This window comes from Arthrobacter sp. 10T413_2 (assembly GCF_056394205.1).
This window is the reverse complement of sequence record NZ_JBFTHK010000003.1, coordinates 1-93,383: the sequence shown is the minus strand read 5'-3', so window position 1 is coordinate 93,383 and position 93,383 is coordinate 1. Positions and strand designations below refer to the sequence as shown.

Below are 93,383 nucleotides of genomic sequence, written 5' to 3'. Positions count from 1 at the left end.
GACTCCAGCCACTCGGCGGTCTCTTCCGGATCACGATCAGGCAGCTGGTTTGTCAACCCGCTGAGGATATKGGAGGTATCTTCTCCTGCAGCCACGTCCAGCCTCTTTTCATCGTTGAATGGTTGGCTCAAGTTTTCATTCTGTGAGAAAACTTTCTTGCAATTCGAGATTATCGACGCGGGACCGGGCGCGTCAACATCAGCGGCGCATCACCTCTGGCCCGCAGTCACAATCGGGCGATAGGGCCCACAAGCAACGCGGGGTMAGATGTGGCCCATTAAGCCCGGCACCGGCCGTATCTGCCCCGCGTTGCTTGTTAACCGGGGTGTCGCTCAGGCCGAGGCGAGCAGCCTGCCCCAGCGCGGGGAGAGCAGCGGGACTCCGGTCATCTTGAGGCAGTGCCACAGTGTCACGGCCACCGAGTCAAGCACGGGTACGCCCATGGCCGCTTCGATTTCCTCGGCAATGTTGGCGCCGTAAAGGTTGGTGCAGAGGTAGACGAGCGCGTCCGGGTTCGAAGCCGCGAGTTCCAGCGATCCGGGCCGCATTTCGGCGTCGGAGACCCGGGCGAATGATTCGTTGTCGCTCAGGCCGAGGAACCGGTGGTCAAGCGTCTTGATCCCGTCCCGTTCGTACGACGCCACGATCGCGCGGTTGACGTCCTCCGTATAAGGGGTGAACAGTCCGATCCGTTCGGTGCCGAAGGATCGGAAGGCCTCCATGTAGGCCAGCGTGGAGGTGGTGGCGGGGATGCCGGTGGCGTCCTGTATTTCCTGGACGAGTTCGCGGTCGTGACCGGCGCCGAGCCAGGAGCCCGAGGTGCCGTTCCACGCGATGACGTCGACGTCGGCGGTGGCCAGGATCTCGGCGGCGGCCCGCATGACCGGGGCGTCGAACTGCTTGTCGGAGGAATCGTCGAGGGCGATCCTCGTGACCTGGATCCTCGCGAAGTGGATGGTGACGTCGTCGCGGTCGCCCAGGATGCGGTAGCTCTGCGGTTCGAGGCAGGTGTTGGAGGACGGCACGATCATGCCGATGCGGGTGGGACGGTTTGCGGAAGGCACGGGGGCTCCTAACGGGTGGCGGGGACGGTGCTGGGTGCGGAAGCGGCGCCGGCCGCGGCCTGGTGTTCGCGGAATCCGTTGCGGGCCACGAAGCTTCCGACAGGGCCGGGGTCGTGGAAGCCGTTGGCGTCGAGCACCACCCGTCCGGCTGACACCACGACGTCGGGCCAGCCCGTGAGCGTCCGGCCGTCAAACGGCGAGAAATCGGTCCCCATGTGGAGGGCGGCGCCGTCGACGGCGCGCTCCCGCGCCGGGTCGAACACGACGAGATCGGCGTCGAACCCGGGACCGATGATGCCCTTGCCCGGGAGGGCGTTGATCCGGGCCGGCCCGGCGGCGAACACTTCCACGAAATCCTCCACCCGGGCCGCTCCGCCGGCGGCGTCCATCATGGCGGTGAAGGTGACCGGCATGCGGGTTTCCACCCCGGGCAGGCCGTGCGGCATGGCCCGGATGTCATCGGTCCGCTCGCGCTTCTGCGCGAGGTCGTAGCAGGAGTGGTCCGAGGCCACTGTGTGGATGGCGCCGTCGGCAAGCCGGTCCCGCAGCGCAGCGACGGTCTCGGCGCTTCGCATMGGCGGGCAGCAGGCGTACCACTCGGGGAAGGACGTGCCGTAGACGGTGTCGTCCAGGGTGAGGTAGTGCGGGCATGTCTCGGAGTAGGCCTCCTGGCCGCGGCTGCGGGCCTCGGCGACGAGGTCCACGGCTCCCGGCGTGGACTGGTGCACGAAGTAGACGGGGGCGTTGGTATATTCGGCCATCGCCAGGGTCTCCTTGACCGAGATTTCCTCCGCGAGTTCGGGCCGGGTCCGGTGCAGGTGTTCAATGCCGATCCGGCCGTCGTCCGCGTGCTGCCGGGTGCAGTCGGCAATGATGGGGTCGTGTTCGGCGTGGATGTAGGTCAGGCCGTCGAGCCGGACCATCTCGCGCATGACCTTCACGATGGTGTCGCCGTCGGCCATGGTGGTGCCCCGGTTGGTGGTGTACATCTTGACGGAACGGACACCTTCGGCGGCAAGCTGGTCGAGCTGCCAGGGCACGGTTTCGTCCCATTGGACAACCGAGCCGTGGAGGGCGACGTCGCAGCGGGACTCGCGGGCCAGTTCCTTTTTGTGCAGGACCGCGGCCAGCGGGGTCTCCCGAGCGTCGCGGGGGATGCCGAAGTCGATGATCGTGGTGGTGCCGCCCCAGAGGGCAGCGGTGGAGGTGGTGCGGTAGTCATCCAGGGTGCGGAACCGTCCGGTTACCTGGGCGACGTGACAGTGACCGTCAACGCCGCCGGGAATCACCATCCGGCCGGCGGCGTCGATGGTCCGGGCGGCGGCGGGGACGGGTTCGGAAGCGTCCACGAGCTGGACGATCTTCCCGCCGTGCACCACCACGTGCGCAGCCTGGCGGCCGAAACTGTTGACCACGGTGCCGTGGGCAATGACAAGGTCTGGGGCGTGGGACATCGTTGTCCTCCTTCGAGGATGAAGTTAGTGGGACGGGGTTGTCAGCGGGGCTGGATTATCAGCGGGGCTGGACTATCAGTGGGACCCGGCGACTGCCCGGGCAGCGTTCTGCGCCGTCGTGAGGGCGGCGTCGAGGTTGTCCGAGAGCCCTCGGCGGGGCTTGACCGGAGGCGGCGCGAAGGCGCCGGCCCGGTGCGGTCCGGACTGGAGGTTGACCACCGACTGTGCCATCTGGATGCCGGCGGAAATGCCGTCCACCACGGGGACAGGGATCTGGCCGGCCAGCTCGCGGGCAAGGCCGGCAAGCGGCGCGCCGGCGAGGATGACGACGTCGGCCCCGTCCTGGGTGACGGCCTGGCGGCTGAGTGCCAGCAGGGTCTCCTTGAAGTCCTGCTGCACGGAGCCGATGCCGGTGAGGGTCTCGTTGATGGACCGGATCGAGGCCAACCGGCCACCGAGCCCGAAGCGTTCCACGCAGTCCAAGTACCAGGGCCGGATCCGGTCCGAGATGGCGATGATCGAGAACCGGTGACCCTGCAGTGCCGCGGCGCACAGGGCGGCCTCGGTGATCCCGATGACCGGGACGTCGGTCAGTTCCTTCAGCGCGGGCATGCCGGGGTCTCCGAACGCCGCGACCACGACGCCGTCGATCCCGTTTTCGGTGCGGGGTCCGGACCCGTCGCGGGTGTACTCGGCGATGATTTCGGCGACGGCGCCGGCGGCGATCAGGGATTCAAAGCGGGTTTCAATGTATTCGACGCCGTGGCCTGCGGTGCGGACCAGCAGTTCCGTTCCGGGCGAGGCGGAGCGCCGGGCCTCGGATTCGATCAGCGCGGTGACGTCGTTGCTGATGTTGGGGTTGATGACGAGGAGTTTCATGTGTTCTTCCGATGAAGGGCGGGTTCCGTCCGGCGGAAATCCTCCGGAAACTGTTCCCGGTATTTGTCGATATGCGACGCCGACTGGGCAGCCGCCCGGTCCGGGTCACCGCTGGCGATCGCGGCGTACAGGGCCCGGTGTTCCTCGATGAGTTCGGGGAGGTCGCTCACATGCCGGAACAGCCAGTGCATCCGGCCCTGGAGGGGTTCGAGCGCGGACTTGAGGAAGCCGTTGTCCGCGATCCGGGTGATGGCATCGTGGAATTCGCTGTTGGCCCGGTGGGCTTCCATGACGGCACCCTTGGCAAGGCAGCGGTCCGCTTCGTCCAACAGGGTTTGCAGCGCACCAAGGGCCTCCGGCGTTGCGCGGGTCGCGGCCAGCCTGCAGGCCAACACTTCGAGCGACTGGCGGACGTCGAAGAGATCCTCCACGTCTTTGGGGCTGAGCGTGCTGACTTCGGCTCCCCGCGCGCCGCGGTCGCTGACCAGGCCTTCCTGGCGCAGCATGCGCAGCGCTTCGCGGACCGGGAGGCGCGAGACGTTGAATTCGGCGGCGAGGTCGCGCTCCACCAGCCTGGTGCCGGGAACGTAGTGCCCTTCAAAGATCCTGGTGCGGAGGGTGTCCCGGACAGCCTCCCGGAGGGGGCGTTCCTTGTCCTGGGTTTCTTCAGCGGTAAGCATGGTGCTCCATTCGGGTTMTTTTTGGCACTGCGTTMCCGGCTCCGGGAACAGGTGTTGCGTTGCCTAGCTTAGACAGGGAGCCGCTTGTTGTAGTTCAGCGTCAGTACGGATGCTCCCATGATGATCGCCGAACMGACGAAGTACAGCAGCGCCCACGTGTACGAGCCGGTGGCGCCGACKATCAGGCCGACGGCGATCGGGGTGACGAAGCCCGAGATGTTGCCGCTGAAGTTCATGGCGCCGCCCAGGACACCGGCGTTGGTCCGGCCGCCCAGGATGGAGGGGATGCTCCAGAAGAGGCCCACCCAGCGCAGGAAGAACATCACCACGGAGAGGAGGACCACCGCCGTCGTCGGCTCCGGCACGACGGTTACGCCGACAAGGCCGCCGATCACAACGACGCTGGAGATGCCCAGGAGGGTGCGCATGACCCGGTTGGCCGAGGCGCCGGCGGCCCTCCACTTGTCCGCGATGGTGCCGCCGAGGATTTCTCCGACGAATCCGGCGCCGAAGATCACGAAGGTGGACCAGCCGATGGTCTTCAGGTCAAAACCCTTGGCCTGTGACAGGTAGAGCGGGCCCCACGTCAGCAGGCCGTAGAAAACTCCGTTGAAGCCCAGCCAGCCGAAGCACATGGCCCAGAATGAACGGAATTTCAGGTAGGGGAGCAGGGCACGCTTTCCCTTGCTGCCCTCGAGTTCGGCTTCGGCGTCTTCCGCGGCGTGGGAGGCCTCGAGGTACTCGGCCTCGGCGTCGTTGACTCCGCGGTGCTGGCGCGGGTTGTCCCGGACGTACCACCACACGGCGAGGCCCATGAGGACCGTCGCGACGCCGGCGATGATGAACGAGCTCCGCCAGCTGCCCGTCGATGCGATCAGTCCTGCGATGAGGATGCCGCCCAGCCCGGCGCCCAGCGGGGCACCGGCGTCAAGGATGGTTGCGCCGCGGCCGCGTTCGGATTTGTGCATCCAGATGGCGTTCAGCTTTCCGCCCGCCGGCATGACTCCGGCCTCGGTGACGCCGATGCCCAGGCGGGCGATGAACATGCTGAGGAATCCGCCGGCCAGGCCGGAGGCTGCCGTGGCGGCACCCCAGCCGACGCAGGACGCGGTCATTACCTTGCGGGGGCCGAACTTGTCGATCAGCCAGCCGACCGGGATCTGCATGAGGGCGTAGGTCCAGAAGAAGGCCGAGAGCAGGAGGCCCACGAGCTCCGGGGCCATGTTGAATTCCTTCTGGATGATGGGCAGGGCTACCGAGATGGAGCCTCGGTCAATGTAGTTCACGGACACGAGGACCAGCAGGAGGAGGAACATTTTCCAGCGGACATTAGTGCGTCGTTGCACGCGGTCCTTGGGGCTTGCGGCGTCAGCGTCGGGTGCTGAGGTTTCCTGTACGGGGGGTTCGGTATTTCGAAGAGACACAACTTCTCCTTCAGAGAGAGGAAAAATGCCGGCGGGTGAGAGATTCAATTCGTTCGCGGCCAGGAGGCCGGGGTGTGGGGCCGTCCTATGCGCGGGCTTCCCGGTGCTGCTGTGAGGGCTGATATCTGGCCTGACATCAGGTGCGGAACCCAGGGGAGTCGGGGCCCGGCAAGCTTGCTTGTTGTGGGATCCCAATTTGGGATCCCAAAATTGAGAATAGAAGTGACGTGAGCCACTGTCAAGGGGTGCAGGCCTGCCGGTTGCGTTCCCGCGAAAAATGTCGTTTGTGACTGGGGCGGGGTTCCGTGCCGGGGTGCCGGGGTGCCGGCGATGCTGTGCGGGCTGCGCCCGGGCATGGCTTCGCCCCGCCATCCGACAGGGAGCCTGTTCCCGGTGTGATTCGGGGTGGATGGCGGGGCGAGCGTGTACCTAATAACGGCCCGAGGGTTTGGTTAGCTGCCGCGGTACGTGGAGTAAGCGAAGGGGCTCAGTAGGAGCGGGACATGGTAGTGGTCCTGGGATTCGGACACGGCGAAGGTCAGAGTGACCTCKGGGAAGAAGGTCTCGGTCCCGGCGGCCTCGTAGTAGCGTCCGGTGTCGAAGCCCAGCCGGTACGTGCCGGACAGAAGCTTGTCCGGCCCGAGGGATTTGATGCGGCCGTCGTCGTCTGTGGCGCCTGCCGCGATCTTGACCCAACGCTCGCCGTCGAGCCTGTGGAAGGTGACGGCGACGCCGGCGGCGGGTTTGCCGGTGCCGGTGTCCAGCACGTGGGTGGTGACGTGGGAGGTGCTCATGTGCCGATCAGTCCTTCGAGTCGGAGTGCCGCGATTTCGCGCAGCTGCTGGCCGATGATTGCTTGTTCCTGTTCCGGGGTGTGCGCGAGCCTGGTGTTGAGGGCGGCGAGGATTTCCTCCCGGCTCCGGCCGGCGGCGCGGATCAGGAAGACCTGGCCGAATTTTTCTTCGTAGCTCCGGTTCCCCTCGGCGATGGCCGCCGCAACGGCCGGGTCCGGAATGCCCAGGCCTGCCTGCTCCGACTGGGAGAGCCGGGCCTCCGTGCTRTTTCCTGCGGCCCGTTCGCCGATGCGTGGATKGTGGGCCAGGGCGGCCTCCACCTCCTGCCCGGTAAAGGGTTCCGCTGCACGGTTGGCGGCTTCCAGAAGGCTCGCGGCGCTGCCGAACGGCCGACCCTGGACGATCTCCTCGATCCACCGCTCTATGTCCAGGCAGGGTCGCAGCGCGGCCGCGGCCTCGGCGCGTCCGGCCGCGTTAAAGTCTTCCAACAGCATGTGCCAGATCCTTTGCGTCAATGCTGGCATCCACGGTGTAGGGCTATACGGACAAGATATTCGTATCGTGGAACTGTTATTTCAGCATATGCAAAAGATTGAACCGTACCGTGTGCCGGGTGTCAACCGGCGGCAGGAATTCGCGGCGGATTCCGGCGACCGCTACGGAAGCGGACGGGTGCACCCCGGATCCCCCACGTGTCAGGCTTGGCTGTTACATAGTGTTTTCAGTTGGGTCTGGCATGTGGGGCGGGGAACGGATCATCAATGTTTGAAATTCCCCAGCGTCCCTCCCGGAACCACAACTTCTCGAAGGAGCAGAAGTGGTCGTTGCTGCTGGAGTACGACAAGTGCCTCGACCGGGGTGCGAAGGCCGCGTTCTGCCGGGCGGCCGGCGTTGCCCCGATAACGATGCGGGACTGGGCCGCGGCCCGGGAACAGGGCCGGATGACGCCCCCGCAGCCGACGGTGGAGCCGCCCGCGGCGGAAAGGAGCAGATGGATGAACAGCCGTGAGCGTGAGGAGCTGAACCGGCTGCGCCGGGAGAACGAGAAGTTGCKGGCCAAGCTGGAGAAATCCGAGGCGGCCGTAGACATCCTGGGAAAAGCGTCCGCGCTCCTGGACGCCCTGGCCAGGAGCGCGGCAGCGACGGACCCGCACCTGGAGGAGAAGGAACCGGGGCGCCCGGACTGGCTGGCGACGACGGCGCCGGAACGCCCGGAGTAGCAGAGCGCCGGGGAATCCTCCTCGGCATAGTCGCAGGCCTGATCGCCGCGAAATGGGCCATCCGGGCGGCCTGCCGCGTGGCCGGGGTGTCCCACATGTACTGGTACCGGTCCCTGGCACCGGCCCCTGCCCGAGGCATCAAGGTCCCGCACACGGACCGCGCCTATCCGAACCGGATCAGCGAGGAGGACGCCGGGGCCTTGCTGKAGAGGCTGAACGCACCGGAATTCGAGGACCTCTCCATCACCCAGGCCTGGCACCGTTTGCTGGATGCCGGGGAATACTATGCCTCGATGGCCTCCACGCACCGGATCGTGAAGCGGGCCGGGCAGAACGGGGACCGGCGGCCCCGACGGGCCCCCGGMACCGGTGCCGGCCGGTCCAAGCCGGTCCTGGAAGCCGCCGGGCCGAACCAGTTGTGGTGTTGGGACATCACGGACCTGCACGGCCCCGGCCGGCAGCACCTGAAGCTGTATACGGTCATGGATGTCTACTCCCGCAAGGTCGTCGGGCACCGGGTGGAGCAGCACGAAACCGCGGCCCAGGCCGCGGAGTTGATGGAGCAGGCCGTGCTGACCAACTGGGGCGCACCGGCGGTGATGCATGCCGACAACGGGGCGGCGATGCGCGCCGGCCAAACCTATGATGTATTGCGGATGCTGGGGATCCGCCCCTCGCATTCGCGGCCCCGGACCTCCAACGACAACCCGTTCATCGAATCGCTGTTCAAGACCGTGAAATACTCCCTGCCGTTCCCGGGCCGCTTCGATTCACTCGGGCACGCCCGCCGCTACATGCAGGGATTCTTTGYCGACTACAACGAGAACCACCGCCACGCGGGCCTAAACGGGTACACGCCTGACTCCGTGCACGCAGGGTACTGGACCACAGTGAAGACCCTCCGACAGGAAATCCTCGACGAGCACTACACCCGAAACCCCGAACGCTACACCCGTCCGCCGAGCATCCCATCCCCACCCAGCGGGGTGTGGATCAACCGCCCCAACCACCAGCTGTCACACACAGCTTGATAGATTCCGGATCCGGTGTGCGCCTGTCCGAAATCGCCGCGGAAAGGCTGGGCTCAGCCGTGAATAGTTGCGACGTCGCTCTTTTCCCAGTCCCCGCGGTGCGCATTCCGCCCTGATGTTGTGTCCGGTGCCTGTCGGCTCTCCCGGCTTTAGCTCGCCCGTTCCCAATGGGCGGCTCGCCGCCGGATTCTGCCCGGCGTAGGTGCGGGGTCCGGTACTTCTATCGTCCGCCCGCAGCGGGCCCCAATCCACCCCTCGTGAGCGACTTCTCCGTGGTGCAGCGGATTTGCAGTCCATATACCCCGGGGGGTATGCTGAAAGCACCTTAGACCCACCGACAGAGGAGTACCCGGATGTGCCGTGCAGTTGCCTGCAAGAAGTGCGGAAAGACCACCTGGGCCGGTTGCGGCCAGCATGTTGACCAGGTCATGCGGGGCGTCCCCAGCGCCGACCGCTGCCGCGGCCACGAGGGCGAAACCACCGCCAAAACCACCACCGGGACCGGCTTCTTCGCCAAGCTGTTCGGCCGGTAGACCCGSGCGCTAGTACCCGTGGCCGCAACCCGCCGGCGCTGCGCTGGCCCAGTGCGCCTGCCCAAGTCCGCCTAGCCCAGGCGGTAGCCGGCGTCGCGGGCGGTGAGGATGCGGTCTGCGCCGATCTTCAGCTGCAACTGCCGCACATGCACGTCCACGACGTTGGACGTGCCGTCGAAGTCGCGGCCCCAGACGTGGCTGAGCAGTTGTTGCCGGCTCAGGATCTGCCCCGGGTGCAGCAGGAACATTTCCACCAAGGCGAATTCGCGGGCGGAGAGCTCTACCGTCCTGCCGTCGACGCTGACCGTGAGGGCGTGCAGGTTCAGCTCCAGCGGGCCGTAGCGCATGATGCTCCCCGCGAGCGGATCGCCGGTATCGGCTGTGCGTAGCCGGGCCCGGACACGGGCCTCAAGTTCCTCGAGGGGAAACGGCTTGACGATGCAGTCGTCGGCGCCGCCCTCCAGCGCTGTGAGAGTATCCGCGGGTGACCCGGGGGCCGTGAGGAAGATGACCGGGATCCCAGCCTGCCCTTGGCGTAGGGCCGCCAGGACGGTGAAGCCGTCAAGCCGGCGAAGCCCGGCAGCCAGGAGCAGGAGATCGAATTCGCCGCTGGCTGCCAAGTCCACCGCTGTGACGCCGTCGGCGACCACGCTCGGGTCGTAGCCAGCCGCGCGCAGGCCCTCTTCGATGAAGCGGGACATGCGTTCGTCGTCTTCGGCTATGAGGATGCGGATCACGGCGACTCCCAGGAACAGCCCGGCTCCGGACGGTCCGCCAACTCCGTGCGCATCGGCGCGGTGAAGTCCGCGCGAAGCCGGTCGCTGCAATTTTCCGCCGACGCTTACGTGAACCGGGAGGACTTCCGGGGCCTTCTTTCATCCTGCCCCTGTAACGGGGCGTGCGCCACCCTTGAACGGTTGATATTCGGACTTTTAACCGTCCCAGTGCTGGCTACTGCCCGAACAGGGCACCGGTGAGCTGATGCGTCAGCTCATGGATGAGGTCCAGACGGGCCKCGCTGTCGGCGTCGTCCGGGCCCCACGTGTAGATGACCACCGCGTAGGAGCGGTCGCCGGCACTGAGCAGCGCGGCGTCGTGGACGTATCCTTCCACCACGCCGTACTTGTGGTGGACGGTGATCTCCGGGGAGACAGCCGMCGGGATGAGGTCCTCGTCATTGGTGTGCTGCATGTAGCCCAGCAGCTCGGCGGTGTGCCCGGTATTGAGGAGCTTGCCCGTGGAGAGCTGCTGGAGGAGCCGGGCCATGTCGGCCGGGGCGAGGAGGTTTTGCTCGGGATCGTAGGTGATGCCCATTGTGGCGGCGTACTCGGTCAGTCGGGGGTAGCCGATGTCCCGCATCAGCAGGATCCACGAGTCGTCGCTGCTGGTATTGATCATGGCCTTGAGCTGGAACGCCGCGGTGAACGCGCCCAGTTGAGTATCGAGCGACTTTTCGCCGGTTTCCACGAGGTGGTAGTAGGCGGCAGCCGTCAGGACCTTCGCCGTKCTCGCCGCCGTGTAGGGTGCCACATCGCCGTAGCTCCGCAGCGCTCCGTCGCTGGTGTCCATGATGGCGACGCCGATCCTGTGATCGGGATGTTCGCCGATGATCCGCTGGATCTCGGCGGGGAGGTCGACGGCGGCGCCGGGCGCCGGCGCTGGCGCCGCCGCTGACTGGCTCTGCGCCTCCCTGTGGCTAACCGTCAGGAAGTCGCCCTCGGGCGACGGTCCGGTGCGGATGGCACCGAAGACGACGACGGMGGCCAGCACCAGCGCGGCGGCGGCCCAGACCAGAATCACGTTCCGGCGGTGGTGAGGCGCGTCCGGCCGCGGGCCCGGAGTCGTCATATGCGTGGGCCCTCCGGACTTAACTGGGTGCTCAGTACACGCGTGCTGAGGCGGATCGTTTCGACAGGTTCTTGACTGGCAAGGGTGGTGTCTCCGACGTTAGGCGCGGCCACAGGCGAAGTCCACGGACCGCGCGGGGCGCCGCCCGAAGTCTTTCCAAAGTCCTAGGGGCGCAGCCGGTGCGGGGCAACCTGCAGGTGGTGCTCCAGGACGTAGTCAGCGATCGCCAGGGCGGAGGTCGCCGCCGGGGAGGGCGCATTGCGCAGCAGTGTGACGGCGCCCAGCYGGTCCACGGCGAAATCGTCCAGCAGGGAACCGTCGGCAGCCCACGCCTGGGCGCGGACCCCGGCACCGGCCTTCCTGGCGAGGTCACCGGGCTGCAGTTCGGGCAGGAACTGCCGGGCCTGCCGGAAGTACAGCGGCTTGAGCAGCGACGCCGAGATTTCCCGGGCCCCCATCCGCCAGTGCTGCCGTGCCAGGGCCGGGGCGCCGGGCCACCGGAGCGAGGCCAGMGTGTCCGGCACGGACACCCGGGCCCACGAGTAGCCCTCCCGCGCCAGGGCCGGCACGGCGTTGGGGCCCACATGGACGTCGTCGTACACGCCGCGGGTGAAGTGCACGMCCAGGAACGGGAAGCGCGGGTCCGGCACCGGGTAGATCATGCCCCGGACCAGGTGGCTCCGGGCGGCGGCCATCACCCAGTACTCGCCGCGGAACGGCAGGATCGCGGGCGACGGGCGGGCCCCGACCATCCTGGCCACGACGTCCGACTGCAGCCCGGCACACACCACCAGCCGGTCGAAGGTGTGTGTGGCGGCCGGCGTGGAGACGTGCACGGCGCCAGCATTGTTGACGGCCGTAACCTCCTGGCCCAGGAGCACGGATCCGCCACCGCTCCGCACGTCCTGCGCCATGGCTTCGGTGATGGCGGCGTAGTCCACGACGGCGGTGTGCGGCGAGTGGACGGCCGCCACGCCGGCGGCGTGCGGTTCGATCTCGCGCAGTTCCGCCCGGCTGAKCCGTTTCACGTCCGGGACGCGGTTCTCCCGGGCGCGGCKCTCGATCTCATCGAGCCGCGGAAGTTCCGCCTCGGTCACCGCGACCACCAGCTTGCCGAGCTCGCGGTACGGCAGGCCCCTGTCCCGGCAGTAGTCGCGGGTGAGAGCTCGGCCGCGGGCGCACAGGACGGCCTTGAGAGATCCCGGCTGATAGTACAGGCCGGCATGGACCACACCGGAGTTGTGGCCCGTCTGGTGTGCGGCCACCCGGTGCTCCTTTTCCAGGACCGTGACGTCGACGTCCCCGGTCCGGACCAGGGCACGGGCAATCGCCATGCCCACGATCCCGCCGCCAATGATCCCGATCCGAGCCGCCACGCGCGCCGCCTTCCCCTGCACTCCAACGCCTGTTGTTGTGGACCCTATCCCGAACGGCGCCCGGATGTCAGGGGAGTCCGCGCCGTGAGGTACGGCCGGCGGCTCTACTACGCTGGCATTCATGACCCGGAAAATTACTGTCAGCCTGCCGGACGCCGCGTTGCGTGAATACCTTCAGCCGCACCCGGACGTCGCCGTCCTGGAATGGGACTTCGCCGGTGAGCCGCCCCGGCCGCGGATCGACATCGTGGTGCCGCCGTACATGGGCGGCCCGCAGGTCCTGCAACACCTGGAGGCCGTGGACACGGCCCTGGTGCAGAGCCAGTCGATCGGGTACGACGGCGTGGCGGACTTCCTGCCCTCCGGCAGGGTCTTCGCCAACGCGGCCGGCGTCCACGAAACCTCCACCGCGGAACTGGCGCTGGCCCTCATCYTGGCCAGCCAGCGCGAGTTCCCCCGCCTCCTCAAGAACCAGCGGGAGGGCCGATGGGATGCCMGGCCCACCGCCAGCCTGGCCGACCGCCGCGTCCTGATCGTTGGCTACGGCGGGGTGGGCAAGGCGATCGAGGACCGGCTCCTTCCGTTCGAGACCAGCGTGACCCGGGTGGCCAGCAGGGAACGGACGGACGAGCGCGGCCCTGTTCACGGCATCGCGGAGCTCCACGCGCTGCTGCCGGAGCACGACATCGTGGTGGTGGGGGTTCCGCTCAGCGACTCCACCCGGCACCTCGTGGACGACGCCTTCCTCGCGGCCATGCCCGACGGCGCCCTGCTGGTGAATGTAGCCCGCGGCCCGGTAGCGGACACCGACGCCCTGGTCCGGCACACCGCCACCGGCCGGATCCGCGCCGCGCTGGACGTCACCGATCCCGAGCCCCTGCCGCAGGACCACCCGCTGTGGCGGGCCCCCGGCGTCATCATCAGCCCGCACGTGGGCGGGGCGAGCTCGGCGATGCGGCCGCGGATGGGCCGGCTGCTCCAGCGGCAGATCGACCTCATGCGGGCGGGCGAGCCGCCGGTGAACGTGGTGCTGAACGGCTAGGGGACACGCTGMACAGCCTGCGTGCCCTCGATTCGCCCTGAGAGGAACCCGGCCCGCTCACTGAATCCGGACGTAAACTGACCCTCACATCGTTCTGTGTGAAACTGTCCGTGACGCGTGAAGTGGAGACCGGATGCTCTGGAAGCTGCTCGTTGAATACCTGCGGCCGCAGCGGCGGCTGCTGCTCGCCGTCGTCGTTTTTCAGCTGGCGGCGTCCATCGCCTCGCTCTACCTGCCCACCCTGAACGCGGACATCATTGACCAGGGCGTCGCGAAGGGGGACACGGACTACATCCTGCGCATCGGCGGCATCATGCTGATGGTGACCTTGCTGCAGATCGCCTGCACCATCGCCGCGGTGTACTTCGGCGCGAAGGCCGCGATGGCATTGGGCCGGGACGTCCGGGGCGCCATCTTCACCCGGGTGGCGGAGTTTTCCGAGCAGGAAGTCACCCGGTTCGGGCCGCCCAGCCTGATCACCCGGTCTACCAACGATGTCCAGCAGGTCCAGCAACTGGTCCTGATGTCCGCCACGCTGATGGTCACGGCGCCCATGCTMTGCATCGGCGGGGTGATCATGGCCATGCGGCAGGACCTGCAGCTGTCCTGGCTGATAGCGGTCAGCGTACCCGTGCTGCTGGCCGCGGTGGGGTCGATCATCATCCGGATGGTGCCGCTGTTCCGGCTCATGCAGGCCCGGATCGACACCGTCAACCGGGTCCTGCGCGAACAGCTCACCGGCATCCGGGTGGTCCGGGCCTTCGTCCGCGAGGACGTGGAGACCGCCCGGTTCGCCCGCGCCAATGAGGACGTCACGGATACCGCGCTTCGGGCCGGGCGGCTCATTGCGCTCGCGTTCCCCACCGTGATGCTGGTGCTCAACGTCTCCAGCGCGGCCGTGATCTGGTTCGGGGCGTTCCGGATCGAGGACGGCTCCATGCAGGTGGGCACCATGATCGCGTTCCTGAGCTACCTCATGCAGATTCTCATGTCCGTCATGATGGCCACTTTCATGGCCATCATGATCCCAAGGGCCTCCGTCTCGGCGGACCGGATTAGCGAGGTGCTCGGGACCGAATCCAGCGTCCGGCCGCCGGCGCACCCGGTTTCGCGAGCGGCCGGGCGGGCTGCCCGGGGCGAACTGGAGATGCACGACGTCGGGTTCRCCTACCCGGGCGCCGAGCAGCCGGTGCTCTCGGACGTAACCTTCACCGCCCGCGCGGGGCAGACGACGGCGATTGTCGGCAGCACCGGCTCCGGGAAAACTACCCTGGTGAACCTGATGCCGCGGCTCTTCGACGCGACGTCCGGTTCGGTGCGGATCGACGGCGTGGACGTGCGCGAKCTCCACCCGGACCTGCTGTGGGGGCACATCGGACTGGTCCCGCAGAAGCCCTACCTGTTCTCCGGCACGGTGCGCAGCAACCTGCTCTACGGCAAGCCCGATGCCACCGAGGCCGAGCTGTGGCAGGCCCTCAGCATTGCCCAGGCGGAGGACTTCGTCCGGGAAATGGAGGGCGGGCTGGACGCGCCGATCTCGCAGGGCGGCACTAACGTCTCCGGCGGCCAGCGGCAGCGGCTCGCGATTGCCCGGGCGTTGGTGAAGCGGCCCGAGCTCTACATCTTTGACGACTCCTTCTCCTCACTGGACACCGCCACGGATGCCCGGCTGCGGCTGGCCCTCAAGCAGCACACCGCCGGGGCCACCCTGGTGATCATCGCCCAGCGGGTCTCCAGCATCGTGGACGCGGACCAGATCCTGGTGCTGGACCGCGGCAGGATCGTCGCGCACGGCACCCACGAGGAGCTGCTGGCGACGTCCGAGACGTACCAGGAGATTGTTAATTCCCAGCTCGCAGCGGAGGAGGCCGTATGAGCCGCACCGACAAGGCGCCGACGCCGGCCCCCGCCACCGGGGCACCGGCCGCCGTGCCCGCCGGTCCCGGCAGCGCTCCCGGCGGGGCTCCCGGTGCGCAGGCCCCGCTACGGATTCCCCGCCCGGCGGGAGGCCCCGGCCGCGGGGGCCCGTTTGCCGGGATGAACATTCCGGTGGAGAAGGCGATGAACTTCTGGCCGTCCGCGAAGCGGCTGCTGGGCGAGCTCCGGCCCGAACGGCTGTGGCTGACGCTGGTCCTGATGCTCGCCGTCGTGAGCGTCACGTTCTCGGTGATCGGTCCCCGGCTGCTGGGCGAGGGCACCAACCTGATTTTCGCCGGCGTCGTGTCCAAGCAGCTGCCCGCCGGGGTAAGCCAGGAGCAGCTGATTGCCCAGCTGCGCGCGGCCGGGGAGAACCAGAAAGCGGACATGCTCAGCGCTATGACGCTGACACCCGGCACCGGAATCGACTTCTCCGCGCTGGCCACCGTGCTGCTGTGGGCGCTGGTGCTGTATGTCCTGGCTTCGGCGTTMGGCTGGATGCAGGCGTACATTCTCAACGGCGTCGTCCAGCGCACGGTGTTCCGGCTGCGCGAACGGATCGAGGCCAAGATCAACCGGCTGCCGCTGCGCTACTTCGACTCCGTGCAGCGCGGCGAGCTGCTCAGCCGGGTCACCAACGACGTCGACAATATCTCGCAGAGCCTGCAGCAGTCCATCAGCCAGGCCGTGACCTCGTTGCTGACCGTCGTGGGCGTGCTGGTGATGATGCTGCTGCTCTCGCCCACGCTGGCGCTGATTGCGCTCGTGACCATTCCGCTGACCCTCGTGACCACCGCAGTCATCGCCAAGCGCTCGCAGAAGCTGTTCGTGGCGCAGTGGAGGCACACCGGCGAGCTCAACGGGCAGATCGAGGAGACGTACACCGGGCACGCGCTGGTGAAGGTCTTTGGCCGGCAGCGCGAGGTGGAGGAACGGTTCCGGCAGAAGAACGTGGAGCTGTACCAGGCGAGCTTCGGGGCGCAGTTCATCTCCGGGCTGATCATGCCGGCCATGACGTTCATCGGGAACCTCGTCTATGTGGGGATCGCCGTGGTGGGCGGGCTGCAGGTGGCCGCCGGGGCGATGCAGCTCGGCGACGTCCAGGCGTTCATCCAGTACTCCCGGCAGTTCACCCAGCCGCTGGCCCAGCTGGGGTCCATGGCGAACCTGCTGCAGTCCGGCGTGGCCTCCGCCGAGCGCGTCTTTGAGCTGCTGGACACCGAGGAACAGAGCCCGGATCCCGTTCCCGGCGAGGCTCCCGACGGCGGCCGCGGCCGGCTGGTGTTCGAGAACGTCTCGTTCTCCTACTCACCGGACAAGCCGCTGATCTCTTCGCTCAGTCTGGTCGCGGAGCCAGGCCAGACCGTCGCCATTGTGGGCCCGACCGGCGCGGGCAAAACCACCCTGGTCAACCTGATGATGCGCTTCTACGAGCTCGATGCCGGGCGGATCACGCTCGACGGCGTGGATGTCACCGCGATGACGCGTAACGAGCTGCGTTCGCGGATGGGCATGGTCCTGCAGGACACCTGGCTGTTCGGCGGGACCATCCGGGACAACATCGCCTACGGCCGGCCCGGTGCGTCGGAGGAGGACATTGTGGAGGCGGCGCGGGCGACGTACGTGGACCGGTTCGTCCGGTCCCTGCCGCAGGGCTACGACACCGTGCTCGACGACGAGGGCGGCAACGTCTCGGCTGGTGAGAAGCAGCTGCTCACCATCGCCCGGGCATTCCTGGCCCGCCCGTCCGTGCTGATCCTGGACGAGGCCACCAGCTCGGTGGACACCCGCACGGAGGTGCTGGTGCAGAAGGCGATGAGCGCGCTGCGGTCCGACCGGACCAGCTTCGTGATCGCACACCGTTTGTCCACCATTCGCGACGCCGACCTCATCTTGGTGATGGAAGCCGGCCAGATCGTGGAGCAGGGGACGCACACGGAGCTGCTGGCGACGGGCGGGGCGTACGCCGCGCTGTACGCCGCGCAGTTCGCGGCCCCGGCGGCGGAGGTTTAGCTGGAAGGCAACATTTCTCCGGCGGGCTCAAGACGTTTCGCAGACTTCTCCGGCACTGACTGGGCGGTTTGACGCGTCGTACCTCTGTGGTGCAATACAGCTTCGCAAAACTGACCGAACTTTGGTTGATTAGCGTGTCGGGACATTGTCCGGCGTGGGCTTAAGCGAAAGTCCGCGTCGGCCACCTCAGCCCGATMGACGCTGACCCCGTTCCGCGCCCCGTCCGCTCTTGGGCCGTGAACTATATTCGGAGAAGGGAAGGGACCGGACTGCAGGTACATGGAAGGCGGACTTCTGAATGACGCGAATGCCGCCGGCCACGGTGGATGTGAGTAACGCGGTTGTCCAGCGCCTCGTCCGGGACCAGCGGCCCGACCTCGCCGATTGTCTTTTGGCGCGGGTTGCGAACGGCTGGGACAACGCGACCTTCCGGCTCGGCGACGAACTTGCMGTCCGGCTGCCGCGCAGGGCGGAGGCCGTTCCGCTGATACTGCATGAGCAGCGCTACGTTCCCGACATAGCTCGCCGCTCCCCGGTTGCGGTTCCTGTCCCCGTCCATGCCGGCAGGCCGACGTCGGACTTTCCATGGCCGTGGAGCATCGTGCGGTGGGTCCCCGGAGCCGCTGCAGCCGACGTYGGCCCGGCAGGCCGTGGGCCGGCGGCTACAGGCCTGGCCGATTTCCTGCTGTCCCTTCACGTACCCGCCGAAACCGACGTCCCGGTGAATCCTTTCCGAGGCGTGCCGCTGGCAGACCGTGAAGCTGTGCTGGTGGAACGGCTCGGGGATCGCGAACGCTACCCGCAGGCGGCAGCGCTGAGAGCAGTGTGGGCGCAGGCCCGTGCCGCCAAAGCCTGGGATGGTCCGGCGATGATGCTCCACGGGGACCTCCACCCCGGCAACATCCTGCTGGCGGACGACGGCTCCCTGGCCGGCGTCATCGATTTCGGCGATGTCGGGGCAGGGGACCCGGCTGTCGATCTTGCGGTGGGGTGGTTGATGTTCGACGCCGGCACTCGACGCCGCTTCATGCGCGCCTTTGGCTCCGCAGTGGATGGGGACACCTGGGTGAGGGCCCGCGGTTGGGCTCTCATCCTGTCCACCGCCATGCTGAGCAACTCCGACGACAATCCGCGGATGTTCGCCGTAGGGAAGTTCGGGATCAGGCAGATCCTGGATGACGGACTTAACCTGCAACTCTGACKCCGGCGTTATTGTCAGTGCCTCCTCATATGCTGTGAGTGTGGAAAGCAGAGCAGCTGCGGAGACGTTGGAGGCCATGGRGGCCTCCCTCGCTGCGATGGCTGCATTTGCCCGTTACGCGGCCGGGAACGTGGCCTCGATTGGCGCTGACCATCTGCGGGACGAAGCGGACGCGTGCCTGGACGGCATGGCTGAGGTGGGCCGCATGGAGGCCAGGCTTCCCGCGCTGAAAGTGCACTTCGCCGCCGGATATGCCCGCACCGCCGCCGCCATGGCGGCCCCAGCCGTTTCCCCGCAGGAGCGCACCGCCCAGGAAATGGCGGTGACAGCAGAGGTGGCCTGTGTCCTGACCGTGAGTGAAAGATCGGCGGCTGCGCTCCTGGCTGAGTCAGCCAAATTGACCACCCGGTTGCCCCTCACGCTGTCTGCGCTGCAGGCAGGAAGCATTTCCTGGCAACACGCGCGGGTGATGTGTGATGAAACGTCCGGCCTGGACCCCGCCGCGGCGGCTGCTTTGGAGGCTCATTTCCTGGACCCCGAAGCTCCCTTTGCCGCGCGTGGCTGCCGGGCGGGCGAGCTGGTGCCGGGCAGGTTCCGGGCCAAAGCGCGCAGATGGCGTKAGGTGCATCATCCTGTCAGCATCGAAGTGCGCCACCGCAAGGGTGTGGGGGACCGTCGGTTGGAATATGTGCCGGACCGGGACGGCATGGCCTGGCTCTCGGCCTATCTGACTGCGGATGTGGCGGCGGGTGTATGGTCCCGTGCCACGGAGGCGGCGCGTGCCCTGCAGGAGCCGAATGAATCCCGGACCCTGACCCAGCTCCGTGCGGACGTCGCCGCTGACTGGCTGCTGGCGGGGGTGGCGGAAGGAACTCCGTCACCCAAGGCGCAGGTCCTGGTGACCGTGCCGGCGCTGTCTCTCTTGGGCGCCGCGTCGGAACCGGCCACCCTGGACGGGTATGGTCCCATTCCTCCGAGCATGGCCCGCCGGCTTGTGGGGGATGGTGCCGGATCGTTCCTTCGTGTGCTGACCGATCCGCGCAATGGAGCGCCGCTGGAGATCGGGCGGACCAGCTACCGGRTTCCGAAGGCGATGCGCCAATGGTTGCGGCTTCGGGATGGCCGGTGCCCTTTTCCGGGCTGCAATAACCATTCTCTGGATAACGAAGCGGATCACGTGTTGGCCTGGTCCGAGGGGGGCGGCACCGGCATCACCAACCTGGGCCAGCCATGCCGACGGCACCACCGTCTCAGACACACCACAGCATGGAGGCCGGTTGACGCCACCCGGGACCAGCCACCCGGCTGGATCTCACCTGCGGGACGCTCGTATTCCAGCGAACAACAAGACTGGGAACCACCGCACTGGCCGCAGTACCTCGGCGAGGCGGGCGAAGGCCGGGAGTCGGAACCGCCCGACTGGCTCGACGTACTTGCCGGCGCCGTCGGACCCGGAGAGACCGGGCCACCATTACCAGTGGATCCCTTTCCTKACTGGGCACAGTTCGTCGCKGCGTAGGATCGGCGCTCCATGTTCCCCCCCGTCCAATGAAAGGTTCGAATGATGTGCCGGCTATTGGCCTGCGCCCCTGCCTCCGACGTGACCCTGAAAGGCCGGATCGGAGCTATTCAGGCCACTGTCCCCACGCCTATCACAGCCCCGCGGACGACGGCGGGAAGTCCCGCCGTCGTCCGCCTAGGGACCGGATGCTCACATTAGGCGGCCGCGCGTAGTGCAGGTTCAAGGCCGCTCTCCGGCCCTACCGGGATGACGCTGGACGGCCCATCGTGTTCCTGCCGCAGCCCGGGGGGAAGGAACGACGATGTTCACCCTGCAGATTAGCTATCCGGTCCGGGACTACGAGGCATGGAAGAAAGTCTTCGACACCGATCCCGCAGGCCGCGCCGCCTCGGGCGCCCGATCTATCCGGGTGTTCCGGGACACAGAGGACCACAACAGCGTGGCCGTGCTCCTCGACTTCGACACCAAGGACGTTGCGACCGTCTTTCTGGAACGGCTGCGCAGCCAGGTGTGGGACAAACCGGAGGTGGTAGGGCAGCTGATGTCGGCAGCGCCGACAGCCAGGATTCTGGAGGAGGTGGCCCGCGAGGGCCAGGGCGCTGGCTGACCGCTGGGAATCAGGCGGTCCTCGTCGGATGAGTCAGCCGCCACGACATAGCCGCCCGGCCCCGCCATCACTTCGCCATCACGGTGCGGGTTGCTGGGCCACTTTCGAACCCGAGGACACCTCGGGCTGCGGGGTCGGTTCGGACGAGGGGGCGGGGTTCGGGCTCTGGCCGGTTTCGGGGGCGACGTCCGCCGGCATGGTGGCGCTTGGTTGGCTGGCTCCCGGCACTTCGGCTCCGGCCGAGCCGTTGTCCGTGCCACTGGGGGTACCGTCCGTGGTCAGGCCACCTTTTTTGTTTGCGCCTTGCTCGACTTGCCCAGGCACTTGCGCGACTTGCCCAGGCACTTCCTTCACGTCCTTGGTCGATGMGTCCGTTTTGTCCGGGACAGTCGGATTGCCGCTCAATGCTGTGCCCAGCGTCGTCGTGGGCCCGGCCGCACCGCCGTCGGTGCTTGACGTCGACGAGACAAGGCTGGAGATGGGCTTATTGGCTCYGAATTCGACTGCAGTGACACCGATCATCGCGATAACGAATGCGGCAGCACTGACCGCCCCGACCTTGATCCAGGTCTTGGGGGTGAACTGCCTCCTCAGCCGTTTGGCTCGAGGTTCGTCGCTCTCGACCGGAGCGCTCGCGGCCAGCACGTCGCCGTCAGCGGGCAGTCCGCCTATGCGTCGCTGGGGCATTTTCCTCAATGCCACGGCGGCGGCCGAGCTGAGTGTTCGGGCATAGAGGGCGGCGCCCACGGTGGCAACGATGGAGCCGAGTGCGGCGCCGATAAGGGTCCCGGCGACGCCGAGGAAGGACCCCACGAAGGCCGAGGTCACCGCGGCCAACGCCGAGCCAATAGTCTGGGTGCCGMTTAGCCCGAGGAGCTGTTTCGGCTTGTCTTCCTTAGTGGAGTCTGCAGGCATCTTCAAACACATTTCAGTMAGGTTATGTTACGAACAGATAACTTTACCTGCCTGTGGCTGACTCCCGGCTGCGGCCGTATTTATTTGTAACGCTTCTCACGGATAAAAAGAGGGCCAAGGTTCATGCCACTGCGGCCTCCGGTGGAGGTCGAGAAGTATCGAAGATCCAACGACGTCGGCACCAAACCACCTGACGACGAACCCCCGGGAGTTCCAGGGGGTTCGTCGTCGTTAGCGTCTGGTAGGCGATCAGACCTCGGCCACGGCCCGTCGGGCCCGGGCGGCTCGCACGAGCCCGCTGGACACGACTGCTCCCACGAGCGCGAGCGCCGCGAGCACGACGAACACGATGTGGTAGCCGCCGGCTCCCGGATTCGCATCGAGGATTGCCCCGTAGACGATGAAAGCGAACATCCCTGGTGCATAGCCGACCAGGCATGCGATTCCGAAGGCGGTGCCGCTGGTCTCCTCCGGGATCCCGACCTCGTCCATCGGCGCCCAGAAAACGCCCCGCATGGTGAAGACGATAAGTGAGAACAGCAGGGTCACGATCATCGCCGGGATCTGGCTGCTCGGATCGGCCGGGAGGAGCAGCAGCACCGCCACCACCGGGATCAGGCACAGGAACGCCAACCGGATGTACCGACTCGCACCCTTGAACACCTTGTCCGCGAGGACTCCGCCGATCGGGCCACCGATGATTTTCAGGCCGTACTGGTTGATGATGCCGTAGGCGCCGACCAGCGCGACAGGCAGCCCGTAGACGTAGGTCAGATAGGGGATGAAATACGTGAGGCCGCAGTACACGACGTACACCATGAACACGGTGAAGCTCACCCACCACAGTTGCGGCTGCTTCGCCGCGCGCCAGATCTCGCCGAGGCCGGCCTTCTGTTTCTTCGGCGCGGGAGGCTTGCTCGCCTGCTCGCTTGTCTGGGTGCGAAGCAGCAGGAACAACAGCACGCCGACGACGACGTCAACGATCGCGTAGAAGGCTATGGCCGCACGGAATCCGCCGGTACCCGAACCGAGCAGAACGAAGATTCCCAGTGCGGAGAAGGCCACGGCAGTGTCGACGACGCCGCGACCGCCCTCAAGCAGGCCGAAGAGCCGCCCTTGTTCCTTCGAACCGCCAAGCTGGCGGATACTCTTCAGCAATGCAGGCCAGACCAGGCAGTCCGAGCACACGGCGAGCAGCGCGAACAGGACKAGGAGCGTGCTGAATCCTGGAAAGGTGCTGAGGAACAGGCCCAGGGCTCCGCTGCCGACGAGTCCGAGCGGGATGAGGATCCGCGTGGAGAAGCGATCGGCGAGGTAGCCGCCGACGATGAAGAGCGCCGTCGCGACCATCGAGTTGACGCTCAGCAGCGTACCGATCTCAGTGTGGCTGAGGCCCATTGCCTCCTGCATGGGGACGTAGAACGCGTCCTTGAGGTTGGCGAGCTTGTAGATGGTGCCGCCCGCCATGACGAGCAGAGCGAAGCGGATCCATTTGCTCCAGTCAACGCGGTTCGTGGGCTTCCCGGGGGCCTTAGTCAATGTGGTCATCGTGCACCTGCCAGAGTGTTCGTTGTGTCGAGCTGCGCGACGGCGATGTTGCGCAGCGAGGCGAGCAGATCCTTCACATAGGCCACCTGGTGGTCGGCCCAGCCTGGTTCTGCGGCGAGCAGCTCATCCCGGGTCCATCCGGCCGGGATGCCGGTAGTGCTCAGATCGCGGTACGGAATGAACGGGTCCTCGCCCTCGMCGGCGTGGCGGAAGGCGGGAGCGTAGTAGAGGTTTTCCTGTTCGAGGGCCAGGGCGATGACCTGGGCCTCGTCCTCACCGAGCATCAGGAGCTCGAAGAGCATCCGCGCACCGGGCAAGTCGTCCTCAGGACTTCCTTGCAGCACGCCGCGGTGACCATATCCGTCCCCCTCGGGGAGAACATGAACCCCTTTCAGGTGCGCTTGCAGGATGTGCGGCGCGAGCGCGGAGAGGGCATCCATCGGACGCTCACAGGCATTAATCATGTTCCCGAAATCGAACATGGCATGCAGGCGCGGATGGGAAACCTGGCGCAGCAATGCGGCGATCTCGGTGGAGCGCAGTTCCTCGTGCTGCTCGAAGGAGAAGTGCAGATCGTGCTCGTCTGCGAGCACGGCGAGCCGGYGCAGGTCCTGCTCGATCAGTGTCGTAACCTCCGATAGCGTGCCTTCGAAACGCGAGTAGACGCGGATGTGCTGGACGCCGAGGACGCCCGCGATCCGGACCACCTCGTCCACGTCCGCCCGCAGGGTGGTGCTGATCTCGAGGTGGATGCTCAGACCCAGGCGGCGCGCGCGGTCGGCGAACTTGCGCAGCCGATCGTCGCTCATCCTGCCCAGGCTCCGCTCCTCGCCGTCGAGGAGGTGGATGCAGGCGCCGGCCAGGCCATGCCGATGCGCGAAGTCGAGCACATCATCGGGCCCGTACCCGCCGTAGGTCAGGTTGCCAAGGAGGGCGTAGGCGTGGGCGAACAGAGGGGCGCGGTCGATCCGTTCGATCAGGGTCCGGGCCAGCTCGTTGGTMAGGCGGGGCAGGGATCCGGCCTCCTCTTCGTTGAGGCGGGATCTCAGGAGCGCCTGAAATTGGGCGTCGGCAGGGGGCATCGTTGGCTCCTCGGGAGGCGTGTCAGGGGTGGTGGCGAATGTCACTCATCATTTGTACGCCGGTAATGGATCACGAAAAAGATCCATTATGGCCGTGGCCGTTAAGTCCATTCAGGAACCTGCGGTGACGCGCTCCCATCGGTCCCATGCGGCGGCCATCCTGCCGACAGCCTGGGCCATGTGCTCCTCCGCGGTGCCGGCGAACCCGATCAGCAGCGCCGGGGGGAGCTCTCGGGTGAGCCGGTACTCGCCGAGGGGGTAGGTGTACACCCCGACCACGGCCAGTCCCCGCGCTACCTCGATATCGTCGACCGGTTCACGGAGCCAGCCCATGACGTGCAGGCCAGCGTCGACCGGGGCGGCTTCAATCCGGTGGCTCAACTGATGATCGATTGATTCGAGCAGGGAGTCCTGGCGTGCCGCGTACAGACGCCGGGTGCGGCGAAGGTGGGCGTGCAGATGCCCTTCCGACAGGAAATCCGTGAGTGCCATCTGAAGCACCATCGCGGGCGGGCGCCCGATGACCGATGATGCGGATGCGAACGGCTTCACCAGGTCCTCCGGCAACACGCAGTATCCGAGGCGGATCGATGGCGCGAGCACCTTGCTGAAGGAGCCCACGGTGATCACCTGCCTGCTCAAATCGAGCCCGAACAGCGTTGGGAGGAATTTCCCGCGGTAGCGCAACTCGCTGTCGCAGTCGTCCTCGACGATCCAGTTCCCGTGTMGTTKCGCCCACGCAATCCACTCCGCCCTTCGCGCCGGGCTCATCGCAACGCCGAGCGGATGCTGGCGCGCGGGGGTCAAACAGGCCAGGCGTGCCGGAGCCGCGCCGTTGTCATCGTCAGGGAGGACCGCTCCCTCGTCGTCGACGGGGACGCCTCGGACAGGACAGCCCTGGGACTGGAAGGCGAGTCGTCCGGAGATGTGCCCCGGGTCCTCGACGACGACGGGGTCGCCGGCGTCGAGCAGGAGAACCGCCAGCACGTTGAACGCCTGCTGTGCACCGGAGGTGATGACGACCTGGTCCGCCGTGCACGCCAGACCCCTTACATCGTTGAGGTAGTCCGCGATGGCCTCGCGCAGTGGGCGGTGGCCGTGCGGATCGCTRTAGCCGATCGCGAGGGGATCGGTGCGCCCGGCATGGCGCCCCAGCAGGCGCTTCCAGGTCGCCGCTGGGAAAGCAGAGGACGCAACCTGGCTGGCAACAAACKATTCGGTTTCGGCCGGCGCCCACGTGTGCGGCGCCTCGCTGAACAGGTCGGTGCCCCGCGAAGAGGTGGCGGCTCCGCGTTCGGACAGCGGCGGCCGGGACATCTGCCGCCGCGGGKCGGCATCGCTCCACAGGGTKTCGACGTACGTGCCGTCTCCCGCGCGTGAGCGCAGGAAGCCCTCAGCGGTGAGTTGCTCGAACGCAGACACKACCGTGATCCGCGATACTCCCAACTCGGTGACGAGTGTGCGGGTCGAGGGCAAGCGGGTTCCGCTCGACATCGAACCCGTCAGGATCTGGGTGCGCAGTTGCGCGTACAGCTGCTGGTGCAAAGGCACAGGCGCTGCGCGGTCGAGCTCAAGTCCGGCCAGCAGACGGCCACCAGCGCTCTTCATCCCGCGAACCGCGGAGCTGATTTCACCATGGACCCATTTTACGGGCCGATTTCCCAGGCTCCGCGGTGCGTGGTGGGCGAAGAACCGACGACGTCCCAGCGTCCCAGTGCCCGCTGGTGCGTGATTCCGTCCGCCGCGACGCCCGACGTCGGGCGCAGCTGGCACTGAGGGTCAGCGGCTTGATGGCTGCCGCCGGGAGAACCTGTTTCGACGGCGACGGCCGCCGTAGGCTAGGGGAATCCATCTCACCGAGGAGGCACTTATGCGCACTGCAACACCCCCAGTTCGGGCCGACCAGGTCCGCCACCTTTCAGAGAACMTCATGTCTCAGCTCACGAAGGGGACGGAGTGGGCCACTCCCGGGGTCGAAGCGGCATTGCAGAAACTGATCGCAGGGCTCGATAGCGGAGTTGACTCTGCGTCCCCGAGGATCCAGACCGGTCTGCGGCGGCTCGCTGACGAGCTCGCCAGCGAAGTGGAAACTCTCACTCCCCGTGTTCACGAGGGTCTGAAGCGGATCGCACCTGATGTTGCCCCGGCAGTCACGGCCCCCGGCCGGGCGAAGTCGAGGCGGACGGCTTCCGGGAAAGCCTGGGTGATTGCCGGGGCGGTGGCCGTCGCGGTGACCGCGGGGCTGGCGGCCTGGCACTTTTTGCGGCCGGCCGATGAGGAGCCGGTGCCGTCCGTGAAAGTGCAGCGTACCAGCGGCCCGAACGCCGACGCGGACGCCGGCCCCGCAGAGGCCCGGACCTGAGGCAATCAGGACTCCGTGTGGGCTACGACTGGCAAAGGGGGCCGGCCCTAGTCCAGGGGCAGAGTTATCGTCACACAGGTTCCCGCGGCGGCGGACGAATCGATGATCACCTCTCCGCCAGCAAGGTCCACCGCCAGGCGCATGAGGCGTAGTCCCATGCCGGTGTGCCGGCCAACCATGGCTGCCGGCGCGTCGAAACCACCGCCGTCGTCGGTCACTTTGAGCTGAACGCCGTGGGTCATGCCGTGGGTGACGCAGCCCAGCCGGACCGTCACAGCTGATGCCTGGGCGAATTTATAGACATTGCTGAGGAGCTCCTGCGCTGCCCGGTACAGAAGAGTTGCGGACTGTCGGTCTACTTCCATCCTGTGGTGCGGAGTCTCCAGATGCACCACGGTGCCGCGTGCGCGGAGGGGAAGGGTCAGACGGTCGATTGCGCCGGTGAGCCCAAGGGCATGGAAATCGACCGGGTGTGTATCGGTGAGGACGCCACGTACGGCGACGACTTCATCGCTGAGTAGTGATTTCATATTCTTACTGTGCGCTTGTGTCGTTGGCATTTTTCGGCGCCGCGCCGAGGGCAACAGCGGGAGGTCCTGCCGCCTTCCGCTTTGTGCGTGGGGAGGTCTTCGACGATGTTCCGCAGTCCGTGCCGTTCCCTGTTCTGAAGTGCGGCCGCCGTCTCATCTGCTGGTTATATGTGCCCGCCGGTCGGAGTCATCCCGGTGACTGGCGTTTGATGGAAGCTGAAATTCGATCCTCCATTGCTCGAACGCCGCCTATCGCCGCTGGACCCATCTGCTGCCTGGCACGGTTCACCGCGTCGCGGACTTCGCGACGCACTACCCGTTCATTCTGACTCGACGACTTTTCTCTCGTTTCCCGTGCTAAATCGAGCAGAGCCTGCGGAGCGTAGTGATTGACGCTCATATCCGTGAGTAGGGGTAACTGCACTCTCAGATCCTGCTCGATGGCAGTGCGGAGGGGGCCTAAGCGAAGCAATTGAGTGAGGAAATCCGGGCTCAATACGGGCGACGCGGGCGCTTGAGGGCCAAGGCGTTCCCGCAGGTGGTCCTTCATTTTCATTGCTGTTCCATCGAACGTCAGCCACCATGCGAGGTAGCCCATAGGTGACGGTCCAATCGTCCGTCGATACTCGATGACGCCGACTGAGTTTTCAACGTCGTGGGCAACCAGCCGGGACCGCGTCCCTTGCTCGGCTCCGTAGTCACCCCGTTGACGCCTTCTCTCGTGAGTCTCATTCCATAGTTCCTGAACGGCGCCACGAAGTTCGAGCGATGCGGCTTCGGAGTACTCCAGGAGACTCTTGGTCTCGATACAGAATTCGTCGGCGAGGTAGTCGCTGACGTCCTGCAACGGCTGTTCGYGTCCGCAGATGTTCCTTTGCCAGTCCAGGAATTCACTCTCTGGCCGGCCCGAGAGCACGAAGGCCGAGTAGAGGAACGGGACCCTTCCGGTCCACGGCGACGTTCTGTTGTGACCATAAGCCACGGCCAGGTTGAGGTGTCTTTCAACTTCTTCCACGACTCCGTCCGTTGCGAATAGAAGCAACMCGGCGTCTGCCGCTGCTCGCATCAAGATCGTAAAGTGACGCTCTTCCGGATCGTCCACCAGGCTCTMGCCAATAAGCGGCAGGATCGCGGTGGTGTCCATCCATATGTCGCCTTCACTGAAGACGTTGAGCATGACCTTCTGCACGTCCGGGGTTTGTTTCAGGAACGCGAAAAGCGTGTATGCGTCAGCTAGTCGCCGAAGATGCGACTGTGTTTGGGGCGAACGCTGCTCCAACACATGCATAATGGCCGCGGCCGCGGCATCAGAACTGAGCTCATTGATGCCGCCATTTGCCGTAATTCTGTCGGCTATGGCTACGGGGCTGAGCTGGAACGGATCTCCCGTTTCCACGGCTGCGGCAAAAGACTCACCTCGTTCCAGGAGTGTTTCTTCCAGCACTGTGCGTAGTTGCCGAGAAACGTCCGCCACCTGCGCGTCGCTCAGTGCCTCCGGTAGTTCGAGGGCTCGAATCGCCGCAGTGAGTTTCGCATCGAGAACAGCTTCATMAAGAAGGAACCCGGCGGTCTGATCATTTATCCTCTTGGCCTCCTCAAAACTGAGATGGTACGTGTCCTCAGACCCGGACGCTGATTTGTGTTGTTTGACGGGCCCCTTCCGAGACAGGCGGTTCAATGCGCTCAGGGTCAGAGCATCGACCTGCCCCCGCTTCCCCACGGGCATGCGGAGTGCGACGCCGTCCTGGATTTCGCCCAGGCTGAGCCTGTTGTCTGCGCTCGAATCGTGAAGCGCCGCCAAGACCAATGAATCGAAGCAGCTCTTGGTAAGACTCTGATCGGTTGCCTGATCTTCGTCGTCGAGTGCCAGATGCAGCACGGCGACCTTGCTCTCATCCGCTGTCAAGGTCGCTGTTCTGTCAATGACCCCGCGTTTGGACAGGAGCGGATCGACAAATCTCTTGGCCAGCTCTTCACTTGCCACTCGTCGTTGCGGATAGGACGCCTMACGGTCCACAAACCACGACCGGTCCCGGATATCTACGGTTATATTCCGATCACGTCGGGACTCTTCCCTGAGTTCATCGGCAGTCGGACCAATCACCTGGTTGGTCATGTAGATCATGGTGCTGACCGAAGGACAATTCTTCTGGAGGGTGTCCAGCGTACTCGTAATTTTTGTCTTCCAACTCGCTGTCACAGAGTACTGAAATGCAACTCTCTGCACACCGTCAATTGTGAATATTTCGGCGTCCCTGCCCTTGTCTCCATTCGGAGCTGCCATCGTCCGCAGGGCCGGATATTCGACGGCGAGGAACTCCGACGCGAACTTTTCGAATATCTCCCAGTCTCCAGGGCCAATCCGTTCTAKGGCGAGGGACAATCGCGGGTTCRGCATGACCGAATCATAACCACCACAATCCTTCCTTGAACATCGCTGCCGGGTCCGATATCCGTTTGGTGTTCGGGGGAGCGGGGGCCCAGTTTCAGTTCTAAGCCCTGCGGCGGGGCGACGTTTCGCTCTGGGCCGACGGACCCCACGGGACTAACGGCCGTTGACTTTCGTTTCTCCTGCGAGGACCATGACGAGTGAAAGTCGATGATGGGGGGATAACTCAGAGACTGACCTGCCGAAAATACGCCTGTGTGCCGATTATTCMCGCGCTCAATTTTGATGCTGCGAATGTCGCGTATGCGGAGCTCATGCTTCCGCATCTGTTAAACAACTCCGAATCTGGGGATCAACGGAGAGAAAATGATTGACATTTCTTTTGAGCCGGTTGCGTATGCGCCCGGTGTTTTTACATCTGAACGTTTAGCGTCTGGTCAGAGCGATCGAATTCGTGCAATGGTGCACGGACGGGCCGCACTATTTACAGCCGAATGCGATGCAGAAGGCAAGACKCCAGGTCTCTCAAGGACAGCGKGTCCTGGGTTTGACGCAGTTGCGTTCGGTCTATCGGGTATATGGGACGCGGCTGAGGACCTCACCAGTCGCGCTTGGGACGCAATTAGCGATGTTCTGACTAATGAGGGCGGCGGCGGCGGCGGAGGTGGCGGTGGCGGCGGTGCTCGCGTCATCGTGAGCGCGGACGAAGCCGAAATTGTCACAACCACTCGGGCGCCGGCACTGTCCAGGTGAACGGCACCACACGCAAACGGACGGCGACGGCGGGAGCCCCGCCGTCGCCGGCTTGGTGGCAGAATCTACCCGGCCCGCGGCGTGTTTAGGTGCCGGCGGGTTGGAATAACTCGACCACATTGCCGGACGGATCCTCCAGAAGGATCTGCTKACCGCCTGGGCCCTTGACGATGTCGTTCGGAACGTGAGGCCGGCTGCACGGAGCCGGTCCACTTCGGCGGCGATATCGCCCACGATGAGGTGGATGCGGTTCCATCCTCCCGGTGCAGGCACCGTACCATCCGGCATGGGCCGGCCCGCCGAGCTCGCTGGTCCGCTCAGCAACAGCCGCAACTGACCGCGTGCCACATCGGCGAACGCCGGTGCGGCGCTCATCCTGAGGGTGAACCCGAGGTGCTTCGTGTAGAAGTCGATCGCGGCATCGACGTCGCTCACCATGTACCGGACGCTGACCATGTCTGCAAGGTCGTCAGCCATTTCCAGTTCCTCTCCGGTCTMGTTGAGGAGTCCTCGATGAGATAGTGCTATTCAACTATTTTGATCGTTTTGGCACCCAACTCAAGCGGACGACGGCGGGTGGTCCCGCCGTCGTCCGCTTGATCATGGCCGCTTTCTCGACGTCGGCGAGCTGCTTGAGCGGTCCGGTCGGGAGCGTTATGGAAGGACATCCGGGACTAATTCGCTGAAGGGCGAGGTTATGCAGTCGGGGCCGGAACCGGTTCTGCGCGCAACGCGCCCTGCACGCGGATGGGAACGAGATCACATGACGACATCGACTGCCGACGGAGTCGGCTTCCGCTCCAAACGCGGACCTGTCCTCATTGCCCTGATGCTCTCCACGGGTCTGGTGGCGATCGATGCGACMGTGGTGGCGACGGCCGTGCCGTCGATCGTGCAAGACATCGGCGGGTTTGCGTCGTTCCCGTGGCTCTTCTCCGCCTACCTGCTGGCGCAGGCCGTGTCAGTACCTGTCTACGCGAAGCTCTCCGACACCATCGGCCGCAAACCGATCATGCTCATCGGAATCGGCCTGTTCCTGCTCGGCTCGATCCTGTGCGGCGTTGCCTGGAGCATGCCGGTCCTCATCGCCTTCCGCGTGGTGCAGGGCCTGGGCGCGGGAGCGGTCCAGCCGATGGCCATCACCATCGCCGGCGATATCTACACGCTGGCAGAGCGGGCAAAAGTGCAAGGCTACCTTGCGAGCGTGTGGGCCGTTTCCTCGGTGGTTGGCCCCACGCTCGGCGGAGTGTTTGCCGCACTGGGCATCTGGCGTGGCATCTTTCTCGTGAACATCCCGCTGTGCTTGGTGGCAGGGTGGATGCTGGTCCGGTCGTTCCACGAGAATATCGAGCGCGTAAAGCACCGGGTCGACTATTTGGGGGCGGGGCTGCTCACAGTTTCGCTCACCCTGCTCATTCTCGGGGCCCTCGAGGGCGGCCAGGCCTGGGCCTGGGATTCCGCCATCAGCATTGCAGTGTTCGCGGGCGGCGCCCTCTTGTTCGCCGCGTTCATCCTGGTTGAACGGAGAGCGGCGGAGCCGGTCCTGCCGCCGTGGGTGGTGTCCCGGCGGCTGCTGGCGACGACGGCGATGATCGCCTTCGGCGTCGGAGCGGTCATGCTTGGCCTCACCTCGTACGTTCCCACGTTCCTGGAAGGAGCACTCTCCACCTCCCCGATCCTGGCCGGGCTCGCCCTCGCGGCGCTGACGATCGGCTGGCCGATCAGCGCGTCCCAATCGGGCCGTCTGTATCTTCGGATCGGGTTCCGGAACACGGCCCTGATCGGCATCACGGTCACCGTCATCGGCACTGCAGTCCTTGCCCTCACCGCCTCCGTCYCCAGCATTGGGCTGGTCGCGGGCAKTTKCTTCATCGTCGGGCTGGGACTCGGGCTCGTCGCGACCCCGACCCTCATCGCCGCCCAATCGAGCGTCGAATGGAACGAGCGCGGTGTGGTCACCGGCACCAACCTGTTCGCGCGGTMGATCGGCAGCTCCATCGGCGTCGCCGTTTTCGGGGCGATAGCGAATGCGGTCTACGCCGGTACCCCGCACGGCGACACGGACCCCCAAACGGTCGTCGCGGCCTCCTCCGCCGTCTTCCTGGCCGTCTTGATCGCCGCTGTACTCACCGTCGCCGCCGTCATCGGCATGCCCGCCACAAAACCCGTCAAGCAGGTCCACGCCGCCGCGCGAGAGTAATCGAGAGCCGGATGAGCTTGTGAAGGGGCTGGCGGAGCCGGTTGCCGGTCGCGCTGGTCACATAGTTGCAGCCCGGCAGCCAGCGTCTTTGCAGCTGCCCGTACCGGATTGACGGGAGGMGGAGTAATGTGCGGATTCTCAGCGAAGAGCGGGGTCCGTCCCGTTCATTGACGCACTTCAGGAGGTCCGGAGATGTACGATACGGGCGATRCCGGGGGCGATGTGCTCGTCGATGCGCCATGGCTTGAGGAGCATCTGCACGATCCAGGGCTTCGCGTGATTGAGATCGACGTGAATGCGACGGCTTATGACCGCGGGCACATTGAGGGTGCTGTGCTGTGGAACGTCTACCGGGACCTGAAGGACGGCAACTACCAGCTCTTCGACACGGCCGCTGTCCAAAAGCTGATCGCCGGTTCCGGGATTGCCCCGGACTCAACAGTGGTTTTTTATGGCTATGGACCGGCAATGGGCTTCTGGCTCATGAAGCTCTACGGCCATACCGACGYCCGGATTCTCGACTGCTCTCGAGACACGTGGCAAGAGGCCGGACGTCCGTGGACCACCCAGGTGCCCGCACCGGCTACGACCGACTACCGTCTGCCCGGCCAGGATGAACGGCTCCGTGCCGATCGGACGCGGGTGCAGAGCGCGATTGATGACCCCTCGGTCACGATTCTGGATGTGCGCAGTGATCTCGAATTCCAGGGCGAGCGGTTCTGGCCGTCAGGTGGACTCGAACCAGGAGGCCGCGCCGGCCACATTCCCTCGGCCGTTCACTTGTCGATCGACGCCTTGCGCKACGACGGCGGGGCGTTCCGAAACGTCGAAGAATTGCGGGAGATATTTGCGCCGCTAGACCCCGCGGGCGTACGCGAGGTGATCCCGTACTGCACTATCGGAATCCGAGCCTGCACGGCGTGGTTCGCGCTCACCTATCTGCTGGTACGTGAGGACGTCCGGGTCTACGACGGCTCCTGGGCCGAATGGGGACGGACGCCCGAGTTACCGGTGGAATCCTCGTGATGCGGGCATTGAAACTGCTGAACGCCTGATTCCTGGTCGACGTCTCTGCGCCGAGCGCCGAGGGCGAGCAGGCGCTCGAGCTCTTCTGCCGTGGATACGCCGTCAGCCCGGAGGTCTCTCAGCACTGGCCCGAATGCTCCTCCCCTTTCACCGCAGAACGGAAGTACCGCGTGGCCGGTAGCAGCTAGTTTCTGGCTMAAAGAATGAATCCTCTGGCTTTTAGGTTGAGATCTCAGCCAAATGCAGAGAAGCGCGTGATTGCCGTGGATATGGTGACTGGCATGGAACCAGTTCTGAAATATGTCCGGCGTGGGGGCGCCCTCGTGGCGGCCGTCATCTTCTTCTCCCTGTGGTGTGTGGCCGAGGCCGGCCGAATGGGCCCGACCGGTGGGTACGKGGTGAGCAACACGGGTTTGGACAGCTGGCCTGGAACTTGGCCCCTGGTGCTGATGACCTTGGCCATTGCGACAGCCTCTTGGAAGCCGCTCGTGTCCCTCGGGTTCACGGGTGCACTCCTTGCMGGACAGCTAAGTCATGCCCTGCCGCCGATGGCTTCCAATCACTGGGCCATCTATCTGGGCTCCTTTGTTGCTCTTGGCTTCATCTTGTGGACCGCGCCGCAGCGGCTGCGCTATATTGCTGMKGGCGCGAACATGGTCGCCGCTGCCATCATGGCGTTCCTGATGCTCTCGTGGAGGTACGGAAACGGCGTCGGCTGGTATCCTCCTGCGTACGCCGGCGACCGCTGGATGCTTCAGGACTACGGCTGGCAGCTATTTGGACTCCTCCTGTTGATAGCAGGATCCTGCGCCGCCGTCGGACTTCTGTTGGCGCTGTACCAGGAACGGGGCAGCCTGTTCCGGGCACGGGAACTGGCGCAGAGCAGCCTGAAGGAAACCGAGATCGACCTGATTGTGGAGCAGGAACGGACGCGCATCGCCCGGGACCTGCACGACGTCCTCGCCCATTCCCTGGCAGTCATCGCCGCCCAAGCCGACGGAACCCGATACCTGAGCAAGGACCAGCCCAAAGCTGTCCTCAACGCCCTGGACACCATCGCCCGGTCAGCCCGCAGCGCATTGGTGGACGCCCAACGCGTCATCGAGGGAGTCCGTGATGACGGCATGGTGACGCCGCAGCCGCGACTTAGCGACATTCCGGCTCTMATCGAAGGGATGCAGCGCGGTAGTTTGAAGGTGCACCGCAGCKAATCCGGGACATCCGTGAAACTTTCAACTGGCCAGCAGATGGCGGTMTACCGGATCGTCCAKGAATGCCTGACCAATGCGCTCAAACATGGCGGGCGCGGCACGGACGTGCGGYTCCACTTTGACTGGAGCGGCCCGGGTCTGACCCTGCACGTGGCCTCGGCGCTAGACCCCGGCCAAGCAGGCGCCGGCGATCCGTCCTCCTCCCGGGTCGGGCGGGGACTTCCCGGCATGCGCGAACGCGCCCATCTGGCCGGCGGCTGGCTGACGGCCGGCCCGGACGGCGAACACTTCCGTGTGACGGTCTTCGTCCCCTACGKAACCCGGGAAGCGAGKGAAGCGGACGATAAAGCTTGCGATGAAGCCGGGGGCTCCCTCACGGAAATCGCGGATGCGGAAGCCCAACCGGTGCTCGCCGCAATCGGACTGCCACAGCAAGCAGCGACTGCCCTGGAAGTGCACGACCGTGGCTGATGCGGGGGCGCTCATCACCGTCGCCCTGGTGGATGACCAGCCTCTCTTCCGTGCAGGAATCCGCATGCTCATAGAGAGCCAGGAGGACATGGAACTCTCCGGAGAGGCGAACGATGGAGAACAGGCAATAGCCCTGGCAAGCGAACGTCGTCCGGACGTCATGCTGATGGACCTGCGTATGCCGGTCATGGATGGCGTCGAGGCCACCCAGCGGATTGTGCAGCGCGCGGATGCGGCCGGCACCGACAAGCCAAAAATTATCGCATTGACCACCTTTAACCGGGATCAGGCCGTGGTTCAGGCGGTGCAGGCCGGGGCCAGCGGGTATCTCCTCAAGAGCGCGGAACCGGAGTTCCTCCTGGCAGCCATCCGCACTGTTCACTCCGGGTATTCGGTCATAGCGCCAGGATCCATCCACTCTCTGTTTGAACATGCGGCCCGCAGTGCTCCCGCGACGGGCCCGGACCTGTCGGTCCTCAACGTCCTCTCCGCGCGGGAGCGGGACGTCTTCCTGCTCGCGGCCAAAGGCCTCAGCAATGGCGAAATGGCGGAGAGCTTGTTCGTTTCCGAAGCAACCATCAAAACCCACCTGCGCAGCGTGCTGGACAAGCTGGAGCTCCGAACCCGGCTGCAGCTGGTCGCCTTCGCCCACGAACGCCGTCTACTGGGCACCTGAAGGGGCAATTCGGCCCGGTGAAACCTAGCGGCTGCTTACCTGACCGAACAGCTTCGCGATTGGCGCGATTATGAGCGGTCGGGCGGCATACCACCCGGCCGCAGTGATGGCGATTGCGGCCGCGAAGAGCCAGAATCCGACCCAGTTCACCACGTCGGTGCCGCCGAACATGTGGTTCAGGTTGCGCAGCGCGCCGGTCGCAAACACTAGGAACACGTGGATGAGAATGAACAGCACAAAAAACAGCATGGTGGGGAAGTGAATGGCACGCGCGACCTCCACCGGGTAGATCCTATTCAGCCTATTCGCGTCCTTCGGCCAGAACTCGCTCATGCGCACACCCGTGATCGCCGCGAGCGGGGCCGCGATGAACACCACGAGGAAGTACATGATCTGCTGCAGGCTGTTGTAGTTCACCCAGCCGCTCTCAACGGGCCAGTCGAGGGTCATGTACTGCAGGAGCGCGGAGAGTGCGTTCGGGACCGCCTCCCAGCTAGTCGGGACGATTCGCATCCAGCGTCCCGAGGCAAACAGCAGCACCACAAAGATGAGTCCGTTKACCAGCCACAAGATGTCGAGTGACTGGTGCAGCCACAGGTTGATGCTGATCTTCTTGCCACCGCGCTTCGGCGTCCAGAACGCCGGCGGCTTCTGCTGAGTGCGCACCTGATAGCCGGAGCGAATGATGAGCACCATCAGGAAGATATTCAGGAAGTGCGCCCACTGCGCCCACCAGGGGAAGCCGGGCGCCACCGTGTCGGGCAGGGGATATGCGCCCGGGTACCTCTCGAGGAACTCCGGCACGCCCGGCAGCGTCGTCACGCCGCGCGCGGCGAGCACAAGGATCCCTGCGGCGGCCACGGCGCCGACCGCGAGGAGCACGACGAGCTTGATCCACTGGCCCCGGGTACGCGAACCGTAGAGCCTTGCCTCGGTTTTTGGACTCACGGGCTTTTCAGCGACGACGACGGGCTGTGCCGTCGCTGCCGGCGGGGTTGTKGCCGCGGGCGCACTCGCCGTTGCTGAGGGCTCCGCCTMGGCAACGGCCTCCACCACACGGGCGGCCGGGGTAGGGGCCTGGGCAATGGATTCGGGAACGGCCTGCGCCGCAGGGGCGGCCGCGACCGCCGGAGCGAGTCCAGCCGGCGGCCACGGTTCGCCACCGGCGACGCGGGGAAGCCCGCGACGCAGCKAAGTGGTTCCCATCGTCACTGCGGCGGGTGCGGTGGCCGGAGCAGCTGGGAGCGACGTCGACGTCGATGCCGGCGCTACTGCAGCCGCCGTCGCCGTCTCTGCCGCTACTGCTGCCGCAGCCGCGGGCACAGCAGCCTCTGTGACCGGCGCGGGCGTGGCGCTTGCGGCGGGAGCCCCGGACCGAGCCCCCACTGACACCGGAGCCTCGCCCGCGGGCGGCCAAGGCTCGCCGCCCGGCAAACGCGGCAGGCCGCGGCGAAGCGGCCGCGCCACCGCGGCGCCGGCGTTCACTGCCGGGACCGGAGCGGACAATGCCGCCGGTKCCGTTTCCCGGGCAACGGCAGCGGGCGCGACGGCAGCGGGCGCGACGGGAGCGGGGGGTGCGGGGGCGGACGGCGCGGCGGTGACCGATCCCGCCCCGGAAACAGACGCGGACCGGGCGGCCGCTCCTGCCGTCACAATGCGTGCGGGCGCCTGGCCGGCTGCAGGCCAGGGGTCACCACCTTCGACGCGCGGCAGGCCCCGCGGAACAGACCGAGAAAAAGTTGCCATGACTACTTCTTCCGAGCCTCAAGCGCGCTAATGAGCTGGGGCACAACCTTGAAGAGGTCGCMGACCACACCAAAGTCGGCGATCTCGAAGATCGGCGCGTCTGAATCCTTGTTGATGGCGACGATCGTCTTCGCGGTCTGCATGCCGGCCCGGTGCTGAATCGCKCCGGAGATGCCCAGCGCGATATACAACTGCGATGACACCGAAACCCCGGTCTGGCCAACCTGCTGCGACTGCGGGATGTAGCCCGCATCCACCGCGGCACGCGAAGCGCCAACGGCAGCCCCGAGCGTATCGGCGAGCTGTTCGACCAGTGCGAACTGTTCCTTCGACCCGAGGCCGCGACCACCCGCGACAACCTTCGCGGCACCACGCAGCTCCGGCCGCGAGGTGGCGGCAACCGCCTCCTCGAACGAGTCGATCCGCGCGCCCGGCTTCTCGGAGCGCGTCACGGCCAAGGCCTCCGAGGCTTCCGGCTGAGCCGCAGCCCGCGCATCGATGGAGCCCTGGCGAACCGTGATTACCGGCGCCCCGAACGTGGACGTCGACGTTACGTTGTAGGCACCGCCGTAGACGGAGTGGTGGGCGACGACRCCCTCGTCGTCACGGGACACACCGACCGCATCGGCGGAAACCGCTGCACGCGTGCGGGCAGCGTAGCGGCCGGCAAGGTCGCGCCCGTTCAGAGAATGCGAAATCAGGATCGCGTCCGGCTGCACCTGCTCCGCGGCGGCGGCAAGGGCGTCAACGCCCGTCAGCCCGAGCACGGAAGGATCCGGGGTCTCGGCGATCAGTACGTGCGTGGCACCCAGGACGGCGGCCTCCGCGGCGGCGGCGCTGCCGGCGCCGGGTGCGGCAAGAACCAAGGCGATGGGCGTGCCGACCGCAGCGGCAGCGCCGAACAGCCCRGGTGCTGCCTTCTCGAGTTCACCGGTTGCCAGGGTTTCGACGACGACGAGGATAGCGTCAGGAGGGAATTCAGTCATGTMGTTTCTCCCTAAGCCAGTCGGTTTTCGACAAGGAAGTCAGCGAGCTTCTCGCCGGCGTMACCCTCGTCAATGATCTTTACGCCCGCCGCGTGCGGGGGCTTCTCTGCAATGGTCAGCATGATCGAACGCGCCGCCTCCGGGTTGTCGGCCGTGATCCCGAGGTCTGCGAGGGTAAGCACCTCAAGGGGTTTCTTCTTCGCGGCCATGATTCCTTTAAAGTTCGGGAAGCGTGCACCGGGAAGTGCCTCCGTAATGGAAATCACCGCGGGCAGGTCCGCTGACACCTTCTGCACGCCGGATTCAACGGGCCTGGTGCCCGACACGGCGCCGTCGCTGATTTCCACGGAGCTGAGGCCGGTAGCGTGCGGCACGTCAAGCAATTCTGCGAGCATCGCGGGAATCATCCCGCCGGATMCGTCGGTGGAGACGTTGCCGGTGATCACGAGGTCAAACCCGGCGCGTGGGATCGCTGCTGCGAGGGTTTMGGCGGTAAGTCCAAGATCCGCCCCCCGGAGCGCCTCATCCGAGATGTGGATGGCGCTCCCCGCGCCCATGGCAAGCCCCTTGCGGATCGTTGCCGTCGCACCCTCGGGAGCGAGGGAGAGGACTGCCACCTCAGTGCCCTCGTGCGCGTCGGCGTACGTCAGCGCCAGTTCCAAGGCCCGCTCACCGATCTCATCAATGACTGCCTCACTGGCTTCCCGGTCGGCGAGGCCTGTTTCCAGGTTCAGTTTTCGGTCCCCGTAGGTGTCGGGGACCTCCTTTACTAGAACGACAATCTTCATCGATGGCTCTTCCTGTGGCGGGCTTGTCTCTACAGAAGAGACGGGTCGGATCTCCATCGAGTCTACGAAAGGGAGACCCTTCCCGGGGGACAGGGCCCGTGTCGTGACTCGAAGGTCTCAGGAAGGCGACCCCCGCCGTCGTAGTACATGGAAATACAGCGCACTGCATACTGCCCCGCCCRTAGTCTGTTTAGATGCCTCGTTTTGCGCTTGATATTGAGTCCGTCCCCCGCCCCGTCCGTTCGCAGGAGCTGCTGGATGCCGTGAACCACCGGGTCGTCATTKCCGATGGGGCGATGGGAACCATGCTGCAGGGGCGTGAGCTGTCGCTCGAGGACGACTTCCTGGGCCTTGAAGGCTGCAACGAGATCCTCAATGCCACGCGTCCGGATGTCCTCGCGGACATTCATGACGCGTACTTCGCCGTGGGTATCGATGCGGTCGAAACCAACACCTTCGGCGCGAACTGGTCCAACCTCTCCGACTACGGCATCGACGACCGGATCGAAGAGCTCGCCCGGAAGGGCGCGGAGATCGCCCGGGACCGTGCCGAAGCGGCAGAAAAAACAGACGGACGGATGCGGTGGGTCCTGGGCTCGATGGGCCCGGGCACCAAGCTCCCTAGCCTCGGCCACACCAGCTACGACTACCTCAAGCAGACMTTCGCCCTGCAGGCCGAGGGACTCATCGACGGGGGAGCGGACGCCTTCCTCATCGAGACCAGCCAGGACCTCCTGCAGACCAAAGCCGCGGTCAACGGCTGCAAGCAGGCGATCGTCACCCGCGGCATCCGGCTCCCGATCTTCGTCGAGGTGACCGTCGAAACCACCGGAACCATGTTGATGGGCTCCGAGATCGGCGCCGCGMTCACCGCCCTCGAACCGCTCGGCGTCGACGCCATCGGCCTCAACTGCGCCACCGGGCCGGATGAGATGAGCGAGCACCTGCGCCACCTCTCCAAGCAGTCCACCGTATCCATCGCCTGCATGCCCAACGCCGGCCTGCCCGTCCTTGGTGCCAACGGCGCGCACTACCCGCTCTCACCCACCGAACTCGCCACCGCGCACGAGSAGTTCGTGCGGGAATTCGGTCTGGGCCTCGTGGGCGGATGTTGCGGTACGACGCCGGAGCACATGGCCGCCGTCGTCGAGCGTCTTGCGCCCTTGCGCGCCAGCGTCGCTGTCACCAGCGGCGGGAGGGGCGCTGACGGCAGCCGCGTTCCCACCGAGCGTGAAGCCGGCATCGCTTCCCTCTACCATCATGTGAATTTCGACCAGGAGTCTGCGTACCTCGCCATTGGCGAGCGCACCAACGCGAACGGTTCGAAGGCGTTCCGCCAGGCGATGCTCGACGAGCGTTGGGAAGACTGTGTCGATATCGCCCGCGAGCAGGTCCGCGTCGGCGCGCACCTGCTCGACGTCTGCATTGACTACGTGGGGCGCGATGGCGTGGCCGACATCAAGGAGGTCGTCTCACGTTTCGCGTCGGCCTCCACCCTCCCGTTGGTCATCGACTCCACCGAACCACCCGTCCTACAGGCCGGGCTCGAACTTATCGGCGGACGCCCGGTGGTCAACTCCGTCAACTACGAGGACGGTGACGGCCCGKACAGCCGCTTCGCGCGCATCATGCCGCTCGTGAAGGAACACGGCACCGCCGTGATCGCCCTGACCATCGACGAGCACGGCCAGGCACGCACAACCGAGGGAAAGGTGGCCATCGCCTCGCGCCTCGTCGACGCCCTGGTGGGCGAATGGGGCATGCGCGTCGAGGACATCATCGTCGACGCCCTGACCTTCCCCATCGCCACCGGCCAGGAAGAAACCCGCCGGGACGGCATCGAAACGATCGAGGCCATCCGCCAGATCACCACGAAATATCCCGGCATCCAGACCACTCTCGGCGTCTCCAACGTGTCCTTTGGCCTGAACCCGGCAGCGCGCATGGCCCTGAACTCGGTGTTCCTGCACGAGGCCGTGCAGGCGGGCCTGACCAGCGGCATCATTGACGCCGCCAAGATCGTGCCGCTCGCGTCGCTGCCGGAAGAGCAGCGCAAGGTGGCGCTGGACCTCATCTGGGACCGCCGCGAATACGACGCCGACGGCAATGTCACGTACGACCCCCTGAACAGCATGCTGGACCTGTTCGCCGGCGTCGACACCGCAGCGCTCAAGGACCAGCGCGCCGCTGAACTCGCCGCGCTGCCCACCGGCGAACGCCTGCAGCGGCGCATCATCGACGGCGAAGGCAAGGGCCTCGAAGAGGACCTCGACCTGGCGCGCGCCGAAGGCATGACCCCGCTGGGCATCATCAACGACCAGCTGCTCGAAGGCATGAAGGTGGTTGGCGAACGCTTCGGCGCCGGCGAGATGCAGCTGCCCTTCGTGCTGCAGTCCGCCGAGGTGATGAAGAATGCGGTTGCCCTGCTCGAGCCGCACATGGAGAAGTCGGATTCCTCCGGCAAGGGCACCATGGTGATCGCCACCGTGCGCGGCGACGTGCACGACATCGGCAAGAACCTGGTGGACATCATCCTCACCAACAACGGGTACAAAGTGATCAACATCGGCATCAAGCAGGGGATCGCCGAGATTATGGCCGCAGCCGAGGAGCACAACGCCGACGTAATCGGCATGTCCKGCCTGCTGGTGAAGTCCACCGTGGTGATGAAGGAAAACCTCGCCGAACTCCAGTCCCGGGGACTCGCGAAGAAATGGCCAATCATCCTCGGCGGCGCAGCCMTGACCCGCGCCTACGTGGAGCAGGACCTCGCGGAGCAGTTTGAAGGAACCGTCCGGTACGCCAAGGACGCCTTTGAGGGCCTGGCACTCATGGAGCCCCTGGTGCAGGTGGCCCGCGGCGCCGACCCGGCCGCCGTCGGCCTTCCGCCGCTGAAGAAGCGGATCCATAAAGGCGGCCCGAAGTTCACGGTGACCGAGCCGGAGGCGATGCCCGGCCGGTCCGACGTCGCCGCCGACAATCACGTGCCTTCGCCGCCGTTCTGGGGTACGCGCATTGTGCGCGGCGTCGCACTCCACGACTACGCTACCTTCCTCGACGAACGCGCCACCTTCATGGGGCAGTGGGGGCTCAAGCCCGGTCGCGGCGAGGACGGCGCCTCCTATGAGGAACTGGTGGAACGCGAGGGCCGCCCGCGCCTGCGGTACTGGCTGGACCGCATCCTCGGCGAGGGAATGCTTGACGCGTCCGTCGCGTACGGCTATTTCCCGGTGGTCTCCGAAGGGGAACAGGTGGTGGTGCTGCACCACGGGGAGGACCGCGACGGCGTCCTCGGCACCGCGGGACTGCTCGCCCCCGACGGCGGCTCAGGCGGTCAGATCGGCACCGAGCGGCTGCGTTTCGACTTCCCGCGCCAGCGCCGCGACCGGCACCTGTGCCTCGCCGACTTCGTCCGCTCCCGCGAATCGGGGCAGGTGGACGTCCTGCCTGTGCAGCTGGTCACCGCCGGTTMGAAGATCGATGAGGTGACTTCCGAGCTGTTCAAGGGGAACCACTACCGCGACTACTACGAGCTCAACGGCCTGGTCATGCAGCTCACCGAGGCGCTCGCTGAGTTCTGGCATGCGCGTATCCGCTCGGAGCTGGGATTCGCGGCCGAGGAGCCGAAGGACAAGACAGGGCTGTTCAAGCTCGACTACCGCGGTGCACGGTTCTCGCTCGGCTACCCGGCGTGCCCGGACATGGAGGACCGCCGAAAGGTGGTGGAGCTGCTGAAGCCGGAGCGCATGGGCGTGGTCCTCAGCGATGAGCTGATGCTGCACCCCGAACAGTCCACCGACGCGTTTGTGTTCCACCACCCGGAGGCGAAGTACTTCAAGGTGTGAGTTGGTGGCGGTCCCTGGCTTGGGCGGGCTGACAGGAAGAGTCATGGCGTAATCCTTGACTTGTTGCTACCAGAGGAAATAGGTTGTTGTATGACCAACGGTGATCTGGATCATATATGCGCCGCATTGCCACAGTGGCTGGGCTGAAAGTGAAACACCTCGCGGTCTTGGCGCCATCCCCTGAACGGAGACAACATGGAACGCGATCTTGCAGACAATTCGCTGGAGAAGGTGAGTCCGGAGCGCCTGCGTAAGGTGGTGAGGGCCTCTTTTGCCGGCACCGTGGTGGAGTGGTTTGACTTTGCCATCTACGGCTACATGGCAACACACATTGCCGCGACCTTCTTCGCATCCAAGGATCCGGTCACCGGTCTGCTGGAGACGTTCGCCGTGTTCGCGGTAGCCTTCGCGCTGCGGCCCTTGGGCGGGATCTTCTTCGGACGCCTGGGCGACCGTCTTGGGCGTAAAAATATCCTGGTGCTGACCGTCCTGCTCATGTCCGGGTCTACGGCCGCAATCGGCCTCATCCCAAGCCACGAGACGATCGGTATTTGGGCTGCCGTCCTGCTCGTGCTTGCCCGGTGTTTGCAGGGCTTTTCCGCCGGCGGAGAATACGCGGGCGCCACTATCTATGTCGTCGAGCACAGCCCCGACAGGCACAGGGCCCGTTACTCGTCGGCCATGTCGGCGGCGACGTTCTCTTCGTTCGCCCTCGCCGCTGGACTCGGGGCGCTGCTCAGCTTCTTCCTCCCGGCCGCGGCCATGGGTGATTGGGGCTGGCGCATCCTCTTTCTACTGTCCGTGCCGATGGGCCTGATCGCCTTCTACATCCGCGCCAAGCTCCACGAGTCCCCCGAGTTCCAAGCGATGATTGATGAATCCACCTCTCGTCCCGCCCCGTCCCTGGGGGCCGTCTTCCGCACCCAGTGGCCGGCGATGCTACGCCTGGGCGGGTTCGTGATGCTCACGGCACTCTCCTTCTACATCTACTCCACGTACATGTCGACCTTCCTGATCAAGGTGGTCGGCCTGCCCCCGCACCTCGCACTCTTCTCGAGCTTGATCTCGCTGACCCTCGCGACGGCGCTGGCCCCTGTCATGGGCCGTTTCTCGGACCGCATAGGACGCCGCCGCACCATGCAGACCGCAGCCGGTCTCCTCGCCATTCTCACCATTCCGGCGTACATGATCGCCGAGCAGGGAACGTTCGCAACCGCCGTTGTCAGCCAACTGCTCATAGGACTCGGTGCCGTGACCGCTAACGTGGTGACCTCGGTCCTGATGTCGGAAATGTTCTCCACCGATGTGCGCTTCGCGGCATCGGGCACMTGCTACAACATTACGTACGCGGTGTTCGGCGGTACCGCACCCTTCCTGGCAACGTGGCTTGTCGCGGGAACGGGATACTCGCTCGCCCCCGCCATCTACGTCGCAGTGATAGCCGGCGCATCATTCCTCGTCGCCACCTTCCTCATACCTGAGACGGCAGGACGGCCTCTGCGCCGGTACCACGACGACCCCGCGCCKGCAGGACATGCGCGCACCGTAGCCTCGCAATTGTTGCCCCGCGCCTAACGTCCCATGGCAAGTAAAAGGCCAGCCGCTGTCCGGACCTGGGTAGGTCCAGGCAGCGGCTGTCCATGCCGGGGCCGATCCCGACGACGCATTCCGCTGGTGGATGAAGGGACGGTTTGCGTAAACCTGGCCTACTCATTGCCGGCATACTCAACGCCTTTGTGATTCTTAGAGGCCCTGCTCTAGCAACCGTGAACCGACGCGCCTAGTTTTTGAACATAACGACGGCGGTGGTCGCCAGCCTGACMAAGGACCGGTGCGCCGGCGTGCTCTGCCTATCCGTTGGGGGAGCGGGAAATGGCTGGATGGAATGCCGATACGGCGGCCGGGCCGATGGGCGCCGGGACAATCACATTGGTGGAAGGTTCGTCCTTCTGCATCTCGCTGCCGAACGGGGACATCCAACCCGAACTGCCCCATGGGTCTTCTTCCAGGACACGCKCATCCCGTCCGGCTGGAGTCTGACCGTCAACGGCCAGCTACTGGAGCCCGGATGGAGTGGGTGGCCAGGATTCCTGCACTGCAGATGGGCAACCGTTCCATCGTACGAAGCCTGCAGCGCAGCTACGACGATCTGGGCGCGCTCAGGATCGAGGACCCCGAACATCCGGCCAGGGTGGTGGTCGCCGCCGGGCGCCGTGGTTTATGACCCTGTTGGCCGCGACTCACTCTGGGCCTCGGAAAATGGCACTTCCCGTGGACCCGTCCCTGGCCCTGGGCACGCTACAGACGCTGGCCGACCGTCAGGGCCGGGCGCTGGACCCGATGAGCGAGGAGGGACCCGGCAAGATCCTGCACGAGGTCCGTCTCGGCGTCGTCGGCGGGCTGTCCTTGCGCGGAAGCCGGAATATCATGGCAGCGTCGACGCGACCCCGCTGTTTGTGAGTGTGCTTGGGGCCGTCAGCCGCTGGGGGTTCGCCAAGGAGCCCGTTGCCGCCCTGCTGCCCAACGCGGACCGGGACGGCGTCCCGCACATCACCAATGCGCCCATGGCCGGTGGCCCAACAACCTTCGATATTTMCGGTTCCACTGCCTCCGTCCAGGGGCTGCCCGAGGGCATGGTGCTTCACCGCGGGCACCGGCCATGGATGACCGGGCTGGTAGAGCAGGCCAGGCTGCGCAAAGAAGCGTAGGAGCCTACCGATTAAAGTTCTCCGCACGGCGGGAACTCCTGGACCCCAGGAGTTCCCGCCGTGCGGATGGCGTTTGCGGTGCGGGTTCGGCCCTGTCAGTCCATCCGGACCTTGCTGGGGTCGACGTTTCGGGCGGCGAAGATGAGCAGGCCGGAGGCCAGGATGGGGAGGACGCCCCACCATAGGGTGGCGTTGATCCAGCCGGCTCCCGCGGTGAGGGTGGCGGTAATGAGCAGGCCGCCGATGATCGCTCCGACTTGGYCGGAGGCGTTGATGATGGAGCTTCCCGTTGCCCGGGTGTGKACGKGGAAGCTTTCGCCGGTGAAGAACAGCAGGGCGGAGAAGGGGCCGATGAGGAAGAACAGCCCGGCGCTGTACAGCCCGATGATGAGCGGGAAGTTCCCGTTCGGTGCCTGGAGCATGGTGAAGAAGGAGACGGCACACAGGATCCAGCCGATCCCGATCGCGTTGCGGCGCCCGATCCGGTCGCCGAGCCAGCCGTGGAACAGGTAGCCGGCGAAGGCGGTGGCGTTGGAGATGATGAGGACCAGCAGCGCGTTGTCGAACTCGACGTTCTTGCCGTCCGGTGCCGTAAGTAGAGAGGTGCCGAGGATCGCGAATGCAAGGACGCCAAGCCAGTTCAGGAGGAAGGCCCCGCCGATCGTCAGGGTGGACCGCAGCGATTCCCCGCGGAAGACCGAGACGAGTGGACTGGCCTTCTCCGAGACGTCGATTCCGAATTTCTCCCCAAGCTGCTGCGCCTMTTCCACCCGGCCGTCCTTGATCATCTTGTMGATCTGGTGACGGTGGCCGAACTGGGGACTCTCCTTGAGCCAGCGTCCGGCGATGACGATGAAGACGGCGGGGATGGCGGCCACGGCGAAGCAGAGCGCCCACCCGCCGACGGGGAACAGCAGGTAGACGGACCCGGCGGCCAGGACGGAGCCGACCGGCCAGCCGGACTGGACGAGTGAGTAGATGAGACCTCGGCGGCGGGCCTTGGCGGGATCGCTGTTGTGGGCAAACATCTCGTTGAGGTACGCAGCGTTAATGGCCTGTTCGGCGTAGCCGAGGCCGGCCAGTGAACGCACGAGGATGAGGAAGACGAGTCCAAGGCCGGCGGCGATGCCCACAACCCAGCCGACAGTGGCCGTCAGCAGTGAGGCGACGGCGGCGCCGATGACGGCGATCAGGATGCCCTTGCGGCGGCCGATCCGGTCGACGACCGGACCCATTCCGAAGGCCACGAGTGCAGTTCCTGCAGTCACCCAGGTATTGGTCCCGGTGGACTGGGCCGCGCTCCAGCCGAGGTCTGAGGCCAGCATCGGCAGGAGGTTGCCGAACAGGACGAAGTCATAGACAGCGAAGGTCCAGGCGAAGAAGCAAATCCAGGTGGCCAGCCGGACGTCCTTGGGCGTGACATCAGACTCGACAAATTGAAACGTTGGGGCAGTKGTCATAACGGTTCCTAATTCACGGGGATGGGTGGGGATGTGATCAGTACGGAACGAAGGGGGCGGCCTGGAGACCAGCGTCACCAACTGGCTCCAGACCGCCCCTTTTACTGCTGCGCTTGGCTCAGGTTGCCGAACTGAGCTCGGCGACCAAAACCTCGCGGCGTTCGGCGGTTGATCTCAGATCGACCGTGAGCTGGCCGTTGACTTCCTTGAGGACCACGCCGTAGTCACGGGCGGCCGCCTCGGCGGTCGTGAAGCCRTCCAGCACATCTTCGAGAACTTTCAGCGGGTCCCGCTTGTGCGGGTCACCGAAACCGCCACCGCTGGGCACGGTGATCTGGAGGGAGTCGCCGGCCAGCAGCTGACGACCGGTGACCTTGGACGGCCAGGACTCCTCGCCCGCCCGACCGGGGTTTTTCACGAGCGATCCGTTGAGGCCGTCATGGCCCCCGAATGCGCCCCACGGCACGTCCGACTCGTGGCGTTCACCCTCGCAGGTGATCGCGGTGTCGGTCAGGAACGTGTTTTCCCGGACGATGCCGATCCCGCCGCGGAACTCGCCGGCMGCCGCGGGCTCGGAACGCAGTTCGTAGCGGTCGGTGCGCATCGGGAACCGCCACTCGAGCTCCTCGATCGGGTTGTTGCGGGTGTTGGCAATGAGGTTGTCCACGGAATCCGGCCCGTCGCTGGTAGCGCGGGCGCCGTAAGAGCCCTCGTTGACCTCGAGGTAGACCCAGTACTCGCCCTGTTTCTCGTCCCATCCTGAGTAGGAGATGAAGTGGATGTGGGCGGAGTTGCCGGCGGTGACGCGCTCGGGGATGACCGGGGCGAGGGCCCGAAGGGCCAGGTCGACGGCCCGCTGCACCTGGGAGAACCGCGAGAAGGTCGCGGCCGGGTACGTCGGGTTGAAGATGGTGCCCTCCGGGGCGATGACCTTCAGCGGTTTGAGCATGCCCTCGTTCTGGGGCACGAACACCGGGAAGGCAACCTCATCCAGGAATATCATCCGGGTGATGAACGTGAACGCCGAGACCGTGGTGCCCTCGAAGGCGCAGTTGTAGGCGGTGGGCACCTGTTCGGAGGATCCCGTGAGGTCATAGGTGATCTCGTCACCCTCGACGACCACCTTCACGACGATCGGCAGCTTCTTGCCGTAGTTGCGGCCGTCGTCGTCCAGGTAGCCGACCTCGGTCTCGTAGACGCCGTCGGGGATCTTGGCGATCTCCTGGCGCAGCATCCGCTCCGAGTAGTCGATCCAGCTCTGGCCGGCTTCGCGGACCGCGCCGAAGCCGTACCGCTCGATGAGGGCGATGTAGCGGGACTTGGCCAGCTCGCAGGCCGCGATCATCGCCTGGAAGTCGCCCTCGTTGGAGGTGGGTGTCCGGGTGTTGTTGAGGATGTGCCGGATCAGCGATTCCTGGCGGACGCCCTTCTCGGAAATCTTCACCGCCCGGAAGATGGTGCCTTCGGACTGGATGTCCTGGATGTCCACCATCAGTCCGGAGTACGCACCGCCGTTATCGATCAGCTGGCCCGAGGCGCCGGCGAAGCCGACGAGTTGCCCGTCGTGGAAGATCGGTTCGATGATCGCCACGTCGGGGGAGTGGGTGGCGCCGAGATACGGATCGTTGTGCAGGATGATGTCACCGTCGTGGATGTCGTCKCCGAGGACCGAGATCACGCCCTTGACGATCTTGGGCATGGAGCCCATGAACATTGGCGTGGAGTCGGACTCGGCCAGCACGTTGCCGTCCTTATCGAACAGCCCTGCGCCGAGGTCCTCGGACTCGCGGATGATCGAGGAGTAGGCCATGCGGAACAGCACCGAGGCCATTTCCTTGGCTGCGGAGTTCAGGGCGCCGCCGATCACGCGCATCAGGATCGGGGTGGCCAGTTTCTCGGCGCTCTGGGTGGCGGCCGGGCAGTCGATGACGAGGTTGCCGGCTGCGTCCACCGCTCCGGAGAATCCCGGAGGAATAACTGTGGTGGAGTCGTACTGCTCGATGATGGCGGGGCCGGTGAAGGTGATTCCCACGCCCATCCTGTCGCGGTCGTAGAAGCGGGTGTCCAGGGTGACCGGCTTGCCATCCTGTTCGAAGGTCACCGGGCGGGTTTCCACCAGGGCGTCAGCGAGGGAACCGGACTTGATCGCTTCCGGCGTGGGCAGGTCATCCATCACGGCGCTGGCCTCGACACGGATGTTGATGACTTCCACGGTGCCGTTCTTGAAGCGGTGGCCGTACTCCTCGAAGTGGGCGTCGTGGAAGGCTGCCTCGGCCTTTTCCAGCCAGGCCTGGTTGACCGGCCCTTCGGGTGCGGTGAAGCGTATCTCGTAACCCTGTCCCTCGTAKCGCGCGTCCGCGAGCCATTCGAGCTTGCGGCGGCCGGCTGGGACGTCCTCGGCATCGAGTTGGGCGTTGGCGTCGCGCTCCAGCTGTTCATAGGAGTCCTGGATGGCGGCGGGGTCCGCGCTGGCGAACGTGAACCGTCTGGTGGCKACGAACTCGTACTTCTGGTCGGTGGCCAGCAGGCCGGTCGCGGCCATAATGCCGGGGTGGGCCGGGATCAGTACCTTCGGGACCTCCAGCTCCGCGGCGATCTCGCAGGCGAACAGTGCGCCGGCACCGCCTGCCGCCACGAGGGTGAAGTCACGGGGGTCGTAGCCGCGGCGTACGGAGTTCTGCTCGATTGCCTGGGTCATGCCGAACTTCTGGATCTGCAAGGCGCCGAGGGAGGCCTGGTCCACTGACATGTTGAGTTTTTCCGCCAGACCTTCCATGGCCTTTCGGGCGCCCTCGAGATCCATATCCATACCTGAGCCTGCCAGGACACGATCAGGACGCATCCGCCCCAGCAACACTTGGGCGTCAGTTGATGTCGGCTCCGTACCGCCGCGGCCATAGCAGACCGGGCCCGGGACGGCGCCGGCAGACTGGGGACCGACGCGGAAGACCCCGCCGGCGTCGACGTAGGCGATGGAGCCGCCGCCCGCGCCGATGGTGTCGATGTCCACCATCGGAACCATTGCCTGGTGGTCGCCGATCTTGGTGTCCAGGAGGTGACGCATGCGCAGTTCCCCCTGGTAGGCAACACCGATGTCCGCGGAGGTACCGCCGATGTCCAGGGTGACCACGTTTTCGAAGCCGGACTGGCGCCCGGCCCACATGCCGCCGATCAGGCCGCCGACCGGTCCGGACATCATCAGTGTGACGGGCCGCTTGGCGGCCTCCTTGATGGGGACCATGCCGCCGGAGGACTGCATCAGCAGGATCTCCCGCTTGTAACCCAATCCTTCGGCCTGCTCCTGCAGGCGGTAGAGGTAACGCGAGACCCGGGGCCCAACATAGGCATTCAGTGCGGTGGTGGAGAACCGTTCGTACTCCCGGTACAGGGGCACGATCTCGCTGGAAAGGGACAGATAGGCCTCGGGGAACTCCTCCGCGACGATTTCCCCGATCCGCTGCTCGTGGGCGGGGTTCAGGTAGGAGTGYAGCAGGCAGACGGCGATGGCTTGGACTCCGGCCGCCTTCAGCTCGAGTACGCGCTCACGGACCTCGTCCTCGTCCAGGGGAACCAAGACGTCGCCGTTGGGTGCAGTGATGCGCTCCTTGACGGTGAGACGGTGACGGCGCTTGATCAGGGGTTTGGTCTGCCAGGGCAGATCCTGCTGGAGGGAGAAGTTGTACGGCTTCTTGTGACGGGCGATGTGCAGGATGTCCCGGAAACCCTCGGTAGTGATCATCCCGACCTCTGCACCGGTGTGCGTCAGCGCGGTGTTCGTGGCGACCGTGGTCCCGTGCACCAGCTGGTCGATCTCCGAAAGCGACACCCCGGCCTTCTCACAGAGCTTCTTGATGCCCGAGATAACGGCTTCGGACGGGTCGTGCGGGGTGGAGGGAACCTTCTCCACAACGGCGATGCGCTGATCGTCGTCCGAGAAATACAAGTCGGTAAATGTACCGCCGACGTCTACTCCGATGCGCTTCATAAGGGGGTCCTTTCGAAAGTTTGGTTCAGGACTGGGTTGAAGGAAAAGCCGGGGGCCTCTCGGCCGGGCCCGGATTMACCCGGGGTTGGAGCTAGTCCGTTGGGCCGGGGGTMCGGTCCCGCAATCCGATGTGCGGTAGCTCACATCGTTGCTTAGAAAGCAATTTAGTTCCCTTATGAACAACACGCAATGCTTTTGACCTTCATTTCTTGGGACTTMCCTTTTGCGTCAGCCTCCTAAGTGCTGGAGAGCAGCTTTTCGGAAGGATCCGGCAAGGCCTCTGCCAAGCAAKGTGGGTAGGGGCACAGCCGGCACACCGTACGATGGCTGCTACGGTGACTGCGCGTAGCGCCTGGAGAGGGAGAACCCATGCTTGACCCACAAACAACCACTGACAAACCGCAAGGGGCGGCGGCATCGCTGCTTAACGGTCTTACGGTTCTCGAAGCGTTCTCCGTCGCCAAGCGTTCCCTCCTGGGCGTCACGGAGATCTCCGAGCTCGTTGGCCTGCACAAGAGCACGGTCTCCCKGATGCTTAGCGGCCTGGACGAAGCCGGCTACGTGCAGCGCGATGAGGAAACAGGGCGATACCGCCTCGGGCTGGGGATGATCGGCCTGGCCGGACCACTGTTGGCCGAGCTTAGCGTCCGCCGTGCCGCCTTGCCGCACCTCGAAGAACTCACACAGGCCACCGGCGAGACGGCCGCGATTGCAGTTTGGAACGGCAGCAACGCGATTGTCGTGGAACAGACGGCTTCCACCCACCAGGTCAAGCACAGCGCGGCGATCGGCACGCGCTACAACAAGTTCGCCAGCTCCTCAGTTCGCGTGTTCCTCGCCGAACTACCGTCCGAGGAGACCGACCGTCTGCTTGCCGACCGGACGGTCCTGCGGGAGGGCTACCTCGGTCTCGAAGACTCGGCCCACGAAGAGCTCGTCGGCGTACGTGACGACGGCTTCGCCGTCAACGACGGCGAGACCACTTACGAGGAATACGGCGTGTCCGCTMCTGTGCGGGACTATCGGGGCGAAGTCGTCGGCTGCATCACGGCCAGCGCRCCCCGATCCCGAGTGCAGCACCTGCAGAGTCAGTCGATCCTGCGCGAAGCCGTGCTAGAGGCCGCGGCGCGGGTGTCCACACGGTTGGGCAGTGTTCCGAGGGGAACCGATCCAGGTCGCTGACGGCGCTGTTGGCTGATCCAGGCAGGAGCGGATGGGCCTGCGAGCCGTGATCCTCGATGGTTTGCCAGAGCAAGGACCGCCGGAACCTCAAGCGGGGCCACCCCTTCGAAATTGGCAGCTGCTGGCTGACGTTCGACTAACTGCGTGGATGAATCACCCCGGAAGCGAGGCCGACCAGCCCAAGCGGGTGGATACTTCCGAGGCGGCCTTTTGTACGGCTTGAACCAGGGCATCCTTGGTGTCGTGCTTGTGCACACGGGAACGGGGAGCGGATGAAGTGATGCACCCAACCACCTTGCCCCGGTAATCCCGAACCGGAGCGGAGACCCCAAACTCCTCCTCCGTAGTCGAGCCGTCGTTAACTGCGTATGCCTGGCGGGCTACTTCCTGCAGGTGGGCGGTGTGGTCCAACGGCAAACCATCTTCTGCCGTGCGTAGGATCTGCCCGGATCCGATCAGTTCCGTCGCGAGAGCCGGCGCCAGTTCCGCCAGGAAAACCCGCACCGAAGAGCTCTCGAATTTGTTGTACCGGGTTCCGATGGTGGCAGTGTGTTTGACMTGATTCGGGCTGGCAACCTGCTCCACGACGATGGCTTCGTGACCATTCCAGACCGAGATTGCGCTGGTCTCTTGAGTGCTTTCGGTTAACTGCTCCAAATAGGGAAGCGCGGCACGCCGGACATCCAGGTCCGCCAGTAAAGGGCCGGACAACGCAAGGAGACTCAGGCCGAGCCGATACCGCCCCGACTCCTCATYCCGCTGGACATATCCAGCTTCTGCCAGACCGCCAAGAATGCGGGAGACCGTGCTCTTGTGGAGGCCAACGCGCTGGGCAACCTCAGTCACACCAAGAACCGGATTCTGCACCGAGAAGGCTTCCAGTACGGCAAGACCGTTCAACAGCGACGCCGCAGCCCCTTGGACCTGCCCGTTATCCTGCCTCGGCCTGCCTGCCACCTTCATCCTTTCGCGCTACGTGACTATCCCGCCCACTCTTTGGTGCCATCATATGCCGCAATCTGTACCCGCCTCACTCAGGGTGTCAGTTCCATATTGCGGACGGCAATGCGAGGCCGCGAACCGGACCTTCGCCGGACAGCAGGAGCAACGCACGCGCCGATGCTCGCCCTATCGGGAAGTTGGGCGGGCGGAAATGCAGACTCTGAGCACCTATGGTGCTGTGCCGGTTCGTGCGCTACAGTATCCACTACAGCAACCTCGTTGCTACCTTAGAAACAAACAGCCGAGAGAGTGGAGAGAGAACCATGACAACAGAGACAGAGACGTTCAACGACATCGAAGCCCGTCTTGCAGCAGTGCTGGAGGAGGCGTTCGAAGCCGGAACCAGCATCTACAACGAGCGAGGCTTCAAGCGTCGGATCGGCTACGGCAACCGCCCCGCCGTCATCCACATCGACCTCGCGAACGCTTGGACCCGTCCGGGCCACCCGTTCAGCTGCCCGGGCATGGAGACGATCATCCCGAACGTCCAGCGGATTAACGAGGCCGCGCGCGCCAAGGGTGTCCCGGTCTTCTACACCACGAACGTGTACCGGAACCGCGACGCCACCTCCGGCACGAACGACATGGGTCTGTGGTACTCGAAGATCCCCACGGAGACCCTTCCGGCGGATTCCTACTGGGCGCAGATCGACGACCGCATTGCTCCCGCGGAAGGCGACGTCGTAATCGAGAAGAATCGCGCCTCGGCGTTCCCGGGGACGAACCTCGAGCTCTTCCTGACCTCCAACCGCATCGACACCCTGATCGTGACCGGTGCGACCGCGGCCGGGTGCGTGCGCCACACCGTCGAGGACGCGATCGCGAAGGGCTTCCGCCCGATCATCCCCAGGGAGACCATCGGCGACCGCGTCCCGGGCGTCGTGCAGTGGAACCTCTACGACATCGACAACAAGTTCGGTGACGTGGAGTCCACGGATTCGGTGGTGGATTACCTGAACCGCCTCCCGCAGTTCGAGGACACGGTCCCGAAGACCCTCTCGGATCCCCAGCCCGAGGTGGCGTGCCCCGCGGATCCGGCCTAAGCCGCACCGCACTCTCGGAGCCCCGCGGCCCGGCACCCCCGGGCCGACCCGACGACAKCCGGCACCCCTCAGCGGGTGCCGGCTGTCGTCGGGTCGGGCTGGGCTGCGGTGATGAAGTGCTGGATTTCATCGCTCGGCGGGTGCATCGGATGGCTAACTGGGTAAGAAAAAACCACCTTGTCTTTAGGGTCGCGAGTAGCGCCCCGAGTTTCGGGGCAGCGCGCGGGTTGGGTCTCTCGGCGGTGTCCTCAGACCCGGAGCTGAAGCCGGTCCCTGGCCTGGTCGGAGTGCGTCCGCGAGGCTTGCCCGCGGTCGTTGCCGCCCGCGCTGGAGACCGGCTTCACCCGCCGGAGTGCGCCGAGAATGGCCCGCCCCACCAGGGTGATTCCGATGATCGTCGTGATGGCACGCAAGGTGTCCCATCCGGCGGTGGAGGTCAGGAGCGTGTAGAGCAGGAAGCTGCTGAGGTTGGTGGCCAGCGGCGCGCCGGGCACGTAGGAAATGCCGGTGCCGGCACCCACCGCGAAGGGCCAGAACCACAGATTGGTCAGCAGGCCGAACGCGTAGGAAGCCAGGGCCCCGTAGCCGCACAGCATCCATAGTTCGGCTTTGCCCCGCACCCTGCGGGGGAGCAGGCCTGCCCCTGCGCCCACCCATGCGCAGGCGAAGATCTGGAACGGTGACCAGGGCCCGATGCCACCCCACAGGACACTGGACACGGCGATGGTGGCGGCGCCGAGGAGCAGACCGAAACGGGCGCCGAAGGCTCGGCCGGCCAGAATCAGCAGGATAAAGACCGCCTCCACACCGCCGACGCCGGTGCTCGCCACCCGCACTGCCGAGCCAATGGCGGCCAGCACGCCGAGCAACGCCACCGTGTGAGCGGAGCGGACCGAGCCGTCGAGCGACACCGCGACGGCGACCGCGGCGAGCGGCGCGATGGCCAGCGCCGCGTAGGGGAGGGCCGCGGCGGCATCCTCCGGGAGGGCTGCGGCGAGCAACGGCCAGCAGAACGCTGCCAAGGCAAGAAGGTTTGCGGCCGCGAGGACTGCGAACTCTACGCCGCGCGGCATCCGGATGTGGCGGGCCTTTGCTGCTGCACCTGGATTGTCTGGCCGTCGGTCGATGAACCGCGGCGCCGCGGTGCGTGGTGCGGCGGTGTGTTGTGCTGTGCTGCTTTGTGTTGTGGGGACACTGGCCGGGGCGGATTCTGCCACGGATGATGGGGCGACGCCGTCGCGCATCGGGAGGATCCGGGCGCCGAKGCCGCGGGCAAAGTCGAGGTCGTGGGTGGCGATCAGGACCGCCGCGCCGTCGTCCGCGGCGGCCCGGAGCGCCGCCGCGACGGCTGTGCGTGCMTCGTAATCGAGCCCGCGGKTCGGCTCGTCGATCAGCAGTACCTGCGGGTCATCCGTGGTCTGCAGGGCGATGGCAAGGATCCTGCGCTCCCCGGCAGAGAGATCCCGCGGATGCATGTGTCCAATGGGCATCCGGACGTCTCCCCGCAGGCGTGCAAAGCGCGATTCCGCCGGCCTTGGCGGAAGCTGGTCATTACCCGGGCGACGCCGGTTCGAACGACGCGGGTCACGTTCCCGCCGTCGCTCCGCTGCTCGGAGCTCTCCAGCCACCGTGTCCCTCGTGAAGAGGTCGTCGGAGGCGTCCGGCACGAGGGCCACGCGGCCGCCGTCGACTGTTTCACCGGGCGTGCCTTCCCCCAGGGCGAGCGCCACAAGGAGGGACGACTTCCCGGCCCCGTTCGGCCCCACCAGGGCGACCACTTCACCGCGGTGCAGGGCCAGGGATGCGTCGCGCACCAGCGKCTTGCCCTCGCGGTGCACCGCGAGGTTTGTCGCAGTAAGTACGGGTGCGTGCTCCGTTTCCTGAACGGGCATTGGGTAGGCAGCAGCCGGGGCCGAAGCGGAGGGCGCGACACCGGGCACCAACGTGCCCTCGTAAATGGTCCACCACGAGTCGGCAACGGGTACGAGCGAGTCCGCCCGGTGCTCCGCGACGATGACGCAGACACCCCCGTCGCKGGCGAGGGCGTCGAGGACGGCGATGACGCGTCCGCGTGCTGCGGTGTCAAGGTCTGCCAGGGGCTCGTCAACCAGGAGCAGGGCCGGATGCTCCACCACCGCGGCGGCGATGGCTACGAGCGTTGCCTCACCCGCCGAGAGGGTGCTGACATTCCGGTCCAGCAGCGCCGACACTCCGATGCGCTCCGCGACCTCCAGCACCCGGGCCTTGGCGACACCGGAAGCCACGCCGCGCAGCTCGAGTGCGAGGGCGATTTCGTCCCGGACCCGGGTGGTGGCGAATGCGGCGCGGGGGTTCTGCAATACGACGCCGATGAGGCGGGCGGTATCGCGCGGCGGCGTGGCGGCACGGTCTGTTMCGGCGACGCGCACCGTGCCGGAAATTTCTCCACCGTCAACGTGGGAGAGGAGGCCCGCGATACCTCGCAGGATCGTTGACTTGCCGGAGCCCGTTGGCCCGGTAATGACCGTCATTGACCCGCTCGACGGCGTGAACCCGGTGACGCGCACCTGCGTGTCACCAATGCGGAATTGTGCGTCCGGGATGAGAACCGGCGCTTCGGCACCGGGGGCGGGTTCATGTGCTGTCCTGCTGCCGAAGCCGCGCAACTCCAGGGCCGCGGCCACCCGACCGGCGTGCTCGAGGGTGCGCTCGAGCACGGGAACAAGGGCACGGGGTCCGAAGCGTTCGCCCCGCAATCGAAAAGCCAGGCGGACGGAGGTTACGGCGTCGGAGAGCGCCGGGAGCGCCGCCCAAGCCACCACAAGCGTCCGGGCCGTGCCCTGCAGGGGGCCGCCGCGGGCCAGGTGCCGGAAGCCGCKGGCCACGTCCACCCAGGCGTTGAGCATGCCGAAGCCGAGGATCATTCCAGCGATCGGCAGGGCGGACAAGACCGCCGCCCACAGTCCAGGCGCCGTTACCGGGCCCAGGAGGACCACATGGGCATACGGGGCAGGCAGCGGCACCGGCGGCATGTTCAGCAGAACGGGCTCACCGATGCCCGCCCCATTGAAGAGAATGCGGTAGAGGACCCGAGCCGCGATGAAGACGGCGGCGAGAGCCGCCGCTGCGCGTAACGGCGCGGGTCGAAAGGTCATGCTGCGGGTGCGCCCGGTGCGTCGTCGACCGTGAAGAGCAGTTCCAGGCTCTCTCCCGGGTTGACCTTCAGGGTGCCGAGGCCTTCCTGCGCGTATGCCCAGGCGCCGGAGGTCGGCTTGACCCAGAGAGCCCAGTAGGCAAAGGCGGCGGGMATCTTGCTGCAGTCTTCCCGGTACGTGCCGCCCTTGTGGGCGATGTCGAAGTCTGCGGCGGGTACACCGTTCACACGGCACACCAGTTCCTTGGKATATGCGGCAGTGCCTTCGATCTTCACCTTTGCATCTTCGAGCACCTTGGAAGCGAGAGTCGGCGMGTCCACGGGAACGCAAACGGACGTGTCAGCGGCAGCCTGCTTCAGGGCGCCCGAATCGGTGATGACCTTCACGCCGGTGCAGGGCTCGGAGGCGGCGCTGGAGGAAGTTGCTGCCGGGGAAGCCGGTGCAGAGGAGGTGGGCTGGGTGGCGGCCGGCGTCGAACAGGCGGCGAGGGCAAACAGGAGACCTGCGGCGGCGATGGAGCTCGCGGCGGCGGTGCGGAATTTAGTCAATGTCACCCGTCAAGGGTAGGGCGTTGCTTGTCCGGATCCGGATGCCGTGGCGTTGTGTGACGTGAGGTCTCTAATGCATTCCAAGTCGCGGGAGCCACAGTTTTGTCGAATATACGCTAACTTAAGTATAAAAGAGGCGGAATGATTGCTACTCTGGATTCTGCACCTAGAGAGAGTGAGCAATGATGCTTCTCGAAAGAGACCTCATCCAATCCGTCGGCTTCCGCAACGTAACGGAGGGCGGACGCGTAACCGGCTTTCAGTTCCGGGTGCGAATGCCTTCCTACCGGGGCATGGCCGCGTCCCTCATCGACGGCATCGCCGTTCGCGTTGGCAGTATCGTCGACGTCGGACCTGACGTTCCGCTTTGGACGTTCGGTGGRCGGACCTACACCCTGCAGCAGCTCTGGAACAGCGACGGCGTGCGCTGGCCCCTTGAGGAAGCGGCCTTGGTGACCGTACCCCTCGACGGCGGCCTCCCCCAGGGCGTCCACGAGCTCTCAATCGAGCTGCGGCTGCGCATGTCCTACATCCCGCTGGAGCACCAGCCCACCGTGGCCCGGACCAGCCGCAAGGTGACGCTCGCGCCGGAAGGCCGCGAAGGCACCTTCCGCTACGGCGTTTCCCTGTACAGCTTCATGGGCGACTACGGCACGGTCGTGGACCTGGAAACGGCGCTGGCCGCCGTCGCGGACGTGGGCGCCACCGGCGTCGAGATCCTCGGCGAGGGCCACATCCCCGGCTATCCGGAACCGTCCCCCGCCTGGATCGACAACTGGTGCGGCCTCCTGGAGAAGTACTCGCTGGAGCCCACGAACTACGGCTCCTGGATTGACACCCGTCTGCACCCGGGCCGAACCATGACCGTTGCCGAGGGCGCCGATGCCCTGCAACGGGACCTGCGGCTTGCCAGCCAATTGGGTTTCGGGTTCGTGCGCCCCAAGATCGGCGTCGTGTCCAGCGACCTGGTCCCGGACCCCATCTGGACCGAGTCCGTGGAACGCTCCCTTGATCTGGCCCATGAGCTGGGGATCATCATCTGCCCGGAGATCCATTCGCCAACGCCCATCAAACACCCCGTCGTCGAGGACTACATCGCACTCATCGAGCGGACGGGCACCAAGAACTTCGGGCTCCTCATCGATACCGGGATCTTCCAGGACCGGCCCATCCCGCTGCGCGAAGGGGAAACCCGCGAGGCGCGGCMCGCGTTCCTTGACGGCATCGGCGTCAATCCCGCCGACTTCGCGGACATCGCACAGTACGTTGTGTTCGTCCAGGCCAAGTTCCACGACATCAACGAGCAGCTGGAAGACCAGCAGATTCCGTGGCTGCCCGTGCTCAAGGCCCTCAAGGACTCCGGTTACACCGGTTACCTCTCCAGCGAATACGAAGGCGAACGCACTCCCTGGCGTGCCGTCGAGCAGGTGCGGCGCCAGCACGCCCTGATCCGCCGCATCGCCAGCGGACTTACCTAACCCATCCCACCTCCCAGCAAAGAGACAACCATGCCAAACGGACTTCTTGACGATGCAAGCCTCCGCTCCCACCCCGAGTGCCTCGCGCTGGYCCTGACGCTTCCGTGGTACCGGAGCCTGTGGCTCTCCTCGGTCTCCAGCCTCCGGCTCACGGTCGACGGCCAGGAAATCCCCGCCGGGGACCTGACCCTGGAACTGGGCGGTATCCGCTATGCGCTCCCGGACCTGCCCGCGCAAAGCGAGACTCTCTGGTTCCTCCAGGAACATCCTCTGCTCATCGCTAAAACGGAGAGTCCTGTTGCCTTGGGCCAGCAGCACACCATCCAGCTCACCGGTGAGCTGCGCCTGCCCTACATGCAGATTGCCCCCGGCCAGGACGGCGGTCCCGGCATGTACGTCCCCAATTTCGTCAACCAGACATTGGAGCTGACCGTCACGGACAAGGCGGCGGCGGCCCCGGAGCTGGCGACGGCGGTCACCCCGCCTCCGTCGAAAGCTGAGGGGGATCCTTTCGCCCTCGGGCTCACCCTCTACTCGGCAAGTGCCGAATTCCGTGCCGGCTGGTACGACTTTGATGGTCTGCTTAGCCGGGTGGCGGAGTTGKGGATCGGCCCCGGGATCGAGATCGTGGCCTCTCAAGTCCTGCCTACCTATCCCAACGTGACGGACGACTTCGCGCGCTCGTGGCAGGAGGCCTTCGACAAACACGGTTTCACGGCCAGCTCCTTTGGCGCCAACTTGGATATGGGCCGGCGCCGGGACCGTGACATGACCCCGGACGAAGAGTACGAGTTCACGCAGACGCTCTTCCGCGGCGCCAAGAAGCTGGGTTTCCCGCTGGTCCGCATCCAGAGCGCGAAGCCGGAGCTTCTTCGCCGGCTCCTGCCGCTCGCCGAGGACCTCGAACTCAAACTTGCCTACGAGATCCATGCCCCGTTAGGGCCCAACTCGCCGGAGATCATKAAGGTCCGCGACGTCTATGCGGAGCTTGATTCGCCACTGTTGGGTTTCGTKGCTGACTTCTCCTCGACCATGCACAGCATGTCTCCCACGCTCCTGCGTGCCGTCCGCCGTGCCGGGCTGGACGACGAAGCCGTCCAAAGACTGCAGGCTATATGGGCCACTGCCGCCCCGATGCGGGTGCGGCAGGAGGAGTTCATTGCCTACCTGCGCGGACGCGACTTCGATCCTGCCCGGCTTGGGTCCTTCGCCCACCTGGCCTTTAACATGCACGGCCATGTCAGCCCCCAGGAGTGKGCTGACATCATGCCGCAAATCATGCACGTCCACGCGAAGTTCTACGACATTGATGGCCAGGGTAACGAGCCGGCCATCGATTATCCGGAACTCGTCCGTGTATTCGTCGAAGGCGGCTACCGCGGCTACTGGTCCAGCGAGTGGGAGGGCCACGCCTTCGCCGAGCTTGGCGAGGTGGATCCGCTGCTGCTGGTCCGTCAGCAGCACGACCTCATCCGCAAGAGCATGCGGACGGCGCTGGCATCAGCCTGACGCTGCAACCKAACGTCCCATAGCCTCGATGCCCGTCCAGAAATGGGTGGGCATCGAGGCATTTAAGGGGCTTCGTTTGTTGCGGCGGCTGCCACGATGTCAGCGGCCTCTTTGAAGAGGCCCCGCATCCACTCATGTTCCGAATCGCGGTTGTGCACGGGGTGCCACCACAGGGCATTCACCAGCGGAGTGGCATCGAAGGGCAGCGGCAGGATCCGCACTCCGCCGATCCGCAGCGCGAACGGTACCAGCGCCGCCTGGATGAGCGCGATCCGGTTGGTTCCCACTACAAAGTGCGGCAAGGACTGGAAACTTTCAACAACCACGTCCACCCGCGGTTCAACACCCAGCTGCTRGATCTGCCGTTCCGCCGATGTTGAGGCTGAGCGGGTCTGATAGGTCATCACCCAGGGAAGCTCGGCGATGTTCTCCATGGTGATGCGATCGCCGACGGCTTCGTTGGACGAGGAGACCACGGCCACCCACCCGTCCCTCCACAAATCCAGGTAGGGGAGCCCGGTGAGGAACCCGTGGGGGATCAATATGCCGTCCACGGAACGAAGGCGGTTGGCGGCATCCTCCACCACCATCGGATTGTGGAGCATAAATCGGAAGCGGACCCCTGGCGCCCGCTCGGCTGCAAGCTCGGAAGCAACCCGGCCAATGGTAGTGAAGCCGTAATCCGAGCCGTAGATGGAGAACTCACGCTCGGATTCCGTGGGCTCCCAGGTGGCCTGGCTTTCGAAGACACGGCGTGCGGCTTCGAGCGCGGTGGTGGTGTGCTCCGCGAGCCGCAGGGCGAAGGGGGTGAGCTCGTAAGCATTTCCGCGACGGGCCAGGATCGGGTCCCCGAAGTGGGATCGGAGCCTGGCGAGCGAGGCGCTGAGCGCCGGCTGGCTGAGGTGGAGCCGCTCGGCCGCCCTGGTCACGCTGCGTTCGGTAATGAGGGCATCCAGCGAAATCAGCAAGTTGAGGTCGAGTCGGGATAGCAGGACATGATTCATCACGGCACGGCAATCCTTCAACGGTGAACTAAGTGGGGCCAGTGTATCAGCGGCGTCGATAAGTTGGGTGGCCGCCATCAGACTTCTCGATGCAGGCGCTTCCGCCCGCCCCCCGTACGACTTATGTCTATCATCGGTAAGACTTATGTGCGTTTTAGGCACATCTCTTGCATACTGATGAGTGACCGGGGTCACGGCCTCGGATATTTTCGACAACGAAGTCAGAAAGGCTGGACATGACACAGCACCGTCGCTATTCGGGCCTCAAGGTCGGCGCCCTCGCCGTCCCCACGATCGCAGCCCTCGTCCTTACCGGCTGCTCGGCCCCCGCTGGCAGCAATTCCTCCGCTGGAGGCTCACAGGAATTTTCCCTGTCGTTCGCCACCTCCAACACCATTGAGAGCCCCTTCCAGGTCTTGGCTGAGAATTACATGAAGTCGAACCCCAACGTGAAGATCACGTTCAACCCGCAGCCCAATGACTCGTACGACCAGACCCTGCGGACCCAGCTCCAGGCCGGAAACGCGTCCGACGTCGTTGTGACCGCACCGGGTTCCGGCACCGGCCGCAGCATCCTGCCCCTCGTTCAGGCCGGTTTCCTTGAGCCCTTGGACGAMGCCGCCAAGAAGCTTGTTCCCACGGGCAGCGAAGCCCTCTTTGGAACGGACGGAAAAGTCTATGGCCAGGCCCCGGAGATCACCGTGGTCGGGATGGTCGCCAATGAGACCGCCGCCAAAGCATCCGGCATCGCTGACTTCCCGTCAGACTTCTCCTCCCTCGAGGAGCAGTGCAAAACGCTCGAATCGTCCGGCAAGTCGTTCTTCGCGCTGGCCGGCTCCGCCGCTCCAAATACCGGCCTGATGGCAATGTCGCTCGCAGCCTCCCGCGTTTATGCGGAGGACCCGAAGTGGAATGAAAAGCGTACCGCCAAGGAAACCACCTTCGCCGGCTCGGGCGGCTGGAAGGCATCGCTGGAGGCGGTCACCAAACTGAATGACGCCGGCTGCTTCCAGAAGGGCGCCGCAGGTGCCGGCTTCGACGCCATCACCAAGGGCCTTGCCAGCGGAACTTCCGTTGCTGGATTTATCCCGGGCCCCAGCTGGAAGCAGTTGAAGTCTGCGGCCGCCGACTCGGATTTCGATGTGCGCGGGCTCCCTGCAGAGCAGAGCTCGGATAAGGGTTTCGTATTTGCCAGTGCCAACTACGCGTTTTCCATCAACGCGGCGTCCAAGAACAAGGACGCGGCGAAGGCCTTCCTCGATTGGGCCGCGCAGCCTGAACAGACGAAGGCCTTCGCAGAAATCGACGGCGCCCTCCCGGTCAGCGGCCTGGACAGCTACGACTTCAGCGGCGGTGCATACAAGAACGTCGGTGATCTCATCAAGGGCGGAAAGTACGGCCCGCTGCCKAACAGCCAGTGGCCCAACTCGGCCGTGTACGATGCACTCGCCACCGGCGTCCAGGGTCTCATCACTGGCCAGAAGACTGCCGACCAGGTACTGCAGGCGATGGATGCGGCCTGGGACCAGTAACAGCTTCACATCACTAAGCTCCGAGAACTCAAAGGGATAAGCAAGGATTACCATGACTGCGACGATGCAACCGAAAAGCGAAGCAGCTGAAGCACCCCGGCGAGGCAAGCGCACTCCGGGGGCGGAGCCAAAGGCCCGCCCCCGGGGCAGGGGCCTACAGTTCGGGCACTGGTGGTGGGCGCTGCCCGGGATTGCCCTTGTCATCGCCATCCACTACGTGGCGACCGGCATCGGCGGCTTCTTCGCCTTCACGAACTGGACAGGCATCGGCTCGTTCAAAATGGTCGGCTGGCAGAACTTTGAAGCGATTTTCAAGGATCCCACCAAGCTCGGCGCCCTGCTGAATACTCTCTTCCTGGCCTTTGGGTCGGTCCTCCTCGGCAGCGTCGCAGGCCTCATCATCGCCCTCGGCCTGAACCGGGTCCTCAAGACGCGCTAYATCCTCCGCACTCTCTTCTTTATGCCCGTGGTGCTCAGCCCCCTCGCCACGGCCTACATCTGGAAGTACATCTTCGACTTCGACGGTCCGATCAACGTCTTCCTGACCTCGATAGGCGCCGGCGACCTCGCGAAGCCCTGGCTCGCGGACCCGCAGTGGGCCATCTGGACGGTGCTGGTGGTCCTTGTCTGGAGCTCTACCGGCTTCGCCATGGTGATCTTCATGGCCGGTCTGGCCGGCGTGCCGGTGGAAGTCGAGGAGGCGGCCGCCATTGACGGCGCCAATCTGTGGCAGCGATTCCGGAACGTCACGCTGCCGGCTATCCGACCCGCCATTGCCATTGCGACCACCCTGGGAATMGTCCAGGGGCTTCGGGTCTTCGACCCCATCATGGCCTTGACCGGGGGAGGGCCGGCKGGTGCAACCGAAACGCTGGCCACCCAGGTCTACAAGCAGGCGTTCGCGCTCGGGAACTTCGGTGGCGGTGCCGCCCTGGCCCTAGTGCTGGCCGTCATCATCCTGTTCTTCGCCGTTCTCCAGCAGCGGCTGACGCGATCGAACCCCGAGGACTAACAAATGTTCCGCTACACCAAACTCACCTTGCTCCGGGAAATTGGTCTCTGGGCTTTGGCGCTAATCTTCCTCGCCCCGTTCTACTTCCTGGTGACCACAGCCCTTAAGCCTGACAGCGAGATGTACACGACGTCGCCCCTCGCGCCGCCTAAGAGCCCGGACTTCAGCAACTTCGTGGCTGTCCTGACGGCCACGGGCAACTCCAACGTGGTCATGGGCCTTGTGAACAGTGTCATCATCACCGCGGGCAGCATAGTCGGATTGATCGCACTGGGCTCAATCACCGGATATGTGATCTCCCGTAACACCCGCCGCTGGAGCAAAGGCGCGTACTATCTCTTCCTCATTGCCATCATCCTMCCCGGCCAGCTCGGCGCCGTGCCCCTCTACATGGGTGCGCGTGCCATTGGCCTCACGGGGTCGGCATGKGGCCTGATCATCCTGTACACCGGCATGCTCCTGCCGCTGTCGATCTTCCTGTACGCGAACTTCTTCCGGGGTCTTGGCACAGATTATGAGGAAGCGGCCACTATCGACGGCGCCAGCAAGTCCCAGATCTTCTCCAAGGTGGTGTTCCCCATGATGGCTCCTGCCACCGGCACGGTCACCATCTTCGCMGGACTCATCGTATGGAACGACTTCTTCACCTCGCTGATCTTCCTGGGCGGCTCTGCAAACCAGACGCTGCCGGTGGCCATGTACTACTACATCGGCTCCCTGGTCTCGAAGTGGAACTCGATCTTCGCGATCGTGATCGTCTCCATGATTCCCATCCTGGCGCTKTTCCTGTTCGCCCAGAAGCGATTCATCCAGGGCTTCTCCGGCGGTCTGAAGGGCTGACCCGCGATGGTTGACAACCGCGCAGCGTTCGAGCGCTTCGTGGAGATCTTCTACACCCAAAAACGGGTGCGTGAAGCCTTCGACTTCCTTGTGGCCGGCGACTACCGGCAACACAACCCGACTATTCCTGACGGGCCTGAGGCGGCAGTCAGGCTGCTGACACCGAAGTTCGACGGATCGCCGGAGTCCCGGTTCGAGGTCCAGCGCATCCTGGTGGACGGTGACCTTGCGATGGTGCATGTACGCGCTTCAGGTCCCGGGCGTCCCGACGCCGCCGTCGCCGACATCTATCGGTTCGAAAACGGTCGCATTGTGGAGCACTGGGACGTGCTTCAACCCGTTCCGGAGCATCCGGTCCACGACCACCCCATGTTCTAGACCACCCTTTTCAACTCTCCAGGAGACACCCATGTTCCAGCTTTCGCCAAATATTGACCTTTTGTTCGCCGAATCAGACAAAAGCGCCGCGGACAGGGTCCGCGCTGCGGCCGCCGCCGGCTTTGACGCCGTCGAGATGTGGGGCCCGACGGGCAAGGACATTCCGGCCCTCAAGGACGCACTCGAGGAAACCGGAGTCCAGCTCACTGCCCAGCTCGCGGAACCGCGCATGCAGTTCATGATCCCGCCCCGAAACCACGAGCCCTTCTACGAGGGGCTGGACGCCGGCGTGGCGGTAGCGCAGCAGCTCGGCTGCCCACGCATCGTGGTGGGCAGCGGCACCGGCTTCGGCGGGCGCAAGCGGCAGGACCAGCTTGACGAACTGATCGAGATCTTCACCCGTGGCGTCGCGCACATCGAGGGCTCCGGCATCACCCTGGTCCTCGAGCCGGTGAACATCAGGGTTGACCACCCCGGGGCGCTGCTGGACCGGACCGCGGAAGCCGTCTACGTGGCCAGGGGAGTGAATTCCCCGAACTTCGGCGTCCTCTACGACCTGTACCACTCCACCGTCGAAGGCGAGGACGTGGCCGCCGAACTCGCCAACGCCGCCAGCCTCATCAAGTACGTGCAGATCGCYGACGCCCCGGGCCGCGGGGAGCCGGGTTCAGGATCCATCGACTGGCCCGCCYGGCTCGCAGACCTGCAGAACAGCGGCTACTCCGGCCCCATCGGGCTCGAGTACTACCCGACTATTGACTCGGCAAAGTCCGTGCGCCGCATCCAGGAACTGGTGGCGGGGCGATGAGCAGCCGCCGGTACCCCGACACCGTMGACGTCGCCATCGTTGGCAGCGGACCGACGGCATCAACGTACGCGCGAATCCTCAGCGAGGAGGMGCCCGGCGCCACCATCGCCATGTTCGAAGGGGGTCCCACGGTCAGCAGCCCGCCCGGGGCGCACGTGAAGAACATCGGGGACGCTAAACGCCGCAGCCTTGCCCAGCGGGCATCGGAAGGCCCCGGAGCCGGCGCGGAAACGGTGAATTCACCCGGCGCCGTCAAAAGCGGGGAGCGCCGAGCCCGGCCCGGCACTTACCTGCTGCCGGACGGCTACGCGTTCCCCGGAGAAGACGGGATGCCAGTCGCCGCCATGTCGAGCAACGTGGGCGGCATGGCTGCCCACTGGACCGCCGCCTGCCCGCGCCCGGGCGGGCAGGAGCGCATCGCATTCCTGCCGGACCTGGAGCAGCTTCTCGAGGACGCAGACCGCCTGCTGGGCGTGACCACCCACGCCTTTGACGGCGCCCCGTTCTCGGACCTCGTCCGCGGACGCCTTGCAGCCGTTGTGGATGAGGGCCGGGACCGGGCCCAACGCGTCCAGCCCATGCCGCTCGCCGTGCACCGCCGGAAGGACGGCGGCCTTGTCTGGTCAGGCTCCGACGTCGTCATGGGAGACGCGACCCGGGAAAACCCGCAGTTTGAACTTTTCGACGAGTCGCTGGTGACCCGCGTGCTCGTAGATGACGACGGCAGGGCTGCCGGCATTGAAGTCCAGGACCGGCGCAGCGGGGAGAGCCATCAGGTGGCTGCCCGTTACGTTGTGGTGGGCGCGGATGCCCTGCGCACGCCGCAACTGCTGTGGGCTTCCGGAATCAGGCCCGCCGCGCTGGGCCGTTATCTCAACGACCAGGCGCAGGTGGTGTTCGCGAGCAGGCTGCGTGACGTCGAGGCCGAGCATGGCCCGGCGGCCGCGGACGGCACGCTCAGCGAGCAAAGCGGGGTGGCGTGGGTTCCGTACACTGACGACGCACCATTCCATGGCCAGATCATGCAGCTGGATGCGTCCCCTGTCCCGTTGGCCGAAGATGACCCCATTGTCCCGGGATCGATTGTTGGGCTGGGCCTGTTCTGCGCCAAGGACCTTCAGCGGGAGGACCGGGTGGCGTTCGACGACGACGCCCGCGACTCATACGGAATGCCCGCCATGCGCATCCATTACCGCCTCACGGGTCGCGACCACKAGGTGCTTGAACGTGCCCGGCAGGAAATCGTCCGGCTGGGMAAGGCGGTGGGCGAACCGCTCGACGAGCGCCCCTTCGTCCTCCCGCCGGGGTCTTCGCTCCACTACCAGGGCACAACGCGCATGGGCGCATCGGACGACGGCGAGAGCGTCTGTTCCCCGGACAGCCAGGTCTGGCAGGTCCCCGGCCTCTTTGTGGCCGGCAACGGCGTTATCCCCACCGCCACGGCGTGCAATCCCACGCTGACGGCGGTAGCGCTCGCGGTGCGCGGTGCGCGAAGGATCGCGGAAGAAATCACCAGCTCTTTACTTATGTCTGAATCTGACATTAGACTGACTAAATAATGAAGAAGTGGCCCACGCCACTCTGTTCAAGCACAGGCAAGACATGCCGCAGACAAGGAGGTCTCGATGATCGCCGACCGCATTATCGAGCAGGGAACACTCACCACCGAAAACGGCCGCACAGCCGTCGAAGTCCGCATCCCCTGGTACAGGGCCCTGCCGGGTTCGTGCATTGCCGGGGCAGTGTTGAGCGTTGACGGCGTCAGCGCACCGGAGGGCTCGCTGCGCTGGACCATGAACAACCGCACCTTCAGCTTCGAGGAACTCGTGGACGAGACCGGCGAATGGTGGTTTCCCCTGGACTCGGCCGTTCTTTCGGGCGACGTTCCCGTCCCGGATCAGCAGGCTGAGCACGAGGTCCGGGTCGACCTGAAGCTCTACATCCCGTACATCATCACCGACCACGGCGTGCTGCACATCGAAGAGCACGACACCAAGACCATGAAGGTGGCACAGCGATGACCAGCCCCGGCACGCCGATCCAGGGCGTCACCCTTTACAGCTTCACCCGGGCTTCCCACGCCCGGCAGTACGACCTCGATGGCCTGATCCGCAAAGTGGCGGCCGAAGGCTTCGGCCCCGGCCTTGAGGTCATCGGATTCTCCAGCCTGCGGGGCTTCCCGGACCGGATTGATGACACCTTCGTTGGGCAGTTCCGTGACCTGGTTGCMGAGGTTGACCTGGTGCCCACCTCGCTCGCAGTTAACGTTGACACGGGCATCCGCCGTGACCGGCTCATGAACCACGACGAGCTGGTCGAGTACATGCGCAAGCAGATCGAAGTGGCCGCCCGGCTCGGCTTCCCGATCGCCCGGGTACAGATCTCGCTGACTCCTGACGCCATGGAAGGCCTGCTGCCCGTGGCGGAGCAGTACGGGGTCACCCTGGCCCTGGAAGTCCACGCTGACCAGCACGGCGCCCACGAGCGTGTCCTTGCCCTGCGCGACCGCTACGAGAAACTTGATTCCCCTCTACTTGGCTTCACCGCAGACTGGGGTGCMACCGTCACGGGCTTTGCGCCCTCCCTGCTGGAGGCGTACCGCCGGCGCGGCGCTTCGGAGGATCTGCTCCGGCAGGTGGTTGACCTGTGGAACGGTTTCCATGCCGAAGGACCGCCCAACACACAAAAGGTCCATGGCGAGCGCTTCGGGGCCTTCATCGGCTTGGCAGCGCGCAACGGCCGGCCGGACCTTGGGATCGACTTCGCCATCAACGGAACAGGTCTCTTCGGTCCGGCGCCGCTGGACACGTGGCTGGAGATCATGCCGTGGGTACGCCACGTGCACKGCAAGTTCTTTGGCATCGACGAGGACGGCGAAGAGCCCTCGGTACCGGTACGTGACCTGGTCCGGCAGCTCGTCGAGAACGGCTACTCCGGTGCAATCTCCAGCGAATACGAAGGCTGGCACTGGAACAACTGGCAGGACCCGTTCGACATAATCCGCGGCGAGCAGGCCGTCCAGCGTTCGGCCGCGGCCAACGCCGGTTCGTCCATGATCACCGACGCCTCCGAGGCGCGCCGCGTCCTCAACAGCCATCTCGCCCAGCCCGTCCGCGGCTGACAACGAAGKAACCAAAAAACATGTCAGAAGGCATCGCAGGCTCGGGTATCGAGCTAGGCATTACCCTCTATTCACTCACCTCCGAGTTCGCCGCGGGGCTTTACACGCCCGAGACGCTGATCAAGGCTGTTGCCGACGAAGGCCTCGGCCCCGGCGTCGAATTCAACATCGCGCAGATGCTGCGAACCTACCCCGACGTGGACGATGACTTCATCCGCCTCTGGCGCGACAGCATGGACCGCTACGGCCTGACACCCAGCGCCGTCGGCACCAACCTGGACATGGGCCGCCGCAAGGACCGGGACATGACGCCGGACGAGGAGTACGACTTCTTCGCCGCGCAACTGCGCACCGCCAACAAGCTCGGATTCCACCGCGTGGTAATCCGCTCCGCCGGCAAGGAACTACTCCGCCGGCTGGTTCCCCTGGCCGAGAAGTACGACCAGAAGCTCGGCTACGAAATCCACGCGCCGMAGGGCCCGAATGACCCCAAGATCCYGCAGATCCGGGAAATGTACGAGGAACTGGGAAGCGACCGGCTCGGTTTCACCGCAGACTTCAGCTCCACGATGCACAGCCTTTCCCCGACGCTGTTCCGCACCCTGACGCAGATGGGACTGCCCGAGGAGCACTTCGCCGTCATGCAGGACATCTGGCGCAAACCATTGCCCATGCACGAACGTAACCAAGAGTTCGAGGACTACCTAAGCGCCAACAACTTCGATCCCGCACGCCTCGGCCCGTTCACCCGGCTGGCCTTCAACATGCACGGCCTGGTTCCACCGGAGGAATGGCTGGACATCATGCCGCAGATCTTCCACGTCCACGCGAAGTTCTACGACATTGACGAGAACGGCAACGAACCTGCGATGGACATTGCCCGGATTGTGCACCAGTTCGTTAGAGGCGGCTACCAGGGATACCTCTCCAGCGAGTGGGAGGGGCACGCGTTCGCGGATCTCGGCGAATCCGATCCGATCGACCTCGTCAAGAAGCAGCACGCGCTGATGCGGCGTGCCATTGAAGCGGCCGTTGACCCTAATGCACCCGACTCCCACGCGACCTTGGTCGAGACTGTTAAGTAAGGAAAGCCATAGCAACTCACAATTCCCTGTTCCAGGACACCAACGTCCGCAGGCACCCCGAGGGCATCGCCGTGTCGGTGCAGCTGCCCTGGTACCGCAGCCTCTGGCTGTCGGCCGTCGACGACGTCGTCGCAACAGTCAACGGCGCGGAGATTCCCCAAGCGTCCCTCCGCTTCGAATTGCAGGGAAAGTCCTACTCCATAGCTGAGCTTCCGGAGCAATGGGAAACCCTGTGGTTCGTCGCAGACAAGCCCGATGTCATCATCCCGCTGGACCGCGTCCCCGACGCCGGCGAGGAGATCGACGTCGAAGTCATCCTCACGCTGCGCCTGCTCTACATGCAGATCGCACCCATGCGCTACGTGGGCAACCGCGTGGCGGTCGAGCGCAAGGTAGTGCTCGCATGAGCACCCTGCGTGTGGCCATGATCGGCTATGGCTTCATGGGCGCCGCCCACTCCCAGGGCTGGCGCACGGCACCGCGGGTGTTCGACCTGCCGGCCGAGCCGGAAATGGCGGTCGTTGTGGGCCGGAACTCCGAAGCGGTGGCTGCCGCCGCCCAAAAGTGGGGCTGGGCAGAATCAGCCACAGACTGGCGGGAAGTGATCGCGCGGGACGATATCGACGTCGTCGACATCGTCACGCCCGGTGACTCCCACGCCGAAATCGCGATCGCGGCGCTTGAGGCCGGGAAGCACGTCTTGTGCGAAAAGCCGCTGGCCAACACGGTGGCGGAAGCCGAAGCGATGGCCGCGGCTGCCGAGCGCGCGGCAGCCAGGGGCGTCCGGGCCATGGTGGGTTTCACCTACCGTCGTGTTCCAGCCGTCACGTTCCTCCGCAACCTCATCGCCGAAGGCGCCGTGGGGACGATCAACCACGTGCGCGCCTCCTACCGCCAGGACTGGCTCGTGGACCCCGAAATGCCGCTGGCCTGGCGTCTGCAGAAGGAACACGCCGGGTCCGGGGCGCTGGGGGACATCGGAGCCCATGCCATTGACCTGGCCCAGTTTGTCACCGGGCTAAACCTGGCGAAGGTGTCCGGCGTCATCGACACCATCGTGAAGGAGCGGCCTCTCCTGAACTCAAGTTCCGGGCTGTCCGGCACTGGGCTGTCCGGCACTGCCGGGACCGGCTACGGCCAGGTGACCGTGGACGATATCGCCATCTTCACCGGCCGCTTCGAAACCGGGGCGCTGGCGTCGTTTGAAGCCTCACGCTTTGCCACCGGCCGCAAGAACGCGCTGGAGATCGAGGTTTCGGGCGACAAGGGCGCCCTGGCCTTCGACCTTGAGGACCTTAACAGCGTCCGGTTCTACGACCGCACCGCACCCGCGGACCGTCAGGGCTTCAGGAAGATCCTGGTCACGGAAGCGGACCACCCCTACGTTTCGGCGTGGTGGCCCGCGGGTCACATGCTCGGCTACGAGCACGGCTTCTCCCACCAGGTCAAGGACCTCGTGGAGGGCATCGTGGGCGGCACAAGCCCGCACCCGTCGTTCGCTGACGGGCTGAGGGTGCAGCGGGTGCTCGACGCCGTCGAGCGCAGTTCCGACAATGATTCCGCCTGGACACGCGTCGCTGCCGGCGTTCCCGTGCTGGCCGGCTGAGGAGGGGGAACAGATGGCTCGACCAATCACACTGTTTACCGGCCAGTGGGCCGACCTGCCGTTMGAGGAGGTCGCCCGGCTCGCCGGCGAGTKGGGCTACGACGGCCTGGAGATCGCCTGCTGGGGTGACCACCTGGATCCCTGGCGCTGGGATGACGACGCCTACGTGCAGGGCAAGCTGGACATCCTTGAACGCCACGGCCTCAACGTGTGGACCATCTCCAACCACCTCAAGGGCCAGGCAGTCTGTGACGACCCCATCGATGAACGGCACCGCGGCATCCTGCCTGACGTTGTGTGGGGCGACGGCGAGCCCGAAGGGGTCCGCCGCCGTGCCGCCGAGKAACTGAAGAACACCGCACGGCTCGCCGCCAGGCTCGGCGTGAAGACGGTAACCGGCTTCACGGGATCATCCATCTGGAAGTACGTGGCGATGTTCCCGCCCGCCTCCGAAAAGATGGTCGACGCCGGCTACCAGGACTTTGCGGACCGGTGGAACCCCATCCTGGACGTCTTTGACGAGTGCGGCGTCCGGTTCGCCCACGAGGTGCACCCGTCCGAGATCGCCTATGACTACTGGACAACGCAGCGTACCCTGGAGGCGATCGGGCATCGCGAGGCCTTTGGCCTGAACTGGGACCCGAGCCACATGGTGTGGCAGGACATCGACCCGGTGGGGTTTCTGTGGGACTTCAAGGACCGCATCTACCACGTGCACTGMAAGGACACGAAGAAGCGGCTGGCCAACGGCCGCAACGGCCGTCTCTCATCCCACCTGCCCTGGGCTGATCCGCGCMGCGGCTGGGACTTCATCTCCACAGGCCACGGCGACGTGCCATGGGAGGATGCGTTCCGGATGCTGAACGCCATCGACTACCGCGGCCCGCTGTCCGTGGAGTGGGAGGATGCCGGCATGGACCGGCTGGATGGTGCCCCCGAAGCGCTTGCGTTCGTGCGCCGGCTGTCCGGCTATGAACCGTCCGCAGCGGCCTTCGACGCCGCTTTCAGTACCAAGTAGCACACAGCAGAACGGCCGGTCCCAGGTACTTCGGGGGCTGGCCGTTCCGCTGTGTCAGCGCTCGTCTTGTGGTGATCAGACCGCAGCCTGGGCGGCGGGCGCTGACTCCGCCAGGGCAGTCTCCGCCAGCGCCAGATGCCTGCGCGTCATCTCCGTGGGGTCATCCTGGAGCCACTCGTGGCCGCCCCACTCGCTGGTCAGCGTACCTGTGAAACCGTTCCTGCCGAGCAGGCTGCCAAGGTCCCGCAGCGGCTGTGTAACCCGGCCGCCGTCGTCGTCCAGATCCCAKAACTTCAGTTGGAAGGCACCCACCAGCGGAAGGATGCCCTGAAGGTCTGCGGCATCGCTGCGGCCGAACCGGATGAGCAGGTTCATGAAGAGGGTATGGATGTGCGGCGGAACCTTCCCTGAGCGGAGCAGGGCTGTMGAGGCGTCGAGGGTGGCGGGGTCTCGCCAGTCCTTCTCCAGCCGCACCATGAGTTCCGTGGGTCCTGGGGAGCGGGAAAAGACCGCCACAGCAGTCCAGGTTCGAGCTCTATTGTCTTCGTCACGGAATCCGCGATGCCAGTGACAATGTCCTGGGCCGTCCGCCGCGCTGCCGTGACCTCCGGAGTCCAATTGAAGGAGCTKGCGCAGAGGGTCCAGTTGTTTGGAATTGCGGGGGTCATAGCATGCCTTCCCATTTATGCTTCTTAATGACAAGCTTATGTCACTTTTAKGATAAAGAATGGAAGTCATGTTGCAGACCGCCTTGCGCGAAGATGCGCTGACGGCCACCCCGGGGGGCTTTGAGCTTCGGGTGGGTCTTCCCTGGATCCGCTCGATGCCCTTGTCCAGCGTGGCAGGCCTCGCAGTTGAGGTCGACGGCGTCCGGGTGCCACCTGGAGAGTTGGCGGTGGTGCTGGGGGCCCGCAGTGTGCCGGCGGATTCACTGCAGGCCGAGTCCGGCTGGTGGTTTGTGCAGGACAGGCTGGTCCTGGCCGGCAAACGCGAACTTCGCTGCGGTGCACACGCCGTGGCTGTCGGCTTCCAGCTCCTGGTGCCCTACCTGCAGGCACGTCCCGGCTCGCYGCTGCTCCTGCCATTCCGTCTGGAGGCACTGCTGGATCCTGACCGGGCGCCGGTGCCCAGCGTGTCCCGCGACGTGGCCTGAGGGGCTATGCCCAGGCCGCGCAGTGGACCCTATGCGGGAACAGGGGCCCGTTCCGGGGACGGCCGGCCCTCCGCGAACCAGCGGGGGAAAGTGACGTCGAACAGCTGCTCGCGGGCCAGTTCAGCTCCGCCGCGCAGCGGTTCGCGCTCATCGTTTACCGAGAGCGTGATAGTAAGGTCGCGGGTGGCGAGCGGCAGTGACAGTTCATAGACCCGCTGGCGCACCTCGGCCAGGAACACTTCACCGGCGGACGCGATGGCGCCGCCGATCACGATGACTCCTGGATTGAACATGTTCACCAGGGCCGAAATCGTCTCGCCTGCCACCCGTGCCGACTTCTGGATGAGGGTGATGGCCAGGGGGTCCCCGTCGTGGRCTGCCAGGGTGATGTCCTCGAGGGTCAGCGCTCCCTTGTTCGCCTTCGGGGACAGGGAGCTGCTGGCACCTTCCTTGATGGCCTGTTCGGCATCCCGGACGAGGGCCCAGCCGCCGGCAACAGCTTCCAGGCAGCCGATCTTGCCGCAGCGACACTGCGCGTCGGAATCGGAAACCCGGACGTGTCCGATGTCACCGGCGGCCCCGTTCGCACCGCGGTGAATCCTGCCCTTGGACAGCAGGCCCGCTCCGACTCCTGAGCCGATCTTGCAGTAGATGAGGTCCACCAGGGAGTCGCGCCGCCGGGCGCGTTCGCCGAGGGCAAGCAGGTTGGAGTCGTTATCTACCCATACCGGCGCGTTGAACCGTTCCTCGAATGGCGCGCGGACATCGTAACCGTTCCACCCCGGCATKATCGGAGGCGCCACGGGCTGCCCCGAGGCGAAGTCCACCGGGCCGGGAAGCCCCACCACCACACCCCAGACGGGCACCTTGTCGTCTTTCTTCAGGATGTCGTCAATCAGGGACATCGCCGCCTCGATGGTCTTCTCCGGACCCTGCGCGATGTCCCATGGGCGGTGCGTGTGTTCCAGGATGTCGCCGTCGAGGGCCGCTACGCCGACCCTCATATGAGCTGCTCCGAGGGCGCAGATCACGATGCGTCCCCGCTCCGCGCGGAAACGCAGGGTCCGGGGGGCGCGGCCTCCGGACGAGGCTCCGAACTCGCCATCGCCGAGGAAGCCCATCTGGATGGCCTGATCCACGCGCTGACTGACAACGCCCCTGCCCAAGCCGGTGACCTTGCCGATTTCAKGGCGCGTGGTGGCCTCGCCCGTACGCACCAGGTTGACGATCCGCAGGAGGCTCGTTACTTCATCCGTCTGTGCTCCAAAGCGGAGGGTGGAKTCTGTCGTCATGGCAACAATTCTCACACATTGGAGCGACTAAGGTGCGGCTTGATGTGACTATAGCCAAAACTTTTCCTACTTATGAATAATAAGAACATAAGAAGGGAGGCAACGATGCCTTGGGGAGCAGGGATTCTTGGAGCAGGGCCGGGCGTCGCGGCCCTTCACCTGCCGGCGCTGGGAGGGCTGGCGKAACTATTCACGGTGCAGCACATTGCCGATGCCGGCAGCGGTCGCGCTCGGGTGCTGGCGGAGAGGCTTGGCGCCCGCCGGTCKGAGGKGGACGCGGACCTCCTTGAAKACCCAATGGTGGAGGTGGCACGTCACCGACCTGGATGAGCTGCTCGAGGACATCGCCCTCACCTGGGCCCTAAGGGGCACCTGAAGCGAATGATGTCGAATTCGGGCATTCTTTTGTTTTTTTTGGACTAAAGTGAGGTAGCATGGCTAGTGGCGCCGGGGTTCCCTCGGGACCCGTTCTCGTCCGTGATGGTGCGGCCGAGGCACAACACGTCGCGTCGACGGCCCGATCGTTCGGGTAGATCACTATGCCACTTTCGCCTTTGAGACTCCGTCTCCTTGTTATCTCCCTCCTTACGGTCTCTTTCCTCGGAGCCCTTGACCACACTGTGGTGTCCACTTCCCTGGCCACCATTGCCGGTGAGTTGGGCGCACTGAAACTGATGAGCTGGGTCGTTGTGGGTTATACCCTCGCCAGCACCGTGCTGCTGCCCGTGCTCGGCAAGCTGGGTGATGTGCTCGGAGCGCGGCGGATCTTCCTGGGTTCGCTGGTCATGTTCCTGGCCGCCTCCCTGGCCTGCGGTCTTGCCCAGGACATGGCGTGGCTCATCGCGGCGCGTGTCCTGCAGGGGATGAGCTCAGCGGGCCTGCAGTTGATGTCCCAGACCATCATTGCCCGGGTCACGACGCAGCGGGAACGGCCGCGCTACATGGCCATCATTGGTGCGGCTTTCCCTATTGCGATCCTCGTTGGCCCCGTACTCGGCGGCGCCATCACGGATTACTGGGGCTGGTCGTGGGTCTTCTGGATCAATATTCCGGTCGGCGCAGCGGCCCTGGGCCTCGCATTGATCGCTGTTCCGCACCTGGAACCGGGACCCATGCCGCGCCACTTCGACGTCGCCGGGGCGGCTGTTTTCACCACGGCCCTGGTGGCCCTCGTGCTCGCCGTCACGTGGGCTGCTGAACGGAGCGCCGGCCATGGCACCGCTGCGGCGCTTGCAGTGAGCGTCCTGGGCTTCGTTGCCTTCTTCTTTATTGAGCGGCGGGCTCCCGAACCCATCGTGCCGCTCCACGTCTTCGCCAACCGGACGATTGCGGCAGGCACCGCCTTATCGGCGATCATCGGCGTCGGGCTTTTCTCCATCACTGCCTACCTGCCMACTTACTTCCAGATGGCCTACCAGACCACCGCCACAGTGTCCGGGTTCGTCCCCATCGCAACAGTGTTCGGCATGCTGATCAGCAACCTGCTCACGGGATGGCTGGCCACCCGGACCGGGCGGTACCGCATCTTCCCGATCCTGGGAACCTCTCTGGGAGCGGCCGGACTTTCGGTGATGGCCTTGCTGCCTGCCGGACTTCCGCTGTGGGTTCCCATGATTGTCATGGGGGTTGTTGGAATKGGCACCGGAGCGTTCATGAGCCTGATCGTCGCGGTGGTGCAGGGTGCGGTGCCGGCCAGCCAGACCGGCACCATCACCGCAACCATCAACCTGGTGCGCCAGGTGGGCTCAACGGTCGCGACGGCGATCATCGGCGGGGTGATCGGCTTCGGCGTGGCGGCGCTCCTGCCGCCCGGCCTCGACGCTTCCACGTTGACCCCCCACCTGGTGCACGGGGCGGCGCCGGAAGTTCAGGCAAACGTCGCTCACATCTACGGCTCAGTCTTCACCCCCATCTTCATTGCCTTGGCGGCCACCTACGCCGTGGGAATTGTCGCAGCGGTCMTGCTTCCGCATGGCCGCCTGTCCGACGAACCCGTTCCCGCTCCCCACGCACCTTCCKAATCCCTTTCGGCCTGATTTCAAAGGAGACATCATGTCCAACCCCACTATCGCCATTGTCGGCAGCGGGCCCATCGGCTCCACCTATGCACGGGTGCTCCTGGAGCAAGTMCCAAGTGCCCGGGTGATCATGTTCGAGGCCGGCCCGCAGCTKACCGACGTTCCCGGCGAAAGTGTCCGCAACATCCCTGACCCCGCCGAAAAGGCCCGTGCGCGGGAAATGTCGCAGGGACCGCAGGCCGGCGCCTACCGTGAATCGCTCGGCATCCCGGCCGGGACTGTCACCGAGGGAATGTTCACGGCCCGCCAGGGCACCCACCTCCTCGACTTCGGTGGGGCAGGCTCCGCCTACGCCTCAAGCTTTCCCGCGGCGGCTGCGGCCACCAACGTCGGCGGCCAGGGTGCGCACTGGACCTGCGCCACGCCGTCGCCGGCGTTCAGCGAGAAGATTCCGTTCATCGCCAACGAGGAGTGGGATGAGCTGATCGGCCAGGCAAAGGAGCTCCTGCACGTCCACAGTGCCGCGTTCGCCGATTCCACCGTCKGTGAAGCCATTAGGTCACTCCTTGACGAAGAGTTCGGCGCGGAACTGCCGGAGGGGTACGGCGTTGGCACCCTTCCGGTTGCCGGCGACCCGCAACCGGACGGCTCCGTGCGCTGGGCGGGCGCCGACGTCGTCCTCGGCCCGCTCCTTGATAAGGACAGCCCGCTCTCAAAGCAATTCGAACTCCGTGACCTCACCCTGGTCCGCCGCGTGGAGCTGGACGGACACCGGGCTAGCGGGGTCACCGTCCAGGACCTGCGCACGGGCGAGACGTCATTTGTGGCCGCGGACGCCGTTGTCGTGGCGGGGGATGCCTTCCGCTCCCCGCAGCTCCTGTGGGCTTCGGGCGTGCGACCGCAGGCGCTCGGCCACTACCTGACCGAGCATCCCGTGGTCATCTCCACGGTGGCGCTGGACGCCGAAAAGATGCGCCGCTTCGCCACGGAGGAGGACCTCGACGCCGAACTGGCCCGGCGCGCATTGAACCYGGCAGACCCTGTTGCGGCAGTGAACCGCATCCCGTTCTCCGAGCCCGAGCACCCCTTCTCGGTCCAGGTGATGTATTCTGAATCGACTCCGTTCCCGATGGAGCCGGGAACCCCCTACTCCGAGAACCGCTGGGGTTACGTCAACATGGGCTACGGCATGCGCAAGCACCCGCGCTACGAGGATGCCGTCACTTTCGACGACAACGAACCGGACTACCGGGGATTCCCCAACATGACCATCGAGTACGCGCTCACAGAGCGGGAAGAAGCGGAAATCGCCGAGGCCACTGAGCGGCTGCGGCGTGCCGGCAAGGCCCTTGGCGCCTTCGTTGCCGAGCCCCGCCTCATGCCGAACGGCTCGAGCCTTCATTACCAGGGCACCATGCGCATGGGTGAAACCGACGACGGCACCTCGGTGGCGGATCCGTGGTCACGCGTGTGGGGCTACGACAACCTGGTGGTGGGCGGAAACGCGCTCATTCCGACGGCAACGGCCATGAATCCCACGCTGATGAGCGTGGCCATCGCCGTTCGCGGCGCCCGGAAAGTTGCTCAAGAGCTTGGTTCGGAGGGCGCCTGAACGGACAGCTCTTGGAAAGCCGGGTGCCACCGACCGCTAAGACGGCCAGGCTCGGAGCACGGATAACCTATGGGTATGAAGAACCTGGACCTGAACCTGTTGCCGCAACTGCAGGTCCTGCTGGAGCTGCGGAACGTTTCCCGGGCGGCTGAAAGGCTCCAGCTCAGCCAGCCAGCCACCAGTGCCGCGATGGCCAGGCTCCGGCGCCATTTCGACGACCAACTCCTGGTGCGGAACGGCCGAACGTATGACCTCACGCCCTTCGCGCAGTCCCTGGTCCCGCTGGTTGATGAAGCCATGCTTCACATCCAGCGGGCCACGCGTGTACGGTCCGGGTTCGACCCCGCCACGAGCGAGCGGGAATTCATCATCGCAGCCTCGGACTACGCGGCGGCGCTGATTGTGGGTCCCCTGCGGGGGATCCTGCGCGAGGCCGCCCCCGGCGTGTCTGTAGATTTCGTTCCCACCGCCAAGTCCGGGATCCAGGGCCAGATGGCCGACTACTCTAAAATCGACCTTCTCGTCGGGCCCACGGGGTACCACATGCAGGGAGCCAGCAAGCAGCTTTTCCGGGACAGCTTCGTGGCTGTGGCTGACTCCGGAAATCCCCTGCTCCAGCAGCCCCGGCTCACCCTGGAGGACCTGGCCACTGTTCCCCACGCCGTCGGCTATTTCGGTGAGGGAATCAGCACCCCGGCGGACAAGCTGTTCGAGTCGCGGGGCATCCAGCGCCGCGTGGCAGCTGTGGTGGCCGGGTTCCTGTCCCTGCCACTCCTGGTGGAAGGGACAGACCTTGTGGCGCTGGTCCCGGGAATGCTGGCAGCACGGGCCCAGCGCGGTGCGGAAATCGCTGTGCTGGAGTTCACGKACGACGCTGAAGCGTCCCTCGTGGAAGCAATGTACTGGCACCCGTCCCAGACGGAGGACCCTGCCAGCGTCTGGCTGCGTTCGGTGGTCCAGCGGGCCTGTTCGCGGCTGCACGAACTTTTCCCCGTCACCGCCCACCCGGTGACTATCCATGCGGCGGATACCACCTAGAGCCAAAGCGCCATTCCCCGTCCGGACCAACCCTGCGAAAGTCGAAGAAATGTACTTTCAGAAGGGACCCCCTATGCCTGTCTCCAGMCAGCGCTTGGCCGGCAAAACCGCCGTCATCACCGGAACGGCCAGCGGCCAAGGCAGGGCGGCGGCGCTCGCCTTCGCTGAGGCAGGGGCCTTAGTGGTCGGCTGCGACATGGACGACGCCGGCGCCGCAGCCACCGTCCGCMAGGTCACCGCAGCCGGGGGCCGGATGAGCAGCAGCCGGGTAGACCTCACGGACGAGGCCGCTGTGGCGGCATGGGCGCAGGACGTAGCCGCAAACCATGGCCAGATCCACATCCTGTACGCAAACGCGGCGGTCACCCGCTTCGCCCCGGTGGAGCAGCTCACGTTTGCCGACTGGAAGTGGAATGTTGAACACGAGATGGACGTGGTGTTCCTGCCKGTCAAATACTTCTGGCCACAACTGATCCGGGCGCAGAACGCCGCCATCGTGCTGGTGGGATCCACGGCAGGAGTTACCGGATCCATGACCAACGGCCGGCTGGCCCACACCGCCACAAAGGGAGCCGTCGTGGCCATGACCAGGCAACTCGCGGCCGAAGGGGCTCCGCATGGACTGCGCGTCAATGCTGTCAGCCCCGGAATGATCCGCACTGCAGCCACCGAGGGCAACCTCCTGGCCGCCGACCACCCCATGCGTTCCATCGCCGGCAGCATCCCGCTGGGCCGGATTGGCTCGCCGGAGGAAGTGGCCAAATGTGCGCTGTTCCTTGCCTCCGAGGAAGCGTCCTACGTGACGGGTGCCAACTTGATGGTCGATGGTGGTTGGTCGGCGGTGCTGCCGGGCTAATTGGGAGCGTGCTGCAGGGCTAGCGCATGGCGTCGGAGACAGACTTTGCTCCGCCGTGGCCTGACTGGCCGCCGTCCACGGGGATCTCGGCACCGGTCACGAACGAAGAGAGCGGGCTGAGGAGGAACAACACGACGCCGGCCACCTCCTCCACGCTTCCAGTGCGCCCCAGCGGGGTCTCGGCCATGGTCGCCTTCCTGAACTCGGCCTTGGCGCCCGCCGTCATGGGCGTCTCGATGAAGCCAGGGTGGACGGAATTGACCCTGATTCCCCGGGGGCCAAGTTCCATGGCAGCCACCTGAGAGAGCCCCCGCAGTGCCCATTTACTGGCGGTGTAGGCCACCGGATAGTGCGCTGTCAGGCCTGCGACGGAACCGACATTAACAATGGATGCCGCGCTGGCCATCAGCGGCGCGAGGGTCTGGATGCCGAGCAGGACTCCGGCAACGTTCACCTCGTAGACGTTCTGCAGGTCAGCCACCGAGGCATCCAGCAACCGGCTGCGCTGGGTGATGCCTGCATTGTTGACGAGCCCGTTCACCTGCCATCCCTGGGACCGGATCCATTGAGCGAGATCGGACCAGCCGGAKGCATCGCTGACGTTCAGCTGCCGGTACACGAGCGCACCGGTCGACGTCGATGACACGACGGCCAGCCCAGCCGGCATGTCCGCGGCGAGGTCTGTGGCGATGACACGGGCCCCGGCCTCCACCAGCATGCGCGCCTCCGCAGCGCCCTGGCCCTGGCCCGCGCCGGTGACCACCACAGTCCGGCCATCGAGCTGAAGGGAGACCACCCTAAGTCCCGGAAATAACCGCGGAGGCAACCCGGTTGCGCGGACGCTGCCGGGCACGCACACGGGTCCCGGCGTTGCGGCGTTCACCCACCGTGTTCTCGATGCTGCCGATGCCTTCCACTGTCATGCGGACCACGTCGCCGGACTTCAGCGGCGGGGGAGTCTGTGAGCCGTTTCGCCCCCAGAGCTCCGCGAGGCAACCGCTGCCGCACGTGCCGGAGCCCAGTACATCGCCCGGGCGCACCACGGAATCCTGCGAGGCGTACGCCACCAGCTCGGCGAAGGGCCAGCCCATATTGGACAGCAGGTCCTGGCMGATGGTTTCGCCGTTGACTTCCACGGCCATGGAGATCGGCAGGAACCCCTCGGCGTCGTGCAGGTCCTCGAACTCATCGGCGGTGACAATCCAGGGCCCCAGCGTGTTGGCGAAGTCCTTGCCTTTGCACGGCCCTAGGCTGACTTTCATCTCCCGGCGCTGCAAGTCGCGCGCCGACCAGTCGTTGAGGACGGTGTAGCCGAAAATGTGCCGGTGCGCCTCCGTCGCGGTCAGGTTCCTGCCGTTGCTGCCGGGGACACGCCCGACGACGGCGGCGACTTCCGTTTCAAAGTCCAGGTCGTCGCAGCCGGCAGGAATACCGATCACCTCACCGGTRCCGGTCACCGTGTGGGGGTTTGTGAAGTAGAAGGTGGGTGCCTCGTACCACTCGGGCACCACGCCTGCCACGCCGTCGATGCTTTTCCGCACGCCTTCGACGTGTTCCTCGAAGGCCACAAAGTCCCTGATGGTGGCGGGCAGCAGTGGGGCGAGCAGCTGCACGTCGGCCAGGGGAACGGCAGGGCCAGAGCCGATGACTTGCCGGGCAAGACTCAGTGTTTCGTCCAGTCAGGTGTCCAGCAGGGCCTGGACGCCCTGKCCTTTGGGCAGGGCGTAGCAGGTTCCGTTGTCCACGAAGCCGGACTGCGTCCCGCCGTCGTGGTTCCAGCGTGCAATCTTGACCATGAAAATTCTTCCTTAGGCTGTGCGGCGGGCGGTAAGGATTGAAGCGGGCGTGATGCCCAGGGCGGCAGCGTTGCCGGCCAGCACTTTGGCCTCGTCCTCGGGAGGAAGCAATGCCTCGGCTACCCCTGCCACGGGGAGGTCGGAGCCCATGTCGAACGGGTAGTCCGAGCCGAGCAGCACCCGTTCCGGGCCAGCGGCGGCCACAAAGGCGCGCAGTTCAGCAGCGCTGTGGACCAGCGAATCGAAGTACAGCTTCTTCAGATATGACGACGGCGGCTGGGCGCAGCCGTGTGCCTCCGGCCGGACCCGCCAGGCATGGTCGGAGCGGCCCAGAGTGGTCGGGAGGTAGCCGCCGCCGTGCGCGGCGATGACCTTGAGGTCCGGGTGCCGGTCCAGGACACCGCTGAAGATCAGGTGGGACAGGGCCACMGCGTTTTCTGCGGGCTGGGAGACGGTGTTGGCGAGGTAGAAGCGGTCCAGCCGTTCGTCCAGCGAGCAGCCGAACGGGTGCAGGAACACCACGGCCCCCAGCTCCTCGGCACGGGTCCAGAACGGTTCCAGACGGGGGTCGGAAAGTTCAACGGAGCTGCGTTMCGGGTCGCCGGGAGTAGCGGCAAACGAGCCGATTTCCACGCCAAGCAGCCCGCACTCCAGCACAGCGTGTTCCAGCGCTTCCACCATCAGGGCGGGGTGCTGGAGCGGCACGAGACCGAGCCCGTTCAGCCGCTCCGGAGCGCGGCCCACGAACTCCAGCACCGCCTGGTTGGCGGACCTGGCCACCTGCAGGGCCAGATCCTCGCCGGCGAAGTAGTAGAAGTGCGACGGGGACGGCGAGACCAGCTGGGCGTCCACGCCTTGGGCGTCCATGTCCGCCAGCCGGCGGTCCAGGTCCGTCAGCTGCGGCCACCGCTCCTTGATCATCCGGCCCGAAGCGGCCATGGACTCCGGTCCGTTGCGCCGCACTTCCAAGGCCTGCTGGGCGCCGAATCCCTCGGGATCAGCTTCGGCCACCAATTGCTGCAGGGCCGGAAGCAGGATGTGGGCGTGTACGTCCACCGTGGGCGTTTCAGCAGAGTGGGCGCTCATGCGGGTTCCCTGAGCAAGGTGGACAGCGAGTGCATCAGGCCGGGCACGTCGGCGTCCCGAACGCCGTCGAGCATCCACTGGCCCAGCTGGACGGAGGCGCTGACCACCGCCTTTGCCCGGTCCAGGCGGCGGTCGGTGAACTCCTTCCACAGGGTCTCCGTGAGGTCGTCGGCCTGTATCAGCAGCTCGGCCAGCACGGCGGCGTCTTCCAGGGCCATGGCAGCACCTTGTGCCACCGTGGGCGGGCAGCTGTGGGCGGCGTCGCCGATGATGACGGTGCGGCCGCGGTTCCACGGCCCGTCKACCAGGTGGGTGGTGAACCACGTGTAGTTGATGCGGGCGCTCTGGTCCAGGCTCGCGCGGATTTCGTTCCAGGGGCCGCCGTAGGCCGCCGCGAGTTCGGTCATGATGCGGGGGCCGTCTTCGTGCTTGCGCTCCTGGGCTTTCTCTACGAGGTAGGCGTAGATGGTGTCCGGGCCGGTGGGGCAGTAGCCGGCGATGAAGCAGGGGCCGCCGTAGGTCAGGTCGGTGCGGACCACGGCCTCTGGCCGCTCCACGAACGCGCGCCAGATACCCATGCCGGTGGGCTGGGGTTCGACGTCGATACCGATGGCCTTGCGGACAGCGGAGTGCAGGCCGTCTGCGCCAATCAGGAGGTCGTAGCGTGSGGTGCCGCCGTCGGCGATGCTGACGGTGACGGAACCGCCGTCGTCCGTTATTCCGGTAACGGTCTTGCCATAGCTGATCCGTGCACCTGCCTGCTCAGCCCGTTCGCGGAGGATCGCAGTCAGGTCGGGACGGTACATTCCCAGCGTGGCGGGGAGGTCCTCGCCGCCGGTCCGGATGTCCTCGAGGACCGCGATGACGGTGCCGTCGGGGTTCGGGGCGCGCAGGCCGAGGGTGCTGAACGCGTAGCCTTTCGCCTCGATCTGCTCCCAGACGCCGAGCTGGCGGAAGATCCGTAAAGCGTTGCCCTGCAGCGTGATTCCCGATCCGAGGGTCTGCGGGGCTTCCGCCTTCTCCAGGACTTCCACGTGGATTCCGGCGTCGGCCAGCAGGATGGCTGCGGTCAGTCCCGCGGCTCCCGCCCCGACGATTCCGACGTTCTGTACTGCTGCCATCGCTGACTCCTTTGTATTGACGGCGTAACTGCTGGTGGTTGTGTTGCTGTTGTACTGAAAGCTACCGGACCGCGATTACCGGACGGCGATCGGGTTGACGGGTGACCCCACGGCCCCGGTGATGGGAAGCGGTGCGGCGGTGAGCAGGAAGTCATACCTTCCGTCCGCCGCGCACGCTTCCGCCAGGCCGTCCGGGTCCCACATTTCACCCAGGAACAGCCCGAGATTCGGAATGGCGATCTGGTGGAGTGGCTGGAATGCGCCCTCAAACTCGTTGGGACGGACCTCGAAGCCCCAGGTGTCGGTGGCGATTCCGGCGATTTCGCTGCGGTGCAGCCACGGCGCGGTGCTGAAGGACAGCCCGGGGGCTGAGCCGCCGGCGTAATCGCCCCAGCCCTCGCGACGGACCCGGGCGTGCTGCCCGGTGCGGATTACCACGATGTCGCCCCGGCCTACTCTGGAGCTGGGTCCCTGCAGTTCAATGGTCCGCTGGAGGTGCTCCGGGGTGATGGCGAAACCGTCCGGCAACTCGCCGTCGCTCCGGCCCACCTCGGGTCCGAGCGCGCGGCCAACGTCCAGCAACACACCCCGGGTCACGATCTTCGCCGCAGCGGTTTCGATCCCGGTCACCAGGTCACCTTCAGAGGTGACCACGTCCCCGGCAGCACGGCCATTCCAAGCCTTGCCTTGGTCGAAAATGTGGCCCAGGCCGTCCCACTGCGTGGAGCACTGCAACGGCATGGCAACGACGTCGTCTGCTCCGCCGAAGCCGTGCGGGAATCCCTGGTTGCCGCGTTCGGCGTCCACGCCGGTGTCGGTCATGGTGTGCACGGGGTTGGTGCGGCGGCGCCAGCCCTTCTGCGGTCCGTTGGTGTCGAAAGGCTGGGACAGCGAGAAGGCCTCGCCCGTCTTCACCAGGGCTGCTGCTTCGATGCGMTTGGCCGCGTCGATGAAGTTCAAGGTCCCCAGAACGTCGTCTGCGCCCCAGCGGCCCCAATTGTTGTGGGCTGCAGCCATGGCGCGGATGCTGCCAAGAGGGTCCTCACGCCGGATCACCGGTGAATCGGTGGTAGCTGATTCCACGGCGCCGGTGGTGATGCCGGCCCTGCTGATGGGGGCGGTTTCCTGGGCGGTCACGGCTGGCTGCCTTCAGTTTGCGCTTCGTCCCTGCAGCGGATCAGCTGGGTGCCCAGCCCGGTGATGGTGCCTTCCATGACGTCGCCGTCCTGGAGCAACCGGCCCCAGTGCTGTCCGTTGCCGGCGGGACTCCCGGTCAGGACCAGGTCGCCGGGGCGCAGCGGCATGATCTGGGAGGCCTCGCTGACCAGCTTGGCCACCCCGAAGATCATGTCCCGGGTGGATTCGTCCTGCATGGCCTTGCCGTTGAGCTTCAGTGTCACCTGGACGTCCTGCGGGTCGCCGAAGAACTTTGCCGGCACCAGCAGGGGTCYGGTCGGCAGGAAGCCGGGGGCGTTCTTGGCCCGGTACCAGTCCGAGCCGATGGCAGGCATGTCCTTGCGGAAAACGTACTCCCGGGTGGTGATGTCGTTGACCATGGTGTAGCCGAACACGTACTCCAGGGCTTCCTCGGGGGTGACCCGGAAGGCCGTCCTGCCGATGACCGCTGCAAGTTCCAGCTCCCAGTCATGGGACTTGGAATAGGACGGCAGGGTGAGGTCCTCCGTCGCGGACGCGATCGCCGTCGGCAGCCCGATGAAGAAGTACGGCGTGCCCTGCCCTGCCCGCTGATCCATCATKGCCGCCGTCTTGGCGCGCACTTCTTCCTCGTCCTCGCCCTGGCCGCGGTGCGCTGCGGCGAGGTCGATCACGTGCTTGCGGTAGTTGGCGCCGGTMTGGAGGACCTGGACCGGCTCCACCGGGGCAAGGAGCTCCACGTCGGCCGCTGCCAGGCCAGTACGCTCAGCGGCGGAAGCGGCGATGGCATCCAGTTGGCACTCCGTGGTGTCCCAGTGCTCAATGATGGAATTGATCTCCTCATTCAGCGGCACGACACGTCCGCCCACCAGCATGCCTGCCCGGGCCTTGGTGTCACCCGGTTCCTGAAATCGGATCAAAGAATACGTAGCTTCAGCCATGGCGCCGTTAGCCCCGTMCCTGCTTGGCGTAGGGGTTCAGGAGGGCTTCCTTCATCTCGGGCGAGGCGCCCTCTTCGGTGGCGGTGAAGCCTTCGGCGGGAGGGAATGATTCGGTCATGGAGTGCGGCATGGCGCCGTTCTTGTAGAAGTTGTTGGAACCTTCGGAGGGCTTCCAGGTGTTGGCCTCCCAGTCCGGGACGTAGTTGCGGTAGCCGCCGGAGTTGAGCTCCACGCGCAGGCCTGACGGCTCGCKGAAGTAGAGGAAGTTCTGCTCACCCACGCCGTGAATGGAGGGACCGTATTCCATCGGGGTGCCGTTTTCCATCATGACGTCCGCGGTGCGGAGCAGGTCCTCGATGGCGTCAACCCAGAAGGCGATGTGGTTGACGCGGCCGGGGCGGTTGGAGGTGTCCAGGACAACGCCGAGGTCGTGGGATTTTTCGTTGGTGGTGAGCACGGAGAAGACGGTGATGGGGGCCTCGTCCAGGTCCACGAATGCCATGACGCGGAAGCCGAGGGCCTCGTTGTACCACTTGGCGAAGCCGCGGACGTCCGACGTGGCAACGGTGACGTGGTCCAGGAATCGGGGAGCGGCGGCGTGGCTGCTGCGGCGTTCCGGCCGGTCAGGGTAGGTGGACTCGAAGCCGGCTTCGGCGACGAACTTATCCACGTCGTAGAACAGGCGCATGTGGTGGCCGTAGGGGCCCGTGAATTCGTACGCCTTGCCGTAGCCGTGGCCGCCGGCGGTCCAGCTGCCCTGGACTCCGGTTGCTTCGACGCCCCGGGCTGCTGCTTCGAGGGCTGCCTGGGAGTTGGTGCGCCAGGCCATCCGGCCCAGGGAGGCTTCCGGTCCTTCGGTGATGACCAGGCTGTAGCGGTAGTAGTCGCCCCAGCAGCGCAGGTAGACGTTGCCGTTTACCCGGTCGATGATGCGCATGCCGAACTTTTCCTCATAGAACGGTGCCGAGGCTTCGACGTCCGGGGTGGTGATCTCGAGGTGGGCAAGATGGGAGAGGGGAGTTTCCACGTTGAAGTCCTTCTTTGTTGCTGCTGGACGGGACCAGCGGGTCTAGTAACCAGACTGAAGCACCGGAGCTATTCGGTGAAGGGTCGTTTCCTGATGCCACGTATTTGTATGGCAGATAGTTGAAATGACCCTCGATCCGCGCGTTCCGGAAGCAGCCACSTACACAAGCGGCCAGGGGTAACGCATGCCGGTGCGGTCAACCGGCAGGACCCGTGCATGCAGCAGGCGCTGCACACGGTGCTGGAGGGCGGTGACCTCGTCGTCATCGAGGAGCTCGGCCACCCCGGGGGGTGTTGCCTCTGCGAGCGGAGCGATGTCCTCGAGCAGGGCGCCGGGGATCGGTTCACCGGCGAAGTCCCAGATCACGGTGCGTAGTTTGAACGCCGCGGAGAAGCACAGCCCGTGGTCGATACCCCACACCCGTCCGTTGTGGCCGCGGAGCACGTGGCCGCTTTTGCGGTCCGTGTTGTTGGCGACGTAGTMGAATAGGGCGATCCGGGCCAGCTCGCGGTGGGTCTCGGGGGCGTCTTCGTACAGCGTGAAGTAATGCTCCTGGAAGTCGCACTCGATGAACCACTGCACCGACCCGATCCCCAAGGGGGCGTCCTCGCGAATCACCGTCGGCGGCACGAGTCCCCACGCCAGGGATTCGCTCAGCAGGTAGGCGGCGCGTTCCCGTTTGTAGAGCCCGGGCTCGAAATCGGACAGCGGCTGTTCCCCGGCCTCCGGCTTGTAGACCGCATACGCGGCGTCGTCCCCGCAGGAGACCTGGACCAGGAACGTCTCGTTGCTGCTGCGCGGGATGCGTCCGAGCAGCTCGATGCGGCCCTCGGCGAGCAGGGTCAGCTCCCGGCCGGACACCGTCTGCCCCGTTTCACCGAAGGTCCCAATGCACGCTGTCCCGAATTCACTGCGGCCTCAGCCCGCTGAGAGGTTCTGCCGTCGAATTCACCATGAGCACGGCGGGTGCCTGACCCTCCACAAACGAGATGGCCGACACCGAGCCCGGGCTGATGACGATGCGCTGGAAGAGGTCCAGGGGCGTGCCGAGGGCGTGGGCGACCGCGGCCTTGATGGGATCGGCGTGGGAGAAGCACACGACCACGCCGTCGGCGTGGGCTGCACGCAGTGCCTCCATCGCGCCGACGATCCGCGCCTGCATCTCCGGAAAGCTCTCGCCGTCCGGGAAGCGGAAGGCGGACGGGCTGTGCTGGACGGTCTGCCATTCCGGCAGGGCCGCCAAGTCGGCGATCGCAGATCCGGTCCAGTCGCCGAAGTCGCATTCGAGCAGCCCGTCGTCGTGCTTCACGTCCAGTCCCGTTCGTGCCGCCGTCGGCTCCGCCGTCTCGCAGGCGCGCTCCAGCGGCGAGGAATAGACGGCGCTGACGGACAAGCCCGCGAGCCGGTCCGCGACCCGTTCGGCCTGGGCCCGCCCGCGGTCGGAGAGATGCAGTCCGGGGGCGCGGCCCGGCAGCACCGTGCCCGTCGTCGGCGTCTCCCCATGGCGCACCAGTAGCAGGAGCGTGCCCTGCCGCTCAGGTGAAGTGACGGGTGCCGGCGATGCCGGCGGCGTTGCTGCAGTCATCAAGATCTAAGCGTAGCGCCAGGGGCCCMGCCCGAGCTTGCGAGGGAAGGGGGAGGCGCAGAGCGGTATGCCGCACTCGGGCCCAAAGCTCAGGAATCTCAAAGAATCCCTCGATTCCCCGCCGGGTACAGGTCTACGGTGGAGGAGTGAGTGATCGCCCCGATATCTTCACTGTTGGTGAACTGCGTGCCTCCGGCCACGTTCACAAGGACCTGCGCCGCGAAATCCGCGACAACCTGCTCGCCGCGCTCGCCGCCGGCCGCAATCCCTGGCCCGGGATGTACGGGTTCAGCCGGACCGTCCTGCCCCAGCTTGAGCGCGCCCTGCTCGCCGGCCACGACGTCGTCCTGCTCGGCGAACGGGGACAGGGCAAGACGCGGCTCCTGCGCACCCTGGCCGGGCTGCTGGACGAGTGGTCGCCGGTGATCGAGGACTCGGAACTGAAMGAACACCCGTACGAACCCATCACCGAGCACTCCCGCGCCCTCGCCCTCACCGAAGGGGACCGGCTCCGGGTGGCGTGGCGCCACCGCTCGGAACGGTACGTTGAGAAKCTTGCGACGCCGGACACCTCCGTCGCCGACCTGATCGGCGACGTCGACCCGATGCGGGTGGCCGAGGGGCGGCGTCTCGGGGACCCGGAAACCATCCACTATGGTCTGGTCCCGCGCTCCAACCGCGGCATCATCGCCATCAACGAGCTCCCCGACCTCGCCKAGCGGATCCAGGTCTCGATGCTCAACGTGATGGAGGAACGCGATATCCAGATCCGCGGCTACGTGCTGCGGCTGCCGCTGGACGTCCTCGTCGTCGCGTCCGCCAACCCGGAGGACTATACGAACCGCGGACGGATCATCACGCCGCTGCGGGACCGCTTCGGCGCCGAGATCCGCACCCATTACCCGATCGAGCTCGACGACGAGGTGGCCGTMATCCGGCAGGAGGGGCACMTGGTGGCCGGTGTCCCGCCCGTCATCCTCGAGATCCTGGCCCGCTACACCCGGGCGCTGCGGCAGTCCCCGGCGATCAACCAGACCTCGGGGGTGTCCGCKCGGTTCGCGATCGCCGGTGCCGAAACGGTCCCCGCGGCCGCCCTGCGCCGGGCCAGCGTCCGCGGCGAGGACGAAGCCGTCGCCCGGATCATCGACCTGGACGCGGCAGTGGAGGTCCTCGGAGGGAAGATCGAGTTCGAGTCGGGCGAGGAAGGCCGGGAACAGGACATCCTGGACCACCTGCTGCGGATGGCCACCGCCGAGGCCGTCCGGGCGCACTTCCACGGCATCGATATGGGTCCACTCGTGGCCGCCCTCGACGGCCACACCACGGTGACCACCGGGGAGCTGGTCACGGCGCGGGAGTTCCTTGAGAACCTCCCGTCGCTCAACGGATCAAGCCTCTACGACGAGATCGGGGATCGGCTGGGCGCAACCAACGACGGACAGCGCGCCGCCGCCGTCGAACTTGCGCTGGAAGGCCTCTACCTCGCCCGGCGGATCTCCAAGGATTCCGACGACGAGGCGACGGTTTACGGTTAGGCGCCGTTACGGCTAAGGAGGGCCCATGACCGCTCACCACCGGTCCCGCTATAGCCGCTACGCGGGCGGGCCCGATCCGCTCGCGCCGCCGGTGGACCTGGCGGAAGCGCTGGACGCCGTCGCCGAGGACGTCATGGCCGGCTACTCGCCCCGGCACGCCCTGCAGGAATACCTGCGCCGCGGCGGCCGGAACCGGGAAGGGCTGGACGAGCTCGCCGGGCGCGTCCAGCAACGGCGCAAGGACCTCCTGGGCCAACACAAGCTGGACGGCACCCTCAACGAAGTGCAGAAACTGCTGGAGACTGCGGTGCTGGAGGAACGCAAACAGCTGGCCCGCGACGTCCGGATGGACGACACGGACCGCGCCTTCCGCGAGATGCAGCTGCAGAACCTCCCTAAGTCCACGGCCGCGGCGGTCAACGAACTCGCCTCCTACGACTGGCAGTCCAGCACAGCCCGGGAGGCCTACGAGCAGATCAAGGACCTGCTGGGCCGCGAGATCCTGGACMAGCGCTTCGCCGGCATGAAGCAGGCGCTCGAGGGCGCCACCGAGGAGGACCGCGCCGCCGTCGCGCAGATGCTGGGCGACCTCAACGAGCTCCTCGACAAGCACCGCCGCGGCGAGGACACGGACGCGGACTTCCAGGACTTCATGGCCAAGCACGGCCAGTTCTTCCCGGAGAACCCGCAGTCGGTCGAGGAGCTGATCGACGCGCTCGCCGAGCGCGCGGCCGCCGCCCAGCGGATGCTGCGCTCCATGTCCGCCGAGCAGCGCGAGGAACTGACGCAGCTTTCGGCCCAGGCATTCGGCTCGCCGGAGCTTATGGCACAGCTGGGCCAACTCGACGCGAACCTGCAGGCCCTGCGCCCCGGCGAGGACTGGTCCGGCTCCGAACAGTTCAACGGCGAAGAGGGGCTGCGACTCGGCGACGGCACCGGCGTGCTGCAGGACCTCGCCGAACTGGACGAGTTGGCCGAACAGCTCTCCCAGTCCTACAACGGCTCCCGCCTGGATGACCTGGACCTGGACGCGCTCGCCCGCCAGCTGGGACAGGACGCGGCGGTGTCCGCCCGGACCCTGGCGGAGATCGAGCGGGCCATGCACGACGGCGGCTTCCTGCAGCGCGGCGCCGACGGCGACCTAAAGCTCTCCCCGCAGGCCATGCGGCGGCTCGGAAGATCGCTGCTGCGGGACACCGCCAAGCAGCTCTCCGGCCGGCAGGGCCGCCGGGACACCCGCGTTTCCGGGGCGGCTGGGGAGCAGACCGGCTCCAGCCGGCCATGGGAGTTCGGCGACGCCGAACCGTGGGACGTCACCCGGACCATCACCAACGCGATCCGCCGCACCATCGCCGACGGCGGCGACCCGCGCCACGGCCTGCGCCTGGCCGTGGACGACATCGAGGTGTCGGAAACCGAGGCCCGCACCCAGGCCGCCGTCGCCCTGCTGGTGGACGTGTCCTTTTCGATGGCCGCCGAGGGGCGCTGGGTGCCGATGAAACGGACCGCGCTCGCCCTGCACCACCTCGTGTCCACCAAGTTCCGCGGCCCTGCACCACCTCGTGTCCACCAAGTTCCGCGG

General features: G+C 65.7%; 74 protein-coding genes and 3 pseudogenes. 40 read left to right on the top strand and 37 right to left on the bottom strand.

What is annotated here, in order from left to right; translation table 11 throughout:
- Window positions 1–332: 332 nt before the first annotated feature.
- The 7 genes from AC1DBQ_RS01400 to uraD all read right to left on the bottom strand — a co-directional run bounded on the left by AC1DBQ_RS01400 (window position 333) and on the right by uraD (window position 6,789).
- Window positions 333–1,064 (bottom strand): maleate cis-trans isomerase family protein, encoded by a 732-nt coding sequence (locus AC1DBQ_RS01400; RefSeq protein WP_476926782.1) that lies wholly within the window; start codon window positions 1,062–1,064, stop codon window positions 333–335.
- A gap of 8 nt (window positions 1,065–1,072) precedes the next feature.
- A complete protein-coding gene (locus AC1DBQ_RS01395; protein WP_476926781.1) occupies window positions 1,073–2,518 on the bottom strand; it encodes an amidohydrolase family protein in 1,446 nt (481 codons plus the stop codon).
- A gap of 75 nt (window positions 2,519–2,593) precedes the next feature.
- Window positions 2,594–3,397 (bottom strand): aspartate/glutamate racemase family protein, encoded by an 804-nt coding sequence (locus AC1DBQ_RS01390; protein ID WP_476926780.1) that lies wholly within the window; start codon window positions 3,395–3,397, stop codon window positions 2,594–2,596.
- On the bottom strand, window positions 3,394–4,077 hold the full coding sequence (locus AC1DBQ_RS01385; RefSeq protein WP_476926779.1) for a GntR family transcriptional regulator: 684 nt from the start codon (window positions 4,075–4,077) through the stop codon (window positions 3,394–3,396). Before AC1DBQ_RS01385 ends, AC1DBQ_RS01390 begins: the two co-directional genes overlap by 4 nt.
- 68 nt (window positions 4,078–4,145) lie before the next feature.
- Complete coding sequence (locus AC1DBQ_RS01380) at window positions 4,146–5,423, bottom strand: MFS transporter (protein WP_476926778.1); 1,278 nt, start codon at window positions 5,421–5,423, stop codon at window positions 4,146–4,148.
- A 530-nt stretch (window positions 5,424–5,953) separates the two neighbouring features.
- Entirely contained in the window at window positions 5,954–6,295 is a 342-nt protein-coding gene (gene uraH, locus AC1DBQ_RS01375) for a hydroxyisourate hydrolase (protein WP_476926777.1), read from the bottom strand.
- On the bottom strand, window positions 6,292–6,789 hold the full coding sequence (uraD, locus tag AC1DBQ_RS01370; protein ID WP_476926776.1) for a 2-oxo-4-hydroxy-4-carboxy-5-ureidoimidazoline decarboxylase: 498 nt from the start codon (window positions 6,787–6,789) through the stop codon (window positions 6,292–6,294). The genes uraH and uraD overlap by 4 nt, the downstream gene beginning before the upstream one ends.
- Window positions 6,790–7,056: 267 nt before the next feature.
- Here uraD and AC1DBQ_RS01365 point away from each other — a divergent pair, with 267 nt between their 5' ends.
- The 3 genes from AC1DBQ_RS01365 to AC1DBQ_RS01355 all read left to right on the top strand — a co-directional run bounded on the left by AC1DBQ_RS01365 (window position 7,057) and on the right by AC1DBQ_RS01355 (window position 9,079).
- Window positions 7,057–7,515 carry a hypothetical protein gene (locus AC1DBQ_RS01365; protein WP_476926775.1) on the top strand — a complete coding sequence of 153 codons (459 nt, stop codon included), beginning with the start codon at window positions 7,057–7,059 and terminating at the stop codon, window positions 7,513–7,515.
- A complete protein-coding gene (locus tag AC1DBQ_RS01360; protein ID WP_476926787.1) occupies window positions 7,479–8,546 on the top strand; it encodes an IS3 family transposase in 1,068 nt (355 codons plus the stop codon). The genes AC1DBQ_RS01365 and AC1DBQ_RS01360 overlap by 37 nt, the downstream gene beginning before the upstream one ends.
- A 353-nt stretch (window positions 8,547–8,899) precedes the next feature.
- Entirely contained in the window at window positions 8,900–9,079 is a 180-nt protein-coding gene (locus tag AC1DBQ_RS01355; protein WP_476926774.1) for a hypothetical protein, read from the top strand.
- Between the two features lie 71 nt (window positions 9,080–9,150).
- On the opposite strand, the gene AC1DBQ_RS01350 is transcribed toward AC1DBQ_RS01355, so the two are convergent.
- The 3 genes from AC1DBQ_RS01350 to lhgO form a co-directional block, all read right to left on the bottom strand.
- Entirely contained in the window at window positions 9,151–9,816 is a 666-nt protein-coding gene (locus tag AC1DBQ_RS01350; protein ID WP_476926773.1) for a response regulator transcription factor, read from the bottom strand.
- Between the two features lie 214 nt (window positions 9,817–10,030).
- Window positions 10,031–10,927 (bottom strand): serine hydrolase, encoded by an 897-nt coding sequence (locus AC1DBQ_RS01345; protein ID WP_476926772.1) that lies wholly within the window; start codon window positions 10,925–10,927, stop codon window positions 10,031–10,033.
- Window positions 10,928–11,091: 164 nt separating this feature from the next.
- Complete coding sequence (gene lhgO, locus AC1DBQ_RS01340; RefSeq protein WP_476926771.1) at window positions 11,092–12,303, bottom strand: L-2-hydroxyglutarate oxidase; 1,212 nt, start codon at window positions 12,301–12,303, stop codon at window positions 11,092–11,094.
- A 121-nt stretch (window positions 12,304–12,424) separates the two neighbouring features.
- Here lhgO and AC1DBQ_RS01335 point away from each other — a divergent pair, with 121 nt between their 5' ends.
- From AC1DBQ_RS01335 to AC1DBQ_RS01310, 6 genes are all read left to right on the top strand, one after another.
- Window positions 12,425–13,345, top strand: coding sequence for a 2-hydroxyacid dehydrogenase (locus tag AC1DBQ_RS01335; protein WP_476926770.1), 921 nt, complete (start codon window positions 12,425–12,427; stop codon window positions 13,343–13,345).
- 133 nt (window positions 13,346–13,478) lie between these two features.
- Window positions 13,479–15,221: an ABC transporter ATP-binding protein gene (locus tag AC1DBQ_RS01330; protein ID WP_476926769.1), complete on the top strand. Its 1,743-nt coding sequence runs from the start codon at window positions 13,479–13,481 to the stop codon at window positions 15,219–15,221.
- Window positions 15,218–17,275, top strand: a complete 2,058-nt coding sequence (locus AC1DBQ_RS01325; RefSeq protein ID WP_476926768.1) for an ABC transporter ATP-binding protein — start codon at window positions 15,218–15,220, stop codon at window positions 17,273–17,275. The genes AC1DBQ_RS01330 and AC1DBQ_RS01325 overlap by 4 nt, the downstream gene beginning before the upstream one ends.
- 298 nt (window positions 17,276–17,573) lie before the next feature.
- Complete coding sequence (locus AC1DBQ_RS01320; protein ID WP_476926767.1) at window positions 17,574–18,476, top strand: aminoglycoside phosphotransferase family protein; 903 nt, start codon at window positions 17,574–17,576, stop codon at window positions 18,474–18,476.
- Window positions 18,477–18,552: 76 nt separating this feature from the next.
- Window positions 18,553–19,995 carry an HNH endonuclease signature motif containing protein gene (locus tag AC1DBQ_RS01315; RefSeq protein ID WP_476926766.1) on the top strand — a complete coding sequence of 481 codons (1,443 nt, stop codon included), beginning with the start codon at window positions 18,553–18,555 and terminating at the stop codon, window positions 19,993–19,995.
- 304 nt (window positions 19,996–20,299) lie between these two features.
- On the top strand, window positions 20,300–20,605 hold the full coding sequence (locus AC1DBQ_RS01310; RefSeq protein ID WP_476926765.1) for a hypothetical protein: 306 nt from the start codon (window positions 20,300–20,302) through the stop codon (window positions 20,603–20,605).
- Window positions 20,606–20,683: 78 nt separating this feature from the next.
- On the opposite strand, the gene AC1DBQ_RS01305 is transcribed toward AC1DBQ_RS01310, so the two are convergent.
- The 4 genes from AC1DBQ_RS01305 to pdxR all read right to left on the bottom strand — a co-directional run bounded on the left by AC1DBQ_RS01305 (window position 20,684) and on the right by pdxR (window position 25,758).
- Window positions 20,684–21,520: a hypothetical protein gene (locus tag AC1DBQ_RS01305; RefSeq protein ID WP_476926764.1), complete on the bottom strand. Its 837-nt coding sequence runs from the start codon at window positions 21,518–21,520 to the stop codon at window positions 20,684–20,686.
- A gap of 249 nt (window positions 21,521–21,769) precedes the next feature.
- Window positions 21,770–23,068, bottom strand: a complete 1,299-nt coding sequence (locus AC1DBQ_RS01300) for an MFS transporter (protein WP_476926763.1) — start codon at window positions 23,066–23,068, stop codon at window positions 21,770–21,772.
- Window positions 23,065–24,150, bottom strand: coding sequence for a sugar phosphate isomerase/epimerase family protein (locus AC1DBQ_RS01295; RefSeq protein WP_476926762.1), 1,086 nt, complete (start codon window positions 24,148–24,150; stop codon window positions 23,065–23,067). The genes AC1DBQ_RS01300 and AC1DBQ_RS01295 overlap by 4 nt, the downstream gene beginning before the upstream one ends.
- Window positions 24,151–24,261: 111 nt before the next feature.
- Complete coding sequence (gene pdxR / locus AC1DBQ_RS01290; RefSeq protein ID WP_476926761.1) at window positions 24,262–25,758, bottom strand: MocR-like pyridoxine biosynthesis transcription factor PdxR; 1,497 nt, start codon at window positions 25,756–25,758, stop codon at window positions 24,262–24,264.
- A 322-nt stretch (window positions 25,759–26,080) separates the two neighbouring features.
- Between pdxR and AC1DBQ_RS01285 the strand changes: the two genes are divergently transcribed.
- The gene (locus AC1DBQ_RS01285; protein ID WP_476926760.1) at window positions 26,081–26,512 is read left to right on the top strand and encodes a hypothetical protein; all 432 of its coding nucleotides are present in this window, start codon (window positions 26,081–26,083) and stop codon (window positions 26,510–26,512) included.
- A 47-nt stretch (window positions 26,513–26,559) separates the two neighbouring features.
- Here the strand turns inward: AC1DBQ_RS01285 and AC1DBQ_RS01280 are convergent, their stop codons facing one another.
- The 3 genes from AC1DBQ_RS01280 to AC1DBQ_RS01270 form a co-directional block, all read right to left on the bottom strand.
- Window positions 26,560–27,042: a sensor histidine kinase gene (locus AC1DBQ_RS01280; RefSeq protein WP_476926759.1), complete on the bottom strand. Its 483-nt coding sequence runs from the start codon at window positions 27,040–27,042 to the stop codon at window positions 26,560–26,562.
- A 187-nt stretch (window positions 27,043–27,229) separates the two neighbouring features.
- The gene (locus AC1DBQ_RS01275) at window positions 27,230–29,440 is read right to left on the bottom strand and encodes a hypothetical protein (RefSeq protein WP_476926758.1); all 2,211 of its coding nucleotides are present in this window, start codon (window positions 29,438–29,440) and stop codon (window positions 27,230–27,232) included.
- A gap of 558 nt (window positions 29,441–29,998) precedes the next feature.
- On the bottom strand, window positions 29,999–30,661 hold the full coding sequence (locus AC1DBQ_RS01270; RefSeq protein WP_476926757.1) for a VOC family protein: 663 nt from the start codon (window positions 30,659–30,661) through the stop codon (window positions 29,999–30,001).
- A 286-nt stretch (window positions 30,662–30,947) separates the two neighbouring features.
- Here AC1DBQ_RS01270 and AC1DBQ_RS01265 point away from each other — a divergent pair, with 286 nt between their 5' ends.
- The 4 genes from AC1DBQ_RS01265 to AC1DBQ_RS01250 all read left to right on the top strand — a co-directional run bounded on the left by AC1DBQ_RS01265 (window position 30,948) and on the right by AC1DBQ_RS01250 (window position 35,768).
- Window positions 30,948–32,384, top strand: coding sequence for an MFS transporter (locus tag AC1DBQ_RS01265; RefSeq protein ID WP_476926756.1), 1,437 nt, complete (start codon window positions 30,948–30,950; stop codon window positions 32,382–32,384).
- 192 nt (window positions 32,385–32,576) lie between these two features.
- Window positions 32,577–33,410, top strand: a complete 834-nt coding sequence (locus AC1DBQ_RS01260; protein ID WP_476926755.1) for a sulfurtransferase — start codon at window positions 32,577–32,579, stop codon at window positions 33,408–33,410.
- A 548-nt stretch (window positions 33,411–33,958) separates the two neighbouring features.
- The gene (locus tag AC1DBQ_RS01255) at window positions 33,959–35,092 is read left to right on the top strand and encodes a sensor histidine kinase (RefSeq protein WP_476926754.1); all 1,134 of its coding nucleotides are present in this window, start codon (window positions 33,959–33,961) and stop codon (window positions 35,090–35,092) included.
- Window positions 35,085–35,768, top strand: a complete 684-nt coding sequence (locus AC1DBQ_RS01250) for a response regulator (protein ID WP_476926753.1) — start codon at window positions 35,085–35,087, stop codon at window positions 35,766–35,768. Before AC1DBQ_RS01255 ends, AC1DBQ_RS01250 begins: the two co-directional genes overlap by 8 nt.
- Window positions 35,769–35,792: 24 nt before the next feature.
- Here the strand turns inward: AC1DBQ_RS01250 and AC1DBQ_RS01245 are convergent, their stop codons facing one another.
- The 3 genes from AC1DBQ_RS01245 to AC1DBQ_RS01235 form a co-directional block, all read right to left on the bottom strand.
- Window positions 35,793–36,716, bottom strand: a complete 924-nt coding sequence (locus AC1DBQ_RS01245) for a cytochrome b/b6 domain-containing protein (protein WP_476926752.1) — start codon at window positions 36,714–36,716, stop codon at window positions 35,793–35,795.
- 800 nt (window positions 36,717–37,516) lie between these two features.
- Window positions 37,517–38,500: an electron transfer flavoprotein subunit alpha/FixB family protein gene (locus AC1DBQ_RS01240; protein WP_476926751.1), complete on the bottom strand. Its 984-nt coding sequence runs from the start codon at window positions 38,498–38,500 to the stop codon at window positions 37,517–37,519.
- A gap of 11 nt (window positions 38,501–38,511) precedes the next feature.
- Complete coding sequence (locus AC1DBQ_RS01235) at window positions 38,512–39,288, bottom strand: electron transfer flavoprotein subunit beta/FixA family protein (protein ID WP_476926786.1); 777 nt, start codon at window positions 39,286–39,288, stop codon at window positions 38,512–38,514.
- Between the two features lie 194 nt (window positions 39,289–39,482).
- Between AC1DBQ_RS01235 and metH the strand changes: the two genes are divergently transcribed.
- The 3 genes and pseudogenes from metH to AC1DBQ_RS01220 form a co-directional block, all read left to right on the top strand.
- Complete coding sequence (gene metH, locus AC1DBQ_RS01230; RefSeq protein WP_476926750.1) at window positions 39,483–43,133, top strand: methionine synthase; 3,651 nt, start codon at window positions 39,483–39,485, stop codon at window positions 43,131–43,133.
- Window positions 43,134–43,328: 195 nt separating this feature from the next.
- Window positions 43,329–44,708, top strand: a complete 1,380-nt coding sequence (locus AC1DBQ_RS01225; protein ID WP_476926749.1) for an MFS transporter — start codon at window positions 43,329–43,331, stop codon at window positions 44,706–44,708.
- A 297-nt stretch (window positions 44,709–45,005) separates the two neighbouring features.
- Window positions 45,006–45,667 (top strand): annotated as a pseudogene (locus AC1DBQ_RS01220) (glycogen debranching N-terminal domain-containing protein); the annotation flags it as partial.
- A 269-nt stretch (window positions 45,668–45,936) separates the two neighbouring features.
- On the opposite strand, the gene AC1DBQ_RS01215 reads toward AC1DBQ_RS01220, so the two are convergent.
- Complete coding sequence (locus AC1DBQ_RS01215; protein WP_476926748.1) at window positions 45,937–47,301, bottom strand: MFS transporter; 1,365 nt, start codon at window positions 47,299–47,301, stop codon at window positions 45,937–45,939.
- 118 nt (window positions 47,302–47,419) lie between these two features.
- On the bottom strand, window positions 47,420–51,286 hold the full coding sequence (locus AC1DBQ_RS01210) for a hydantoinase B/oxoprolinase family protein (protein WP_476926747.1): 3,867 nt from the start codon (window positions 51,284–51,286) through the stop codon (window positions 47,420–47,422).
- 369 nt (window positions 51,287–51,655) lie between these two features.
- Here AC1DBQ_RS01210 and AC1DBQ_RS01205 point away from each other — a divergent pair, with 369 nt between their 5' ends.
- On the top strand, window positions 51,656–52,468 hold the full coding sequence (locus AC1DBQ_RS01205; protein WP_476926746.1) for an IclR family transcriptional regulator: 813 nt from the start codon (window positions 51,656–51,658) through the stop codon (window positions 52,466–52,468).
- 153 nt (window positions 52,469–52,621) lie between these two features.
- Here the strand turns inward: AC1DBQ_RS01205 and AC1DBQ_RS01200 are convergent, their stop codons facing one another.
- Complete coding sequence (locus AC1DBQ_RS01200; RefSeq protein ID WP_476926745.1) at window positions 52,622–53,425, bottom strand: IclR family transcriptional regulator; 804 nt, start codon at window positions 53,423–53,425, stop codon at window positions 52,622–52,624.
- Window positions 53,426–53,733: 308 nt separating this feature from the next.
- Between AC1DBQ_RS01200 and AC1DBQ_RS01195 the strand changes: the two genes are divergently transcribed.
- Window positions 53,734–54,513 (top strand): N-carbamoylsarcosine amidohydrolase, encoded by a 780-nt coding sequence (locus AC1DBQ_RS01195; protein ID WP_476926744.1) that lies wholly within the window; start codon window positions 53,734–53,736, stop codon window positions 54,511–54,513.
- Window positions 54,514–54,761: 248 nt separating this feature from the next.
- Here AC1DBQ_RS01195 and AC1DBQ_RS01190 read toward each other — a convergent pair whose 3' ends face one another.
- Both AC1DBQ_RS01190 and AC1DBQ_RS01185 read right to left on the bottom strand, forming a co-directional pair.
- Window positions 54,762–57,647: an ATP-binding cassette domain-containing protein gene (locus tag AC1DBQ_RS01190; protein WP_476926743.1), complete on the bottom strand. Its 2,886-nt coding sequence runs from the start codon at window positions 57,645–57,647 to the stop codon at window positions 54,762–54,764.
- Window positions 57,644–58,201, bottom strand: coding sequence for a hypothetical protein (locus AC1DBQ_RS01185; RefSeq protein ID WP_476926742.1), 558 nt, complete (start codon window positions 58,199–58,201; stop codon window positions 57,644–57,646). Before AC1DBQ_RS01185 ends, AC1DBQ_RS01190 begins: the two co-directional genes overlap by 4 nt.
- 179 nt (window positions 58,202–58,380) lie before the next feature.
- On the opposite strand from AC1DBQ_RS01185, the gene AC1DBQ_RS01180 reads away from it, so the two are divergent.
- Together AC1DBQ_RS01180 and AC1DBQ_RS01175 are read left to right on the top strand one after the other, a co-directional pair.
- On the top strand, window positions 58,381–59,673 hold the full coding sequence (locus AC1DBQ_RS01180; RefSeq protein ID WP_476926785.1) for a C-glycoside deglycosidase beta subunit domain-containing protein: 1,293 nt from the start codon (window positions 58,381–58,383) through the stop codon (window positions 59,671–59,673).
- Window positions 59,674–59,703: 30 nt separating this feature from the next.
- The gene (locus AC1DBQ_RS01175; protein ID WP_476926741.1) at window positions 59,704–61,182 is read left to right on the top strand and encodes a sugar phosphate isomerase/epimerase family protein; all 1,479 of its coding nucleotides are present in this window, start codon (window positions 59,704–59,706) and stop codon (window positions 61,180–61,182) included.
- Between the two features lie 62 nt (window positions 61,183–61,244).
- On the opposite strand, the gene AC1DBQ_RS01170 is transcribed toward AC1DBQ_RS01175, so the two are convergent.
- On the bottom strand, window positions 61,245–62,189 hold the full coding sequence (locus AC1DBQ_RS01170) for a LysR family transcriptional regulator (RefSeq protein WP_476926740.1): 945 nt from the start codon (window positions 62,187–62,189) through the stop codon (window positions 61,245–61,247).
- Between the two features lie 233 nt (window positions 62,190–62,422).
- Between AC1DBQ_RS01170 and AC1DBQ_RS01165 the strand changes: the two genes are divergently transcribed.
- From AC1DBQ_RS01165 to AC1DBQ_RS01110, 12 genes are all read left to right on the top strand, one after another.
- Entirely contained in the window at window positions 62,423–63,718 is a 1,296-nt protein-coding gene (locus AC1DBQ_RS01165) for an ABC transporter substrate-binding protein (protein WP_476926739.1), read from the top strand.
- A gap of 52 nt (window positions 63,719–63,770) precedes the next feature.
- Complete coding sequence (locus AC1DBQ_RS01160) at window positions 63,771–64,730, top strand: carbohydrate ABC transporter permease (RefSeq protein WP_476926738.1); 960 nt, start codon at window positions 63,771–63,773, stop codon at window positions 64,728–64,730.
- A gap of 3 nt (window positions 64,731–64,733) precedes the next feature.
- Complete coding sequence (locus AC1DBQ_RS01155; RefSeq protein WP_476926737.1) at window positions 64,734–65,570, top strand: carbohydrate ABC transporter permease; 837 nt, start codon at window positions 64,734–64,736, stop codon at window positions 65,568–65,570.
- Between the two features lie 6 nt (window positions 65,571–65,576).
- Window positions 65,577–65,948, top strand: coding sequence for a nuclear transport factor 2 family protein (locus AC1DBQ_RS01150; protein WP_476926736.1), 372 nt, complete (start codon window positions 65,577–65,579; stop codon window positions 65,946–65,948).
- A 31-nt stretch (window positions 65,949–65,979) separates the two neighbouring features.
- Window positions 65,980–66,756, top strand: coding sequence for a TIM barrel protein (locus AC1DBQ_RS01145; RefSeq protein WP_476926735.1), 777 nt, complete (start codon window positions 65,980–65,982; stop codon window positions 66,754–66,756).
- Window positions 66,753–68,315: a GMC oxidoreductase gene (locus AC1DBQ_RS01140; RefSeq protein ID WP_476926734.1), complete on the top strand. Its 1,563-nt coding sequence runs from the start codon at window positions 66,753–66,755 to the stop codon at window positions 68,313–68,315. Before AC1DBQ_RS01145 ends, AC1DBQ_RS01140 begins: the two co-directional genes overlap by 4 nt.
- A 66-nt stretch (window positions 68,316–68,381) precedes the next feature.
- Window positions 68,382–68,777 (top strand): C-glycoside deglycosidase beta subunit domain-containing protein, encoded by a 396-nt coding sequence (locus AC1DBQ_RS01135; RefSeq protein WP_476926733.1) that lies wholly within the window; start codon window positions 68,382–68,384, stop codon window positions 68,775–68,777.
- On the top strand, window positions 68,774–69,877 hold the full coding sequence (locus AC1DBQ_RS01130; RefSeq protein WP_476926732.1) for a sugar phosphate isomerase/epimerase family protein: 1,104 nt from the start codon (window positions 68,774–68,776) through the stop codon (window positions 69,875–69,877). The genes AC1DBQ_RS01135 and AC1DBQ_RS01130 overlap by 4 nt, the downstream gene beginning before the upstream one ends.
- 20 nt (window positions 69,878–69,897) lie before the next feature.
- Window positions 69,898–70,962, top strand: coding sequence for a sugar phosphate isomerase/epimerase family protein (locus tag AC1DBQ_RS01125; protein ID WP_476926731.1), 1,065 nt, complete (start codon window positions 69,898–69,900; stop codon window positions 70,960–70,962).
- 8 nt (window positions 70,963–70,970) lie between these two features.
- Complete coding sequence (locus tag AC1DBQ_RS01120) at window positions 70,971–71,369, top strand: C-glycoside deglycosidase beta subunit domain-containing protein (RefSeq protein WP_476926784.1); 399 nt, start codon at window positions 70,971–70,973, stop codon at window positions 71,367–71,369.
- Entirely contained in the window at window positions 71,366–72,568 is a 1,203-nt protein-coding gene (locus AC1DBQ_RS01115; protein WP_476926730.1) for a Gfo/Idh/MocA family protein, read from the top strand. The genes AC1DBQ_RS01120 and AC1DBQ_RS01115 overlap by 4 nt, the downstream gene beginning before the upstream one ends.
- Window positions 72,569–72,581: 13 nt before the next feature.
- Window positions 72,582–73,586 carry a sugar phosphate isomerase/epimerase family protein gene (locus AC1DBQ_RS01110; RefSeq protein ID WP_476926729.1) on the top strand — a complete coding sequence of 335 codons (1,005 nt, stop codon included), beginning with the start codon at window positions 72,582–72,584 and terminating at the stop codon, window positions 73,584–73,586.
- A 75-nt stretch (window positions 73,587–73,661) separates the two neighbouring features.
- Here AC1DBQ_RS01110 and AC1DBQ_RS01105 read toward each other — a convergent pair whose 3' ends face one another.
- A complete protein-coding gene (locus tag AC1DBQ_RS01105) occupies window positions 73,662–74,102 on the bottom strand; it encodes a hypothetical protein (protein WP_476926728.1) in 441 nt (146 codons plus the stop codon).
- Window positions 74,103–74,322: 220 nt separating this feature from the next.
- Between AC1DBQ_RS01105 and AC1DBQ_RS01100 the strand changes: the two genes are divergently transcribed.
- Window positions 74,323–74,739 (top strand): C-glycoside deglycosidase beta subunit domain-containing protein, encoded by a 417-nt coding sequence (locus AC1DBQ_RS01100; RefSeq protein ID WP_476926727.1) that lies wholly within the window; start codon window positions 74,323–74,325, stop codon window positions 74,737–74,739.
- Between the two features lie 29 nt (window positions 74,740–74,768).
- Here the strand turns inward: AC1DBQ_RS01100 and AC1DBQ_RS01095 are convergent, their stop codons facing one another.
- Window positions 74,769–76,031 carry an ROK family protein gene (locus tag AC1DBQ_RS01095; RefSeq protein ID WP_476926726.1) on the bottom strand — a complete coding sequence of 421 codons (1,263 nt, stop codon included), beginning with the start codon at window positions 76,029–76,031 and terminating at the stop codon, window positions 74,769–74,771.
- Between the two features lie 539 nt (window positions 76,032–76,570).
- Here AC1DBQ_RS01095 and AC1DBQ_RS01090 point away from each other — a divergent pair.
- The 4 genes from AC1DBQ_RS01090 (at window position 76,571) to AC1DBQ_RS01075 (ending at window position 81,555) form a co-directional block, all read left to right on the top strand.
- Window positions 76,571–78,067 (top strand): MFS transporter, encoded by a 1,497-nt coding sequence (locus tag AC1DBQ_RS01090; RefSeq protein ID WP_476926725.1) that lies wholly within the window; start codon window positions 76,571–76,573, stop codon window positions 78,065–78,067.
- 16 nt (window positions 78,068–78,083) lie between these two features.
- A complete protein-coding gene (locus AC1DBQ_RS01085) occupies window positions 78,084–79,661 on the top strand; it encodes a GMC oxidoreductase (protein ID WP_476926724.1) in 1,578 nt (525 codons plus the stop codon).
- Window positions 79,662–79,736: 75 nt separating this feature from the next.
- Window positions 79,737–80,699, top strand: coding sequence for a LysR family transcriptional regulator (locus tag AC1DBQ_RS01080; protein WP_476926783.1), 963 nt, complete (start codon window positions 79,737–79,739; stop codon window positions 80,697–80,699).
- A 73-nt stretch (window positions 80,700–80,772) separates the two neighbouring features.
- A complete protein-coding gene (locus tag AC1DBQ_RS01075; protein WP_476926723.1) occupies window positions 80,773–81,555 on the top strand; it encodes an SDR family NAD(P)-dependent oxidoreductase in 783 nt (260 codons plus the stop codon).
- Between the two features lie 19 nt (window positions 81,556–81,574).
- On the opposite strand, the gene AC1DBQ_RS01070 is transcribed toward AC1DBQ_RS01075, so the two are convergent.
- The 9 genes and pseudogenes from AC1DBQ_RS01070 to AC1DBQ_RS01030 all read right to left on the bottom strand — a co-directional run bounded on the left by AC1DBQ_RS01070 (window position 81,575) and on the right by AC1DBQ_RS01030 (window position 90,266).
- Window positions 81,575–82,351, bottom strand: a complete 777-nt coding sequence (locus AC1DBQ_RS01070; RefSeq protein WP_476926722.1) for an SDR family NAD(P)-dependent oxidoreductase — start codon at window positions 82,349–82,351, stop codon at window positions 81,575–81,577.
- Between the two features lies 1 nt (window position 82,352).
- Window positions 82,353–83,351 (bottom strand): annotated as a pseudogene (locus tag AC1DBQ_RS01065) (fumarylacetoacetate hydrolase family protein).
- A gap of 12 nt (window positions 83,352–83,363) precedes the next feature.
- Window positions 83,364–84,437 (bottom strand): amidohydrolase family protein, encoded by a 1,074-nt coding sequence (locus tag AC1DBQ_RS01060; RefSeq protein ID WP_476926721.1) that lies wholly within the window; start codon window positions 84,435–84,437, stop codon window positions 83,364–83,366.
- On the bottom strand, window positions 84,434–85,558 hold the full coding sequence (locus tag AC1DBQ_RS01055; RefSeq protein WP_476926720.1) for an FAD-dependent oxidoreductase: 1,125 nt from the start codon (window positions 85,556–85,558) through the stop codon (window positions 84,434–84,436). The genes AC1DBQ_RS01060 and AC1DBQ_RS01055 overlap by 4 nt, the downstream gene beginning before the upstream one ends.
- A gap of 75 nt (window positions 85,559–85,633) precedes the next feature.
- Complete coding sequence (locus AC1DBQ_RS01050) at window positions 85,634–86,695, bottom strand: cyclase family protein (RefSeq protein ID WP_476926719.1); 1,062 nt, start codon at window positions 86,693–86,695, stop codon at window positions 85,634–85,636.
- Complete coding sequence (locus AC1DBQ_RS01045) at window positions 86,692–87,654, bottom strand: fumarylacetoacetate hydrolase family protein (protein WP_476926718.1); 963 nt, start codon at window positions 87,652–87,654, stop codon at window positions 86,692–86,694. Before AC1DBQ_RS01045 ends, AC1DBQ_RS01050 begins: the two co-directional genes overlap by 4 nt.
- A 7-nt stretch (window positions 87,655–87,661) precedes the next feature.
- Entirely contained in the window at window positions 87,662–88,681 is a 1,020-nt protein-coding gene (locus tag AC1DBQ_RS01040) for a VOC family protein (RefSeq protein WP_476926717.1), read from the bottom strand.
- Window positions 88,682–88,843: 162 nt separating this feature from the next.
- Window positions 88,844–89,542, bottom strand: a pseudogene (locus AC1DBQ_RS01035) (SCO1664 family protein); the annotation flags it as partial.
- A gap of 46 nt (window positions 89,543–89,588) precedes the next feature.
- Window positions 89,589–90,266: an MSMEG_4193 family putative phosphomutase gene (locus tag AC1DBQ_RS01030; RefSeq protein ID WP_476926716.1), complete on the bottom strand. Its 678-nt coding sequence runs from the start codon at window positions 90,264–90,266 to the stop codon at window positions 89,589–89,591.
- 146 nt (window positions 90,267–90,412) lie between these two features.
- On the opposite strand from AC1DBQ_RS01030, the gene AC1DBQ_RS01025 reads away from it, so the two are divergent.
- Both AC1DBQ_RS01025 and AC1DBQ_RS01020 read left to right on the top strand, forming a co-directional pair.
- Window positions 90,413–91,801, top strand: coding sequence for a sigma 54-interacting transcriptional regulator (locus AC1DBQ_RS01025; protein WP_476926715.1), 1,389 nt, complete (start codon window positions 90,413–90,415; stop codon window positions 91,799–91,801).
- 25 nt (window positions 91,802–91,826) lie between these two features.
- On the top strand, window positions 91,827–93,383 hold a 1,557-nt coding region (locus AC1DBQ_RS01020; RefSeq protein WP_476926714.1), incomplete at its 3' end, for a vWA domain-containing protein.

What these genes read in the sequence shown, in the direction of transcription:
- AC1DBQ_RS01135 (WP_476926733.1), top strand. Translation starts at nt 68,382, where the DNA reads ATGATCGCCGACCGCATTATCGAGCAGGGAACACTCACCACCGAAAAC.
- AC1DBQ_RS01385 (WP_476926779.1), bottom strand. Translation starts at nt 4,077, where the DNA reads ATGCTTACCGCTGAAGAAACCCAGGACAAGGAACGCCCCCTCCGGGAG.
- AC1DBQ_RS01195 (WP_476926744.1), top strand. Translation starts at nt 53,734, where the DNA reads ATGACAACAGAGACAGAGACGTTCAACGACATCGAAGCCCGTCTTGCA.
- AC1DBQ_RS01280 (WP_476926759.1), bottom strand. Translation starts at nt 27,042, where the DNA reads ATGAAATCACTACTCAGCGATGAAGTCGTCGCCGTACGTGGCGTCCTC.
- AC1DBQ_RS01310 (WP_476926765.1), top strand. Translation starts at nt 20,300, where the DNA reads ATGTTCACCCTGCAGATTAGCTATCCGGTCCGGGACTACGAGGCATGG.
- AC1DBQ_RS01390 (WP_476926780.1), bottom strand. Translation starts at nt 3,397, where the DNA reads ATGAAACTCCTCGTCATCAACCCCAACATCAGCAACGACGTCACCGCG.
- AC1DBQ_RS01150 (WP_476926736.1), top strand. Translation starts at nt 65,577, where the DNA reads ATGGTTGACAACCGCGCAGCGTTCGAGCGCTTCGTGGAGATCTTCTAC.
- AC1DBQ_RS01355 (WP_476926774.1), top strand. Translation starts at nt 8,900, where the DNA reads ATGTGCCGTGCAGTTGCCTGCAAGAAGTGCGGAAAGACCACCTGGGCC.
- AC1DBQ_RS01285 (WP_476926760.1), top strand. Translation starts at nt 26,081, where the DNA reads ATGTCTCAGCTCACGAAGGGGACGGAGTGGGCCACTCCCGGGGTCGAA.
- AC1DBQ_RS01115 (WP_476926730.1), top strand. Translation starts at nt 71,366, where the DNA reads ATGAGCACCCTGCGTGTGGCCATGATCGGCTATGGCTTCATGGGCGCC.
- AC1DBQ_RS01030 (WP_476926716.1), bottom strand. Translation starts at nt 90,266, where the DNA reads ATGACTGCAGCAACGCCGCCGGCATCGCCGGCACCCGTCACTTCACCT.